Source organism: Streptomyces sp. NPDC052036 (genome assembly GCF_040680495.1).
Lineage (GTDB): Bacteria > Actinomycetota > Actinomycetes > Streptomycetales > Streptomycetaceae > Streptomyces.
The window spans coordinates 1-112,143 of the sequence record NZ_JBFAWW010000009.1; the positions used below are offsets into that span (position 1 = coordinate 1).

A 112,143-nucleotide genomic window follows, 5' to 3' on the forward strand; every position below is an offset into this window, starting at 1 on the left:
CACGACCGGCTCGTCGTGCTCCGAGGAGACGACCAGCTGCTTGATGTTGAGGATCAGGTCGGTGACGTCCTCCTTGACGCCCGGCACGGTGGTGAACTCGTGCAGAACGCCGTCGATACGGATGGACGTGACCGCCGCACCCGGGATCGAGGAGAGGAGCGTACGACGCAGGGAGTTGCCGAGGGTGTAGCCGAAGCCCGGCTCCAGCGGCTCGATCACGAACCGGGAGCGGAACTCGTCGACGACCTCTTCGGTCAACGAGGGACGCTGAGCGATCAGCATGTGTGGATCAGATCCTTCATTCGTGGACGCCCGCTATTTGACGCCCGACGGAAACCGCGCCCCTGAAAAGCGCGGGTACTGCAAGGGTACGGGCGGCACGGCCCGCAGGAGCCGTACCGCCCGGAAACCACTGCCCGGCAGCTGCCGGACGAAGCAGCCGTGCGTCAGACGCGGCGGCGCTTCGGCGGACGGCAGCCGTTGTGCGGGGTCGGGGTGACGTCCTGGATGGAGCCGACCTCGAGGCCCGTGGCCTGCAGGGAGCGGATCGCGGTCTCACGACCGGAGCCCGGGCCCTTGACGAACACGTCGACCTTGCGCATGCCGTGCTCCTGGGCGCGGCGGGCAGCCGACTCGGCGGCCATCTGCGCGGCGAACGGCGTGGACTTCCGGGAGCCCTTGAAGCCGACGTGGCCGGCGGAGGCCCAGGAGATCACGTTGCCGGACGGGTCCGTGATCGACACGATCGTGTTGTTGAACGTGCTCTTGATGTGCGCGTGGCCGTGAGCGACGTTCTTCTTTTCCTTGCGGCGCACCTTCTTGGCAGCGCCCTGACGTCCCTTGGGGGGCATCTACTAACTCCTACGGGAGGTGGTCGGTCCTACAGCGAAGACCGTGGACAGGTGTCCGCTGCGGACTACTTCTTGCCCGGCTTCTTCTTGCCGGCGATGGCGCGACGCGGGCCCTTGCGGGTACGGGCGTTGGTGCTGGTGCGCTGACCGCGGACGGGCAGACCGCGGCGGTGCCGCAGACCCTGGTAGCAGCCGATCTCCACCTTGCGGCGGATGTCGGCCTGGATCTCACGACGGAGGTCACCCTCGGTCCTGATGTTGTTGTCGACGTACTCGCGGATCGCGACGAGCTGCTCTTCGGTCAGGTCGCGAACGCGGGTGTTCGGGTCGACGCCGGTCGCAGCCAGCGTCTCCTGCGAGAGGGTCCGGCCAATGCCGAACACGTAGGTGAGGGCGACCTCCACGCGCTTTTCGCGCGGGATGTCAACACCGGAAACGCGTGCCATTCAATGGCTCCAGTTAACTACTCGGAGGTCTTCCACAGAACCGACTCCCAGCCGCCGTACGAGGTACGAACTGGGTCCCCGGCCTCCGAACCGGGGGTATCGAGCCATACGGCTCGGGCTCTGCGTATGAACTATTCAGCTTGCGTCGCGCGAATCTCTGCGTATAGGTGCAGAGGGTGCGGTCCTGCTTCAGCCCTGGCGCTGCTTGTGGCGCGGGTTCTCGCAGATGACCATGACCCGGCCGTGACGGCGGATCACCCTGCACTTGTCGCAGATCTTCTTGACGCTCGGCTTGACCTTCATGGGTGTGAGGTTCTCCGGGTCAGTGCCACCACCCCGCGAGCGCGGGATGCGACCCCCTGCGGATGCGGGGGGCGGGCAAGATCTACTTGTATCGGTAGACGATCCGGCCACGGGTCAGGTCGTACGGAGAAAGCTCCACCACGACCCGGTCGTCAGGGAGGATGCGGATGTAGTGCATACGCATCTTGCCGCTGATGTGTGCCAGGACCTGGTGGCCGTTCTGGAGCTCGACCTTGAACATGGCGTTCGGCAGAGACTCGACGACAGTGCCCTCGATCTCGATGGCACCTTGCTTCTTGGCCACGCTTCGCCCTTCGAATCGACTACCTTGATCGACTCCGTACGAGCGCATGCGGACATGCGGGTGCACGAGAGCCGACGAGTCAGTCTACGTCAGCGCACCAGGAAACACGAATCGGGGAAGTCTGCCCCACACCGGAGATCATTATGCGAGAGGGTCGGGAGCCGCGGTGACGCCGTACTCCGCGAGCTTGGCCTTGCCGCCGTCGGGAGCCGTGAGCACCAGGGGGCCCTGCTCGGTCAGGGCGACGGAGTGCTCCCAGTGCGAGGACCAGGTGCCGTCGGTGGTGATGACGGTCCAGTCGTCCTGGAGGACCTCGGTCCGCGGCGTGCCGAGCGAGACCATCGGCTCGATGGCCAGACAGAAACCGGGCACCAGCTTCGGGCCCTTGCCACGCCGCCGGTCGACGTAGTTCAGCAGGTGCGGGTCCATGTGCATCTCGGTGCCGATGCCGTGCCCGCCGTAGTCCTCGATGATCCCGTAGCGCCCGCCGCCCGGCTTGGGCTGCCGGCGGATGTACGTCTCGATCGCCCGCGAGACGTCCACGAGCCGGTGTCCCTGCTTCACGGCCGCGATCCCGGCCCACATGGACTCCTCGGTCACCCGGGACAGCTCGATCAGCTCCGGGGCGTGACCGGATCCCACGAAGACGGTGAACGCCGCGTCCCCGTGCCAGCCGTCCACGATCGCGCCGGCGTCGACGGAGATGATGTCGCCGTTCTTCAGGACCACCTCGTCGGAGGGGATGCCATGGACGACCACCTCGTTCACGGAGGTGCAGATGGTGGCGGGGAAGCCGCCGTAGCCCAGGAAGTTCGACTTCGCCCCGTGCTCGGCGAGGACCTTGCGCGCCACCTCGTCCAGGTCCTTCGTCGTGGCGCCCGGAACCGCCGCCTCACGGGTGGCCGCGTGCACGGCGGCGACGACCAGCCCCGCCTCACGCATCTTGGCGATCTGCTCGGGGGTCTTGATCTGCACCATGAGGGCTGCGGCCTTTCTGACCGGGGCTACGAATACCTTCAACGATACGGGGCCACGCCATCCGGCCGGTCCTGCGTGCGGGGAGGGGATCCGGCCCGTCCGGCGGGCGAAGAGGGGCCGACGGGGGCTCGGAGGCAGGGCCTCAAAGAGCCGGCGCCACCGGCACCGCCCACAGCTCGGCCGCGGCCCCCGGCAGGGGAACCGCGGCCGTGGCAGCGGCGACGACCACTGGTCTACTGGTCGGCGACCTTCTGCTTGAGCGCCTCCATCGCGCGCCCGGTGACCTCTTCCACCTTGCCGAGCGCCGAGATGGTGACCACCAGGCCCTGGGCCTTGTAGTAGTCGATGATCGGCTCGGTCTGCGTGTGGTAGACCTCCAGCCGCGTGCGGACGGTCTCCTCGGAGTCGTCGTCGCGCTGGTACAGCTCGCCGCCGCAGATGTCGCAGACGCCGTCCTGCTTCGCGGGCTTGTACGACACGTGGAAGACGTGCGACGAGTCGTTGCGGCACACGCGGCGGCCGGCGATGCGCTTGACGACCTCGTCCTCGGGGACCTCCAGGTCGAGCACCGCGTCGAGCTTCATGGACTCGGCCTTGAGCATCTCGTCCAGCGCCTCGGCCTGCGAGACATTGCGCGGGAAGCCGTCGAGCAGGAAGCCGCCTCGCGCGTCCGGCTGCTCCATGCGGTCCTTGGCCATCGCGATGGTGACCTCGTCCGGGACCAGGTTGCCCGCGTCCATGTAGGACTTCGCGAGCTTCCCGAGCTCCGTCTGGCGGCTGATGTTGGCGCGGAACAGGTCGCCCGTGGAGATGTGCGGGATCGACAGGTTCTTGGCGAGGAACGCGGCCTGCGTTCCCTTGCCTGCACCGGGCGGCCCGACGAGGACGATTCGCATCAGCGGAGGAACCCTTCGTAATTGCGCTGCTGGAGCTGGCTCTCGATCTGCTTCACCGTCTCGAGACCGACACCCACGATGATCAGGATGCTGGTCCCACCGAACGGGAAGTTCTGGCTCGCCCCGAAGCCAACCAACGCCATTGTCGGTACGAGAGCGATCAGACCCAGGTACAGCGAACCCGGCCAGGTGATCCGGTTGAGCACGTAGGAGAGATACTCAGCGGTGGGCCGACCGGCCCGGATGCCCGGGATGAAGCCACCATACTTCTTCATGTTGTCCGCGACTTCCTCGGGGTTGAATGAGATCGCCACGTAGAAGAACGCAAAGAAAACGATCAGGAGGAAGTACACGGTGATGTAGATCGGGTGGTCACCCTTGGTGAGGTTGTTCTGGACCCACGTCTTCCAGCTGGAGTTGCCGCCCGCGAACTGGGCCACCAGGCTCGGGATGTACAGCAGCGACGAGGCGAAGATCACAGGGATCACACCCGCCTGGTTGACCTTCAGCGGGATGTACGTGGACGTGCCGCCGTACGACCGGCGCCCGATCATGCGCTTCGCGTACTGCACGGGGATCCGTCGCTGGGCCTGCTCGACGAACACGACCAGACCGACCATGACGAGACCCACGAGGATCACGGTCGAGAACTCGATCCAGCCGCCGGCCAGCTTGCCCTGAATCTTGATCGTCCACAGCGCGCTCGGGAAGGTCGCGGCGATCGAGATGAACATCAGGATCGACATGCCGTTGCCGATACCACGGTCGGTGATGAGCTCACCGAGCCACATGACGACGCAGGTGCCCGCCGTCATCGTGATGACCATGGTGATGGTGGTGAAGATCGACTGGTCGGGCACGATCTGCGTCGCCACCGGGCAACCCTGGAACAGGGCGCCGCTGCGGGCGGTGGCCACCAGGCCCGTGCCCTGCAGGATGGCGAGCGCCACCGTCAGGTAGCGGGTGTACTGCGTGATCTTCGTCGTACCGGCCTGGCCCTCCTTCTTGAGGGCTTCGAGGCGCGGGATGACCACGGTCAGCAGCTGGAGAATGATGCTCGCCGTGATGTACGGCATGATGCCGAGCGCAAAAAGGGTGATCTGGAGCAGCGCCCCGCCGCTGAACATGTTGATCAGGCTGAACAGCCCACGGTTCGAGCTGGCCACTTCCATACAGGTCTGGACGCTCTTGTAGTCGACGCCGGGGATCGGGATGTGCGTACCGACCCGGTACACCACGATGATCGCGAGCGTGAAGAGCAGCTTCTTGCGCAGGTCGGGCGTCCTGAACGCCCGGGCGAACGCGGTGAGCACGGTGCCTCCTGCGACCCCCGCGCAACTGCGTCAAGGGTGACGGTCTTGAGATTCCGACGGAACGAACAACGACATGGGTAACGGACGACTGCCGTCCTGAGTGCCCGAAAGCGCGGCACCCTGTGAAAGTTGGCAGTGGAGGCCACCTTACCGGCGAGACTGCCCCCCTTGGAACGACCAACCGGGGATACCCCATATGTGGGATATCCCCGGTTGCGACCGTTCAGGTCATCGACACGCCCGAAAGATTCAGACGAGCTCGGTGACGGTACCGCCGGCAGCGGTGATCTTCTCCTTGGCGGAGCCGGAGACGGCATCGACCGTCACCTGCAGCGCCACGGAGATCTCGCCCTGGCCGAGGACCTTGACGAGGCTGTTCTTGCGAACGGCACCCTTGGCCACCAGACCCTCGACGGTGACCTCGCCACCCTCGGGGTAGAGCGCGGCCAGCTTGTCGAGGTTCACGACCTGGAACTCGGTCTTGAACGGGTTCTTGAAGCCCTTCAGCTTCGGGAGGCGCATGTGGAGGGGCATCTGCCCACCCTCGAAGCGCTCCGGAACCTGGTAACGGGCCTTGGTGCCCTTGGTACCACGACCGGCCGTCTTACCCTTCGACGCCTCACCACGACCGACACGGGTCTTGGCGGTCTTGGCGCCCGGGGCGGGACGGAGGTTGTGGATCTTGAGCGGGTTGTTCTCCGCCATGATCAGTCGACCTCCTCGACCGTCACGAGGTGGCGGACGGTGTGCACCATGCCGCGGAACTCGGGGCGGTCCTCCTTGACGACCTGCGTGTTGATGCCCTTGAGACCAAGGGACCGCAGGGTGTCGCGGTGGTTCTGCTTGCTGCCGATGTAGGACTTGACCTGCGTAATCTTGAGCTGCGCCATGATTACGCACCCGCCCCGGCACGCGCACGCAGCAGGGCCGCGGGAGCAATGTCCTCGAGCGGCAGACCACGGCGAGCCGCGATCTCCTCGGGACGCTGCAGACCCTTCAGGGCCGCCACGGTCGCATGCACGATGTTGATCGCGTTGTCGGAGCCGAGCGACTTCGACAGCACGTCGTGGATACCGGCGCACTCGAGCACGGCGCGCACCGGACCACCGGCGATCACACCGGTACCGGGCGACGCGGGCTTCAGGAGCACGACGCCGGCAGCCTTCTCACCCTGGATCGGGTGCGGGATGGTGCCCTGGATCCGGGGGACCTTGAAGAAGTGCTTCTTGGCCTCCTCAACACCCTTGGCGATGGCGGCCGGCACCTCCTTGGCCTTGCCGTATCCGACACCCACGGTGCCGTCACCGTCGCCCACCACGACCAGCGCGGTGAAGCTGAAGCGACGACCACCCTTCACAACCTTGGCGACGCGGTTGATCGCGACAACGCGCTCAACGTACGCGGTCTTCTCGGCGGCAGCAGCGCCGCCGTCACGGCCCTTCCGGTCCCGCCGCTCGCCGCCACCGGCACCGCCACCGCGGCGCTGGGGTCCAGCCATTGGATTTACCTCTCTCTTTTCCGCTAGCTACGGCGGCTCAGAACCTGAGCCCGGCCTCGCGGGCGGCGTCCGCCAGAGCGGCAATGCGCCCGGCGTACTGGTTGCCACCACGGTCGAACACGACAGCCTCGACACCGGCGGCCTTGGCACGCTCGGCGACCAGGGCGCCGACCTGCTTGGCCTGCGCCGACTTGTCGCCCTCGCCACCACGGACCGACGCGTCCAGCGTGGACGCGGAAGCCAGGGTGTGGCCCTTGAGGTCGTCGATCACCTGCGCCACGATGTGGCGGTTGGAGCGGGTCACGACCAGACGGGGACGCTCCGCCGTACCCGAGACCCGCTTGCGGATCCGGATGTGACGGCGCTTGATCGCGGCGCGCTTGTAGGCGTCGCCCTTGAGGATCTTCTGCCCGTATGCCATGGCTTACTTACCCGCCTTTCCGACCTTGCGGCGGATGACTTCGCCCTCGTACTTGACGCCCTTGGCCTTGTACGGGTCAGGCTTGCGCAGCTTGCGGATGTTGGCCGCAACCTCGCCGACCTTCTGCTTGTCGATGCCCTCGACCTGGAAACGGGTCGGGGTCTCCACCTTGAAGGTGATGCCCTCGGGGGCCTCGACCAGGATCGGGTGGCTGTAGCCGAGGGCGAACTCGAGGTTCGATCCCTTGGCGGTCACGCGGTAACCGACACCGCTGATCTCGAGCTTCTTCACGTAACCCTGGGTCACGCCGGTGATCATGTTCGCCACCAGCGTGCGGGACAGGCCGTGGAGGGCCTTGTTCTGACGCTCGTCGTTGGGGCGGGTCACCTGGAGGGTGCCGTCCTCGTTCTTGACGATCTCGATCGGCGTGACGAGGTTGTGGGTCAGCTCGCCCTTGGGGCCCTTGACCGAAACCGCGTTGCCGTCGATGGTGACGTCCACGCCGGCGGGAACCGCGATGGGGAGCTTGCCGATGCGCGACATAGCTGTTTCCTCCGTTCCCTTCCGTTACCAGACGTAGGCGAGGACTTCCCCACCCACGCCCTTCTTGCCGGCCTGCTTGTCGGTGAGGAGCCCGTGAGACGTGGAGATGATCGCCACGCCGAGGCCGCCGAGCACCTTCGGCAGGTTGGTGGACTTCGCGTAAACCCGGAGACCGGGCTTGGAGATCCGCTTGATGCCCGCGATGGAGCGCTCACGGTTCGGGCCGAACTTCAGCTCGAGGACGAGGTTCTTGCCGACCTCGGCGTCCTCGACACGCCAGCCCGTGATGAAGCCCTCCTGCTGGAGGATCTCCGCGATGTGAGACTTGATCTTCGATGCCGGCATCGTCACGGAGTCGTGGTACGCCGAGTTCGCATTCCGCAGACGCGTCAGCATGTCTGCGATCGGATCAGTCATGGTCATGAATTGGCCTTCGGCCTCTCTCGCCGGGGTTTCCTGGTGCGCCATCCCTCTCCCCGATCCGAGACGGGACGGGTGCGGCGCGGTGGACCTACGGCGTAGTAAGTCGTACGGGCGGCAGACGCCCAACCCCACAAGCCTAAGGCATGTGAGTTGGGTCGCCTGCCGACCCAGATGCTTACCGAGAGCCCGGTATCAACCCAACTGGGCTGTTACCAGGAGCTCTTGGTCACGCCCGGCAGCTCGCCACGGTGAGCCATCTCACGAAGGCACACGCGGCACAGGCCGAACTTGCGGTACACGGAGTGCGGACGGCCGCAGCGCTGGCAGCGGGTGTACGCGCGCACACCGAACTTGGGCTTGCGAGCAGCCTTGGCAATCAGAGCCTTCTTCGCCATCTCGCTCACGCCTCCTTGAACGGGAAGCCGAGGTGACGAAGGAGCGCACGGCCCTCAGCGTCGTTGGTCGCCGTGGTGACCACGGTGATGTCCATACCCCGGGTACGGTCGATCTTGTCCTGGTCGATCTCGTGGAACATGACCTGCTCCGTGAGACCGAAGGTGTAGTTGCCACGGCCGTCGAACTGCTTGGGGGACAGACCACGGAAGTCGCGGATGCGCGGCAGCGCGAGCGACAGGGTGCGGTCCAGGAACTCCCACATGCGGTCGCCACGGAGCGTGACGTGGGCACCGATCGGCTGACCCTCACGCAGCTTGAACTGCGCGATGGACTTGCGAGCCTTGGTGACGGCCGGCTTCTGACCGGTGATCGTGGTGAGGTCGCGGATGGCGCCCTCGATCAGCTTGGAGTCGCGGGCGGCGTCGCCCACACCCATGTTGACCACGATCTTGACGAGGCCCGGGATCTGCATGACGTTCTCGTACTTGAACTCGTCACGCAGCTTGCCCGCGATCTCGTCGCGGTACTTCTGCTTCAGACGCGGAGTGGTGGTGGTAGCCATCAGATGTCCTCACCCGTCCGCTTGGCAACGCGGATCTTGTTGCCGTTCTCGTCGAAGCGGTAGCCGACACGCGTGACGACCTTGTTGCCGTCCTTCTCCACGACCAGCTGAACGTTGGACACGTGGATCGGGGCCTCGGTGGTCACGATGCCGCCGGCCTGGGAGCCCCCAGCCGTCGGACCGGCCTTGGTGTGCTTCTTGACCCGGTTGACACCCTCGACCAGGACACGCTCGTCGCGCGGGTAAGCGGCAATGACCTTGCCCTGCTTGCCCTTGTCCTTGCCGGTGATGACCTGGACCAGGTCACCCTTCTTGATCTTCATGCTTACAGCACCTCCGGCGCGAGCGAGATGATCTTCATGAACTTCTTCTCGCGCAGCTCACGGCCGACGGGGCCGAAGATACGGGTGCCGCGAGGGTCGCCGTCGTTCTTCAGAATGACGGCGGCGTTCTCGTCGAAGCGGATGTACGAGCCGTCCGGACGGCGGCGCTCCTTGACGGTGCGAACGATGACCGCCTTGACGACGTCACCCTTCTTCACGTTGCCACCGGGGATCGCGTCCTTGACGGTGGCGACGATGACGTCACCGATGCCCGCGTAGCGGCGACCGGAGCCACCGAGCACACGGATGCAAAGGATTTCCTTCGCACCAGTGTTGTCGGCGACACGCAGTCGCGACTCCTGCTGGATCACGTCTATCTCCTGTTTGTCTGCCGGTTCCCCGGGGGCCGCTCAACGAGCGGCCCCCGGAGCCTGGCGGAACTGTCCTGCGAGGAATGCCTCGCAGGAGAATTACTTGGCCTTCTCGAGGATCTCGACGACGCGCCAGCGCTTGCTCGCGGACAGCGGCCGGGTCTCCATCAGGAGGACGCGGTCGCCGACACCCGCGGCGTTCTGCTCGTCGTGCGCCTTGAGCTTGTTCGTACGGCGGATGACCTTGCCGTACAGCGCGTGCTTGACACGGTCCTCGACAGCGACGACGACGGTCTTGTCCATCTTGTCGCTGACGACGAGACCCTCACGGGTCTTGCGGAAGCCGCGCGCCTCAGTGTTCTCAGTCACATTGTTCTCGCTCATCAGGCGTTCTCCACCGTTTCGATGCCCAGCTCACGCTCGCGCATCAGGGTGTAGATCCGCGCGATGTCCTTGCGGACCGCCTTCAGACGGCCGTGGTTCTCGAGCTGGCCCGTCGCCGCCTGGAAGCGGAGGTTGAACAGCTCTTCCTTGGCCTCGCGGAGCTTGCCCAGAAGCTCCTCGTTGCCCAGCTCGCGCAGCTCGGACGCCTTGGTACCGGCCGACATCACGCTTCACCTGCCTCGCGCTTGACGATCCGGCACTTCATCGGCAGCTTGTGGGCCGCACGGGTCAGCGCCTCACGGGCGATCTTCTCGTTGGGGTACGACAGCTCGAACATCACGCGTCCGGGCTTGACGTTGGCGATCCACCACTCCGGCGAACCCTTACCGGAACCCATGCGGGTCTCGGCGGGCTTCTTCGTGAGCGGACGGTCCGGGTAGATGTTGATCCAGACCTTGCCACCACGCTTGATGTGACGCGTCATGGCGATACGAGCGGCCTCGATCTGGCGGTTCGTCACATACGCCGGGGTGAGCGCCTGGATGCCGTACTCGCCGAACGCAACCGTCGTTCCACCCTTGGCAGCGCCATCGCGCTTCGGGTGGTGCTGCTTGCGGTGCTTGACCCTACGGGGGATCAGCATGTCGGTCAGGCCTCCGTTCCGGTGCTCTCAGCCGGAGCGGACGCGGGAGCCTCGGCCTTGGGGGCCTCGGCGCCGGCAGCCTGCTGCGGCTTGCGACCGCGCCGCTCGCCACCGCGGCCACCACGGGCCGGGCGGTCGGCACCACCGCGGGCCGGGCGGTTACCCGCACGGGCCGCAGCGTTCTCGGCGCGGACCTCGGCGATGTTCTTGACGTCGCCCTTGTAGATCCAGACCTTCACACCGATGCGGCCGAAGGTCGTCTTGGCCTCGAAGAAGCCGTAGTCCACGTTCGCACGGAGCGTGTGCAGGGGCACACGGCCCTCGCGGTAGAACTCCGAGCGGGACATCTCGGCGCCGCCGAGGCGGCCACCGCACTGGATCTTGATGCCCTTGGCGCCCGCCTTCATCGCCGACTGCATGCTCTTACGCATGGCGCGGCGGAAGGAGACGCGGGAGGAGAGCTGCTCGGCAACGGCCTGAGCAACCAGCTGAGCGTCGGTCTCGGGGTTCTTGACCTCGAGGATGTTCAGCTGGACCTGCTTGCCCGTGAGCTTCTCGAGGTCGCCGCGGATGCGGTCGGCCTCGGCGCCACGGCGGCCGATGACGATGCCCGGACGCGCGGTGTGGATGTCCACGCGAACGCGGTCACGGGTGCGCTCGATCTCCACCTTGGAGATGCCGGCGCGCTCCATGCCGGACGTCATCATCCGACGGATGGCGACGTCTTCCTTGACGTAGTCCTTGTACAGCTTGTCGGCGTACCAACGCGACTTGAAGTCGGTCGTGACACCGAGCCGGAACCCATGCGGGTTTACCTTCTGGCCCATTACCGGGTTCCTTCCTTGCTGCTGACGACCACGGTGATGTGGCTGGTCCGCTTGCGGATCCGGTAGGCACGGCCCTGGGCACGCGGACGGAACCGCTTCAGGGTCGGGCCCTCGTCGACGTAGGCCTCGGAAATGAAGAGGCTGTCGACATCGGCGTGGTCGTAGTTGTGCGCGGCGTTGGCAATGGCGCTGTCGAGCACCTTGCCGACCGGTACCGAGGCTGCCTGCGGAGCGAATCGCAGAACAGCCTGGGCCTCCGTGGCGTCCATGCCACGGATGAGGTCCACCACACGGCGGGCCTTCATGGGCGTGACGCGGATGTACCGCGCCTGGGCCCTGGCTTCCATGGTTGTCCCTTCAGAGTTACTTACGTGTCTGAATGCGATCCGCTATTAGCGGCGCTTCGACTTCCGGTCATCCTTGACGTGGCCCCGGAAGGTGCGCGTCGGCGAGAACTCGCCGAGCTTGTGGCCGACCATCGACTCGGTGACGAACACCGGGATGTGGGTCTTGCCGTTGTGCACCGCCAGCGTGTGGCCCAGCATGGCCGGGACGATCATCGAGCGGCGGGACCAGGTCTTGATGACGTTCTTGGTGCCGGCTTCGTTCTGGACATCCACCTTCTTCATGAGGTGGTCGTCGACGAAGGGCCCCTTCTTCAGGCTACGAGGCATCTCAACCCGTCCTTAGCGCTTCTTGTTCGTCTTGCGGCGGCGGACGATGTACTTGTTGCTCGCCTTCTTGGCGGAACGAGTACGGCCTTCCTTCTGACCCCACGGGGACACCGGGTGGCGACCACCGGAGGTACGGCCCTCACCACCACCGTGCGGGTGGTCGACAGGGTTCATGACCACACCACGCACGGTCGGGCGGACGCCCAGCCAGCGCTTGCGACCCGCCTTGCCCCAGTTGATGTTCGACTGCTCGGCGTTGCCGACCTCACCGATGGTGGCGCGGCAGCGCGCGTCCACCATGCGGATCTCGCCGGACGGCATACGGAGCGTCGCCATGGCGCCCTCACGCGCCAGCAGCTGCACGGAGGCACCTGCGGAGCGGGCCAGCTTGGCGCCGCCGCCCGGACGGAGCTCGATCGCGTGGATCGTCGTACCGACCGGGATGTTGCGGAGCGCCAGGTTGTTGCCCGGCTTGATGTCGGCCGCGGGGCCGTTCTCGACCCGGTCGCCCTGCGACAGGTTGCGCGGGGCGAGGATGTAGCGCTTCTCGCCGTCGGCGTAGTGCAGCAGCGCGATACGCGCGGTGCGGTTGGGGTCGTACTCGATGTGCGCGACCTTCGCCGGCACGCCGTCCTTGTCGTGACGACGGAAGTCGATCACGCGGTAGGCGCGCTTGTGTCCGCCACCCTGGTGGCGAACGGTCACACGACCGGCGTTGTTACGGCCGCCCTTGCTGTGCAGCGGGCGGACCAGCGACTTCTCCGGCGTGGACCGCGTGACCTCGACGAAGTCGGCGACGCTGGCGCCACGACGGCCCGGCGTAGTCGGCTTGTACTTGCGGATTCCCATTTCTCAGTCCTCGTCCGATATCGGACGATCCGGACCGCCCTTAGGCGGTCGGACCGCCGAAGATGTCGATACGGTCGCCCTCGGCGAGGGTCACGATCGCGCGCTTGCTGCCGGCACGCTGACCGAAACCGGTCTTCGTGCGCTTGCGCTTGCCCTGGCGGTTGATCGTGTTGACCCCGGTGACCTTGACCGAGAAGACCGCCTGCACGGCCTGCTTGATCTGGGTCTTGTTGGCACTCGGGTCGACGATGAACGTGTACTTGTTCTCGTCCAGGAGCGCGTAGCTCTTCTCCGACACGACCGGCTTCAGCAGGACGTCACGGGGGTCCGTGTACGACTTGCTCATCGGGGTGACGACGGTGTTCTTGCCCTCGGTGGCGTGGCGCTTCGCCTTGGCGACGCGCGCGACCTTGGCGGCCTTGGCGGCCTTCGAGGCAATGGCGGGGTGACGGATAGCCATCAGGCCTCGCTCCCTTCGGTGTCAGTGGCCTTCGGGCCGGACACGAAGGACTCGAAAGCGGCCTGGGTGAAGACCACGTCGTCGGAGACGATCACGTCGTACGTGTTCAGCTGGCCCGGCTCCAGGATGTGGACCTGGGGCAGGTTGCGGGCGGACAGCCACGCGGCCTCGTCGGCGCGCTCGACGACCAGGAGCAGGTTCTTGCGCTCCGAGATCTTGCCGAACAGCGTCCGGGCGGCCTTGGTGGAGGGGGTCTCGCCCTCGATCACGCCGGTGACGACGTGGATGCGGTTGTGGCGGGCCCGGTCGGTGAGGGCGTGACGCAGAGCGGCAGCCTTCATCTTCTTCGGGGTCCGCTGCGAGTAGTCACGCGGCACGGGACCGTGCACGACGCCACCACCGGCGAACTGCGGCGCGCGGGTCGAACCCTGACGGGCGCGGCCGGTGCCCTTCTGGCGGTACGGCTTCCTGCCACCACCACGGACCTCGGCACGGGTCTTGGTCTTGTGCGTGCCCTGACGGGCAGCCGCGTTCTGCGCGACGACGACCTGGTGGATCAGCGGAATGCTGACCTTCTCCACGCCGAAGATCTCCGCGGGGAGTTCGACGCTACCGGTCTTCTCGCCGGCAGGCGAAAGGATGTCAACAGTGCTCATCGGTTACCTCAGGCCCCCTTGGCCGCGGTGCGGACCAGGACGAGGCCGCCGTTCGGACCGGGAACCGCGCCCTTGATGAGCAGCAGACCCTTCTCCGCGTCAACGGCGTGGACGGTCAGGTTCTGGGTGGTGACGCGCTCGTTGCCCATGCGACCCGCCATGCGGACGCCCTTGAACACACGGCCCGGGGTGGCGCAGCCACCGATGGAACCGGGAGAGCGGTGCTTGCGCTGAACGCCGTGACCGGCGCCGAGGCCCTTGAAGTTGTGACGCTTCATGACACCGGCGAAGCCCTTGCCCTTGCTCTTGCCGGTGACGTCGACCTTCACGCCGGCCTCGAACACCTCAGCGGTGATCTCCTGGCCGAGGGTGTACTCGGCGGCATCCGACGTGCGGATCTCGACGAGGTGGCGACGCGGGGTGACGTCCGCCTTGGCGAAGTGGCCCTTGAGGGGCTTGTTCACCTTGCGCGGGTCGATCTCGCCGAAGGCGATCTGGACGGACTCGTAGCCGTCAGCGTCGTTCGTACGAACCTGGGTCACGACATTCGGTCCGGCCTTGACGACGGTCACGGGAACAACGCGGTTGTTCTCGTCCCAGACCTGCGTCATGCCGAGCTTCTCGCCCAGGATGCCCTTGATCTGCTTAGCCATTCTCAGATCACCGGCCTCAGAGCTTGATCTCGATGTCGACACCGGCCGGGAGGTCGAGTCGCATCAGAGAGTCAACGGTCTTGGGGGTCGGGTCGAGGATGTCGATCAGGCGCTTGTGCGTGCGCATCTCGAAGTGCTCGCGCGAGTCCTTGTACTTGTGCGGCGACTTGATGACGCAGTACACGTTCTTCTCAGTGGGCAGCGGCACCGGGCCCGCGACCGACGCACCAGTACGGGTCACCGTCTCGACGATCTTCTTCGCCGAAGAGTCGATGACCTCGTGGTCGTAGGCCTTGAGCCGGATGCGGATCTTCTGTCCCGCCATGGCTACTCCGTAGTCCTGTCTCTTCTTACGCTCTGGAACCCGGCGCTCCAGCCTTCTTCTCCGACCCACGCGGTCGGGCGTGTCGCACTCTCACTGACAAGAATGTCCCTTGTTCGAACATCCCTGACGGGGATTGCGCACGGCCCTGCCGGAACCGTGGGACCGAGGGCGGAAAAACCCACCGGGCGCCTGGCCGGTGTCGCACCCACACTTCCCGGAAGATTCCCGTACGTCCGCCCCAGCGCTGCCGTTAGGCAGTTAGGGCGACGAGTACTGTGGGACTCGCTTCCAGTCCTCCCGGCGGGAGGCGCGCAGCATCAACACTCGACCGAGCAACCCCGCTAGTCTGCCATACCAGGCGGGGGCCTGGCCAATCGAGCGGGGGAGAATACCCCGAGAGTGGCACACGTCAAACCGCGAACCGGCGTGTCCCGCCCCGGAGATCAGCTCCCGGAGGCATAGGGCACGAAGGCGGACCACGCGGCACGGGTCAGCGCCAGCCGGGGACCCTCGGCCTGCTTGGAGTCACGGACGTGCACGGCACTGGGTGTGACGGCCAGCTCGACACAGGAATTGCCGTCGTTGCCGCTGCTGTAGCTGCTCTTGAACCACGTCGGCTCGAAGGAGTCCCCGGCCGTGTACTTGCGGATCATGTTTCTCCCAGCAGTTGCTCGATATAAGCCAGCGACTCCCGAGGCGAGAGCGCTTGAGCCCGGATGGTGCCATACCGCAGCTCAAGGATGCGCAGGTGTTTGGGGTCGGAGGTCGGTCGACCATTGAACGCACCATCCGAGCGCCCGACTGCCGTGCCGTCTGCGAACTTCAGCAGTTCGATCTTGCCGTCCATGCCGGAGTGCGTCTCGCAGTTCAGCGGCATCACCTGGAGCACGACGTTGTGCAGTCGCCCCGCTTCCAGGAGACGATCGAGCTGTCGGCGCCGCACCATTGTGCCCCCGATGGGGCGCCGCAGGGCCGCCTCTTCCAGCACGAAGCTGATCGCGGGCGCGGGCGAACGCTCGAAGACCGAAGCGCGAGCCACGCGTGCGGCCACCATCCGTTCCACCTCGTCAGGAGAGTACGGGGGCTGCATCGCCTCGAAGAGCGCCTTCGCGTGGTCGGCGACCTGGAGAAGCCCGTTGATGCCGTTACTCTCGTAGATGCCGATCTCCACCGCCAGGGCCTCCAACTTGGCTAGCTCCCGGACCTTCTTCGGATACCGGACCCGCCGCACGTCCTCCCAGGTCGCCGCGATGAGTCCGCCCGCGTCCAGCACCTCGTCGGCCCGCACCAGGTAGTCCTGCCGTGGGATCCGCTTCCCGCCCTCGACCTTGTAGACCAGGTCCTCTCCGTACCCCACGGCCCTGCCGAACTCGGCGGCCCGCAGCCCCACGGCCTCCCTGCGCAGCTTCAGCTGCCGCCCCACGGTGGTGATGACGGCGACACCCCACTCGTCGTCCGGATCCACCTCCCACCCCGGCTCGTCCGCCTCGCCGCGGAGCTGCCCCGCCTCGCCGTCCACCGACATACCGCGCCCCTCCGTAGTCCCGCGCGTACCGCGACGCCCTACCTGTGGCAACGAGCCCGACAGCCCGGACAACACTGGACAACCCGCCGACAGTCACCACACGCAACCACTCGATCACCCCTCACGGTAGGCGCATTCGGCCACGCCGAGTGAGGTGATCCGAACATCGGGCGCGGGAACGCGAAGAGGCCCGTACGACCGGAGTCGTACGGGCCTCTTCAGGTCAGCGAGTGACCCTCAAGCAAGGGGTACTTACTTGACGATCTTGGTGACCTGGCCGGCGCCCACCGTGCGGCCACCCTCACGGATGGCGAACTTCAGGCCCTCTTCCATGGCGATGGGCTGGATGAGCTGCACCGACATCTCGGTGTTGTCACCCGGCATGACCATCTCGGTGCCCTCGGGGAGGGTCACGACGCCGGTCACGTCCGTCGTACGGAAGTAGAACTGCGGACGGTAGTTGTTGAAGAACGGCGTGTGGCGGCCACCCTCGTCCTTGGAGAGGATGTAGGCCTGCGCCTCGAACTCCGTGTGCGGCGTGACCGAGCCCGGCTTGATGATGACCTGGCCGCGCTCGACGTCCTCGCGCTTGATGCCACGGAGCAGCAGACCGACGTTCTCACCGGCCTGGCCCTCGTCGAGCAGCTTGCGGAACATCTCGATACCGGTGACCGTGGTGGTGGTCTTCTCGGTCTTGATGCCGATGATGTCGACGGTCTCGTTGACCTTGAGGATACCGCGCTCGATACGACCGGTGACGACGGTGCCACGACCGGTGATCGTGAAGACGTCCTCGATCGGCATCAGGAACGGCTTGTCGACGTCGCGCTCGGGCTGCGGGATCGACTCGTCGACGGCGGCCATCAGGCTGAGGACGGAGTCCACCCACTCCTTCTCGCCCTCGAGGGCCTTCAGAGCGGAGACCTTGACGACCGGAACGTCGTCGCCCGGGAACTCGTACTCGGTGAGGAGCTCACGGACCTCGAGCTCGACGAGCTCCAGGATCTCCTCGTCGTCCACCATGTCGGCCTTGTTCAGGGCGACGACGATGTACGGAACGCCGACCTGGCGGGCCAGGAGCACGTGCTCCTTGGTCTGCGGCATCGGGCCGTCGGTCGCGGCGACCACCAGGATCGCGCCGTCCATCTGGGCGGCACCGGTGATCATGTTCTTGATGTAGTCCGCGTGACCCGGGCAGTCGACGTGGGCGTAGTGACGCGACTCGGTCTGGTACTCGACGTGCGCGATGGAGATGGTGATACCGCGCTGGCGCTCCTCGGGCGCCTTGTCGATGTTGTCGAACGGGGTGGCCTCGTTCAGGTCCGGGTACGCGTCGTGCAGCACCTTGGTAATGGCGGCCGTGAGGGTCGTCTTACCGTGGTCGATGTGACCGATGGTGCCGATGTTGACGTGCGGCTTAGTCCGCTCGAACTTCGCCTTCGCCACTGGGGTCCTCCTGTGGAGTGGTTCTGTACGCCTTACTCATCGGCGCCAGGTGATCTTTGCTGGGGTGCCGCCCGCCGGGGTCCTTCTGGAGGAAGAACCCCCGGCGGTCGGTGTCAAGCCTAAAGCGTGTAAACGGGGTGCGTTACTCGCCCTTGGCCTTCGCGATGATCTCCTCGGCGACGTTCCGCGGAACCTCGGCGTAGGAGTCGAACTGCATCGAGTAGCTCGCGCGACCCGACGTCTTGCTGCGGAGGTCGCCGACGTAGCCGAACATCTCCGACAGCGGAACCAGGCCCTTCACGACACGGGCGCCGGCACGCTCCTCCATGGCCTGGATCTGGCCACGGCGGGAGTTGATGTCACCGATGACCTCACCCATGTAGTCCTCGGGCGTGGTGACCTCGACGGCCATCATCGGCTCGAGCAGCACAGGGCTGGCCTTACGGGCGGCCTCCTTGAAGGCCTGCGAACCAGCGATCTTGAACGCCAGCTCGGAGGAGTCGACCTCGTGGTAGCCACCGTCGAGCAGGATCACACGCACGCCGGTCATCTCGTAACCGGCGAGGATGCCGAACTGCATGGCCTCCTGAGCACCGGCGTCGACCGAAGGGATGTACTCCTTCGGGATACGGCCACCGGTCACCTTGTTCACGAACTCGTACGAGGTGTCGCCGGCCTCGAGCGGCTCGATGCCGATCTGCACCTTGGCGAACTGGCCGGTACCACCGGTCTGCTTCTTGTGCGTGTAGTCGATGCGCTCGACGGCCTTGCGGATCGTCTCGCGGTACGCGACCTGGGGCTTGCCGACGTTGGCCTCGACCTTGAACTCACGGCGCATACGGTCGACCAGCACCTCGAGGTGCAGCTCGCCCATGCCACCGATGATGGTCTGGCCGGTCTCCTGGTCCGAGTGGACCTGGAACGACGGGTCCTCCTCGGCCAGGCGCTGGATCGCGATGCCCAGCTTCTCCTGGTCGCCCTTCGACTTGGGCTCGATGGCGACCTGGATCACCGGCGCCGGGAAGTCCATGGACTCCAGGATCACCGGGGCCTTGTCGTCGCACAGCGTCTCGCCCGTCGTGGTCTGCTTCAGACCCATGACGGCGACGATGTCGCCGGCGCCCACCGACTCGATCTCCTCACGCTTGTTGGCGTGCATGCGGTAGATCTTGCCGATGCGCTCCTTCTTGCCCTTGACGGAGTTCAGCACCGAAGAGCCGGACTCCAGGCGGCCCGAGTACACCCGGACGAAGGTGAGCTTGCCGAGGTGCGGGTCGCTCATGATCTTGAACGCCAGCGCCGAGAGGGGCTCCTCGTCGGACGGCTTGCGCTTGACGATCTCCTCCGCGTTGTTGACGGCGTGGCCCTCGATGGCCTCGACGTCGAGCGGGGAGGGGAGGTAGCGCACGACCGCGTCGAGCAGGGGCTGAACGCCCTTGTTCTTGAACGCGGTGCCGCAGAACACCGGGGTGACGGTGGTGCCGGTGCCCTTGCCGGAGGCGATGGTGATACGACGGATCGCCGCGTACAGCTGCTCCACGGAAGGCTCCTCGCCCTCCAGGTACAGCTCCATCAGCTCCTCGTCGTTCTCCGCGACGGCCTCGAGCAGCTTGCCGCGCCACTCCTCGGCAGCCTCGGTGTGCGTGGCCGGGATGTCGACGGTGTCGTACATCTCGCCCTTGGTCGCCTCGGCCGACCAGACCAGGGCCTTCATCGTCACGAGGTCGATGACGCCCTTGAAGTCCGCCTCGGCACCGATCGGCAGCTGCATGACCAGCGGCTGCGCACCCAGACGGTCGGAGATCATGTCGACGCAGCGGTGGAACTCGGCACCGGTGCGGTCGAGCTTGTTGACGAAGCAGATACGCGGAACGCCGTAGCGGTCCGCCTGACGCCACACCGTCTCGGACTGGGGCTCAACGCCGGCGACGCCGTCGAACACCGTCACGGCACCGTCGAGCACACGCAGGGAACGCTCCACCTCGACCGTGAAGTCGACGTGGCCCGGCGTGTCGATGATGTTGATGGTGTGGTCGACGTCTTCCAGCGGCCAGTGGCAGGTGGTGGCAGCAGAGGTGATCGTGATGCCACGCTCCTGCTCCTGCTCCATCCAGTCCATGGTGGCAGCGCCGTCGTGGACCTCACCGATCTTGTAAGACACACCGGTGTAGAACAGGATCCGCTCGGTGGTGGTCGTCTTGCCCGCGTCGATGTGGGCCATGATCCCGATGTTGCGGACCTTGGCCAGGTCAAGTGAAGTGGTAGCCATAAGGCTTCAGTCTTCTCTCGGTCTCGATGTGGGTAGCGACTACCAGCGGTAGTGCGCGAAGGCCTTGTTGGACTCGGCCATCTTGTGCGTGTCCTCGCGCTTCTTGACGGCCGCACCGAGGCCGTTCGAAGCGTCGAGAAGTTCGTTGAGCAGACGCTCGGTCATGGTCTTCTCGCGACGGGCGCGGGAGTAGCCGACGAGCCAGCGCAGCGCGAGGGTGTTGGCGCGACCGGGCTTGACCTCGATCGGAACCTGGTACGTCGCACCACCGACACGGCGGGACTTGACCTCAAGGGTCGGCTTGATGTTCTCCAGCGCGCGCTTCAGCGTGATGATCGGGTCGTTGCCCGTCTTCTCACGCAGACCCTCCATGGCGCCGTACACGATGCGCTCGGCGGTGGAGCGCTTGCCGTTCAGCAGCACCTTGTTGATCAGGGAGGTCACCAGAGGAGAACCGTAGACCGGGTCGATGATGACCGGGCGCTTCGGGGCGGGGCCCTTACGAGGCATTCTTACTTCTCCTTCTTGGCGCCGTAACGGCTGCGAGCCTGCTTGCGGTTCTTGACACCCTGGGTGTCGAGCGAGCCGCGGATGATCTTGTAGCGAACACCCGGCAGGTCCTTCACACGGCCGCCGCGCACGAGCACGATGGAGTGCTCCTGCAGGTTGTGTCCCTCACCCGGAATGTAAGCAGTGACCTCGATGCCGCTGGTCAGACGCACACGCGCGACCTTGCGGAGGGCCGAGTTCGGCTTCTTCGGGGTAGTCGTGAACACACGCGTGCAGACGCCACGACGCTGAGGGGAACCCTCAAGTGCGGGCGTCTTGTTCTTCTCGACCTTGTCCTGCCGGCCCTTACGGACCAGCTGCTGGATCGTAGGCACTACTTCTCCGGTTTCTGTGTGCCGATAGGTACAGCTAACCTGGAACATCTCCGACCCACGCGGTCGGGTGTGTCGAATCCAGCAAACTCCCGCCGCGAGGCGAAAAGGGCGCAGATTACGGCGGCCGGTCAGAACTCTCTGTGCGGTTTGGAGGCACGCACGAGAGCCAGGGCACACCCCAGGCACAAGGTCTGAGCGTACCTACCGCACGGACTTCGGTCAAAACAAATGGAGTCCCCCGCGACACGCCGGTCGTTCCACCTCCTCACCTGGGATTCGTCCCGGTTGTCCCGGCGCTCCCCCAGAAGCGGCACGCGCCGTCGAGCAGCAGGTCGCCGGACGCCCCCGAGTCCTTCGGCCACCCTTGGCCGAAACCCGTGCTTCCCCGCCACGCGGTCTTGCGCTTTGAGTACGTTGATCCGTCCGCTCGGGCGCGAGAAATCGGGGGATGGGATGGCGACGACACCGAGGCCGCCAACGGCGTACTCACCGGACGACGGCGGCCTGGACGACCGGGTGCCCTTCCTGGCGCGCCTGGAGGCCGAGGACCGCTCGGCCCTGCTGGCGCTCGGCCGCGAGCTGACCTTCAGCCCGCGCATGGTGCTCGTGCACCAGCACGAGCCCTCGTCCCACGTCCTCTTCCTCGTACATGGCTGGACGAAGGTCACCGCCTCCGCGGCCAACGGCTACGAGGCGCTCCTCGCGCTGCGCGGGCCCGGCGACATCGTGGGCGAGTCGGCCGCGCTCACCGGCCGGCCGCGGTCGGCGACGGTGACCGCGCTGGAGCCGGTGCGGGCGACGGCCGTGGAGCACGAGCGGTTCAAGGACTTCCTGAACCGCTCCCCCGCCGTCTCGTTCGCCCTGCTGGGGCTGACCGCCGACCGCACCCGCGCGGCCGACCGGCGCCGGCTGGAGTTCGCGTCCATGAGCGTGCGCGAGCGCTTCGCGGTCCTGCTGCTGGACCTCGCCCGCACCCACGGCCGGCGCACCGCGGACGGCATCGAGCTGGCCGTACCGCTGAGCAAGCAGGAGCTGGCCGGATCGGTGGGCGCCTCACGAGAGATGGTGCAGCGGCTGCTGCGCGAACTGCGCGACAAGGAAGCCGTCGTGACGGGCCGCCGCACCCTGCTGATCCTGCGCCCCGACCTGCTGCGTCGTATCGCCGCCGCAGGACCCGCACTCGGCGTTCCCGCGCCGTCCGAGCCCCTGGAGGGGTGACGGGGGCCGTCCCGTCCTCGAAGAGGCGGGATCCCCGTCGTCCCGTCCGACGCTCTGTGCACACGGTCACACTCCGAGTGCGTCATCCGCCCTCACCAGTCGGGAAGCCGCGCGGCCAGTCTTCTGCCCTGCACGCAGTTCCCCCCTCGAGAGGCGACCATGACCGATCCCGTGAGCCGCACGATCCTGCTGCTGGACATCGAGAGGTTCAGCGACCGGGACGACGTGGAGCAGGCGTATCTGCGGCGCATGCTCTACGACATCACCGACCGCACGCTGGAAGGCGCCGGCATCGACGAGACCCGGCGGCTGCGGGCCGACCGCGGCGACTCGGTGATGGCCCTCATCGACGCGAACGCCCCGGTCACGGCGTTGCTGCGGGCCCTGCTCACGGATGTCCCGGCGCATCTGCGGACGGTCAACCGCATGGCCTCCCGCTCCGCGCAGATCCGGCTGCGCGGCGTCGTCGCCACCGGCTATGTCGCGGTGGACGAGCACGACGGCTGGGTCGGCTCCGATCTGAACCACGCCTGCCGGCTGCTGGACGCCCGGCTGCTGCGCAAGGCACTGCGCGAGCGGACGAACGACTTCGCACTGTGCGTTTCGGACGCCCTGTACGCCGGGGTGGTGCGCCACGACCACGTGGGCGTCCCGGCCGCCGACTTCCACCCGGTGACGGTGGAGAGCAAGAACGGCCCCCTCACGGCGTGGCTGCACGGACCGGTCCCCGGCGCCACGGCCGCGGACGGCCGCGAAGACCACGGTGACACGGGGGCGGGGGAGGCGCCGGGCGGATCGGGGGACCGCCCGGCGCCGCGGGTGCCCCCGCGCGGCACCCCGGCCCCCGAGGGCCGCCCGGCGCCGGGCGGATCAGGGGGAGCCCCGGCGCCGGGCCCTGTCGTCACCGTCCAGGGCGGCACGTTCAGCGGGGGCCTGATCGGCGGTTCCCAGTACGGCGGCATCAGCGGCGGCCACTTCTCCGGTGACGTCGCCCTCGGCGAGGGCGGCGGACGGGAGCGGGGCGAGCGCGCATGAGCGCCCCCGAGACACCGGCTCCCCCGCGCCCGGTGCCCGATGCCGGGAGCGCGGCGAAGGACCAGCCCCCGGGCAACCCGGGCCCCTCCGGCGACACCGGGCACGACGACCGGACGGAGCCCGAGGAGCGCGACCAGCCGCAGGACGCCTGGTCGGCCCGGCGTGACCTGGTCGACCACAGCCCGCGGTCCATGAACGTCGGCGCCCGGTCCCGCTTCAGCGGCGGACTGCTCGGCGGCGACCAGCACGGCGGCATCAGCGGCGGCCACTTCTCCGGCGATGTCTTCCTCGGCAGCAAGACGGAGATCTACCAGCTCACGGCCCCCGGCTTCACCACCGCCGCCTCCGCCTCCGGCGAGATACCGGCGGCCACCCTTCAGGAGCTGTCGAGCCGGTTCGTCGCCGACGAGAAGCTCATGTCCCGGCTGCTCGGCCGGCTGCACGACGACCGCGTCCTGGTGCTGTCCGGCGGCCGGTTCACCGGTCGGCGCACCGCCGCCCTCATGCTGCTGCACCGCCTCGGCGCCCTCCCGGTGCGCACCCTGGCGCGCGACACCGGCCCGAGTGGTCTGGCCGACCTGGTCGCCGGCGAGCACCAGGCCCGCGGTCATGTCCTGTGCGACCTCGCCCCGCGCCGCGACGACCCGCTGCGCTGGACCCATCTGCTGGCCGCCCGGGACCGTCTCGCCGAACAGGACGCCTTTCTGGTCGTCACCCTCGAGCCCGGCGCGGCCCTGGACGACGTGACCGCCGAGGAGTGGCGCGCACCGGCCGCCGCGGATGTCCTCGCCGCGCATCTGCGCACCCGCACCGACGAGGAGACCGCCGCCAAGCTGCTCGACCTGCCGCAGGTCGCCGACTTCCTGGAGCGCAGCCACCAGCCGCGCGAGGCCGCCGCGTTCGCCCAGCTGCTCGGCCGGTACGCCGCCGGGGAGGTCGCCGAGCACGCGGTCGGCCAGTTCTCCCTGGTCTCGCTGGAATCCCAGGTCCAGGAGTGGTTCGAGGAGGACGACGCCTCCCTGCAACTGCGCGACAAGGCGTTCCTCGTCGCGCTGGCCGCCTTCGACGGCGGCCCGTACGCGCTGACCGCCGAACTCAGCGACCTGCTCTACCGCTTCCTTCAGGAGACCGAGAATCCGGCGTGCGTCCCCCAGGTCCCCGTCTTCGGTACGCATGTCGGCAAGCGGCTCCAACGGGCACGTGCCGAGCGGTACTCGGCGGACGAGCAGACCGAGTGGGGCCCGGTCACCCAGCAGAAGGCCCGGTTCCGCGACGAGCGGGCCTCCCTGGTGCTGCTGCGCGAGGTGTGGACCGGGCATCCGTCCGCCCGCCCGGCCCTGATCCGCTGGCTGCGCCGGCTCGCCGACGACGGCCGCCCCCTGGTCCGCACCCGCGCCGCCGCGACCGTCGCCGTCCTCGCCCGCACCGATCTGCCGTCGGCGATGGCCCTGGTCATCGAGCCATGGGGAACCTCCAAGCTGTTCCGGCACCGGCTCGTCGCCGTCAACTCCCTCACCCTCGCCCACCTCATCGACACGCCCAACATCCCGCGCATCCTCGACACCTGGTGCGAGGGCGGCGATCCGCGACTGCGCTGGGTGGCCGTACGGGCGTACGGGCTGATCGGCACGGAGCGCCCGGAACAGGCCCTCGCCGCGCTGCGCGGCGCCGTACGGCGGCTGTACGCGGACGCCCCCGACGACATCGACGGCGAGCTGGCACGGGAACTCGCCGAGGCGGTGGAGCTGCTCCTGCTGTCCTCGGCGAGCGAGACGGTCCTCGCCGAGCTGCGCACCCATCTGGACGACGACCGGGCCGTGCACGACCTCACGCTCGGCGGATTCGTCGGCGCCTGCAGGCACACCGAGAACGACGACCAGCGCTACGGCACTCCGCTGGTCCTCGGCTGGTACGCCCGCTCGGCGGCCGAGGGCGGCCCGGCCGCGCAGGGCGTCCCGTATCTGTGGCGCGCCGCCCTGGCCGACCCGCGCACCACCCGGCACGCGCTGGGCGCGCTGCGCGAGTGGGTGCTGATCGCCGACCGGTCCACGGCGGTCGAGTGGGCACTGGCCGCGCTGCTGCCCGCCCTCGTCACCACGGCCGCCGAGCACCAGCGGCTGAGCCATCTGCTGCGGACCATGCCCGGCGAGGACGGTGCTCCTCCGCCGCTGGTCGCGTCCCGTCTGCTCACCACTCTGCCCACCCGCTGACCTCCGCGCACAAGCCCGCGCACAAGCCCGCGCATCCGTCCGCGCATCCGTCCGTACGTCCGTCGGTACGTCCCGAGGAGCCACACGCACCATGCCCACCTTCCACCGCCAGCCCGAGTGGCAGCAGTCGGCGGACCGGCACACGCAGCTGGTCGACCCGGTGCTCACCGTGCGTCAGCTGTCGCGTTTCGAGTTCAACCTGAGACAACTGGTCCGTATCGACCACGCGCTCGTCTTCTCCACCCCCAAGGGTTCCTACGAGGCGTATCTGCCGCCTCGGCGCCCGACGCGCGCCGAGGTCGCCGCCAACCGGTACACCGCCGTGTACGAGGTGGACATGGGCGTGCATCCCTGGACGGCGGAACTCGCGCTGCCCAGCGACAACGACGCCTTCGAGTTCACGGCCGAGGTCGACATCTCCTGGCAGGTCCTGGACCCGGCCCGGTTCGTGGCGAGCGGTCACCGGGACGTGCCGGGACTGGTCCTCAGCGAACTCCAGCAGGCCGCCCGGCCGGTGACCCGCCGCTTCGCCGTCACCGACAGCGCGGCGGCCGAACAGGAGCTGCTCCAGGCGGTCACCGTGCTCGGGCCGCTCGGGGCACCGGCGGGACTCCAGGTCACCTGGACCCTGCGCATCAAGCGCGACAAGGCCAACATCGAGCACCAGCAGCGGTTGCAGGCCATCGACCACACCGCGGCCGAACAGGTTCGCGTGAGCCAACGGGGCATGGAGGTCGACGCCGAGGCGGACCGCCGCGGGCGGCAACAGGACTCCCTGCAGATCGAACGGGCGATGGCCTACGGCGCCCGGCAGCAGGAACTGATGCTCCAGCAGCAGCGGTGGCAGTACGAGCAGGCCCTGCTGCACAGCGGACAGCAGCACCAGCTCGCACTGCAACAGGGTCAGCAGCAGCTGGAACTCCAACAGATCGAGGCCCAGAAGGTCGCCTTCTACGAGTGGCACCTCCAGCAGGGCGGCGTGCACGCCTGGGCGCTTCACCTCGCCCAGCACCCGGAGGACTCACGGCTCGTCATGGCCAGCATGCGCGAGGACCAACTCCGCATGATCCAGGCGCAGATGGAACTCGTACGGCAGCTCCTGAGCGGTGACGCGGCGGAGGGCTACGAGCTGGAGGGGCCCAAACAACTGGCCCTCCGCACGGTCAACGACATCCTCACCCAGCGACTCCCCGGCGTCCCCCAGACCCCGCCCCCGCTGCCCGAAGCAACGGGACCGGTCTATCCGGGCGCACCCAAGCCGCCCGCGCACCCGTCGGCGGTCTCACAGGACGACGCCGCGCCGGGCGAGATGCCACCGACCGCGGCGGCCCCGGGACCCGGCACCCCGCCCGGGTTCCCGGGCCCCCAGCCGGGAACGGTCCCGGGCGGACCCGCGTTCCCCCCGCCGGTGCCGACCGCCGCGCCCTTCCCGCCACCGGTGCCGGGCGCCCCGCCGTTCACACCGCCGGCTCAAGGCGCCCCGCCATTCACGCCGTCGGCTCCGGGCGCGCCCCCGTTCACATCGCCGCCCCCGGGCGCCCCGCCCTTCGTCCCGCCGCCTCCGGGCGCCCCGCCCTTCGTCCCGCCGCCTCCGGGCGCGCCGCAGCCCTGGCAGACGGCCGTGCCGTACGGAGCCGATGGCGGGGCGCAGGATCCGCGCATCGGCGCGTACGGCCCGCAGGCCCCGGCCTGGCAGCCCCCGCCCGGCTATGGCACCACGCCCACCGTGCCCACCGTGCCCACCGGGTCCACGGTCCCGGTCGACGGCAAGGATCCCCGGGACTTCGCAGATACCTCGGACACCGAGGGCGGCGAGGGCACCGGAACGTCCACGGGACCCGGGGGGACCGGGAGCGGTACCGAACGAGGCGGCGCATGACCGCCCCCGGCCCGGCGCCCGCCCCGCCCACCGGCAGCCCCGCCGACCCCGCGGCGCGCACCCAGCTCTGTGAGCGACTCCTGACCGAGCTGCGGGCCGAGATCGCCCGGGCCGACAGCAAGGCGTCGGTCCTCGTCGCCGCCCTCGGCATGACCGCCGGTGTCTTCAGCGGCCTGCTCGCCGGGCGGAAGTGGACCCCGGCCGCGCTCTCCGGCGCGGGCACCGTGCTGTGGTGGGCCGGAGCCGTCTGCCTCGCCCTCTCGCTGTTCGCCCTGCTGCTCGCCGTCCTGCCCCGCTACCGCTCCGGGACCTGGGCGCCGGGCCTTCCCCTGTCCTACTTCGGTGACATCCAACAGGCCGTCAGGCGCGGCCACCTGGAGAGCGCGCTCGCCGACACCGAACGCCTTCCCACGGCCGGCCTGACCAGGGCGCTCACCGAGACGAGCCGGATCGCCGCGCGCAAGCACCAGTGGATCCGGGCGGGACTCGTCGCCTTCGGCTCCGGCACGGTCCTGCTGCCCGCCTCCCTGCTCATCCACTGATCCGCCGGCCCGCCGTAGCGCAGTCGTCCCCGCACCCGCATATGAAGGAAAGATCGACCATGTCCCAACCGCCCCGACCGATCCCGCCGGAGTACCCCGGCTCACCGGCCCACACCGCAGCACAGCAGCCGATACCGCCGCAGTACCCGCAGCCCGACCCCGCCGCCCCGCAGTACCCCCGGTCGGACCCCGCCCCGCACCACCCGCAGTCGGACCCGGCCCCGCAGTACCCCCAGGCGGCACCCCCGCCCCCGTATCCGACCCCGCCCGCCTACCCGCAGTCAGCCCCTCCCTCGTATCCCCAGTCACCGCCACCGCCCCACCCTCCGCAGGCCGGTCCGACTCCCCCGCCCCCCGTACCCCCCACCACGCCGCCCCTGTCCCCCGACGACCCCGCCCACCCGCACCACATCAGCACCCACCACGGCCGTGTCCACCTGTCCAAGGACCAGCGCCGCACCGACGCCACCGCCGTCGGCAACCTCCTGCTGCATCTGCCGAACTTCCTGTGCAGCCTCTTCGTGGTCGCCCTGGTCTCGGCCTTCTTCGGCAAGTTCGCCGTCCTGGTGATCCTCGCCTGGCTCGCCAGCGGCGCACTCGTGTTCCACCGCCCCACCGAAAGCGCCCTCGCGCGCCATCTGCTTCGTCTGCGCTACCCCACTCCGCAAGAGCGAGCCAAACTCGAACCCGTGTGGCGTACGGTCACGGCCCGCGCCGGGATCGAGGGCCGCACCTATGAGCTGTGGGTGGAGGACAGCGAGGGCCTCAACGCGGTCGCCGCGGCCGGCCATATCGTCGGCGTCACCCGCTTCGCCATGAACCAGCTGCCCAACGGCGAGCTGGCCGCCGTACTGGCGCACGAGCTGGGCCACCACGTCGGCGGACACGCATGGTCCTCGCTGCTCGGCTACTGGTACGCGCTGCCCGGCCGGGTCGCCTGGCGCCTCCTCAAGGCGTTCTCCGGCTTCGCGTTCAAGGTGTCGCGGGCGTTCGGCTGCTTCGGCGTCGCCTTCGTGGTGCTGTTCACGGGCGGCCTCGCGCTGGCGACGGTCAGCACGCTCTACGGGCTGCCGCTGCTGCTGCTCGGCGTCCCCTACGCGCTCGCCGCCGTCGGCCGCCGCTCCGAGCTGCGTGCCGACGAGCACGCCGCCGCCCTCGGCTTCGCCCCGATGCTGGCCGCCGTACTGCACAAGCTGCACCAGCAGGAGCAGCGGACGGCGGCCGAGCTGGCCGCTCGCAACGGAGGTGTCCCCGTGGCGGAGGGCACTCTCGGCAGGCTGCTCTCCTCGCACCCGGATTACCACACCCGGCTGCACCACCTGGAGCCCTACCTCCGGCCGGGGCACTGAGCCGGCCGCGGACCGGCCCCGGACACGCCGAAGGGCGGCCACCCACAGGGTGACCGCCCTTCGGTTCAGGCTGCTCGCTTACTGGTTGTACGGACCGTAGTCGTAGTCCTCCAGCGGCACCGCCTGGCCGGAGCCGGCGCCGAACGGCGAGTAGTCGATGTCGTCGTAGCCGACGGCCGAGTACATCGCGGCCTTGGCCTCCTCGGTCGGCTCGACCCGGATGTTGCGGTAGCGGGACAGACCCGTACCGGCCGGGATGAGCTTACCGATGATGACGTTCTCCTTGAGGCCGATGAGGCTGTCGGACTTGGCGTTGATCGCCGCGTCCGTCAGGACTCGGGTCGTCTCCTGGAAGGAGGCGGCCGACAGCCAGGATTCCGTCGCCAGCGAGGCCTTGGTGATACCCATGAGCTGCGGACGGCCGGAGGCCGGGTGACCGCCCTCCTGGACCACACGACGGTTCTCGGTCTCGAACTTCGAGCGCTCGACCAGCTCGCCGGGCAGCAGCTCCGCGTCGCCGGACTCGATGATCGTCACACGGCGGAGCATCTGCCGGATGATGATCTCGATGTGCTTGTCGTGGATCGACACACCCTGCGAGTTGTACACCTTCTGGACCTCGCCGACCAGGTGGACCTGGACGGCACGCTGGCCCAGGATGCGCAGCACGTCGTGCGGGTTGGTGGCACCCACGGTGAGCTTCTGGCCCACCTCGACGTGCTCGCCCTCGCTGACCAGGAGTCGGGCGCGCTTCGAGATCGGGAACGCCGTCTCGTCGCTGCCGTCGTCCGGCGTGATGACGATCTTCTTGGTCTTCTCGGTCTCCTCGATCCGCACGCGGCCCTGGGCCTCGGAGATCGGGGCGACACCCTTCGGGGTACGGGCCTCGAAGAGCTCGACGACACGCGGCAGACCCTGGGTGATGTCGTCACCGGCCACACCACCGGTGTGGAAGGTACGCATCGTCAGCTGGGTACCGGGCTCACCGATGGACTGGGCGGCGATGATGCCGACCGCCTCACCGATGTCGACCAGCTTGCCGGTGGCGAGCGAGCGGCCGTAGCACATGGCGCAGGTGCCGACGGCGGACTCACAGGTCAGGACCGAACGGGTCTTGACCTCCGCGACGTTACGGGCGACGAGCTCCTCGATGAGGACGTCACCCAGGTCGGTACCGGCCGGGGCCAGCACCTGACCGTCGACGACGATGTCCTCGGCGAGGCAGCGCGCGTACACGGACGTCTCGACGTTCTCCGCCTTGCGCAGCACGCCGTCCGCGCCGACCTCCGCGATCTGGAGCCGCAGGCCACGCTCGGTGCCGCAGTCCTCCTCGCGGATGATGACGTCCTGGGAGACGTCGACCAGACGACGGGTCAGGTAACCCGAGTCGGCGGTACGCAGAGCGGTGTCCGCGAGACCCTTACGGGCACCGTGCGTGGAGATGAAGTACTCCAGCACGGACAGACCCTCACGGAACGACGCCTTGATCGGACGCGGGATCGTCTCGTTCTTCGCGTTCGACACCAGACCGCGCATACCGGCGATCTGACGCATCTGCATCATGTTTCCTCGGGCACCCGAGTCAACCATCATGAAGATGGGGTTCGTCTTGGGGAAGTTCGCGTTCATCGCCTCGGCGACCTCGTTGGTCGCCTTGGTCCAGATGTTGATGAGCTCCTGAGTGCGCTCTTCCTTGGTGATCAGACCGCGCTCGTACTGCTTCTGGACCTTCTCGTCCTGCGCCTCGTAACCCTTGACGATCTCCTTCTTCGCCTCGGGAACGACGACGTCGGAGATGGCGACGGTGACGCCGGAACGGGTCGCCCAGAAGAAGCCGGCCGCCTTCAGGTTGTCGAGCGTCGCCGCCACGATGACCTTCGGGTAGCGCTCGGCGAGGTCGTTGACGATCTCGGAGAGCTGCTTCTTGCCGACCGAGTAGTCGACGAACGGGTAGTCCTCGGGCAGCAGCTCGTTGAAGAGCGCACGGCCCAGCGTGGTCTTCAGACGGAAGCTGTCACCCTGCTGCCACTCCGGCTCCCCCTCCTCCTGCACCGGCGGGGTCCAGCCGCGCGGCGGGATGGTTCCCACCGGGAAGCGGATGTCCACGGCCGACTGCAGCGAGAGCTCGCCGGCGTCGAACGCCATGATCGCCTCGGCGGTGGAGCCGAAAGACCGGCCCTCACCCTTGACGTCACGCAGCTCGCCGTCCGTGGTCAGGAAGAACAGACCGAGGACCATGTCCTGGGTCGGCATCGTGACCGGGCGGCCGTCGGCCGGCTTGAGGATGTTGTTCGAGGACAGCATCAGGATGCGGGCCTCGGCCTGCGCCTCCGCGGACAGCGGCAGGTGCACGGCCATCTGGTCACCGTCGAAGTCCGCGTTGAACGCGGTGCAGACGAGCGGGTGGATCTGGATGGCCTTGCCCTCGACCAGCTGCGGCTCGAAGGCCTGGATGCCGAGGCGGTGCAGGGTGGGCGCACGGTTCAGCAGCACCGGGTGCTCGGCGATGACCTCTTCGAGGACGTCGTACACGACGGTGCGGCCGCGCTCCACCATGCGCTTGGCCGACTTGATGTTCTGCGCGTGGTTCAGGTCGACCAGGCGCTTCATCACGAACGGCTTGAACAGCTCCAGCGCCATCGCCTTCGGCAGACCGCACTGGTGCAGCTTCAGCTGCGGACCGACGACGATCACGGAACGCGCCGAATAGTCGACACGCTTGCCGAGCAGGTTCTGACGGAAGCGACCCTGCTTACCCTTCAGCATGTCGCTGAGGGACTTCAGCGGGCGGTTGCCGGGGCCCGTGACCGGGCGGCCGCGACGACCGTTGTCGAAGAGGGCGTCAACAGCCTCCTGAAGCATGCGCTTCTCGTTGTTGACGATGATCTCCGGAGCACCCAGGTCGAGCAGGCGCTTCAGACGGTTGTTGCGGTTGATCACACGGCGGTACAGGTCGTTCAGGTCGGAGGTCGCGAAGCGGCCACCGTCCAGCTGCACCATCGGACGCAGGTCCGGCGGGATGACCGGGACGCAGTCCAGGACCATGCCCTTGGGGCTGTTGGAGGTCTGCAGGAACGCGGACACGACCTTCAGCCGCTTCAGGGCACGGGTCTTCTTCTGGCCCTTGCCGGTGCGGATGATCTCGCGGAGCTTCTCGGCCTCCTCCTCGAGGTCGAAGGACTCCAGGCGCTTCTGCAGCGCCGCGGCACCCATCGAACCGTCGAAGTACGTGCCGAAGCGGTCCCGCAGCTCGCGGTAGAGCAGCTCGTCGCCCTCGAGGTCCTGGACCTTGAGGTTCTTGAACCGGGTCCACACCTCGTCGAGACGGTCGATCTCGCGCTGCGCGCGGTCGCGCAGCTGCTTCATCTCGCGCTCGGCACCCTCGCGCACCTTGCGGCGCACATCGGCCTTGGCGCCCTCGGCCTCCAGCTCGGCCAGGTCGGCCTCGAGCTTCTTGGCGCGGGCCTCCAGGTCGGCGTCGCGACGGTTCTCGACCTGCTGCCGCTCGACGGAGACGTGCGCCTCCAGGGAGGGCAGGTCACGCGTGCGGCGCTCCTCGTCGACGTACGTGATCATGTACGCCGCGAAGTAGATGACCTTCTCCAGGTCCTTCGGGGCGAGGTCGAGCAGGTAGCCCAGCCGCGACGGAACGCCCTTGAAGTACCAGATGTGCGTGACCGGGGCGGCCAGCTCGATGTGGCCCATCCGCTCACGGCGCACCTTCGCGCGCGTGACCTCGACGCCACAGCGCTCACAGATGATGCCCTTGAAACGGACGCGCTTGTACTTGCCGCAGTAGCACTCCCAGTCCCGGGTGGGGCCGAAGATCTTCTCGCAGAAGAGGCCGTCCTTCTCGGGCTTGAGGGTGCGGTAGTTGATGGTCTCGGGCTTCTTGACCTCGCCGTGGCTCCACTGACGGATGTCGTCAGCGGTGGCCAGGCCGATCCGGAGCTCGTCGAAGAAGTTGACGTCGAGCACTATGCGTCAATCCCTCTCAGGGTCGTAAGTCTTTCGGTCTGTACGGGGGCCTGGGGGTCGGCGGGCCTTGGAGTCAGGCCCGCCGGACTCCCGTCAGACCTCTTCGACGCTGCTCGGCTCGCGCCGGGACAGGTCGATGCCGAGCTCCTCCGCAGCGCGGAAGACGTCCTCGTCGGTGTCGCGCATCTCGATGGACATACCGTCGCTGGACAGCACCTCCACGTTGAGGCACAGGGACTGCATCTCCTTGATGAGCACCTTGAAGGACTCGGGGATGCCGGGCTCGGGGATGTTCTCGCCCTTGACGATGGCCTCGTAGACCTTCACGCGACCAGTGACGTCGTCGGACTTGATGGTCAGCAGCTCCTGGAGGGCGTACGCGGCGCCGTAGGCCTCGAGGGCCCACACCTCCATCTCGCCGAACCGCTGGCCACCGAACTGGGCCTTACCACCCAGCGGCTGCTGGGTGATCATCGAGTACGGACCGGTCGACCGAGCGTGCAGCTTGTCGTCGACCAGGTGGTGCAGCTTCAGGATGTACATGTAGCCGACGGAGATCGGGTCCGGGAACGGCTCACCCGAGCGGCCGTCGAACAGCCGCGCCTTGCCGGACGGGAGGACCAGACGGTCGCCGTCGCGGTTCGGGATGGTGTGCTGGAGCAGACCCGCCAGCTCGTCCTCGCGGGCACCGTCGAAGACCGGGGTCGCGACGTTGGTCCGGGGGTCGACCTGGTCGGCGCCGATCGCCTGCAGGCGCTGCGCCCACTCGTCCGCGAGGCCGGAGACGTCCCAACCGCGGCTGGCGAGCCAGCCGAGGTGGATCTCCAGGACCTGTCCCGGGTTCATTCGGGACGGCACACCCAGCGGGTTGAGGATGATGTCGACCGGGGTGCCGTCCTCCAGGAACGGCATGTCCTCGATCGGCAGGATCTTGGAGATGACACCCTTGTTGCCGTGACGGCCGGCGAGCTTGTCACCGTCGGTGATCTTGCGCTTCTGCGCGACGTAGACGCGGACCAGCTGGTTCACGCCCGGCGGCAGCTCGTCGCCCTCCTCGCGGTCGAAGACGCGCACACCGATGACCTTGCCGGTCTCGCCGTGCGGCACCTTCAGCGAGGTGTCACGGACCTCACGGGCCTTCTCACCGAAGATCGCGCGCAGCAGACGCTCCTCGGGGGTCAGCTCGGTCTCACCCTTCGGGGTGACCTTGCCGACGAGGATGTCACCGGCGATGACCTCGGCACCGATACGGATGATGCCGCGCTCGTCGAGGTCGGCGAGGACCTCCTCGGAGACGTTCGGGATGTCCCGGGTGATCTCCTCGGGGCCGAGCTTGGTGTCACGGGCGTCGACCTCGTGCTCCTCGATGTGGATCGAGGAGAGGACGTCGTCCTGCACGAGGCGCTGCGACAGGATGATCGCGTCCTCGTAGTTGTGACCCTCCCACGGCATGAACGCCACGAGCAGGTTCTTGCCCAGCGCCATCTCGCCGTTCTCGGTGGCCGGACCGTCGGCGAGGACCTGGCCCTCGATGATCCGGTCACCCTCGTTGACGACGACCTTCTGGTTGACCGAGGTGCCCTGGTTGGAGCGGGCGAACTTGGCCAGGCGGTACGTGATGTACGTGCCGTCGTCGTTGGCGGTGGTGATGTAGTCCGCGGAGACCTCCTGGACCACACCGGCCTTCTCGGCCTTGACGACGTCGCCGGCGTCGACGGCGGAGCGGTACTCCATGCCGGTACCGACGAGCGGGGCCTCCGACTTGATGAGCGGAACGGCCTGGCGCATCATGTTCGCGCCCATGAGGGCACGGTTGGCGTCGTCGTGCTCGAGGAACGGGATCATGGCGGTCGCGACCGACACCATCTGGCGCGGCGAGACGTCCATGTAGTCCACGTCGTCACCGGCGACGTAGTCGACCTCGCCGCCACGGCGGCGGACCAGGACGCGGGCCTCGGCGAAGCGCATCTCATCGGTGAGACCGGCGTTGGCCTGCGCGATGACGAAGCGGTCCTCCTCGTCGGCGGTCAGGTAGTCCACCTCGTCGGTGACCTGGCCGTCGACGACCTTGCGGTACGGGGTCTCGACGAAACCGAACGCGTTGACCCGGCCGTAGGAGGCGAGCGAACCGATCAGACCGATGTTCGGGCCTTCGGGCGTCTCGATCGGGCACATACGGCCGTAGTGCGACGGGTGCACGTCACGGACCTCGAAGCCGGCCCGCTCACGGGAGAGACCACCCGGGCCGAGCGCGGACAGACGACGCTTGTGCGTCAGCCCGGACAGCGGGTTGTTCTGGTCCATGAACTGGGACAGCTGGCTGGTGCCGAAGAACTCCTTGATGGAGGCGACGACCGGCCGGATGTTGATCAGGGTCTGCGGCGTGATCGCCTCGACGTCCTGGGTCGTCATGCGCTCGCGGACGACGCGCTCCATACGAGCCAGACCGGTGCGGACCTGGTTCTGGATGAGCTCGCCGACGCTGCGCAGACGACGGTTGCCGAAGTGGTCGATGTCGTCGGTCTCCACGACGATCGCCTGACCGCTGTCGCCGACCGTCTCGGTCTCGCCCGCGTGCAGCTTCACCAGGTACTTGATCGTCGAGATGACGTCCTCGACGGTCAGGATGCCCGCGTCCAGCGGAGCGTCCGCACCCAGCTTCTTGTTGACCTTGTAGCGGCCGACCTTCGCGAGGTCGTAGCGCTTCGGGTTGAAGTAGAGGTTCTCGAGCAGCGTCTGCGCGGCCTCACGCGTGGGGGGCTCGCCCGGACGCAGCTTGCGGTAGATGTCGAGCAGCGCGTCGTCCTGGCCCTGGGTGTGGTCCTTCTCCAGGGTGGCGCGCATGGACTCGTACTCGCCGAACTCCTCGAGGATCTGCTCGGTCGTCCAGCCGAGCGCCTTCAGGAGGACGGTCACGGACTGCTTGCGCTTACGGTCGATACGGACACCGACCATGTCGCGCTTGTCGATCTCCATCTCCAGCCAGGCACCCCGGGACGGGATGATCTTGGCCGAGAAGATGTCCTTGTCGGACGTCTTGTCGATGGAGGAGTCGAAGTAGACACCCGGCGAACGGACCAGCTGCGACACGACGACACGCTCGGTGCCGTTGATGACGAACGTGCCCTTGTTCGTCATGAGCGGGAAGTCGCCCATGAAGACGGTCTGGGACTTGATCTCGCCGGTCTCGTTGTTGGTGAACTCGGCCGTGACGAAGAGGGGCGCGGCGTAGGTGAAGTCGCGCTCCTTGCACTCGTCGATCGAGTTCTTCGGCGGCTCGAAGCGGTGGTCGCGGAACGTCAGCGACATCGACCCGGAGAAGTCCTCGATCGGGGAGATCTCCTCGAAGATCTCCTCGAGACCGGACTTGGTGGGGACGTCCTGACCGGACTCCAGAGCCTCCTCGACCCGACTCTGCCAGGCGGTGTTCCCGAGCAGCCAGTCAAAGCTCTCGGTCTGCAGCGCGAGCAGGTTGGGAACCTCGAGAGGCTCCTTGATCTTTGCAAAGGAAATGCGCAGCGGGGCGGTGCTGGCGCCGTTGTTCGTATTCGCGGTCGAGGCAGTGCGCGAGGCGGCCAAGAGGGGGTCCTTCCGAGGGCTCGGACTCACTACGCGCGTACCGGTCCCCACCAGGCACAGAGATGGAAAGCCTCAGGTCAGAGACTCTTTATCGTCGGTGCTCAAGCGAGGGGCATCCTCCTGGTGACGGGCAGGAGGCAGCTAACAGGCAGCGCAAAGGGTCAGTGTAGCCACTTGGCACACTGATGTCCAGTGCGGGTTTGCAGGCCCACGACAGAAGCCCTCGTTGTCCCTCAACAGCTGCGGCAAGCCACGCCCTCGATGCACATCGATACTGCCCTCTTCGTCGTCGATCCATGCCTCGGATCCGGATCGTTGTGACGACGCGTCCTGAGAATTGCGCGCTGCGTGCAGTTCGTCAAGGCCCCCCATGGCCGAACCAGGTGCTGCCATCGTCACTTGCAACTGTCACCGGGGCCCTCGGGACGCACGACGAAGATCACCATACTCCCCGCGGCGACGGGTGCAAGGCAGCCGCCACCGGACCCCCCGGAACGCCGAAGAGCGACCACCCGGATGGATGATCGCCCTTCGGTGCGTTCGCGTTACAGCCCCACGAGTGAGCCTCGGCCGGAATCCCGTGGGCGCCGGCTGCGGCGTTCGAGTGAACCGGACCGGCACACGCGAAAGGGCCGTACGGAGCGAGGCTCCGTACGGCCCTTGTGAGCCCTGGGCGGGCCCGGTGGGCCGTGGTGCGGCCCGTGGGTCCCTGCGGGGACCCGGGAGGTGTTAGGTGTTACTTGACCTCGACGGACGCGCCCGCGCCCTTGAGGGCCTCGGCGGCCTTGTCAGCGGCCTCCTTGTTGACCTTCTCCAGAACCGGCTTCGGCGCACCGTCGACCAGGTCCTTGGCCTCCTTCAGGCCCAGGGAGGTCAGCTCACGCACGACCTTGATGACCTGGATCTTCTTGTCGCCGGCACCCGCGAGGATGACGTCGAACTCGTCCTTCTCCTCCTCGGCCTCGGCGGCGGCGGCCGGACCGGCCGGACCGGCGACGGCGACCGCGGCGGCGGCGGTGACGTCGAACTTCTCCTCGAACGCCTTCACGAACTCGGAGAGCTCGATGAGGGTCATCTCCTCGAACTGCGCGAGCAGGTCTTCCTGGGTGAGCTTCGCCATGATGGGCGATCCTTCCAATGAGTCGGCTGGTGCCGGATGTACATGTCTGGCGGGCGTACGTTCGGCCCGCTACGACCACCGCGTCAGGCGGCGGTCATTTCGCGAGCCGAATTACTCGGCACCGCCCTGCTCGGCCTGCTTGGCGCGAAGAGCGTCCACGGTGCGGACGAGCTTCGACGGGAGCGCCTGGAAGACCTGAGCAGCCTGGGTCTGCTTGCCCTTGAAGGCGCCCGCCAGCTTGGCGAGCAGAACCTCGCGGGACTCGAGGTCCGCAAGCTTCTTGATCTCGTCGGCGGACAGCGCCTTGCCGTCAAGGACACCGCCCTTGATGACGAGGTTCGGGTTGTCCTTGGCGAAGTCACGAAGACCCTTCGCCGACACCACCGGGTCACCGGTGACGAAGGCGACCGCCGTCGGACCGTTGAACAGGTCGTCGAGCGTCGTGATCCCGGCCTCGTTGGCCGCAATCTTGGTCAGCGTGTTCTTCACCACGGCGTACTGGGCGTTCTCACCGAGCGAACGACGCAGCGTCTTGAGCTGCGCCACGGTGAGACCCCGGTACTCGGTCAGCACGGCGGCGTTCGAGCTGCGGAACTGCTCCGCGAGCTCGGCTACCGCGGCAGCCTTGTCGGGCCTTGCCATAGAGCGTCGGCCTCCTTCCGGGTGATGTGACCGCTCGGAAGGGGCTGGGCTAAAACGAAACGCCCCGGCGCAGGCGCACGGGGCGGACTCGACCGGGCGCACACGCGGTTCACACGCGCACTCCGGGAGTACTTCCACAGTCACCTGCGCGGGTCGTCCGCAGTACAGCGGATCCTTCGGCCACCGCACCCTCAACCGAGAGCACGGCAACGACCAGCGGTCTTTGGCTTCTGTAGGAGAGTACGGGAACGGATCGCCGTGGGGCAAATCCGTTCCCGCGCTCGGCTGGGTTCAGCGTCGGGGGCTCGGCCCACGAGGCTCAGCCCGCGGGGGTCAGCCCTGCTGGGCGCCCTTCATCATCTCCGCGAGGTCGGCCGTGTCCTTGGCGGACGGGGCCGTCACCGTCACCGGCTTGTTGTAGTCGATGAAGGTGATGGTCATGTCCAGCGGTCCCTTGGCGGCGTCGCCGCGCAGCCGGAACTGCTTGGTGTGGTCGCTACCGTCGATCCACATGTCCATGGCCATCTTGTCGGCGCCCATCTTGGCGTACTGGTCGAGGCCCTTCTCGCGCTGCTCCAGGGTGGCCTTGTCCAGCTTCTGGGTCTTGAGTTGGGCACGCATCTCCGCGATGGTGATGTCGCCCTTGTAGTGCGTGGTCTTCACGCCCTCGACGGTCTCGCTGCCGACCTTCGTCACATGCTTGGAGCCGGTCAGGAACGTGGCGTCCTGGGCCGGGTTCTGGTTCGCCTGGCCCGCCGCCCCCATCTGGTCGACGTTCTTCTGCATGTCCGCGCCCAGCGCGCCCAGGTCGAACTTGATCCAGTGCTTGCCGCCCAGCTCTTTGGCGGCCTCGGCACCGGCACCGATGTACATCGCCTTGTCGACGAACCGGATCTCGACCGGGCCGTCGGTCTTCTCCTGCGACGACGTCATCTGCATGCTCATGGCGAGCGGCTTCATGGCCATTCGGGCCTCGGCCTTGATCTGGCCCGCGCCCGGCATCGTGCCGGTCATCCGGTAGTGCAGGGACGTGATGCGCTCGCTGTTCTTCGCGGCCTTGGCGACGGCCGCGGCGGGCGTCATCGCCGGCGACTCCTCGGCACTGTTGCTCTTCGAGCAGCCGACCGCTCCGCCGCCCAGGACCAGGGCCGCGAGCACCGCACCCACCGCTCCGCGCTCCACCCGGCTCCGTACAGCAAAGGTCATGATTCCCCCCAAGAGAACCCATGGTTGATCCATAGCAAGACCGCGAGCTTATCCCGAACCACTGACAGAGGCGCGTCAATTCAGTGTCAGCGGGCAGGAGACAGGAGGCAGCGGCGCTACGAGCCCCGGGTGCTCATCAGTTCCTTGAAGTCGGCGGTGTCCGCCGCCGGGGGCCGGCCGGCCGAGACCTTCACGCCGTAGTCGCGGTAGTAGGCCGTCGCGGACATCCGGCCGCTGGCCAGCTCGCCCCTCTCGACCTTCTTGACCAGCAGGTCGTGGTCGTCGACCCAGATGTCGACGGTCTCCCTGGTGACCCCGGCCTGCGCCAGCCGCTCCCTCAGCGCGGCCGCGTCCTCTCCGGTGAGGGCCGCCGGGGTGACCGTGCCCGAGTAGTGCGTGGTGCGCCGACCGCGCACCGTCTCCTCGCCCACCCTGCGCACATTCCCGGAGGCGCGCAGCAGCCGGACCGGCTGAAGCGGCGCGGTGTTGCGGAGCTGGTCCGTGAGATACGCACCCGAGCCGCCGGGCAGGGCCGCCAGGTCGTCGTAGCCGTAGCGGATCCAGTGCCGGCCCTGAAGGCGGCGGGCGAACGTTTCGCCGACCTTGGCGTAGTAGGCGTCGGGCAGCAGCCGCGCCTCCATGGAGGTGCTGCTGAGGGCGCGCATGGTGGCGGCGAGCTGTCCGCCGGTGTAGGTGATGCGGAGCGTTCCGGCCGGGTTGCCGGACCAGCCGAGCGCGCCGTCCGTCCTGAGGGAGAGCATCTCGCCCATGGCGGTCGCGGACTCGATGCGGGCGGAACCGGCCCGCACGGTTGCCTGCTCCACGGCGCGCAGAGCGGCGGCCGACCGGGGGTCGACCCGTCCTGCCGCGCTGCCGGAGGGCGCCGCTGAGGCCTTGTGGGAGTCGCGGTCGCCGGAGAAGCTGCACCCCGCCAGGGCGGACAGCGCGGCGAGAGCCGCGACCGGCAGGAGCCCGCGCCTGACGATCCTGTCCCTCATCCGTTCCCCCCTCGTGTGCTCCGTGATCTTCACGCTAACCCCGACCCGGGGGAAACGGCACGCACCTCCCCTGAAGCGGCATGTGCCCCTTGCCGGGCTCCCCGGGGCGAAGGCACGAAAAACGCCGGGCCCCGCACCTTGCGAAGGTGCGGGGCCCGGCGTCAGCTACGCGTGGTGCCCGCGGCTGCCGTCAGGATCAGACGGCGGCCGGGTCCTCCTCGACGAGGAGGTTGCGGGTGCGGTTCGGGTCGACCGGGATGCCGGGGCCGATCGTGGTGCTGACCGCAGCCTTCTTGATGTAGCGACCCTTGGCGGCCGACGGCTTCAGACGGAGGATCTCCTCCAGCGCGGCGCCGTAGTTCTCCACCAGCTTGGTGTCGTCGAAGGACGTCTTGCCGATGATGAAGTGCAGGTTCGAGTGCTTGTCGACGCGGAACTCGATCTTGCCGCCCTTGATGTCGTTGACAGCCTTGGTGACGTCCGGCGTCACGGTGCCCGTCTTGGGGTTCGGCATCAGACCACGCGGGCCGAGGACACGGCCGAGGCGGCCGACCTTGCCCATGAGGTCCGGGGTGGCGACGACGGCGTCGAAGTCCAGACGGCCCTTCGCCACCTCGTCGATCAGCTCGTCGGCGCCGACGATGTCGGCGCCCGCGGCACGAGCGGCCTCGGCACGGTCACCGGTCGCGAAGACCAGGACCCGGGCGGTCTTACCGGTGCCGTGCGGGAGGTTCACGGTGCCACGGACCATCTGGTCGGCCTTGCGCGGGTCGACACCCAGACGGAAGGCGACCTCGACGGTGCCGTCGAACTTGGACGTGGAGGTCTCCTTGGCGAGACGGACGGCCTCGAGCGGGGCGTACAGCTTCTCCCGGTCGACCTTGGCGTCCGCAGCGCGGAGAGCCTTGCTGCGCTTGCTCACAACTGCTCCTGTGTGTTCTGAAAGGAGTCGTGGTACGGGCCGAGCAGGCCCTGCCACGTGCGGCTTTCTACGGCCGCATGATCTACGAAGGTGGGGTTCAGCCCTCGACCGTGACGCCCATGGAACGCGCGGTACCGGCGATGATCTTCGCCGCGGCGTCCAGGTCGTTGGCATTGAGGTCGGGCAGCTTGGTCTGGGCGATCTCGCGGACCTGCGCCTGGGTGAGCTTGGCGACCTTGGTCTTGTGCGGCTCGCCGGAGCCCTTCTCGATGCCCGCGGCCTTGAGGATCATCTTCGCGGCCGGCGGAGTCTTGGTGATGAAGGTGAAGGAGCGGTCCTCGTAGACCGTGATCTCCACCGGGATGACCCAACCGCGCTGCGACTCGGTCGCGGCGTTGTAGGCCTTGCAGAACTCCATGATGTTGACGCCGTGCTGGCCCAGCGCCGGACCGACCGGCGGGGCCGGGTTGGCTGCGCCGGCCTGGATCTGGAGCTTGATGAGCCCCGTGACCTTCTTCTTCTTGGGAGGCATTGCTCTCTCCGGGTCCTTAGTGAGAGTTTTCGCCATCCGATCCGGATCATCCGGATGGAGGCATACCGCACAACGATAACGGGTACCGCTGCGGGGCCAAAAACCGAGCAGGTCAGACCGGCTTTCGCAGCCTGTCTGACCTGATCGGAAGTGTTCGTACCAGAAGCGGTTAGTTCTTCTGGATCTGGTCGAAGCTCAGCTCGACCGGCGTCTCGCGGCCGAAGATCTCCACGAGGCCCTTGACCTTCTTGGAGTCGGCGTTGATCTCGTTGATGGTCGCCTGCAGCGTGGCGAACGGGCCGTCGGTGACGGTGACCGAGTCGCCGACCTCGAAGTCCAGCACCTGGACCTCGACCTTCCGCTGCGGAGCGGGCTTGCCCTCGGCCTCGGCGGCCTCGCGGGCGGCCTTCTCCTCGGCCTCCGGGGCGAGCATCTTGACGATCTCGTCCAGGGTCAGCGGGTACGGGTCGTAGGCGTTGCCCACGAAGCCGGTGACACCAGGCGTGTTGCGCACGACGCCCCAGGACTCGTTCGTCAGGTCCATGCGCACCAGGACGTAACCCGGGAGCTTGTTCTGGCGAATGGTCTTGCGGTCGCCGTTCTTGATCTGGACGACCTCTTCCTGGGGCACCTCGGCCTGGAAGATGTAGTCCTCGACGTTCAGCGACACGGCGCGCTGTTCGAGGTTGGTCTTCACGCGGTTCTCGTAGCCGGCGTACGTGTGGATCACGTACCACTCGCCGGGCAGCGAGCGCAGCTCCGCACGGAGAGCCTCGACGGGGTCGACCGGAGCGGTCTCCTCCTCGTCGGCGGCCGCGGCGGTCTCGTCCTCGTCGGCGGCCGCGGCGGTCTCGTCCTCGTCGGCGGCCGCGGCGGTCTCGTCCTCGTCGGCGGCCTCGACGGTCTCGTCCTCGTCGGCGCTCTCGACGGTCTCGTCCTCGACCACGACGCGCACGGCGGCCTCCTCGGCCGACTCCCCCGCCTCGGCTTCGGCAGCCTCGAACTCGTCCTGCTCGTCCGCGCCCTCGACGATGTCGAGCTCGTCATCCACGGACTCGGCGGACTCGCCGCGTGGCTCAACGGCGTCGTTCAGGTTCGGGTCAGACACGGTGGCTGCTTCTTCCTGGATACATAGGGGTGGAACACGCGAAAGGGACGCCGGGTACCTCGGCGTCCTTCGCTCTCGGCTCAGCCGAAGACGTACTTGGCGGCGTGGTTGAGCCCATAGTCAATCAGAGTCACCAGGGCGATCATGATCGCGACGAAGAAGATCACCACAGTGGTGTACGACGTCAGCTGGTTCCTCGTCGGCCAGACGACCTTGCGGAGTTCCGCGACGATCTGGCGGTAGAAGAGGGCAAGGCGCTTCAGCGGGCCCTTCTTGGCTCGCTTGCCACCCTTGCGGGACTTCTTCTTCGACTCCTGCAGCTCGTCCTGGGCGTCAGGCATGTCGATGGAGCCCACGGCGTCCGTCACTCGTCCTCACCTGATTCCCGGGTCGTGGCCGTGCCGCGCCCGGTGGAGCCGCACGGCGAGTGCAATACATACGTACTGTGCGCACACTTCCTGGTCGGGGAGTGTGTAGCAGGGCCGGAGGGACTTGAACCCCCAACCGCTGGTTTTGGAGACCAGTGCTCTACCAATTGAGCTACGACCCTTCGGTTGTACCCCAACGTACCGCATCCGGCCGGGTGCTCGGTGTGCACCGGCGCGATCGCTGCCGCTGGAGGCCAACGAGGTGAGAGTGTACGTGGTCCGCGGCCGGTCGTCGAACAGAAAGTGCCCGTAAGGACTTTGTCCGTCGAAGATCGGCCAGGCCATCACGTGAGATCCGGACTGGTGTCCGATCGTCGGTCCGCTCCGGTTCAGTCTGTGAAACCCCCGTGCCGCGGGCGTTTCCGGTCTGAAACGATGGGTTCCATGAGCCCTGCAACCCCTCCCACCGAGCGTCGGGTCTCCGCCCGGATCGGCGCGATCTCCGAGTCCGCCACCCTCGCCGTGGACGCCAAGGCCAAGGCCCTCAAGGCCGCCGGGCGCCCAGTGATCGGCTTCGGCGCCGGTGAGCCCGACTTCCCGACTCCGGAGTACATCGTCGAGGCGGCCGTCGAGGCCTGCAAGAACCCGAAGTACCACCGCTACACGCCGGCCGGCGGCCTGCCCGAGCTGAAGAACGCCATCGCCGCGAAGACGCTGCGCGACTCCGGCTACGAGGTGGACGCCTCGCAGGTCCTGGTCACCAACGGCGGCAAGCAGGCCATCTACGAGGCCTTCGCCGCGATCCTCGACCCGGGCGACGAGGTGATCGTCCCCGCGCCGTACTGGACGACGTACCCCGAGTCGATCCGGCTGGCCGGCGGTGTCCCGGTGGAGGTCGTGGCGGACGAGACGACCGGCTACCGCGTCTCCGTCGAGCAGCTGGAGGCGGCGCGCACGGAGAAGACGAAGGTCGTGCTCTTCGTGTCCCCGTCCAACCCGACCGGCGCGGTGTACACGGAGGCCGAGACCGAGGCCATCGGCCGCTGGGCCGTGGAGCACGGCCTGTGGGTGCTGACCGACGAGATCTACGAGCACCTGGTCTACGGCGACGCGACCTCCGTGTCCCTGCCGGCCCTCCTGCCCGAGCTGCGCGACAAGTGCATCGTGGTCAACGGCGTCGCCAAGACGTACGCCATGACGGGCTGGCGTGTGGGCTGGATCATCGGCCCCAAGGACGTGGTGAAGGCGGCGACGAACCTGCAGTCGCACGCCACGTCCAATGTGTCGAACGTCGCACAGGTGGCGGCCCTGGCGGCCGTGTCGGGCGACCTGGAGGCGGTCGCGAAGATGCGCGAGGCCTTCGACCGGCGCCGCAGGACCATCGTGCGGATGCTGAACGAGATCGACGGCGTGCTCTGCCCCGAGCCGGAGGGCGCGTTCTACGCGTACCCGTCGGTGAAGGCGCTGCTCGGCAAGGAGATCCGCGGCAGGCGTCCGCAGAACAGCGTGGAGCTGGCCGCGGTGATCCTGGAGGAGGCCGAGGTCGCGGTCGTCCCTGGCGAGGCCTTCGGCACCCCCGGCTATCTGCGGCTGTCCTACGCCCTCGGTGACGAGGACCTGGTCGAGGGCGTGAGCCGGATCCAGAAGCTGCTGGCGGAGGCCCGGGACTGACGTCCGGCGGGACGCACACCTCAAGGGGGCGCAGGGGAGACATCCCTCGGCGCCCCCTTCGTCCGTCCATCGTCCGTCCATCGTCCGTCCGTTGTTTGTGCGAGCAAGACCACGTCCGGGGAAACCGCTACCGGGACGCCCAGGACGTGCGGCAGGATCCTGGGATGGAGCACGTACGTGATGTCTCTGAGCTGCCGAAGGCCCACCTCCATCTGCACTTCACCGGGTCGATGCGGCCCGCCACCCTCCTGGAACTGGCCGACAAGTACGGCGTACGGCTGCCCGAGGCCCTGATCGAGGCGCTGGTCAGCGGGGAGCCGCCCCGGCTGCGGGCGACGGACGAGCGGGGCTGGTTCCGCTTCCAACGGCTGTACGACGCGGCGCGCTCGTGCCTGCGGGAGCCGGAGGACATCCGGCGGCTGGTACGGGAGGCCGCGGAGGAGGACATCAGGGACGGGTCGAGATGGCTGGAGATCCAGGTCGACCCGACGTCCTACGCACCACGCCTGGGCGGTCTGATCCCGGCGCTGGAGATCATCCTGGACGCGGTGGACTCGGCCATGCGGGAGACCGGCCTCGGGATGCGCGTCCTGGTCGCCGCGAACCGGATGAAGCACCCCCTGGACGCCCGCACCCTGGCGCGCCTGGCGGTGCGCCACCGGGACCGCGGGGTGGTGGGCTTCGGCCTGTCGAACGACGAACGCCGGGGCATGGCCCGGGACTTCGACCGCGCCTTCGCCATCGCCCGCGACGGCGGGCTGCTGTCGGCCCCGCACGGCGGCGAGCTGACCGGACCGTCCTCGGTACGCGACTGCCTGGACGACCTGCACGCCGACCGGGTGGGCCACGGGGTGCGCGCGGCGGAGGACCCGCGGCTCCTGAAGCGCTTGGCGGACCGCGGGGTGACCTGCGAGGTGTGCCCGGCGTCGAACGTCGCGCTCGGCGTCTACGAGAAGCCCGAGGACGTCCCCCTGCGAAAACTGTTCGACGCGGGCGTCCCGATGGCCCTGGGCGCGGACGACCCGCTGCTGTTCGGCTCGCGCCTCGCGGCCCAGTACGAGATCGCCCGCCGCGACCACGGCTTCACGGACGCCGAACTGGCGGAACTGGCACGGCAGTCGCTGCGCGCGTCCGCGGCGCCCGAGGACGAGAAGGCGAGGCTGCTGGCGGGCGTAGACGCGTGGCTGGCGGGTCCGGGGGCCTGACGGAGGTGTGACTCGGCGCGGGCGGCGCGGGGCGGCGCGGTGACGGAAGGCTGCCGCCCCGGCCGCTGGGGCGCGCCGTCGGCGAGGGTTCTGGGGCCGGTCAGGAGGGGCCCTGGGGGCCCGGGGCCGAGGGGCTCTCCGTGCTCCCCGGGCTGGTGATCCCGCTGAGCAGCGTCCGGGCGAGGCGGTGTGCGAAGTCGTCCACGGGCGGCCGCGCACCGGTCGCCGTCGCGTCGTAGGCGAACGCGCGCTGCGCGCAGGCACCGAGGAGGAGCGACGCGGCCGCGAAGGTGTCCGCGTCGGCGCGGAGGCGCCCAGCCGCCCGCTCGGCCTCCAGATAGGCGGCGACGCCCTCGATGGGCACGTGCGGCCCCGCTCCCATCTGCCGCATCGCCTCGTCGTGCCGCCGCTTGAGCTGGGTCTCCGCGTAGAGCGAGGCCGCGATCGGAAAGCTCTGCTCGTAGAAGAGGGCCGCCCGGCGGGCGATCTCGGTGAGGTTCTCCTCCAGGGTGCGCTGCCCGGGCTCTGCGGCGAGACTGCGCAGCAGCGGGGTGAGCCGCGGCAGGCGCTCGTGCAGGACCTGGATGAACAGCTCCTCCTTGCTCGGGAAGTACTTGTACAGCGCCGCTTCGGAGCAGCCGGCCGCCCTGGCGATCTCCTTGGTGGTGGCCCGGGCGAGCCCGACGGTGAGCATCAGGTCGTGTGCGGCGTCGAGGATTCGGACCCGGGCCGGCTTCGGCTGCGTCTGCTGCATGGGCACCAAGGATTCCATGAACGGCCCAAAAGGGTTGACGGGTGGGTGAGTGCTTACCCACCCTGGAGGACAGCAAGGTGAGTAAGCACTCACCCACTCACAGCAGCGTACGCATTACGGGAGTACGGGAGTACCCAATGAAGCTCACCGTTTTCGGTGCCACCGGTGGCATCGGTCAGGAGATCGTGCGGCAGGCGCTGAACGCGGGGCACGAGGTCACCGCGGTGGTCCGGGATCCGGCGCGGCTCACCGTGACGGGGGCGAACCTGACGGTGGTCCGGGCCGACCTGTCCGCCCCCGAGACGGTCCGCCCTGCCGTCGCCGGCCGCGACGCGGTGCTGTCCGGGCTCGGCGCGCGCAGCCGCAAGGACGCCGGGGTCGCCACCCGGCTGACCCGCACGGTGCTGAACGCCATGGAGGCGGAGGGGGTCCGTCGGCTGCTCGTGGTCAGCGCCGGACCGGTCGGCCCCGAGGCCGAGGGGGACGGAGTGCTGGACCGCTCCCTGCGCGGGCTCGTCTCGGCACTGCTCAAGGACGTCTACGCCGACCTGCGGGAGATGGAGGCCGCGCTGGCGGGCAGTGCCACGGACTGGACGGTCGTACGCCCGCCCCGCCTGCAGAACAAGCCGCTCACCGGCTCCTACCGCACGGTCGTCGGCGGCTTCCCGCGCCGGGGCCGCCTCATCGCGCGCGCCGACGTGGCCCACGCGATGCTGGCGATGGCCGAAGACCCGGGGACGGTGAAGCAGGGGGTGGGGGTGGCTTATTGAGGGGGCCAAATCAGGGCCCCTCAGCGCCCATCAAGACCCATCAGGGCCTCTTAGGGGCAGCGGCCAGGGCGGCTACTGGTGGGGCCTACCTGGGCGGAGGCGCCTCAGAGGCTCACGCCCACCGTCACCGGCTCGTTGACCAGCGTGACCCCGAAGGCCTCGTGGACTCCGGCGACGACCTCGCGAGCCAGGGCCAGCAGGTCCTCGGTGGTCGCGCCGCCGCGGTTGGTGAGGGCGAGCGTGTGCTTGGTGGAGATGCGGGCGGGCCCGGTGCCGTAGCCCTTGGTGAAGCCCGCCTTGTCGATGAGCCAGGCCGCCGAGGTCTTGGTGTGGCCGTCGCCCGCCGCGTACGCGGGCGGCTGCGCCTCCTCGCCCAGCCGCTCCTTCACGCGCGCGTGGAAGGCGGCGAACTCCTCGTCCGTGAGGATCGGGTTGGTGAAGAAGGAGCCCGCCGACCAGGTGTCGTGGTCCTCGGGATCCAGCACCATGCCCTTCCCCGCACGCAGCTTGAGGACGGTCTCACGGGCGACGGCCAGCGGCACGCGCTCACCCGGCTCGACCCCGAGGGCGCGGGCCGTCTCGGCGTACTTGACCGGGCCCGACAGTCCCTGCGCGTCCTCCAGCGCGAAGCGGACACGCAGGACGACATAGCGCTCGGGGTCGGCCTTGAAGCCGCTGTGGCGGTACGAGAACGCGCACTCGGCGTTCGTCAGCGTGACCGTCTCGCCCGCCGTGCGGTCGTAGGCGATCACCTCGGTGATGGTGGAGGAGACCTCCTGGCCGTACGCCCCCACGTTCTGGATCGGGGTGGCACCCGCGGAACCGGGGATTCCGGCGAGGCACTCGATCCCGGCGAGTCCGGCCTCGACGGTGCGGGCGACCGCGTCGGTCCACACCTCGCCGGCGGCCAGCTCCAGCGTCGTGCCGTCGAGCGAGAAGCCCTTCGTGGCGATGTGCAGGGCGGTGCCGTCGAAGCCCTTGTCACCGATGACCAGGTTGGATCCGCCGCCGATCAGCAGCAGCGGGGTGCCGGAGTCGTCGGCCTCACGGACCGCCGCGATCACCTCGGCGTCGGTGGTGGCGGTGATCAGACGGGTCGCGGGCCCGCCCAGCCGGAAGGTGGTCAGCGGGGCGAGCGGAGCATCGTGGAGTTCCTGCACGCGCCAAGACTACGAGACGGCACCGACAGCCCCGACACACCCGTACGCGGTCCACGTACGGGTGCACGAAGCGCCGGAACGCGGCTTCGGCCGCCACCGTGAGGTGCGGCCGGCCGTCGGTGAGGGCCCTCAGGCCAGTCGTACGACCGCCCGGGACATGCCCAGCACCTTCTGGCCCGCACTGGTCGCCGTGAGGTCGACGCGGACGGTCTGGTCGTCGAGCTTGGCCGCGACCTTGCCGCTGACCTCGACGACAGCGCCCTGGTCGTCGTTGGGGACGACGACAGGCCGGGTGAAGCGGACGCCGTACTCGACGACGGCGCCCGGGTCGCCCACCCAGTCGGTCACCACACGGGCGGCCTCGGCCATGGTGAACATGCCGTGCGCGATGACGTCCGGCAGGCCCACCTCCTTGGCGAACTTCTCGTTCCAGTGGATGGGGTTGAAGTCCCCGGAGGCCCCGGCGTACTGCACGAGCGTGGCACGGGTGACGGGGAAGGTCTGCGTCGGCAGCTCGGTGCCGACCTCGACGGTGTCGTACGCGATCTTCGCGGTCATGCGCGCCCTGCCTCCTCTTCCGCCGCCCGGGCCACGAGCTTGGTCCAGGCGGTCACCACGTGCTCGCCGGCCTCGTCGTGGACCTCGCCGCGGATGTCCAGGACGTCGTTGCCGGCCAGCGACTTGATCGACTCGATGGTCGAGGTGACGCTCAGCCGGTCACCGGCCCGCACCGGGCGGGTGTACGTGAACTTCTGGTCACCGTGCACGACCCGGCTGTAGTCGAGGCCCAGTTGGGGGTCCTGGACGACCTGGCCCGCGGCCTTGTACGTGATCGCGAAGACGAAGGTCGGCGGGGCGATCACATCGGAGTGACCGAGTTCCTTGGCGGCCTCCGGGTCGGTGTAGGCCGGGTTGGCGTCCCCGATCGCCTCCGCGAACTCGCGGATCTTCTCCCGACCCACCTCGTAGGGGTCGGTGGGCGGGTAGGACCGCCCCACGAAGGACTGGTCGAGCGCCATGGGCTCGGTACCTCCTGGTTGTTCTACGGGATCTGGCCCGGTACGGGATCCGGTCCGGTACGGGGTCGGTGGGCCGATACGCCCCATTGTGGCGCCGGCTCGGCAGAACCCGTGGTTCCGGCCGCCGTAACGCCGCGAGGCCGTCCCCATAACAGGGGACGGCCTCGCGTACGAGCCTGATTTATCGCGTCTCGCGGTGCGCGGTGTGCGCGTTGCAACGCGGGCAGTGCTTCTTCATCTCAAGACGGTCCGGGTTGTTACGCCGGTTCTTCTTGGTGATGTAGTTCCGCTCCTTGCACTCCACGCAGGCCAGCGTGATCTTCGGGCGGACGTCGGTGGCAGCCACGTGAGTGCTCCTTGACGAACGGATTGACGAAATGAAATTAACGCAAGAAAGAGTAGCCGATCGAAGGACCGACCCCGCAATCGGCTACTGTAAGTAGCGGTGACCGGACTTGAACCGGTGACACAGCGATTATGAGCCGCTTGCTCTACCGACTGAGCTACACCGCTGCGATGCGATCGGGCCCCGCCTTGCGACGGGAGCCTCTCACACCAGAGCCCCAAAACGGAATCGAACCGTTGACCTTCTCCTTACCATGGAGACGCTCTGCCGACTGAGCTATTGGGGCGAGCGATGAAGACATTACACGGTCGCCCGCCGTTCGCCCAAATCCATTGCCCGGCCCGCCTCAGCAGCCCCTTCGCCCCCCACAGCGGCAAGCACCACACCGGTACGACTATTGCGCTCCTCCCCGTCCCGGCCCGGTCGTCACCCTAGGCTCGACTCACTCTCCGTGATCTTGCCTCCGGTGCGCAGCCGCCCCGAACCCCAGGAGCGCGATGCCCGACAGCCGACCGCAGCCGCCCCGTTCGTCGCCCTCGTCGTCGGGACCGGCCGACGCGAACCCCCTCCTGCTCTGCGGAGCGCGGCTCACCGACGGGCGGACGGTGGACGTGCGGCTGGGCGGCGGGCGCATCGAGGCCGTCGGCACGGCGGGCAGCCTGACCTCGGGAGCGGCCGGCACCCGCGTCGACCTCCGCGGCTATCTGCTGCTCCCGGCCCCTGCCGAACCCCACGCGCACGGGGACACGGCGCTGTCCGCGGACGGCGACGACGGGCCCGTGTCGCACCACCCCGACGAGGTCCAGCGGCGTGCCACCGAGGCCGCACTGCTCCAGCTGGGGCACGGTGCCACGGCATTGCGCTCCCACGTGCGCATCGGCGATGTCCAGGGCCTGGAGGGGCTGGCGGCGGTCCTGCGGGCGCGGCGCTCACTGAGCGGGCTCGCCGAGCTGACGACGGTGGCGATGCCCCGGGTGCTGACCGGGGCCGCCGGGGCGGACGGACTGGCGATACTGCGGGACGCGGTCAAGATGGGCGCGGCCGTGGTGGGCGGCCGCCCGGACACGGATCCCGACCCCACGGGGTACGTGGAGACAGTCCTCGAACTGGCCTCCGAGTACGGCTGTCCGGTCGATCTGCACACGGACGCCGACGACCCGGCACGGCTCATCCGGATCGCGACGATGGCGGGCGGACTGCGGCCCGGGGTGACGCTGGGCCCGTGCGGCGGCCTGGGGCGGCTCCCGGCGGCGACGGCCGCCCGCGCCGCGGACCGGCTCGCCGCCGCCGGGGTGACGATCGTCTGTCTGCCCCAGGGCGGCTGCGGCGGCGTCGAACGGCGCGACACCGCTCCGGTACGGCTGCTGCGGTCGGCCGGGGTGCGGGTGGCTGCGGGCAGCGGGGCGCTCAGGGACATGGCCAACCCGGTGGGGCGAGGGGACCCCCTGGAGGCGGCGTATCTGCTGGCGTCGCGGTACGGGCTCCGTCCCGAAGAGGCGTACGACCTGGTGAGCACGTCGGCGCGGGCCGCGCTCGGGCTGCCGGAGGTGCGCGTCGAGGCGGGATTCCCGGCGGAGCTCCTCGCCGTGCGCGGCGAGGAGCTGGCAGGGGTGCTGTCGCTCGCGTACAGCCGGATCGTGGTGCACCGGGGACGCGTGGTCGCTCGTACGAGCGCGGTACGGGAGTACTGCGGCTCCGCGGCGGTGGCCCTGGACCTGCCGCGCCAGGGGCGGGCCCAGCCGTCGTGACCGCGGCCCCACGGCGTGCGCGTTACGGTTGAGGATCGTCGGAGGCCGTACGCGCCATGACGGAGCGTCAGTGCAGTGAGTGACGTCTGCGACGCCTGTGTTGAGCCGTACGGACGCCTGTGTTGAGCCGTACATGAACGTCGGTATCGAGCCGTGGACGAAGGTCGGTATCGAGCCGCGTGTGAGGTCGTGCGGCAAAGGAGCCCCTGCGGGCGTACGGTCGGAAACATGCGCATTGTCATCGCTGGTGGTCATGGTCAGATCGCGCTGCGGCTGGAGCGGTTGCTCGCCGCGCGCGGTGACGAGGTCGCGGGAATCATCCGGCGCGCGGAACAGGCCGACGATCTGCGCGCGGCGGGCGCCGAACCCGTCGTCTGCGACCTGGAGTCGGCCTCGGTCGAGGAGGTCGCCGGGCGCCTGGAGGGGGCCGACGCGGCCGTCTTCGCGGCGGGCGCCGGTCCGGGCAGTGGCGCGGAGCGCAAGTTCACGGTGGACCGGGACGCGGCGATCAAGCTCGCGGACGCGGCGGAACGCGCGGGCGTACGCCGTTTCGTCCTCGTCTCCTCGATGGGCGCGGACCCGGAGCACCCGGGCGACGAGGTCTTCGACGTGTACCTGCGGGCCAAGGGCGAGGCCGACGCGTACGTGCGCGCCCACCAGTCCCTGGACTGGACGATCCTGCGCCCCGGCTCACTGACGAGCGATGCCGGCAAGGGCCTCGTACGTCTGGAGGCCCACACCGGCCGTGGCACGATCCCCCGGGACGACGTGGCGGCGCTCCTCGCGGAACTCGTCGACACACCCGCGACAGCCGGTCTGACCCTGGAACTGATCAGCGGCTCGACCCCCGTGTCGGTGGCGGTGAAGTCCGTGGCGGGGAACTGAGGGTCCCCCTGACGTCTCAGAAGAGCGGCAGCTGACCGGGGAACTCCGGTACGACGTATCCGTCCAGCGTGGGTTGGGCGGCGCCGGCCTGCGCGAGCCGACGGGACCCGGGGCACGAGACGAGCGCCCCGTCGGCGCGCGCCCCCGGCGGATCGTGCCGCGCGAACCGCCCCGCGACGACGGCGATCTCCCGACGGCACTCGGGACAAGTCCTACGGGGCGACGACATGGCCTCAGCGTACGAGAACCCGGCCGGACACAGCGGGCAGCCGATACGGGGCCGCGGGCCCCGGGTCAGCCGACGTAGGACGCGCCCCGGCTCTCGTCCATCGCGTGCTCGATCCGCAACCGCATGGTGGGGTGTACGTCCAGACCCGGGAGGTCCCCCGGGTCGACCCAGCGGACCTGTGTCGTCTCCGAACTGGTCCGCAGCCGCCCGCCGACCGGCCGCGCCCAGAAGCAGAGACTGAACTGCTGGCGGACCTCTCCGTCGTCGTACCGCATGACGTGCCCCGGATCGGTGTAGATCCCGCTGAGGCCGGCGACCTCCACCTCGATCCCGGTCTCCTCCCGCACCTCCCGGACCACGGTGTCCGCGATGGTCTCCCCGATGTCGTGCCCACCGCCCGGCAACGCCCAACGGCCGTTGTCCGACCGCTGGATCATCAGCACCCGCCCGGTTCCGTCCCGCACGAAGGCCACGACCGAAGGCACGACGGAGTTGGCGGGCGGGGCGTCCGGATCATGCAGATAGTCGATACGACCCATGGCTCGGCTCCCGGGGGCAACGGCGACGAACGGGTACCTGCTCGCCCTTCGAGCGGCGAGACGGCCGACCGAAGCACGCCTTCCGACGATAACCACGACACCCCCACGCCCCGGCTCCCCGCACACCGAACGGCCCGCCTCGTGCCGCTTCCCGGCTCAAGCTCACCGACCTCGCAACGGCACCCCGTGAGACAACTCACCCGACTGCCACGACGACCACAGGCCGATCGTCCCGCACATGAAGAAACCCCCTCTGATCTGCTTTTTCACAGATCAGAGGGGGTCTACCCCAGTGTGGCGGCGCCAGGATTCGAACCTGGGAAGGCGAAGCCGGCAGATTTACAGTCTGCTCCCTTTGGCCGCTCGGGCACACCGCCGGGGATTGCCGCCCTGGAGCCGATTTTCGCGGTGCTCCCTGGCAACGACGTAAACGATACCTGATGCGCGGGGGTACTTCGCCACCCCATAGATCGGCGCCCTGAGCGGGATGGGATGACTAGGCTTAAGCGGATGCGGCCCGGGGTTGAAGCCGGGCCAGGCGGACGCGCTCCCGCACGCCGATACGCACCCCGATCCATCCCGATGCAAGGAGCCACAGGACATGGCCGACTCCAGTTTCGACATCGTCTCGAAGGTCGAGCGGCAGGAGGTCGACAACGCCCTCAACCAGGCCGCCAAGGAGATCTCGCAGCGCTACGACTTCAAGAACGTCGGCGCCTCGATCGCCTGGTCCGGCGACAAGATCCTGATGCAGGCCAACTCCGAGGACCGGGTGAAGGCCGTCCTCGACGTCTTCGAGTCGAAGCTGGTCAAGCGCGGGATCTCCCTGAAGTCCCTGGACACCGGCGAGCCGCAGCTCTCCGGCAAGGAGTACAAGATCTTCGCGTCGATCGAGGAGGGCATCTCCCAGGAGAACGCGAAGAAGGTGGCGAAGATCATCCGCGACGAGGGCCCGAAGGGCATCAAGGCGCAGGTGCAGGGCGACGAACTGCGTGTCACCTCGAAGAGCCGCGACGACCTGCAGACCGTGATCGCCCTGCTGAAGGGCAAGGACTTCGACTTCGCTCTGCAGTTCGTGAACTACCGGTAGGCCTCTGCCGCCTGTCGTTCTGTACGAGGGAGGGTGGACGCCCCGTGCAGGGGTGCCCACCCTTCTCCGCTGCCGGCTGCGGCTTCAAGGGCTTTGGTCAGCGTCGTGCAACGCCGTTCAGCGCCGTGAGTCGCCGAACAGGACGCGGTAGATGATCAGCAGCACCAGGGAGCCGCCGATCGCGGCCGCCCAGGTCGGGCCGTCGTAGAAGTGCTTGGTGATCGGGTGGTGGAGCCAGCGGGCGGAGATCCAGCCGCCGATGAACGCTCCCGCGACACCGATGAGGGTCGTGCCGATGAAGCCGCCGGGGTCCTTGCCCGGCAGCAGAAACTTCGCGATGGCGCCTGCCAACAGCCCCAGAATGATCCAGCCGACGATGCCCATGGCCTGAACCTGCCTCTCCACGCTGTGCCTGTGCTGCTGTGCTCCTGCTCCGGCCGGGCCGTGTCCATGCGCTGACGCCGCCGTCCGATGCTGCTGGTCGCACAATTTCCTGCGGTCGTGCCCGTCATCGGGGAGGACGCCCCCGGGTCTTCGACGGTTGCGGCTCGGTAGGGTGCGCCCATGACACGGTCGGGGGCGCACCAGCCCGCTGAGGTGGGATTGCGCCGGACCCTCGGACTGGGTGACGCCATCGTCATCGGCCTGGGAGCGATGGTCGGGGCCGGGATCTTCGCCGCTCTCGCCCCGGCGGCGCGCGCGGCCGGGTCCGGGCTGCTGCTCGGGCTGGCGGTCGCGGCCGTGGTCGCCTACTGCAACGCGGCGTCCTCGGCCCGGCTGGCCGCCCTGTATCCCGCCTCGGGCGGCACCTACGTGTACGGGCGGGAGCGGCTCGGCGCGTTCTGGGGGTATCTGGCGGGCTGGTCGTTCGTGGTCGGGAAGACCGCGTCCTGCGCGGCCATGGCACTCACCGTGGGCGCATACGTCTGGCCGGGGCAGGCGCACGCGGTGGCGGTCGCGGCCGTGCTGGCGCTCACCGCCGTGAACTACGGCGGCATGCAGAAGTCGGCCCTGCTGACGCGGGTGATCGTGGCGCTGGTCCTGGCTGTCCTCGCTTCCGTGGTCGTCGTGTGTCTCGGGTCCGGGGCGGCCGACGCGGCGCGGCTCGACGTGGGCCACTCGGGCGGCGCCGCCGGGGTGCTGCAGGCGGCCGGGCTGCTCTTCTTCGCGTTCGCCGGGTACGCGCGGATCGCCACCCTGGGCGAGGAGGTCCGGGATCCGGAGCGCACCATCCCGCGCGCGATCCCGCTGGCGCTGGGCATGGCGCTGGTGGTGTACGTGGCGGTGGCTGTCGCTGTCCTTTCCGTGCTGGGTCCTGAAGGGCTGGGGCATGCGGAGGCGCCGCTGACGGACGCGGCGCGGGCGGCGGGCGTGCCCGGGCTCGTCCCGGTGGTGCGGGTGGGCGCCGCGGTGGCCGCGCTGGGCTCGTTGCTGGCGCTCATCCTGGGTGTCTCGCGGACGACACTGGCCATGGCCAGGGACCGACATCTGCCGGGCGCCCTGGCAGCCGTGCACCCACGCTTCCAGGTGCCGCACCGGGCCGAACTGACCGTCGGTGCCGTGGTGGCCGCGCTCGCCGCGACGGTGGATGTCCGGGGCGCGATCGGTTTCTCCTCCTTCGGGGTTCTGGCGTACTACGCGATCGCCAACGCGTCCGCCTGGACGCTGAGTCCGGCGCCGGCTTCGCGCGTCGTACCGGCTATCGGGCTCGTCGGCTGCATCACCTTGGCGTTCGCGCTGCCCGCCGTGTCGGTGGGTGTGGGCGCGGGGGTGCTGGTGCTGGGCGTGGTGGCCTACGGGGTACGGCGGTGGGGTGCCACGCGGTAGCCACCACCGCGTCGGAGGGGACGGCCTGGCGGTGGCGGGAGCCGCCGGAAGTCGCCGACGTGGGGTGCGGGGGCGCCCGCTCACACCGCCTGTGCGGTGCCCGTACGTATCGGGAAGTCCGGCCATGGGGCCAGGTCCGCGCCGTCGTGGGACTCCTCGTACCAGCCCGTGCCGTCGAGCCACGTCCGGAGCCACTCCGTGAGGGCGGGGGCGTCCACGTACCAGGCGTGGTCGGCCTCGTCGGCGTTCGGCTCGTAGAGCAGGACCGTGCCGTGCGGGGTGCGGCAGTCCACGCACGCGTACATTCCGCAGCCCCAGTGGGATATCGGCAGGACACCCTCGGGCCAGGGCCACTCGGGGTCCTTGCGGCCGCTCTCGCGGTTGGCGAGGTACTGCGGGACGGCGGCCGGCTCGCTGGAGGGAGGGCTGTCGAGCAGGGGCAAAAGACCGTACCCAGGGCCGAATCCGCCGTCCCCTATCCGCAGATACAACTCGGCGAGGAGCGGCGGCAGGGAAAAGCCCAGGGCCCCCTCGGCACGGGCGAGTGCCGCCCTTTCCACGGGCTCGGGCAGCAAAGACCAGCCCCATGGGCGGGTGTTGCGGGCCTGGTCCGCCACCCTCTCCAGCAACTGCTCGATCTCGGTCATAGGTTCATGATGCAGGGCACCACTGACAATCGGGCGGCCTGTGGAAAACCCCCGCCCGCCGCGACACCGAACTGACACCGATACGAAAGACAGCGATGCCGAACGGGATCGTCTCGGTACCTTCCTGATCGCGCTACAAGGCCGTTGCGGTTCCGCCTGAACGCCTGACCAGCTGATACTTGTCTTGGCAGGGAGTGCCGACGGAGCGACCTGGAGGGGTACCGATCATGAAGCTGATCAACCTGCTACTGAACATCCTATGGCTGTTCTTGTGTGGCATCTGGATGGCGCTGGGCTACCTGATCGCCGCGCTGATCTGCTTCATCCTGATCGTCACCATCCCGTTCGGCGTTGCGTCGCTGCGTATCGCCGGCTTCGTCCTGTGGCCGTTCGGCCGCACCACTGTGGAGCGGCCGGACGCCGGGGCGCCGTCCTTCATCGGCAACGTGATCTGGGTGGTCTTCGCGGGTTGGTGGCTGGCCCTGGGGCACCTGATCACCAGCATCCCGCTGTTCCTCTCGATCATCGGCATTCCGTTCGGGTGGGCCAACCTGAAACTGATCCCCATCTCTCTTATGCCGCTGGGACGTGAAGTAGTACCCAGTGACCAGGGATTCGGCGGTCGTTGAGGCCCAGACTCCGAGTGCGACAGACTGCCCGTTCGGAATCACGACGATCTCTTCGCTGACAAGATCCCGATTGGCGATCAGGCCGGCGGGGTGGAGCTCCCGGGCGGCAACAGCGACACGCTCCGCTCGATTGCCCGTGTCTGGGACACCATGGGCACCGAGCTGACTTGCCGACGCCCTCGATAGCGACGTCCACCGGCTTCCTCTCCGACCTCGTCGCGAACACGGCAGTGGCCGCACGCATCAGCAGGATCGTGGACCTGGTGAAGCTCTTCACCTCGGCCGCCGAGAAGGTGGCGTCCTGCTGGAGCGGTTCGGCGCGCTCACCGAGGAAGGGGCGGCGGCGCCGGCCGAGGGCGGTCGGCAAGGTCCTCGGCGGCGAGGGCCGGGTCGGCAGCGCGGTCAACGGCTCGCTGGGCAACATCAGCGGCGGCCTCACGGCTGACGTGTGGAACCACCAGGACCGGCGCGACTATCGGATGGGACGCGGCGACGAACGCTGCGACCGGACCGGTCGGAAATGCCGCCACCGACGCCCACTTCCATCACGTGGAGGAACACGGCAGCCTCGGCGGCGAAAACCTCAGCGACAGGGGCAAGCTCGCCGACGGCGCGTGCAAGGACTCCGTCAGTACCGGCCTCAACACGGCGGTCTACGCGGCGGACTCCGGTATCGAGTCGGATTTCCAGAACCTGGCCGAGGACGTCGAGAAAGCGGGCGAGTGATCCGTGCACGGTGAGCTCGGGGACGCCTGGCAGGGGTCGCGCACAACAACCCGAACTACGACCCAGGCTGGGGCCCCTTCTTTGCGGCGCTCATCGTGATCGCAGGGTGCGCGATCGTCATTGCCGGTGGGGTCGTGTCCAGCGGCATGCGGCGCCTCGAAGGCCGGAGGAAATGGGGCGATCACGCGATTGGGCCGGTGATCCTCACGATCGGCCTTGCCTTCGCCGGCCTTGGCGTCTGGCTGCTGTGAGCGTGTGACGTCGGGCGACCTGGGCCCCGGACCATTCCCCTACTGCGACAGCACCCGAGGCGGCTCCAGGGTCAGCAGGCATTGGCCCGAACATGCCGAGCCGCTAGGACACCCGCGACGAACCCGGCGAACGCCTCCTCGTCCGCTGCCGCAACCGGCGCGCAACCGTCTGTCCGGCCTGCTCCCGCCTCCACGCCGGAGACACCTTCCACCTCGTTCGCGCGGGCCTCCTCGGCGGCAAAAGTATTCCCGGCTCGGTCCGCCCCGGCCCCGGTTCTTCGTCACCCTGACCTCCCCGTTCTTCGGCCCTGTCCACAGCAGTGGGGAAGCATGCCGCCCACGCGCTGTGGCACGCACACACCTCCAAGCTCTGGCACCGGTCCGTCATCGACGTCCGGCGGCGTGTCGCTTCCTCGGTCGGCCTCGTACAGTCCCGCTTCGCCGCCCGGCATGCCCGGCGGCCTTTCGCTCGCGTCGCCGCAGGAGTCGCTGAAGACCTGGCTACCGGCCGCAAATTGGTGCGGGAGGCAGCGGCTGAGGGGCGCGGGCGTTCACTGCTGGCGGCCTGCCATCTGTTCGAGCCGGGCGATGCGCTCCGCCATCGGCGGATGCGTGGAGAACATCTTGGTGATTCCCTCGCCCGGACGGAAGGGGTTGGCGATCATCATGTGGCTCGCGGTCTCGATGCGCGGCTCGGGCGGCAGCGGGAGCTGCCTGGTGCCCGCCTCGAGCTTGCGCAGGGCGCTCGCGAGCGCGAGGGGGTCGCCGGTCAGCTGGGCACCGGAGGCATCCGCCTGGTACTCCCTGGAGCGGCTGATGGCCAGCTGGATGAGGGACGCGGCAAGCGGGCCCAGGATCATGATCAGGAGCAGGCCGAGGAGGCCCGGGCCCTCGTCGTCGTCCGACCGGCCGATCGGGATCAGCCAGGCGAAGTTCACCAGGAACATGATCACGGAAGCGAGCGCTCCGGCGACCGACGAGATCAGGATGTCGCGGTTGTAGACATGGCTCAGCTCGTGCCCGATGACACCGCGCAGTTCACGCTCGTCGAGGATGCGCAGGATGCCTTCGGTGCAGCACACGGCCGCGTTGCGCGGATTGCGGCCCGTCGCGAACGCGTTCGGCGCCTCCGTCGGCGAGATGTAGAGCCGCGGCATGGGCTGACGCGCCTGGTTGGACAGCTCACGGACCATGCGGTACAGCCCCGGGGCCTCGAATTCGCTCACCGGGCGCGCACGCATCGCGCGTAGAGCCAGTTTGTCGCTGTTCCAGTACGCGTACGCATTGGTGCCGATCGCTACGAGGACCGCGACGATCAGGCCCGTACGCCCGAAGAGGCTGCCGATGACGATGATGAGTGCGGACAGCCCCCCGAGGAGTACTGCGGTCCTGAGCCCGTTGTGCCGGCGGTGCACGGTACGCCCTCCAAGTGGTGCGGCAGGGGAACCCTTTGTCTGCGGATGCTGCTGACTCCACTTCTCAGTGGACCCTCCCGCACTGGTCAACGCCAGGCGGGGACCGCGAGTTCCCTTGTGCCGGCACCGGGACGCGTAGGCCGTCCGGGTGAGGCGGCGGCCTCACGCGCGTGGCGGCTCTCGAGTGCCCGCGCGGTGAGGGCGTCGGTCAGAACAGGGCGGTGGCCGAGAAGCGCAGCACCATCTGCGGCGCTCCGGACAGGGCGATGCCCAGGACGGCGGTCAGGGCGATGGCGGCCGTGAGCGGGCCCGGGACGCGGTGCTTCTCGGGCTCTCCCTCGGGGGCCCGGAAGAGCAGGGCCGTCCACTGGAGGTAGTAGAAGAGGGCGATCACCACGTTCACGGCCATGACCACGGCGAGCCAGCCGAGCCCGGCGTCGACGGCCGCGGAGAACACCGTGACCTTCGCGAAGAGGCCGATGATGCCCGGCGGGAGGCCTGCCAGGCAGAGCAGGAAGAACGCCAGCAGCAGGGCGGCGAGGGGGTGGGACGCGTACAGGCCGCAGTAGTCGCTGATACGGTTCAGGGCTTTCGCCCGGCCCACGAGCGCGGCCACGGCGAAGGCACCGAGGTTCACCGCCCCGTACATGAGCGCGTACGCCACGGTGGAGCCGATCGACTTCTGGGCGTCCTTGGAGTAGGCGGCCGCGGCGATCGGCACCAGGAGGTAGCCCGCCTGGCCGACGGAGGACCAGGCGAGCAGGCGTACGGCGCTGTACGCGCGCGTGGCCTGCTGCCGCAGGGCGCCGACGTTGCCGACGGTCATGGTCAGGGCCGCCAGCACGGCGAGGGCCGGGCCCCAGACGTCGGAGTACGACGGGAGGGCCACGACGGTGACGAGGATCAGGCCGGAGAAGCCGACCGCCTTGCCGACGACGGACAGGTACGCGGCGACCGGAAGGGGCGCGCCCACATAGGTGTCGGGCACCCAGAAGTGGAACGGCACGGCGGCCGTCTTGAAGGCGAAGCCGACGAGGGTGAGGACGACACCCGCCTGGGCGAGGGTGTGCAGCTGGCTGTCCACGTGCTGGATCCGGTCGGCGATCCGGACGAGGTACAGGGTGCCCGTGGACGCGTACACGAAGCTGATGCCCATGAGGCTCACCGCGGTCGCGGTGACGGACGACAGGAAGAACTTCAGGGCCGCTTCGGAGGACCTCTTGTCGCCGTACCGGATGCCGACGAGAGCGAACGCCGGCAGGGACGCGACCTCCAGGGCGACGATGAGGGTCGCCAGGTCGCGGGAGGCGGGCAGCAGGGCGGCTCCGGCGGCGGAGGAGAGCAGCAGGAACCAGAACTCACCTTCGGGGACCGTCTTCCGGGCGTCCTTCAGGGTGGTGACTGACAACAGGGCCGCGAGAAGGGCGCCGAGGAGAACCAGGAGCTGGATGACGAGGGTGAAACGGTCCGCCGTGTAGCTGCACAGGTGCGGATCGCCCGTCAGGCAGAAGGTGGCGCGGTCGCCGTCCAGGAGGGGCAGCAGCATGAGCGTCGCGACGGCGAGCCCCGCGACCGAGACCCAGCCCAGCAGGGCCTTTCTCCGCTCGTCGAGGAAGAGATCGGCGACGAGGACGACCAGTCCGACGACTGCCGCGATGGTGGGCGGCGCGATCGCCAACCAGTCGACGGACTGGACGAGGGAGCTCATCGGGTGCCTCCTGCGAGGAGCTGCTGCACGGCCGGATCGGTCAGACCGAGGAGGGCCCTGGGCCACAGGCCGGCGACGACGGTGAGGACGACGAGCGGCGTCCAGGCCGCGAATTCGTATGTGCGGACGTCGGCGAGGTTCGGGGTCTCCTGCGGTACGGCGCCCATGCACACCCGCCGTACCACGATGAGCATGTACGCGGCGGTGAGCAGGGTGCCGAACGCGGCGATCGCCATGAAGGTGAGGAAGGCCGGACGGCTGAGGTCGGCGGCGGGCTTGAAGGCGCCGAACATGGCCAGCATCTCGCCCCAGAATCCGGCCAGTCCCGGCAGGCCGAGGGAGGCGACGGCGGCGAAGGCGAGCAGTCCGCCGAGACGGGGTGCCTTGCCGTAGAGGGCGGCGCCGACCGGGGAATGATCCGGGGCGGCGGAGCCGCTCGCTGAGGAGTGGTGGTCGGGCGACGGGAGGGCCAGGGCGTCGAGGTCGGTGGTGCCCGTGCGTTCCTTCAGCGCGCCGACGAGGAAGAAGAGCAGGCCGGTGATGAGGCCGTGGGCGATGTTGGCGAACAGTGCGCCGTTCACTCCGGTCGGGGTGGTCGTCGCGATGCCGAGCAGCACGAAGCCCATGTGGCCGACGGAGGAGTAGGCGATGAGCCGCTTGAGGTCGCCTTTCGCGCCCCGCTTGACGAGGGCGAGGCAGGCCAGGGATCCGTAGATGATCCCGACGACGGCGAAGGCGGCGAGGTAGGGCGCGAAGGTGTGGAACCCCTCCGGCGCGACCGGCAGAAGGATGCGCACGAACCCGTACGTGCCCATCTTCAGCAGCACGCCGGCCAGCAGGACCGAGCCGACGGTGGGTGCCGCGGTGTGGGCGTCGGGCAGCCAGCTGTGCAGCGGCCACATCGGCGTCTTGACCGCGAGCCCGATCCCGATCGCGAGAACGGCGATGACCTGCACGGATGCGGTGAGTGACCGGCCGTTGTCAGTGGCGAGTGCCACCATGTCGAACGTGCCTGACTTGAGTCCGATCAACAGCAGGCCGAGCAGCATGACGACGGAGCCGAGCAGCGTGAAGAGGATGAATCGCCACGCGGCCTGGGTCCGCCCCTCACCGCCCCAGCGGGCGATGAGGAAGTACATCGGGATGAGGACCGTCTCGAACGCGAGGAAGAACAGCAGCAGGTCGAGGACGGCGAACGTGGCGAGGGTGCCGGACTCGAGGACGAGCAGCAGAGCGACGAACGCCTTCGGGGAAGGCCCCGTGGGCGGCTTGAAGTACGAGTAGAGCGCGCAGAGGAAGGTCAGCAGCGCGGTCAGCACCAGAAGGGGGAGGGAGATGCCGTCGATGCCGAGGTGGATCCGCACATCGAGTGCGGGGATCCAGCTGATGTCGGTCGTAGCCTGCATTTTCGACGGATGGTCGTGGTCGAAGCCGAGCGCGAGGACGATCGCGGCGACGAGGACGGCGCCGGTGACGGTGACTCCGTGCCGCAGCACGGCCTGCTCGGGCGACTTCCCCTTCAGTCCGGGCGGGGCCGGCAGGAGAGCGGCGAGCGCGCCGATGAGCGGCACGACGACGATGAATGCCAGAAGGAACTGCATCACGGACTCGCTGATATCGATCACGTCTGCTCACACTCCCGTGGCGACGAGGAGGGCGGCCACCGCCAGGAGGACGGTGCCGGCGAGCAGCGCGCTCACATAGGTCTGCACATTGCCGGTCTGGGCGCGTCGTACGGCGGCCCCCAGCAGGCGGGGCAGGGCGCCCGCGCCGTGTACATAGGTTTCGACGACCTCTCGGTCCAGGAACCTGACGAGGCTCGCCCCGGCCCTGACGGGTCGGACGAAGAGCGCGTCGTACACGGCGTCCAGGTGGAAGCCGACAGCCGCGTGGCGGTGCAGCGGGCCGAGCAGCAGGCGGCCCGGGTCCGCCGGGTCGGGCGCATAGGCGACGTCTCCGTACACGGGTGTGTGGCTGGCGATGGCCTCGGCCTCGACGAGTCCGGCGTCTGCCTCGGGGTGGGCCGCGACCGCACCCAGCGGGACCCGGGCCGCGAGGGCGGTGGTGTGCCGCCAGGCTCCGTAGGTCACGAGTCCGCCGACCAGGGCGAGGCCTGTGCCGAGGACGGAGGTGGTGAGCGCCGGTGTGAGGGAGCCGCCGTCGAACCAGCCGGGCAGTACGCCGTAGGCCAGGCCGAACGCGAGCGACGGGACGCAGAGCACCCACAGCACCGCGTTCATGGTGAGGGGCTGCTTGCCGTGGTCGGGGGCCTCGGGGCCATGGCCGCGGAAGGCGAGCAGCCACAGGCGGGTCGCGTAGGCGGCGGTGAGCAGGGCGGTGACCAGGCCGGTGACGAGAACGATCCAGCCCGCGGCGCCGGGTGCGTGCTCGGTGTGGCCGGTGGCGACGCGCTCGGCGGCGCCGAGGACGGACTCCTTGGAGAAGAAGCCCGCGAAGGGCGGGATCGCGGCGAGTGACAGCAGCGCCACGGTCATCGTCCAGTAGGCGTCGGGGACGCGGGCCCGCAGGTCCTTCATACGGGACATGGCGGCCAGCGAGTTGGTGCCGGCGGCGTGGATGATCACGCCGGCGGCGAGGAACAGCAGCGCCTTGAAAGCGCCGTGCGACAGGAGGTGGAAGACAGCGGCTCCGCGGTCGCCGACGGCGAGGGCGCCGGTCATGTAGCCGAGCTGGCCGATCGTCGAGTAGGCGAGGACGCGTTTGATGTCGTCCTGGGCGAGTGCGGCGAGCGCCGATCCCGCCATCGTCACGGCGGCCATCACGGCGAGGACCACCATCGCGGCCGAGGAGGCCTCGAAGACCGGGAGGAGACGGGCGATGAAGTAGACACCGGCGGCGACCATGGTCGCGGCGTGGATCAGCGCGGAGACGGGGGTGGGGCCCGCCATCGCGTCGGGGAGCCAGGTGTGCAGCGGGAACTGCGCCGACTTGCCCGCCACGCCGGCCAGAAGCAGCAGGGCGACCAGTGTGGGGTGGTGCAGTCCGCCGCTCGCGACGGTGCCGAGGACCCGGGTGATGCGGAAGGAGCCGGCGTCGGTGCCGAGCGCGAACAGTCCGATGAGGAAGGGGACGTCGCCCAGCTTGGTGACCAGGAAGGCCTTGATGGAGGCGGCGCGGGCCTCCGGGGTCTCCCAGTAGTGGCCGACCAGGAAGTAGGAGCAGATGCCCATGACTTCCCAGCCGACCAGCAGCACGATCAGATCGCCCGAGTAGACGACCAGGAGCATCGCGGAGGTGAACAGGGAGACGAGAGCGGCGTACGAGGGGTAGCGCGGGTCGTGCCGCAGATAGCCCGTCGAGTAGATCTGCACACAGGTGGCGACGACGCCGACCAGGACGGCGACGAGGGCGGCGAAGCCGTCGATGTGCAGGGCTAGTTCGATCGGGACCGAGCCCGTGGGCGTGAGTTCGGTGGCGGCGTCGATCGCCGTGCCGCCGCCCTGACGCGCGGCGACCAGCACGGCCGGCACGAGCGAGGCGAGGGTGGGCAGAACGGCGAGGGGGCGGACGAAGCCGGGGGCCGTGCGGCCGAGCAGCAGACCGGCCGCGGCGCCCAGGAACGGAAGGAGGGGAACGAGGACGGCGAGGGTGGTCGTGGTCACGCGGTGGCCTCAGCCTTCTCAGCCGCCGGGGTGTCGACGTCGTGCCCCTCGGCGGTGTCACGGAGCCGGTCGATGTCCGAGGTGCCGCGGTTGCGGTAGACGGCGAGGACGATCGCCAGGCCGATGCCGATCTCGGCTGCCGCGATGGCGATCGTGAACAGGGTCAGGGCCTGGCCGGAGTGCAGCGTCTCGCGGGCGGTCCTGCTCAGCCACACGTCGAAGGCGACGAGGTTGAGGTTGACGGCGTTGAGCATCAGCTCGACCGACATCAGGACGAGGATCGCGTTGCGGCGGGCGAGGACGCCGTACAGGCCGGTGCAGAAGAGGAGAGCGGAGAGTACGGCGGGATAGACGAGGTGCATCAGCGGACGCCTTCCTTCTCGCTCCGGCTGCCCGGGACGGCCGGGGCGCTCGCGGTGGTGGCCGCCGCGTCCGCCTTGGCCTTGCGGGACAGGACGATCGCGCCGACCAGGGCGGCGAGGAGGAGGACGGAGAGGGCCTCGAAGGGGAGCACCCAGTTCTGGAAGAGGCTCGCGCCCGTGACCTTGGTGGAGCCGGAGGCGGCGCCGCCGAGATCCATCCAGGTCGTGCGGAAGGCGTCGACGACCACCCACACCAGCGCGGCAGCCGCGGCGACGGCCACGGTGAGCGCGGCCCAGCGATTGCCGGAGTCGGCGTCCGGGGAGCGGCCGATGGGGGCCTTGGTGAGCATCAGACCGAACAGAAGGAGGACGACGACGGAACCGACGTAGATGAGGACCTGCACCCAGGCGATGAACTCGGCGGTGAGCAGGAGGTACTCGATGGCGAGCCCGCCGAGGGTCGCCACGAGCCACAGCGCGGCGTGCACCAACTGCCGGGTGGTGACGGTGACGAGCGCGGCGCCGAAGGTCACCAGGCCGACGAGGAGGAAGGCGACTTCCACTCCGGTCGGGGAGAGGAAGCCGTGCGTGGGGGCGGCCGCCGCGGCCGCCGTCGCGGAGGCGAGGCTCACGACGCTCCTTCCTGCGGACCGGCGGACTCGGCCGACTCGGCGGCCTGGGCCGCGGCCAGCTTCTCGGCGGCCTTGAGGGCGGCGGCGATCTCCTTGGGCTCCTCGGCGCCGGGGTCCAGGGCGGGCGGGGCCGGCACGGTCCACATCCACTCGCGGAGCTTGTCGCGCTCGTGGGTGAGGTCGCGGATGTCGGTCTCGGCGTACTCGAACTCGGGGGACCAGAAGAGGGCGTCGAAGGGGCAGACCTCGATGCAGATACCGCAGTACATGCAGAGGGAGAAGTCGATGGCGAAACGGTCGAGGACGTTGCGGCTGCGCTCACGGCCGCCGGGGGCGGCGGGCGGGACCGTCTCCTTGTGGGAGTCGATGTAGATGCACCAGTCCGGGCACTCACGGGCGCACAGCATGCAGACGGTGCAGTTCTCCTCGAACAGGCCGATGACGCCGCGGCTGCGGGGCGGGAGGGCCGGCTGGGCCTCCGGGTACTGCTCGGTGACGGACTTCCTCGTCATCGTGCGCAAGGTGACGGCCAGCCCCTTGGCTAGGCCGGAGCCGGGGATCGACAGGCGGGACCGCCCGGAGGGCGTCGTCGAGGCGTGGTGGTCGGGCGACGGGCGGGACATGGCTAGGAGATCACCACCTTGACGATGCCGGTGAGGGCGATCTGGGCGAGGGAGAGGGGGACAAGAAGGGTCCAGGAGAACTTCTGAAGCTGGTCCTCGCGCAGGCGGGGGTAGGTGACGCGAAGCCAGATGACCACGAAGGCGAGGATCGCGGTCTTCAGGAGCGTCCACAGCCAGCCGAGGCCGTCGGCACCCCAGGGACCGTGCCAGCCGCCCAGGAAGAGGACCGTGGTCAGGCCGCACAGGACGACGATCCCGGCGTACTCGGCGAGAAGGAACAGAGCGAAACGGAGACCGGTGTACTCGGTGTACGCACCGAAGATGATCTCCGAGTCGGCGACGGGCATGTCGAACGGCGGGCGCTGCAGCTCGGCGAGGCCGGCGGTGAAGAAGACCAGCGCGCCGATGATCTGCCAGGGCAGCCACCACCACTCGAAGGCATTGACGATGCCGGGCAACGAGACCGTGCCCGCCGCCATGGACACCGAGGCGGCGGCGAGCAGCATGGGGAGTTCGTAGGCGAGGAGCTGGGCGGCGGTACGGAGACCGCCGAGGAGAGAGAACTTGTTCGCGGAGGCCCAGCCGGCCATGAGGGAGCCGAGCACGCCGACGCCCATGACGGCCAGGACGAAGAAGATGCCCGCGTCGATGACCTGGCCGACCGCTCCCTGGCTCGGCCCGATGGGGATGACCAGGAGCACGAGGAGGTAGGGCAGCAGGGCGACGGCGGGGGCGAGCTGGAAGATACGGCGGTCGGCGCCTGCCGGGACCACATCCTCCTTCTGGGCGAACTTCACGCCGTCGGCGACGAGCTGGGCCCAGCCGTGGAAGCCGCCGGCGTACATCGGCCCCAGACGGCCCTGCATATGGGCCATGACCTTGTGTTCGGTCTGGCCGACGATCAGGGGAAAGGTGAGGAAGACGACGAACACGACGACGAGTCGCAGGGCGACGTCGAGAGCGCCGTTCACTGCATGCCTCCGGAGGGATCGTCGTGGATGGTCTGGTCGGGCGTGGTGTCGTCCGGGGCAGGCGGTTCGGGGGACTGCCGATCGCCGGGGCGGGGCTTTCCGGGGCCGGTGTCCTCGGAGCGGGGTTCGCCTGAGGCGGACTCTGCGGGCCGGGGCTCGCCAGGGCGCTCCTCGCCTCCCGCGGTGTCACCGGGACGGGTGCCGCCGTCGGCCGCGTCGGGCTCGGCCGCGGTCCCGGTCGCCGATGACTCAGCGCCGGCCGATGGTTCAGCGCCGGTCGACGGCTTCGCGGACGGTTCGGCAGCGGTCGGCTCGGGCTCGTCGAAGGCCGGGCGGGCGTGGTGCCACGGAGCGTCCGCGCTGCGCGGGGCGGCGGGCGGCTTGCGGTCCGCGCCCGCTGCCGCCGCTGCGTCCGCGCGCTGCGAGGCCGAGCCTTCCGAGGCAGTGCGCGACCGGCGGGGGCCGGACGGAGGACCGGCAGGAGCAGCGGGCTGGGCGGCACCCTCGGTGCTCTCGGCGGCGCGCTGCGAGGCGGAACCCTCCGAGGCGCCCCGGGCGCGGCGCGGACCCGACGGAGCCGCAGTTTCCGTGCCCGGCTCCGCCCCGCGCTGCGAGGCCGAACCCTCCGACACGGAGCGAGCGCGGCGCGGCGCAGGTGCGGCCTCCGCTGATTCGACGCCTGCCGGGGCCTGGCTCGCCGAGCCCTCCGCTGTCGTACGGGCGCGACGCACCGGGCGCTCGCCCGCGGCCCGGCCGGCGGCGGCTCGGGCCGGACGGGCGGGAGCCGGAGGCAGCTGTCCCTTGAGAGGGCCCCACTCGTTCGGGTCGGGGACGCCCGGGGGCAGCATCTGACGGCGCTTGGGGCCGCCGTGGTCGGACTCCCCCGGTTCCTTGGCGCCGGGCCAGGCCTTGGCGACCCGGGCCGCCAGGACGAAGTCCTTACGCAGGGGGTGGCCCTCGAAGCCCTCGGGCAGAAGCAGGTGGTCCAGCGCCGGGTGGCCCTCGAAGGCGACGCCGAACATTTCGTGGGTCTCGCGTTCGTGCCATGCGGCGCCCGCGTAGATCTCCACGGCGGAGGGCAGGACGGGGGCCTCGTGCACGACCGTGGTCCGTACGAGGAGACGGCGCACCGGGGACAGGGCCACCACATGCGCCGAGACGCGCAGACCGGTGCCCGGTTCGTCGACGGCGCTCAGCCAGTCGAAATAGGTGCATCCCAGCTCGTCGCGTGCGATCCGCAGCGCCTCGATCCAGCCCGCGGGCGGCACGTCGACCGTCAGGACCTCGTACGACTCCTCGGCCGTGGCCTCCGGGCCGAAGAGGTCCTCGACGGATACGGGCAGCCAGCCGATGGCGGTCATCGCGTCACCCCGGAGGCCGGGTCTGCGCCGGAGCCCGAGCCCGCGTTCGGAGCAGCCGACGGCGGCTGGACCAGCCCGCTCTGCAGAGCGGCGGCCGACGGCCGCGAGGAGCCGTACCGCTCCTCCAGCGACTCTCGCGCGATCTTCTCCTGGAGCTTGAGGATGCCCTGGAGCAACGCCTCGGGGCGCGGCGGGCAACCGGGGACGTACACGTCCACCGGGATGATCTGGTCGACGCCCTTCGTGACCGAGTACGAGTCCCAGTAGGGACCGCCGCAGTTGGAGCAGGCCCCGAAGGAGATGACGTACTTCGGCTCGGGCATCTGCTCGTACAGGCGTTTGACCGCCGGGGCCATTTTGTCCGTGACCGTGCCGGACACCACCATCAGGTCGGCCTGACGCGGCCCCGGCGCGAACGGGATCACCCCGAGGCGGATGAAGTCGTGCCGGGCCATCGACGCGGCGATGAACTCGATCGCGCAGCAGGCGAGGCCGAAGTTGAAGACCCAGAGCGAGTAACGCCGGCCCCAGTTCAGTACCACCTTCATCGGCTCGGGAGCGAGGCGGGCGAGCGCGCCGAGCCGCTTCGGCTCGGGCAGCAACACGGGCTCTGAGACCGGGGAAGCAGAGGTGGCCGATGGGTTCACGTCCATGCCAGGACGCCCTTCTTGTATGCGTACAGCAGGCCTACGGTCAGGAAGCCGAGGAAGATGAACATCTCCACGAGCGTCGCCGCGCCGTAGCCGGGGGCGGCGAAGACCGTCGCCCAGGGGAACAGGAAGATCGAGTCGATCGCAAAGATCACATACAGGAACGCATAGACGTAGTAGCGGACCTGTGTGTGGGCCCAGCCCTCGCCGACGGGGTCGACACCGCACTCGTACGTCAGGAGCTTTTCCGGAGTGGGCACGACGGGGCGCAGCAGGCGGCCCGCGCCGAAGGCGACGGCGACGAAGAACACGCCGATGACGGCGAGCAGCCCGACGACGGAGTAGGAGTGGAAGTAGCCCGCCGCGACGACGTTCCCCGTGTTCGCGGCGTTCCCCGCGCTCCCCGTCTCCGCCATGACAGCGACGGCGGTCGGATACGGCACGTCAGCCCCTCGCTCCCTGACCTCGTGACTCTGGTGAACCTTGTGTTCGACGATCTGTACGCACGGGAGTCTAGGCCCTGCTAAAGAGAGGGTAAGCAGCCCGTCACACCTCGGGGTGCGCTGGCCCTCCCCCATGCGCTCCGGTCACGTACCCATCGTGCGACTCCGCGCACGCCTCACGGGACCCCGAAACCGAGAACGCGTACACCGCCCCCGGGACGCACCTCGCCCGCCCCGGAAGGTGGGGTTTCCCCCACCGGATCGCGGCGGCCCGCCTCATGGTGTCGCCGCGTGCGGCACGGCAGGCTGAAAGACATGACCGAACGAGGCCGGCAGATATGACCGAACGCATGACGATCCAGGGCGTCCGGGACCCCGACGAGCACGCGCCGCCCGCGCGCCTCGCCCTGGACGGGCACACCTGGCGGGAGATCGCGTATCTGCTCGCGAACCTGCCGATGTCGCTGGTGGGGTTCATCTACACCGTGACGGTGCTGTCCACGGGTGCGGGGCTGACGGTGACCGTGATCGGTCTCCCGTTGCTGGCGGCCGGGCTGGCGGGCGCGCGGCAGCTCGGCAGGCTGGAGCGGGCGCGGGCCAGGGTGCTGCTCGGGGTGCGGGTGGACGAGCCGACACCGCTGCGCCTGCTCAGAGGCCGCGGGCTGTTCCAGCGGCTGTGGATGGCGCTGAAGGATCCCGTGGGCTGGCGGACGATGCTGTACGGCTTCATCCGACTGCCCTGGGGGATCCTGACCTTCACGGTGACCTTCGTGTCGCTGTTCCTGCTGTGGCCGGTTCTGCCGTTCCTGGCGCGCGGGCTGACGAATGTGGACCGGGCGATGGCGCGGGTCCTGCTGTCCCCCTCCGACGAGTTGGAGCGGCGCATCGCCGAGTTGGAGTCCGACCGCGGGGTGGTCGTGGACACGGCGGCAGCCGACCTGCGGCGCATCGAGCGCGATCTGCACGACGGGGCCCAGGCCCGGCTGGTGAACCTGGCGATGGGGCTCGGACTGGCCAAGGAGAAGCTGCTGGAGGACCCGGACGCGGCGGCGGCGATGGTCGACGAGGCGCACGGCGAGGTGAAGCTGGCGCTGCAGGAGCTGCGGGACCTCGCGCGGGGCATCCATCCGGCGGTGCTGACCGACCGGGGCCTGGACGCGGCGCTGTCGGCGGTCGCCACCCGCTGCACGGTGCCGGTCAAGGTCACCGTGGACCTGAGCCGGAGACCGGCCGCGGCGATCGAGGGCATCGCCTACTTCACGGTCTCCGAGCTGCTGCAGAACGTCAGCAAGCACAGCGCGGCGAAGTCGGCCTCCGTCGATGTCTGGCGGGCGGAGGAGCGGCTGCTCATCCAGGTCCGGGACGACGGTCGCGGCGGCGCCCGCCTCGACGGCGGCACCGGCATGGCGGGGCTGGCGGAGCGGCTGGACGCGGTCGACGGCCTGTTCGTCGTGGACTCCCCGGCGGGTGGCCCGACGACGGTCACGGCGGAACTGCCGTGGCGGGACCGGGAGGACAAGGTGCCCGGGCGGTAGGAGCACGCGGGAGCTGCGGGGCAGGGAGCGGTCGTAAGCCGAGGCGTGCGGCCGCTTCTGCGTACACGGGCTCGCTTCGGCATGCCCCTCCAGGTCGTGCCCGCCCGCCGGAGGGGGTGGGGAAAACCCCCGCTCCAAGAGGCCGACGCGCTCCATGGCCGGGCGGCCGCGAGACCGGGAGGGTAGAGGTACGAACCCGGGAGAGGCCCGAACAGACCGAGGCACACCGGGTGGACGACGGGGAGAACGGACGACATCGATGGCCACGTACTACGGGCAGGAGTACGGAGAGTGGGACGACCCGGGATCCCCCGGCGCCGGAAGGCAGCCGCACCGGCTTCCGCTCGTGCTGCGGGCGCCGTTCGAGGGGCGCAGCTGGGGTGAGTTCTGCTATCTGCTGCTGAGCCTGCCCCTCGGAATCCTGATGTTCAGCTACAGCGTCACGATGCTCTCGCTCGGCGCCGGCCTGCTGGTGACGTTCCTGGGGATACCGGTGCTCGCGGCGACCCTCGCGGGATGCCGGGGCTTCGGGGCGCTGGAGCGGGCGCGGGCCCGGGGGCTGCTGCGGCTCGAGGTGGCCGATCCCGAGCCCCTGGTGGTGAAGCGGCAGGGGCCGATGGCCTGGGTCGGGGCGATGCTCCGGAGCGGGGTCTCGTGGCGGCACGTGCTGTACACGGTGCTGCAGTTCCCGTGGGCGGTCTTCTCGTTCGTCGTGGGGGTCACTTCCTGGACGTGTGGATGGGGACTGCTCACGTATCCCCTGTGGTTCTGGGTGTTCCCCATGTACGGCGGTCAGGGCGGGCTTCAGCTCTACGGCGACGAGGCCCACAGCGTCTACCTCGACAACCCGTTCGAGATCACGGTCACCGCGCTGGTGGGCCTGTTGATCACGCTGGCCACACCGTGGATCGTCCGGGGCCTGACGATCGTGGACCGACTGCTGGTGCACGGACTCCTCGGGCCGTCGCGGCTGGCCACCCGGGTGGTGGAGCTGGAGTCGGACCGGGGCGTGGTGGTCGACACGGCGGCGGCGGACCTCCAGCGCATCGAGCGGGACCTGCATGACGGGGCGCAGGCCCGGCTGGTGGCACTGGCCATGGATCTGGGGCTGGCCAAGGAGAAGCTGACACAGGACCCTCGGGCGGCGGCGCGGATGGTGGAGGAGGCGCACGGAGAGGTCAAGACGGCGCTGCAGGAGCTGCGGGACCTGGCACGCGGGATCCATCCGGCGGTGCTGACGGACCGGGGACTGGATGCAGCGCTGTCGGCGGTGGCCTCGCGGTGCACTGTGCCGGTGCGGGTGGAGGTGGACCTGCCGTCGCGGCCGGCCCCGGCGATCGAGGGGATCGCGTACTTCACCGTGTCGGAGCTGCTGCAGAACGTCAGCAAGCACAGCGGCGCAAAGTCGGCCTCCGTCGATGTGTGGCGGGCGGAGCAGCGGTTGCTGCTCCAGGTGGTCGACGACGGGGTAGGGGGCGCCGACGGCTCCAGCGGGTCGGGGCTGGCTGGGCTGGCCGAGCGGCTCGACGCGGTGGACGGGGTGCTGGCGGTGGAATCGCCGCCCGGGGGGCCGACCCGGATCACCGCCGAACTGCCATGGCGATCGCCCTGACCGACCGCACCGCCCCGACCAGAACGCCTGGCCCGTCGAACACCTCGGCGCCGAACACCCGACGACACCCAACCCACGACACCTGAAACCCCCCACCCCATGCCCCGCCCCCGCCGCACGCCCGCCGCACCCCTGCCCACCTCCCCGTCCCGCCGCTCCGTCACCCCGTGCTCGCCCCCCTGACCAGCCACCCGCCGCATCCCCGCCCGCCCCGAAGCCCCAGGCCCACCGGCCCGCCCCGCCCCACCACCCCTTTCACGGCACGAATTCGCCCCCCAACACGGCCGCGCGAGGCTTATCCACAGGCCCGATGTGGAAGTGTGGATCGCGCGATACTGAGGTGCCGAAGGGACTGGACGTCGAGCGTCCAGGACACCACCGGACGCGCAGACGCACGGCCGAAGACGAAGGGCACGGGGGGCCGAGGATCGTGGAGGACAGGGTGCGGGTGGTCATCGCCGAGGATTCAGTGCTGCTCAGGGAGGGCCTGACCCGGCTGCTGACCGATCGCGGGCATGAGGTCGTCGCCGGTGTGGGGGACGGGGGCGCGCTGATCAAGACCATCACCGAGTTGGCGGACCGGGACGAGCTGCCCGACGTGGTCGTGGCCGACGTCCGGATGCCGCCGACGCACACGGACGAGGGTGTCCGGGCCGCGGTCCAGCTGCGCAAGGCGCACCCCGGGCTCGGCGTGCTGGTGCTGTCGCAGTACGTGGAGGAGCGGTACGCCACCGAACTGCTGGCCGACTCCAGCCGCGGTGTGGGCTATCTGCTCAAGGACCGGGTGGCCGAGGTGCGCGAGTTCGTGGACGCCGTGGTGCGGGTGGCCCAGGGGGGTACCGCACTGGACCCGGAGGTGGTCGCACAGCTGCTCGGGCGCAGCCGCAAGCAGGATGTGCTCGCCGCACTCACTCCGCGTGAGCGGGAGGTCCTCGGACTGATGGCCGAGGGACGGACGAACTCCGCGATCGCCCGGCAGCTGGTCGTGAGCGACGGAGCCGTGGAGAAGCACGTCAGCAACATCTTCCTGAAGCTCGGCCTGGCGCAGAGCGACGGGGATCACCGGCGTGTTCTGGCCGTGCTCACCTACCTCAACTCCTGATCGACCGACACTGTGTCAGGCGGCGGGACGCTCGGACGCGGACCCGACGGCCTGTCGGGCCGGGCCGGACACCGGCGCGGCCGCACGGCAGAACCCCCGAAGTACCAGCGCCGAATGATGAACAGGGAGCGTCGTCGAAAGCAGCGCCGGGAGGCGGATAGAGCATGGCACACCAGGTCGTCGGACTGCCCCTCGATGGCGTCCATCGTGCGAGACACCGAGGGAAGGCGACCCTTACCGACGTAGGGTTGATTTCGGGTAGGCCGACGGGACGGCCGCACCCCGACAGCTGCCTCGAAGGAGGTCCAGTTCAGTGACCAGCCAGGTCAGCAGGACAGCGGAGCAGGCCGACGGAGCCGTCGTAGGAGAACAGCGCAAACCGGCGAGCGCGAAGGACGTGCGCAAGCTCGACCGGGTGATCATCCGGTTCGCGGGCGACTCCGGTGACGGAATGCAGCTCACGGGCGACCGTTTCACCTCCGAGACGGCGTCCTTCGGCAACGACCTGTCCACCCTGCCGAACTTCCCGGCCGAGATCCGCGCCCCTGCCGGCACCCTGCCGGGCGTCTCGTCCTTCCAGCTGCACTTCGCCGACCACGACATCCTCACCCCCGGCGACGCGCCGAACGTCCTGGTGGCCATGAACCCGGCCGCCCTGAAGGCCAACGTCGGCGATCTGCCCCGCGGCGCGGAGATCATCGTCAACACGGACGAGTTCACCAAGCGGGCGATGCAGAAGGTCGGCTACGCCGCCAGTCCACTGGAGGACGGCACGCTGGACGGCTACAGCGTCCACCCGGTGCCGCTCACGACGCTCACCGTCGAGGCGCTCAAGGAGTTCGACCTCAGCCGCAAGGAGGCCGAGCGAAGCAAGAACATGTTCGCGCTGGGCCTGCTGTCGTGGATGTACCACCGGCCGACCGAGGGCACCGAGAAGTTCCTGCGGGCGAAGTTCGCGAAGAAGCCGGACATCGCGGCCGCCAACATCGCCGCCTTCCGCGCCGGCTGGAACTTCGGCGAGACGACGGAGGACTTCGCGGTCTCGTACGAGGTGGCGCCGGCCGCCAAGGCCTTCCCGGTGGGCACATACCGCAACATCTCCGGGAACCTGGCCCTGTCCTACGGCCTGATCACCGCCTCCCGCCAGGCGGATCTGCCGCTGTTCCTGGGCTCCTACCCGATCACCCCGGCCTCGGACATCCTGCACGAGCTGTCCAAGCACAAGAACTTCGGTGTGCGGACCTTCCAGGCCGAGGACGAGATCGCCGGCATCGGTGCCGCGCTGGGTGCGGCGTTCGGCGGTTCGCTCGCGGTCACCACGACCTCCGGCCCGGGTGTGGCCCTCAAGAGCGAGACCATCGGGCTCGCGGTCTCCCTCGAGTTGCCGCTGCTGGTCGTCGACATCCAGCGGGGCGGGCCGTCCACCGGCCTGCCGACCAAGACCGAGCAGGCCGACCTGCTCCAGGCCATGTACGGGCGCAACGGCGAGGCGCCGGTCCCGGTGATCGCCCCGCGCACCCCGGCCGACTGTTTCGAGGCCGCCCTGGAGGCGGTCCGAATCGCGCTCACCTACCGCACGCCCGTGTTCCTGCTGTCCGACGGCTATCTGGCGAACGGCTCCGAGCCCTGGCGGATCCCCGAGCTGGACGAGCTGCCGGATCTCCGGGTGCAGTTCGCCCAGGGACCGAACCACACGCTGGACGACGGCACCGAGGTGTTCTGGCCCTACAAACGCGACCCTCAGACCCTCGCCCGCCCATGGGCCGTCCCGGGCACACCGGGCCTGGAGCACCGCATCGGCGGCATCGAGAAACAGGACGGCACGGGCAACATCTCCTACGACCCGGCCAACCACGACTTCATGGTGCGCACGCGCCAGGCGAAGGTCGACGGAATCGTGGTACCCGACGTGGAGGTGGACGACCCGCAGGAGGCCCGGACCCTCGTTCTCGGCTGGGGGTCGACGTACGGCCCGATCACCGCGGCGGTACGGCGGCTGCGCACGGCGGGCGAGGCGATCGCGCAGGCTCATCTGCGGCACCTGAACCCGTTCCCGCGGAATCTCGGCCCGGTTCTGAAGCGTTATGACAAGGTGGTGATCCCCGAGATGAACCTCGGTCAGCTCGCCACGCTCATCCGGGCGAAGTACCTGGTCGACGCCCGCTCGTACAACCAGGTGAACGGTATGCCGTTCAAGGCCGAGCAGCTCGCCGCGGCTCTCAAGGAGGCCATCGATGGCTGAGACGACCACGGAAGGCACGGACACGATCGAGGCGCTTTCCCTCGTCCCGAAGGCTGTGGCCAGGCAGTCCATGAAGGACTTCAAGTCCGACCAGGAAGTGCGCTGGTGCCCCGGCTGTGGTGACTACGCGATCCTCGCCGCCGTTCAGGGCTTCATGCCGGAACTGGGCCTGGCCAGGGAGAACATCGTCTTCGTCTCGGGCATCGGCTGTTCGTCACGCTTCCCGTACTACATGAACACGTACGGCATGCACTCCATCCACGGCCGTGCTCCCGCGATCGCGACCGGGCTCGCCTCCTCGCGTCGCGATCTGTCGGTGTGGGTGGTCACCGGTGACGGCGACGCGCTGTCCATCGGCGGCAACCACCTCATCCACGCCCTGCGCCGCAACGTCAACCTGAAGATCCTGCTGTTCAACAACCGGATCTACGGGCTGACCAAGGGCCAGTACTCGCCCACCTCCGAGGTCGGCAAGATCACCAAGTCGACGCCGATGGGCTCGCTGGACGCGCCTTTCAACCCGGTGTCGCTGGCGATCGGCGCGGAGGCGTCCTTCGTGGCCCGTACGGTCGACTCCGACCGCAAGCATCTGACCGAGGTGCTGCGCCAGGCCGCCGCCCATCCGGGCACCGCGCTCGTGGAGATCTACCAGAACTGCAACATCTTCAACGACGGTGCCTTCGACGCTCTCAAGGACAAGCAGACCGCGGAGGAGACCGTGATCCGGCTGGAGCACGGGCAGCCGATCCGGTTCGGGGCGGAGGGTTCGCGCGGTGTCGTCCGGGACATGCGCACGGGTGATCTGAAGATCGTCCCGGTCACCGCGGAGAACGAGGCGGAGGTCCTGGTCCACGACGCCCACGCCGCCTCCCCCACGACGGCGTTCGCGCTGTCCCGGCTGGCCGATCCGGACACCCTGCACAACACCCCGATCGGCGTCCTCCGCTCCGTGGACCGGCCCGTCTACGACATGCAGATGTCCGACCAGCTCGACACCGCCATCGAGCAGCACGGCAAGGGCGACCTGGCGACGCTCCTGGCGGGCGGGGACACCTGGACGGTGGTCGGCTAGAAGAGCCAGCCGAAGGAGAGCGAGCGGCTCACCCGCGAGTCGCCGTGCGACCCGGCCTCCGGGTCGGCGTGCGGCTCGCCCGCGGGTTTCCGTTCGGCTCGTGTGCGGTTCTACGAGGCCTGGGCGTTCCGCGTCCGGGCCTCGTCGTATGTGTGGCGGGCGCGCTCGACGTCGGGCATCCGCTGCTCCGTCCACAGCGCCAGCGCACGCACCTGGTCGGCCGCCTCGCGGCCCAGGTCGGTCAGGGAGTAGTCGACCCTCGGCGGGATCACCGGCTTGGCGTCGCGGTGTACCAGACCGTCCCGTTCCAGGGTCTGCAGGGTCTGGGCGAGCATCTTCTCGCTGATGCGGCCGACCTTACCGATCGCCCGGCGCAGCTCGCTGAAGCGATAGGGGCGGTCGAGCAACTCGATCAGCACGAGGACACCCCACCGGCTGGTGACGTGCTCCAGGACGAGCCGGTAGGGGCACAGCGCCGCGTCGGCGTCCGTCGCACGGACTGCCGGGGCGCCCGCACGGGCCGTCGGAGCACTGGAGGGACGCGAAGCACTTACCGTCATATCAGTACCTTACTTCAAAGTGGGTACTTTCCATAAGTTAGTGCCCCTCCTAGGGTGAGTGTCAGACACACCCCACAAGGAGATCCCGTCATGAGCATCGTCGTCACCGGAGCCACCGGACACCTCGGCCGTCACGTGGTGGAACAGCTGCTGGAGAAGGTTCCGGCCGACCAGATCACCGCCGTCGTGCGCACCCCGGAGAAGGCCGCCGACCTCGCGGACCGCGGTGTGCGGATCGCGGTCGCCGACTACAACGCTCCCGAGACCTTCGGCGGCCTCTTCGCGGCCGGCGACAAGGTGCTGCTGATCTCCGGGAACGAGTTCGACAAGGGCCGGGTCGGCCAGCACAAGGTCGTCCTCGAAGCCGCCAAGGCCGCCGGAACGGCGCTGTTCGCCTACACCAGCGCCCCCGGCAGCCTGACGGCCGCCCTGGCCGACGACCACCGGGCCACCGAGCAGCTGATCGTCGAGTCGGGCGTGCCGTATGTGCTGCTGCGCAACGGCTGGTACCACGAGAACTACACCGAGAACCTCGCCGCCGTCCTGGCGCACGGCGCGGTAGTCCAGGCCGCCGGTGAGGGCCGGGTAGCGTCCGCCTCCCGCGCCGACTACGCGGCCGCCGCCGTCGCGGTGCTGACCGGTGAGGGCCACGAGAACGCCACCTACGAGCTGAGCGGCGACACCGCGTGGGCCTTCGCCGAGTACGCCGCCGAGCTGAGCCGGCAGACCGGCAAGGAGATCGTCTACAACGCCGTCCCGCTGGACGTCTACAGCGGCATCCTGACCGGCGCCGGACTGCCCGGGCCCCTCGCCGCGATCCTGGCCGGCGTGGACGTCGCCATCGAGAAGGGCGAGCTGGCCGTCACCACCGGCGACCTCTCCCGGCTGGCCGGCCGTCCGACCACCCCGTTCGCCGAGTCGATCACGGCCGCACTCAAGGGCTGACACCGCCTCGGCGGGCTCCCGATCACCGAAGGCCCTCGCCTGTCATGACCGTATGGCGATACGGGTATGACGGGCGGGGGTGCTCGCGTTACCTTCTTGGATGCTGCACGGAAGCAGTGGAGCGAGCGAGTGAGGAGGGCCCGTGGCCGAGAAGTCGAAGGGCGAGCAGCGAACAGGTCTGCTGAACGGCTTCGCGGCGTACGGGATGTGGGGGCTCGTCCCCCTCTTCTGGCCGCTGCTGAAACCCGCCGGGGCGATGGAGATCCTCGCCCATCGGATGGTGTGGTCACTGCTCCTGGTCGCCCTGGCGCTGCTGGTGATGCGGCGCTGGGCCTGGGCGGGCGACCTGCTGCGGCAGCCCCGCAAGCTGGCGTTGATCACGGTCGCGGCGGCGGTCATCACCGTCAACTGGGGCGTGTACATATGGGCCGTGAACAGCGGCCATGTGGTGGAGGCCTCGCTCGGCTACTTCATCAACCCGCTCGTCACCATCGCGATGGGCGTGCTGCTTCTGAAGGAACGGCTGCGGCCCGTCCAGTGGGCGGCGGTCGCGGTCGGCTTCATCGCCGTCGTCGTGCTGACGATCGGGTACGGCCGTCCGCCGTGGGTCTCCCTGTGCCTCGCCTTCTCCTTCGCCACGTACGGGCTGGTGAAGAAGAAGATCGGCCTGGGCGGCATCGAGTCGCTGGCCGCGGAGACCGCCGTGCAGTTCGTGCCCGCGCTGGCCTATCTGCTGTGGTTGTCGGCGCAGGGCCGGACGACGTTCGCCTCCCACGGCGCCGGGCACGCGACGCTGCTCGCCGCCACCGGGGTGGTCACCGCGCTTCCCCTCGTCTGCTTCGGTGCCGCCGCGATCCGGGTGCCGCTGTCCACGCTCGGTCTGCTGCAGTACCTGGCGCCGGTCTTCCAGTTCCTGCTGGGCATCCTCTACTTCCATGAGGCGATGCCGCCCGAGCGGTGGGCGGGCTTCGCGCTGGTCTGGGTCGCGCTGGCCCTGCTGACCGGGGACGCGCTGCGCACCGCCCGCGCGGCGGCGCGCGCGCTCAAGGGTCGCTCCGTGGTGGCGGGCTCCGTCCCCGCGGTCTGCGGGACCGTGAGCGCGCCGCGGAACCCCGACGGTGTGGCCGCCGGCCCCGACCCGGTGGACGCCACGTCGTAGTCCGGGCGGCCGGCTCCTGCCGGAGCCGGGCCGGGTTCCGGACAGGTCAGGACGGATGGCGTCGAGGGACGAGTGCCGTGGACGGCAGTTGCGTCACCGGGCGGGCCCATGGGCGCGGGTCCGAGGGGCCTCGGACCCTCGGGTCATTGGACGCCGACCGCTGCTTCGCCGACGGCACGAGCACGCTCGGCCAGACGGCCCATACGGGTGCGGGCGCGCTCCAGTTGCCCGAGGTCGTGCGCGGCGGGGCCCGGGCCGGCGGCGAGTTCGCTCCACACCTCGATGAGGTCGCGGCCGAGGTCCAGGCCCTGGAGCGGATCACGGACGGCACGCCAGGCGGCTGCCGCGCTCTGCACATTGCCGTACGCGCCGCGCGCGTCGCACAGGCGGTGGCGGAGCCGGGCGAGGTCGAGCGAGAGGCGGAACGAGCGCAGCGGGTCGTCGGCGAGGTAGGCGACGTAGGCGGTGAGTTCGCGCAGGCGCAGTACATCGGGGTGGTCGGCGCCGAGGGTCCGGGAGACCTCGGCGAAGGTCCGCTCCGCCGTCTCGGCGGCCTCCGTGATCCGGCCCTCCTTCACGGCCTCGTTGATCCGGGCCAGAGGTTCGGCGAGGGGTCCGCCCCTGTCCGCGTCAGGCGCGAGCACGGCCTCGGCGACGGAGTCGAACTCGCGTACCGGCGGCTCCGTGGGCGCCTCCTCCGCCCCGGTGACGAAAACGGCCTGCGGGGCCGGAGCCGGGGCGGGCGCTGGCTGCCACTCGGGCGCGGAGTACGAGTCGAGACCGGCCCCGAAGTCGGGCTGCGGCGTCTGCGGCTCGTCCAGCTCGGGCGCCGGCTCCGGCCATACGAGGGCGGCCTCGGCGGGCACCGACGGACGGCCCAGGGCTCCTGCCGGACCCTCGAAAGTTCCGGTCGGGGAGCCGAGGGCTCCGGTCGGGGCACTGAAGATTCCGGTCGGGGGACCGAAGGTACCTGTCGGGGGCTGGACCGTACCCGGAGGCACGGCCTCGGCCCTCGGCCACACCTGGGCCGGCCCTGACGTCGCCGTGATCAACGGCGTCTGCTCGGACACCGCTTGCACCATGCAGGTCGCGACGGCGGCTCCGGGGCGCTCCGGAGCGTCCGCCACGGCGGCCGCGTCGGCTTGGCAAGCGGACGCGGCGGGCGTGTCCAGTTGCCTCGGCTCCCCCGTGAACTCGCTCGATCCGTCGACCAGGACCCGGACCGACACCACGTACCCGATGCGCTCGTCACGGACGGCCGCGAGGACGGGGTGGCCCGCGGTGAGGGCAAGACGGTGCAGATGGTTCAGGACGGCATGCTGGACCGACTCCCCCGGTGCCGCGACCACCGGCATCCCGCCGACGGTCGCCCCGGTCTCGGTCCCGATACCGATCCCGGCATCGGTGTCGACAGCCCCGTCCCGCGCGTCCACCGGCACATGGACCTCGATCGGCGTCATCCCGGACTCCGTTCCCTCCATGGACGCGATCACGGCGGCGGAGCGCCCCCGCTCGGGTTCGCGGCTGAGTCGAGACATCGTTCCCCTCACTCGGGTCGGCCGGTCGAGAAAAGGGCGGCGGTGGGGGTGCCCACGACGACGAGCACACGGCAGGCAAGCGTACGCGGACAGGGCGGGGTCCAGCGTCCCCGGCGTCCCGTACCCGTCGTACGTGCCGTGAGTGCCGTACGCGTCATCCTTCCCCTCCTCGCCCAGGCCCGGCCACGATGTCCGATCGGCCTGCTTGAAGTCTGCGGCCGCCATACGCTTCTGGCGTCACCGCAACGTCACAGGCCTGTCCCAGGATCCGACCCGCCCCTTGCGGACTACGGTCTCGGCGGGCGGGCGGGCAGGCGGGCGCAGTCGGCGCCCTCAGGCAGTGACGTCCTTCGTCGTGAACCGCGCCCACGCCGCCGAGCCGAAGACCGCCACGTACAGGGCCTGGAGACCGAGGTTGCGGGTCAGGTCGTCCCAGTACACCGGGTCGCGCATGAGGTCCGCGAAGGACATCCAGTAGTGCGGGAAGAGGTACGGCTGCAGTGCGTGCAGCTGGGGGATCTGGTCGAGGATCTGCACGGTGATCACCAGGCCGACCGTGGTCGCCATGGCCGCGATCCCGCTGTCGGTGAGGGTGGAGACGAACAGTCCCAGGGCCGCGAGCCCGGTCAGGGACGCGGCGACGGTCAGCGCGATGAGCAGGGCGCGGCCCAGGCCGTCGGCGAAGTCGATGCGGGTGCCCGAGATCGTCGTCAGGTCGCCCAGCGGGAAGAGCAGGGCGCCCATGGCGAGCGCCGAGAGCGCGACGACGAGGGTGGCGAGCAGGCAGAAGACCATCGTGGTCGCGTACTTGACGAGGAGGAGGCGGGTGCGGCCCGCGGGGGCGACCAGGAGGTAGCGCAGTGTGCCGGAGTTGGCCTCGCCCGCGATCGCGTCGCCCGCGACGACACCGACCGCCATCGGCAGAAAGAACGGGAGCGTCACGGCGAGCGCGGTGAACACCAGGAACAGGCCGTTGTTGGTGATCTGCGCGATGAACGCGGGGCCGCCGTCGCCGCCCCGTCCGCCGGCACCGGAACCGTCACCGGTCTCCACCTTCACGGCGATCCCGACCAGGATCGGTACGGCCGCCAGCACGGCCAGCAGCGCGAGCGTACGCCAGCGCCGCAAGGTGGTCACCAGTTCGCTGCGCAGCAGTCCGAGGGACCACAACGGGTTGCGTCCCCGCGCGACCAGGATCCGGTCCGGCCCCGCCCACTCAGCCCGCGACATCGAATCCCTCTCCCGTCAGCGCCACGAACGCGTCCTCCAGGGAGGCGCGTTCGATGCCGAAGCCGCGGACACGGACTCCGGCGGTGACCAGCGCGGTGTTCACGTCTGCCGGTTCGCCCTCCGGGGGATCCGCCGTGACCCGGCCCTCCCCCACGACCACGTCGGCGACGCCCTGTTCCTTCAGGACGCGGGCCGCCTCCGTCACATCAGGTGTGGTCACGACGAGACGTCCGCGTGCCCCGGCCGCCAGGTCCGCCACCGCGCCCTGCGCGATCAGCCGGCCCTGCGCCATCACGGCGGCGTGCGTGCAGACCTGTTCGATCTCGTCGAGCAGATGGGAGGAGAGGAAGACGGTCGTGCCCTCGGACGCCAGTTCCCTGACGAGTGAGCGGATCTCCCGCATGCCCTGGGGGTCGAGGCCGTTGGTCGGCTCGTCCAGGACGAGGAGGCGGCGGGGCTGGAGCAGGGCGGCCGCGAGGCCCAGGCGCTGCTTCATCCCCAGGGAGTACGCCTTCGCCTTCTTGCCGGCCGCCGCCGAAAGACCCACCCGCTCCAGCGCGGCCTCGACCCGTGCGCGCCGGGTGCGCGGGTCGGCGGTGGGGTCGGCGGAGTCGTAGCGCAGCAGGTTGTCGCGTCCTGAGAGGAAGCCGTAGAGCGCCGGGCCCTCGATGAGTGCGCCGACGTGCGGGAGCACGGCGCGCGAGGCGCGGGGCATGGGCCGCCCCAGCACGCGCGCCGTGCCCGACGTGGGCTCGATCAGGCCCATCAGCATGCGGATGGTGGTGGTCTTGCCCGAGCCGTTCGGCCCGAGGAAGCCGAAGACGCTGCCCGCCGGGACGGTCAGATCGAGCCCGTCGACGGCGAGCTGCCCGCCGTGGTAGCGCTTGGTGAGGGCACGGGTGGCGATGACCGGGGTCTCCTCGGCACCCGGGGCCTCCTGGTGGCCCGGGCCACTCATCGTCGCCCCGGAACCGTGCGACTCCCCTTCCCTGGCGGGCAGTTCCTCCATGGACTCTCCTGCTTCCCCTGCTCCCCTGCTCCAGCCATCCGTGTCGCGCGGGGGACTACTTCCCCGCGTTGGCCGCCTTCACCAGCGCGTCCTTGGTGACCGCGCCCGCGTACACCTTGCCGTCGTCCGTGATCAGGGCGTTGACCAGACGAGTCGAGAAGACCGTGCCCGAGCCGAACTTGCCGTTGACGTGGTCGCCCAGCGAACCCAGGAAGCCGGCGAACGCACCGTCCTTGGACGCGCCGCCCTTGGACGAGGTGTCCGAGGGCATGCCGCCCTTGCTGCCGCTGTCGAGGACGACGATCGAGTTCCAGCCCTCGCCGATGGTCTTCGGCTCGGTGCCGGGCACTGCCTTCTCGGAACCGCGCGCCGCCTTCCAGTCGCCGTGCGCCGACTTCTCGGTGCCGTGGGACGGCGCCTTGCCCTCGCCCTTCAGGTCGTCGCCCTGGGTGACCTTGGTGCCCTTGGGCGGCGTGAAGGTGAACGTCGACGCGGCCGGCCTGGTGAACGACACCTCGGTGAAGCCCGCGTCGACGACGGCCGCGCCGCCCGACGCCGGGGTCAGGGTGAACTTCAGCGGCAGCCCGGTCTTGGCGTCGACCGCGATGCTGATGGCGCCGACCGTCGTACCCGACTGCTTGGGCCTGATGAGCAGCTTGTACGCGTCCCGGCCCGCGACCTGCGCCGTGCCGTCGACCGTGACCGACGTCGTCTTGTCGGCGGCCTTGAGGGCCTCCTCGGCCAGGTCCTTCGGCGTGGCCGACATGTCCTCGGGCGCAGCCTTCGTGCCCTTGTGGTCGCCCGCGCCGGTCGTGTGGTACGCCTCGTCGGACCCGCTGTCGTAGGCCCACACCTGGTCGCCGTTGCGGATGACGCTGTACTCGGCGGCCTTCTCCATGAGGGAGATCTTCTGCTTGTCCTCGCCGTCGGCGGCCACGCGCACGGTGTGCGTGCCGGAGGCCAGCTCCAGCAGCTTGGCGCTCGGGTCCGCGGCCGAGCCGCTCTTGCCGCCCGTCCCCTGCGAGAGCGCGCCCGAGGCGAGGCTGTTCTCCAGGCCGCCCAGGTTGGGCAGGCCCAGGTCCGTGCTGATCTTCACCGTGCCGGACATCTGCTGGACGTCCGACTTGGCGATCTTCTCGATGAGCTGCTGGGCGCTGATCTTCGGCAGGTCGGGGTCGCCGGATCCGGCGAACGCCGGAACGAGCCCGATGGTCGCGGCCGCCACTCCCACCACCGCGACCGGGACGACGTACCGTGCGGCGGTGCGCCGCCCGTCGCGTACGTCCTCGGCCTCGCCGGCGGGCGTGCTGCCGTCGGATTCGTACGGTGCCATGTGTGCCTTACCTCCGTCGTCGGCGGCGGCCTACCGTCCGTGCCCTGGTCCACCCCTGTGCCGCCATTGTCACCCGAACTCCTTCGAGGTGGTGTCCCCCATCTGACCAAATCGGCCCGGCAGAAGCGTCAGCCCGCGGGCTCAACTCCGCGTAATCCTGCGGTATGACATCGCGGGGGGGCACCTGCCCCGACCCGTAGGGGTTCTACGGGGAGGGCGCCGCCCGGGCGGTTCGGGATACGGGTACGGAGCCGGTCTCGGCCTGGACCCGATCCACCCCTGAGGCCCAGGTCATACGGCTTCCGAGACGGACGGACATACGGGTCCCCCTGCGAGCCCCTGCGAGGGTGACGCGCGAGCGGCGTCAGCCCACCCGGTGCACCACCGCGTCGCACAGCTCCACCAGAGCCGCCTTCGCACCGCACTCCGGCAGCGGGGCCAGACCCGAGCGGGCGTCCTTCACATAGCGGACCATGTCGCGGCGCGCCTGCTCCAGGGCCGGGTGAGCGCGCAGCCGGGCGAGGGCCTCGGCGTGCCGGGCGTCGTCCGTGAGGTCGGAGTCCAGCAGCTCGCACAGGGCGATGTCCTCGGCCAGCCCCATGCGCTCCGCGCGCTCGCGCAGACGCAGCACCGGGAGGGTGGGGACGCCCTCGCGCAGGTCCGTGCCGGGCGTCTTCCCGGACTCGTGCGAGTCCGACGCGATGTCCAGGACGTCGTCGGCGAGCTGGAACGCCACACCCAGCCGCTCGCCGTACTGCGTGAGCACGTCCACGACCGTCTCGTCGGCACCCGACATCATCGCCCCGAAGCGGCACGCCACCGCCACCAGCGAGCCGGTCTTGCCGCCGAGGACGTCAAGATAGTGCTCCACGGGGTCACGGCCGTCCCGCGGACCCGCCGTCTCCAGGATCTGACCGGTGACCAGGCGCTCGAACGCCTCCGCCTGGACCCGGACCGCCTCGGGACCGAGATCGGCCAGAATGTGCGACGCCCTCGCGAACAGGAAGTCACCCGTGAGGACCGCAACCGAGTTGCCCCAGCGGGTGTTCGCGCTGTCCACCCCGCGCCGCACCGCGGCCTCGTCCATCACATCGTCGTGGTAGAGGGTGGCGAGGTGGGTCAGCTCCACGACCACGGCCGAGGGCACGATCCCTGGCGCGTACGGGTCACCGAACTGCGCCGCGAGCATCACGAGCAGCGGCCGGAACCGCTTCCCGCCCGCACGCACCAAGTGCTGTGCGGCGTCCGTGATGAAGGGCACCTCACTCTTGGTGGCCTCGAGCAACCCTTCCTCGACAGCCGCCAATCCGGCCTGGACATCGGCTTCCAGAGCCTGGTCCCGCACGCTCAGCCCGAACGGCCCGACGACGGTCACGTGGGGTCTCCTGTCTGCTGACGTCTGCTGACGGTCACACGGTCGGTCTCAAGGACGGTCACTTGGTCGATGACGCCGTACGTCGACGTCGCTCATCGAGTTTGTCGATCTGTCGCCGCCATCACTCAAGTCAGCGTATCCGGTCACGTTTCGATCACCACGAGCGCCCACTGTTCCAGGCCGGGCGGTATCGGATCGCGAACGGTATGTTCTTGACCATCTGATACGAACAGACATTCGCTGACATAACCGAAAAGCACGTTTTACTACCTGAATCACCCCATTTACCCCTCAGGCCCACAGGCGCCAGGCACCCCTTCAACTCCCCCGCACGCCACCACCCCGCTCCCCGGGCGCCTCTTTTCGGCCATCGAATGCCCCCCTGCGACTCCCTCACGCCCCTGCGCCTCCGTCACGCCCGGCCGCCCTCGCACGCCGCGCCCGCCGACCGGAGACCCACCCCGCCCGACCGGCACACCCGAAGAACTCCCCTTACGGGCAACGGAGTCCGGGCCGCACCAACGGCCCCACCCGCCAGACAGGTCCGAGTCGGACCACAGAGAGGGCAGTCATTTTGTCCGAATTAAGAGCTTATATGGTGAAGTGATGGTGACAACCACGGAAGCGGAAGTGAAATAGCTCACGTGCTCGACATGCGGGTCGCCGCAGGCGCGCCATCAACTCCGGCTTTGCTAATGGCAACTTGAGCCCAGCTTAACAATCTGGATCACTGACATTATTCCCCCACTTCAAGGTCAATTCGGACGGACTGTGACGTGCAGGCTTGTTCCCGACATGTGCTGTCGCATACCTTCCCCTCGATCCGAGCGGAACGCCGAATCCTGCCACCGCTCAGGAGCCCATCGACCCATGACGGCAGGAGCGGGGGACCCAGGTAAGCCGCCGATCCGGACACCACACCGGAACGGCTAGGGGTGTAGCCGTGGCCTCGGCATCGAGGACACAGCCGGGCACCTCCCCGCCCGAACCCGACAGCTCACCTCGCAGGCGCAGGAGAGGAACGCGACATGTCCGCTTTCGCACTGCCCGCACGCCGTCGGGATCGTGGCTCCAAGGCCACCCGTCTCACCCGTGCCCTCGCAATCGCGGGGACGGGTGCCGCCCTTCTCGCCCTGCCGGTCATGGGAGCGACCAGCGCTTCCGCCGCGCCCGGCAAGCCGGGGAACGTCACCTCCGCCACCGTCGTGAAGACCAGAGGCACCACCCTCGACAGCTGGATCCGTCAGTCGCTGGACGTCATGGCCCAGCACGGTATCCCCGGCACGTACAACGGCATCTACCGCAACGTGATGCGCGAGTCGTCCGGCAACCCGAGGGCCATCAACCTCTGGGACTCCAACGCCCGTAAGGGAATCCCCTCCAAGGGCCTGCTCCAGGTCATCGACCCGACCTTCGCCGCGTACCACGTACCCGGCACGTCGTTCGATCCCTACGACCCGGTGGCGAACATCACGGCCGCGTGCAACTACGCCGCCCACCGGTACGGCTCGATCGACAACGTCAACAGCGCGTACTAGGAGGCCTGTCGGTCGCCTACCGGTGGGAGCCTGACGCCCGACCGGTAGGCCCGGCAGCCGATCAGCGGGCCTGGTGACAGCCGGCGGACCGCCGGTCGGCGCTGTCGGCCGGCGGCCGATGGCCGGCGAAGAGTCGTTCGAGGACGACGGCGATGCCGTCGTCCTCGTTCGACGTGGTGATCTCGTCCGCCACGGCCTTGAGTTCGGGGTGAGCATTGGCCATCGCCACCCCGTGCGCGGCCCAGTCGAACATCGGGATGTCATTGGGCATGTCGCCGAAGGCGATGGTCTCCGACGGACCCAGCCCCAGATGGCCGGCGGCCAGTGCGAGCCCCGTCGCCTTGGTGACGCCGCACGGCTGGAGCTCCACGGTGCCGGGCCCGGACATGGTGACCGTCGCCAGGGAGCCCACCGCCGCGCGGGCCGCCGTCGCCAACTCGTCGTCCGACAGCGCGTGATGGCGCAGCAGTACCTTGCTGATCGGCTCGCACCACAGGTCGTCGCGCCGCTCGACCCGTACCGCGGGCAGGGTGGGGTGCGGCATCCGGTAGCCGGGTTCGATGAGCGTGAGCCCGTCCACCCCGTCCTGGTCCACGGCCGCGTACACCTGCCCCACCTCGGCCTCGATCTTGCCGAGTGCGGTCTCGGCCAACTCCCGGTCCAGCGTGACGGAGAACAGCAGCCGGTTCGTGCCGGCGTCGTACACCTGCGCGCCCTGCCCGCACACCGCGAGCCCCGTGCTGCCGAGGTCGTCGAGCAGCGGCCGCACCCTGGGCGCCGGACGCCCCGTCACGACGAGGTGCTGTGCGCCTGCCGCCGACGCTCGCGCCAGCGCGGCCCTCGACCGGTCGGAGAGCGTGTCGTCGTGACGCAACAGCGTTCCGTCCAGGTCAGTGGCGATGAGTGAATATGCGAGGGGTGCGGCCATGATCAGAGAATACGGATGGAACGCCCCGGCGACTCGGCGCGAACCGGACGACGTCCGGTATCCCGTGTCCACCGAACTCCCGTAACACGGAACCCGAGTTGCCCAGCGCCGTCCAAAACACGAGGGCGCCCCGCCCCAGCACACCCCGGCCCGGCGCAGGACCCGTACTGGCCCCGTCCTTCGGCCCCGTGCCACACCACGGGCCCACCCGGCGCGCGGCAGCGCCTCGCGCGGCCGGTGCACGCATCGGGCGCTCAGGCGCCCGCGTCCAACAGGCGGCGCCCCAGCGCACGCACGGCCTCCCGGAGTGCGTACGGCTGCACGACGCGGAACGGCGCATAGATCACGAGAACGGCGCCTGGATCACGACCAGTTGTTCCGCCGCGTACCGCTCGGGCCCGCCGGCGGTGGCGACGGGACGCGACGCGGGCAGAACCCGCCCCACCGCCCTTGACCGGGCCGCGGCCTGCGCGGCATGACCCCATATGACGAACCGGTGCTCCTGGAACCGCCGGCCGCGGGTGACGAGACCGACACACCTGGCCCTGGGGGAGGAGGACTCCTTCTCCCGCCGCATGTTCGGGCGCGAACTTGGACCGCCCTGGGACGCGGTGGACCTGGAGGCCGACCCGGACCGGGAGTGGCGCTCCGCCGCGCAGGACTCCCCCGAGCAGTCGTACGCGCTGTGGCGGCAGACGGTGGCGCGTTCCCGCGCGCTGCTCGCGGAGGCCTTGGAGGGCGGTGGCCTGGACCGCCCGGCCGCGGGCAGCCGGCCCGCCGACCGGACGCCCGGTCTGCGACGCGTCCTGATCGACCTCATCGAGGAGTACGCGCGCCACGTGGGCCACGCCGATCTCCTCCGCGAGTCCATCGACGGCCGGGTCGGAGAGGACCCGCCGCAGTGAGCGGCGTCGGAGATGACCCCCGCGGTGCGCCGGATCAGCCGGTGCTGTGACCGGGCACGCCACCGGGATCGACGAACCGGCCCGCCTCACCGACGAACCGGCCGCCTGCGACGGCTGGGCTCACCCCACCGACGCGCCGGGGCGTGACGATGCCACAGCCCCAGCCCGTCGTCCGTCTGTCCCCGGCTCCGCCCCGCGCCCTCAGCCGTGCGCCGACGCCAGATGTTTCGCGAGCCGGGGAGAGGCGAACTCCGTGCCGCACACGAAGCGCATCACCGGCCCGTACGAGGACGCCGCGGGCAGGCCCGTGAAGTACAGACCCGGCACGGAGGACACATACCCCGCGCCGAGCCTCGGCGCCCCCCGGCTCACCCCCAGCTGCGTGCGCAACTCGTGGCCCAGGAAGTCCATCGCCGCAATGTCCACGCGGTAGCCGGTGGCGGCGATCACATGGTCCGCGGCGAGCTCCTCCGTACTGCCCGCGTGCGTCCGGATCGACAGAACGGGGCTGCCGTCCGGCGCGGAGGCGCCGACCACCCGGGCGACCTCACGCACCTGCACCTTGCTCTGGAAGCGCTCCCGCAGCCACCACGCGCCGAGCGGGCCGAGGACCCGGCGCACCAGGTAATGACGGGTCTGGTCCGGCAGGAACCGGTAGGGGTGCGGGTAGTAGCTCAACGCCCACAGGGACCAGGCACGCCCGAAGGGTGATTCGGGGCGGAGCCTCGGCTGCTCCCAGGGGGGCGCACCGAAGGCCACCTTGCCCTCGCCCCGCGAGATCACCCGCACCCGAGCGCCCGCCTCGGCCGCGAGCGCGGCCGTCTCCAGGGCGGACTGCCCCGCGCCGATGACCAGCAACTCCTTGCCGGAGAACCGGGTCAGGTCGTGGTGCTGGGAGCTGTGGGACACCGGTCCCGTGGGGGTGGGGCCGTCCGCCGCGGCGGCGGCCAGTTCCGGCGGGAGGTGAGCGAGGCCCGACAGACCGGTGGCCACCACGACCGCCCGCGCCGCGAACTGCTCGCCCGAGTCCAGCTTCAGATCGAAACCGCCGCCCGGCCGACGGTCCACGGAGACGACCCGGACCCGCTCCAGCTCGGGCACCAGCTTCTCCTGGAACCACTCGCCGTAGCCGATGAACGTCTCGACCGGGATGATGTCCTCGTCGGTCACCAGCCGGGGGATGCCCGCCGCGTCGCAGTAGTCGACCAGGGTGTGGCCGCTCTGGGGGGCGTCGATGTTCGAGGCGACCGGGGTCGACTTCAAAAGCATGCCCTCGGGCATGTGGTCGCGCCAGCTCACCATGGGCTCGCCGAAGACGCGTACCGGGATACCGCGTGCCCGCAGATGGGCGGCGGTGGACAGGCCGAACGGCCCGGCACCGATGACTGCTACCGGTTGAATCACGAAGTCCCTCCCCAGGACGCGACGTGCCTACTTCGCGGTGGAGCCGTACGCACCAGGGCGTGCTGGTGCGGTGATCCGTACGCGCTAACGCGTACTGGCGGTGGATCCGCGGCGGTTGGTCCGCCACAGCTGATACAGATGCTTCGCGCCCGGCCGTACGAAGCGTGCAAGCATCGTGAAGAACGGTCGCGGGTCGTCACCCGCGAACCAGGCCAGCTCCGTGCCGCTGGCGCGGGCCGGCGCGTGCGGCGTGGTGTAGCCGCTGCGCCGGTAGGCCATCAGGGCCGCCAGGTCGATGTTCTCCACGACGTACCGGTGACCGGCGCGCTGTTCCCCCTCCGGGACCGTACGGCCGGTCAGGTCCAGGTGCATGGCGCGGACTACGTCCACCCCCGCCTCGTTCTCGAAGAGGCGGAACTGGGCGCCCATGCGTGGGTTGAAGTCGAGCAGTTTGTACCGGCCGTCGCGGCGGTCGAAGCGCAGGTCCAGATCGACGATGCCGGTGAAGCCGATCTGCTTGATGAAACGTGCCGCGAGGTCCGCGAGTTCCGGGTTGTCGACGACGTACGCATTCGCCGTCATGCCCGCGTGCGGCGGCCAGGAGCGGACCTTGACGCCGGTGAACAGGGCGAGCGGGGCGGAGTCCTGGCCGAAGTACGCGTGCACGATCCAGTCCTCGGCCTCCTCCCTCGGCAGATACTCCTGGAGGATCACGCCCGGGCGCTCGCCCCAGTCGCGGGCCAGCGTGATCAGCCCCTCGGGAGTGGTGATCCTGGTCGTCCCGTTCACGGCGGGCCGTTCACGGCGCACGAACGCCTCGCGGTTCTTGGCCACGAGCGGGAAGCGGGCCTTCTCGGCGAACCGCACGATGTCGTCGTACGACTGCGGGAAGGCCGCCTGCGGGCTCGGAATGCCGTGTTCCACGCACAGCTCGTGCAGGCCCTGCTTGCTGGCGAGGCGGCGCGGAAGTTTGGCATCCACTTTCGGGAAGAGAAAGGGGCCGCCGAGCACGTCCTGATGCTCGGCGATCAGGACGGCGGCCTCCTCGTCGGTGGGAATGAGCACGGTCGGCCGTCCGATGCGGCGCCCGATGCGCAGCAGGCCCTCGACGAGCCGCTCCGGTTCCTCCGTCCCGGTGGTCGGCCACACGAAGGCTCGCCGCAGATAGCGGGAGACCGCGGCCGGCGTGTAACGGTCCTCGGTGATCGCGTACATCGGTATGCCCAGCCGGCCCAGGCTGCGGACGGCACCCACGCCGCCGTGGTGCAGTGGATAGTCGCCGAATTTCACGATGAGCCCCGGCACCTCACGGTCCGCGTCGAACGGCGCGCCGGTGCTCCTGGCCACGGGTCCCCCCACGTGTCCCCCCTATGGACCGGACCCACCCCGTCCGTGTCCCCAAAGGACGCTAAGCCGGAATTGGACGCTCCGACAAGGCCTATTCGGACATTGCGAACTCTTTAGACACTGCCCAAGACAGGGAACTCACCCGTAACGTGTGCGACGACCACATGGAACGCACCCCCATGCACGACACACCTGACGTGCACGAAAGCGAGGCAGCATCCCATGCCCCCCTTCGACGTCCCCGAGGGCGACCCCTTCGGTCCGCACAACCTCCCCTACGGCGTGTTCTCGTCGGTCGGCTCCGTGGAGCGGAGGGTCGGCGTCCGTCTGGGCGACCACGTGCTCGACGCGGGCGCCGCCGCACGGGCGCTCGGCTCCCCGTACGCCTCCCTTTTGTCCGGGCCCTCGCTGAGCCCCCTGCTGGCCGCCGGCCGCACCGCCTGGTCGGACGTGCGCCGGGCGCTGACGGCGTGGGTGACGGTTCCCGCGCACCGCGAGACCATCGAGCCCCTGATGCTCCCGCTCTCCGAGGTGACCCTGCACCTGCCCTTCGAGGTCGCGGACTACGTCGACTTCTACGCCTCCGAGAACCACGCCCGCAACGTCGGCCAGATCTTCCGCCCGGACGCGGCGGACTCCCTGACCCCCAACTGGAAGCACCTGCCGATCGGTTACCACGGCCGGGCGGGCACCGTCGTGGTGTCCGGAACGGACGTCGTACGCCCCCAGGGACAGCGCAAGGCGCCCACGGACCCGGCACCGGCCTTCGGCCCCTCGGTCCGCCTGGATATCGAGGCGGAGGTGGGATTCGTGGTGGGCGTGCCGTCGCAGCTCGGCCGGCCCGTGCCGCTGTCGGCCTTCCGCGACCATGTGTTCGGGCTCTGCCTCCTCAACGACTGGTCGGCGCGGGACATCCAGGCCTGGGAGTACGTGCCGCTCGGCCCCTTCCTCGGCAAGTCGTTCGCCACTTCCGTCTCTGCCTGGATCACTCCTCTGGACGCCCTGGAGGACGCGCGGGTGGCGCCCCCCGGGCGCACGCACCCGCTGCTGCCGTACCTGGACGACGCGCACGAGGAACCCGGGGGCTACGACCTGCGCATCTCCGTCGCGATCAACGGCCATGTGGTCTCCAAACCGCCGTTCTCGACCATGTACTGGACGGCGGCCCAGCAACTGGCGCACATGACGGTGAACGGCGCGTCGCTGCGAACGGGCGACCTCTACGGCTCGGGCACCGTGAGCGGCCCGACCGAGCACGAGCGCGGCTCCCTGCTCGAACTGACCTGGAACGGGCGCGACCCGCTCGAACTCCCGGACGGCAAACGAGCGTTCCTGGAAGACGGGGACGTGGTCACCATGACCGCCTGGGCCCCGGGACCGCACGGCACCCGGCTGGGGCTCGGGGAGGTGACGGGCCGGGTGGTACCCGGCGCCTGAGCCACCCGGGGGCCTCCCCCCGCCCCCGCCCCCGCCCCCGCCCCTCCCCCCAACCCCAACAACGCCTTGAGCCGTCCCCCCACCCCCGGCCGGCCCCCACGGCATCCCGATCAGGGGCTCACGGGCCGTCGGTGCGGACGTACGAGCACCCGCGCCGACGGCGCCCGGCTCCGGCCCTGTGCGCCCCTCACGGCCCGCAGGGGCGGATCCAGCCCGGCGACCGGCCTGGCCTCAGCTCAGGGGCGCGGGTCGCCATCCCGTCCCGCAGCCCGTCCCCTCGCTCACATCCAGTCGTCGGGTTCGGGCTCCGGCTCCAGGTCGGGCTCCGCGTCCGGCCAGTCGTCGGCCGGTGCCCCGCCGTCCGTCCGGGCCGCCTCGGTCGCCGGGGCCGCGCCGCCCGCGACCGGTCCGTCCAGCGCTGCCAGCACTCCGAGCACTCCCTCGCCATAGGTGGCCAGCTTCTTCTCGCCGACACCGCCGATGGTCCCCAGCTCCGCCACCGTCGTGGGACCGGCGATGGCGATCTCCCGGAGCGTCGCGTCGTGGAAGATCACATATGCCGGGACGCCCTGTTCCTTCGCCTGGGCCGCGCGCCAGGTGCGCAACGCCTCGAAGACCGGCAGCAGTTCCGGCGGCAGCTCGGCGGCGACCTTCGGTCTGCGTTCGCCCTTCGGCGACGAGGAACGGGCAGTCGCGGGCCGCGCGGGCTCCTTGCGCAGCGGCACCTCGCGCTCCCGCCGCAGCACCGACCCGCTCGGCTCGGTCAGCACCAGCGTCCCGTACTCGCCCTCGACCGCGAGCAGGCCCTGGGCCAGCAACTGCCGGACGACACCCCGCCATTCGGCCTCGGTCAGCTCCTCGCCGATACCGAAGACCGACAGCTGATCGTGATCGAACTGGATGACCTTGGCCGTGCGCCGCCCCAGCAGGATGTCCACGATCTGCACCGCGCCGAACTTCTGCCGCCGCTCCCGGTCCAGCCGCCAGACCGTGGACAGCACCTTCTGTGCCGCGACCGTCCCGTCCCAGGTCTCCGGCGGTGTCAGACACGTGTCGCAGTTGCCGCAGCCGCCCCCCGCGTCCGGGTCCTGGCCGAAGTAGGCCAGCAGCTGGCCACGGCGGCACCGGGCGGTCTCGCACAGCGCCAGCATCGCGTCCAGGTGCGCCTGGGCCCGGCGGCGGAAGGCCTCGTCGCCTTCTCCGGACTGGATGAGCTTGCGCTGCTGTATGACGTCGTTCAGCCCGTACACCATCCAGGCCGTGGACGGCAGGCCATCGCGGCCCGCCCGGCCGGTCTCCTGGTAGTAGCCCTCGACCGACTTCGGCAGGTCCAGATGCGCGACGAACCGCACATCCGGCTTGTCGATGCCCATCCCGAACGCGATGGTCGCGACCACGACCAGGCCGTCCTCGCGCAGGAACCGGGACTGGTGCGCCGCTCGCATGCCCGCGTCCAGGCCCGCGTGGTAGGGCACCGCGTCGATGCCGTTGCGGGTCAGGAACTCCGCCGTCTTCTCCACCGAATTGCGTGAGAGGCAGTAGACGATGCCCGCCTCGCCCGCGTGCTCCTCGCGCAGGAACGACAGCAGCTGCTTCTTGGGGTCGGCCTTCGGGACGATCCGGTACTGGATGTTGGGCCGGTCGAAGCTCGCGACGAAGTGGCGGGCCGCCGGCATGTTCAGCCGCTGGGTGATCTCCTCGTGCGTGGCGTGTGTCGCCGTCGCCGTGAGCGCGATCCGGGGGACCTCCGGCCAGCGCTCGCCGAGCAGGGACAGGGACAGATAGTCGGGGCGGAAGTCGTGGCCCCACTGGGACACGCAGTGCGCCTCGTCGATGGCGAACACCGAGATCTTGCCGCGCGAGAGCAGATCGCGGGTGGACTCCAGGCGCAGCCGCTCCGGGGCCAGATAGAGCAGGTCCAGCTCGCCGGCCAGGAACTCCGCCTCCACCACGCGCCGCTCGTCGAAGTCCTGCGTGGAGTTGACGAACCCGGCCCGCACGCCGAGCGCCCGCAGCGCGTCCACCTGGTCCTGCATCAGTGCGATCAGCGGTGAGACCACCACGCCGGTGCCGGGTCTGACCAGGGCCGGGATCTGGTAGCACAGCGACTTGCCGCCGCCGGTCGGCATGAGGACCACGGCGTCGCCGCCGGCCACCACATGCTCGATGATCGCTTCCTGCTCGCCGCGGAAGCTCTCGTACCCGAAGATCCGGTGCAGCGTGGCCCTCGCCTCGCTCCCGTCACTCGGCGCCGGCATCACGCCCGCCTCCGTCATCACAGTCGTCCCGTCCATCGCCCGTCCCCCGTGTGTCGTCCCTCGACCACGCCATCCACGATAGGGGGCCGCGCCGACAGCCTCGGAGTTATCCACAGGCTCCCCTGTCTGCTCTGGGTCAGGGACACGACAGTTGTTCACACGTTTGCGGGTATATCTGCATGTTTGCGCCCGATGGTCCGAATGGCCCGGCGAGACTCCGTCCCATGGGAGCGCTGATGAGCGGCGCACCGAAGGCGGGATCTTCCGGGAGCGTATGAAGGCGGACGTCCCGTTCTCCGTGGACCTGGATCTGGACCTGGACCTCACCCGGGTCACAGCGCGCCGTGCACCGAACCGGTAGGACCGGGCGCAGAACGGCCCGGCACCCCCCGAGCGGGCACCGGGCCGTCGTGTGCGGCGGGGACTCCTCAGCGCACGAAGATGCCCGCCTGGCTCGCCAGATCCAGGAAGTACTGGGGCGCCACACCCAGCACCAGGGTGACCGCGACGCCCACCCCGATCGCCGTCATGGTCAGCGGCGAGGGGACCGCGACCGTGGGGCCCTCGGGACGCGGTTCGCTGAAGAACATCAGGACGATCACCCGGATGTAGAAGAACGCCGCGATCGCCGACGAGATCACACCGATCACGACCAGCGGGATCGCCCCGCCCTCCGCGGCCGCCTTGAACACGGCGAACTTCCCGGCGAAGCCGGAGGTCAGCGGGATGCCCGCGAAGGCCAGCAGGAACACCGCGAACACGGCCGCCACCAGCGGCGACCTGCGCCCGAGCCCCGCCCACTTGGACAGGTGCGTCGCCTCGCCGCCCGCGTCGCGGACCAGCGTCACGACGGCGAAGGCGCCGATCGTCACGAACGAGTACGCGGCCAGGTAGAAGAGGACCGAGGAGACACCGTCGGGGGTCGTCGCGATGACACCCGCAAGGATGAACCCCGCGTGCGCGATCGACGAGTACGCCAGCAGCCGCTTGATGTCGGTCTGGGTGATCGCGACGATCGCGCCACCCAGCATGGTGACGATCGCGACCGCCCACATCACCGGCCGCCAGTCCCAGCGCATGCCCGGCAGGACGACGTACAGCAGCCGCAGCAGCGCACCGAACGCCGCCACCTTCGTCGCCGCTGCCATGAAGCCGGTCACCGGGGTCGGCGCGCCCTGGTAGACGTCCGGTGTCCACATGTGGAACGGCACCGCGGCCACCTTGAACAGCAGGCCCATCACGATCAGCGCGGCACCGACCAGCAGGAGCGCGTCGTTGCCCATGGTGTTCGCGAGCGCCGGGTCGACGTTCGTGACCGTGCCGTCGACGACGTGGGCGATCGTCGCGTACGACACCGAGCCCGCGTACCCGTACAGCAGTGCGATGCCGAACAGGGTGAACGCGGAGGCGAACGCGCCGAGCAGGAAGTACTTGACCGCGGCCTCCTGCGACATGAGCCGCTTGCGGCGGGCCAGGGCGCACAGCAGGTACAGCGGCAGGGAGAAGACTTCCAGGGCCACGAAGAGGGTCAGCAGGTCGTTGGCCGAAGGGAAGACGAGCATGCCGCCGACCGCGAACAGCAGCAGCGGGAAGGCCTCGGTGGTCGTGAAGCCGGCCTTCACGGCGGCCTTCTCGCCCTCGCTGCCCGGTACGGACGCGGCCTGCGCGGCGAACGAGTCGACCCGGTTGCCGTGCGCGGCGGGGTCGAGGCGCCGCTCGGCGAAGGTGAAGACGCCGAGCAGGCCGGCCAGCAGGATCGTGCCCTGCAGGAACAGGGACGGTCCGTCGACCGCGATGGCTCCCATCGCCGCGATGTGTGCCTTGGTGGTGCCGTAGCCGTCGGCCGCGAGCGCCACGACCGCGGCGAACGCGGCGGCGAGCGCGACGACCGAGACGAACACCTGTGCGTAGTAGCGGGATCGGCGCGGGACGAACGCCTCGATCAGCACTCCGATGAGTGCCGCGCCGATGACGATCAACGTGGGCGACAATTGCCCGTACTCGATCTTCGGTGCCGGGATCTTCGAGATCGGGTCGGCCGCGGTTGTCCACAGGCTGTGGACGGCTGCTGTGCTCATTTGGCCGCCTCCACCTCGGGCTTGGGATCGGTCTGGTGTACGTCGGACATGGTCTGTTTGACCGCCGGGTTCACGATGTCGGCGACGGGCTTCGGATAGACGCCGAGGAAGATCAGCAGGACGATCAGCGGCGCGACGACGAGCAGCTCCCGCACCCGCAGATCCGGCATCGCGGCGACCTCCGGCTTCACCGGGCCCGTCATCGTCCGCTGGTAGAGGACCAGGGTGTAGAGCGCGGCGAGGACGATGCCGAAGGTGGCGATGATCCCGATCGCCGGATGGCGCGTGAAGGTGCCGACCAGGACCAGGAACTCACTCACGAAGGGCGCGAGTCCCGGCAGGGACAGGGTGGCCAGACCGCCGATCAGGAAGGTGCCGGCGAGCACCGGCGCGACCTTCTGGACGCCTCCGTAGTCCGCGATCAGACGCGAGCCGCGACGCGAGATCAGGAAGCCCGCCACCAGCATCAGGGCAGCGGTCGAGATCCCGTGGTTCACCATGTAGAGCGTCGCGCCGGACTGGCCCTGGCTGGTCATCGCGAAGATGCCCAGGACGATGAAGCCGAAGTGCGAGATCGAGGCGTACGCCACCAGCCGCTTGATGTCCCGCTGGCCGACCGCGAGCAGCGCCCCGTAGATGATGCTGATCACCGCCAGGACGAGGATCACGGGCGTGGCCCACTTGCTCGCCTCCGGGAACAGCTGGAGGCAGAAGCGGAGCATCGCGAACGTGCCGACCTTGTCGACGACCGCCGTGATCAGAACGGCGACCGGGGCGGTGGCCTCCCCCATGGCGTTGGGCAGCCAGGTGTGCAGCGGCCACAGCGGCGCCTTCACCGCGAAGGCGAAGAAGAAGCCGAGGAACAGCCAGCGTTCGGTGCTGGTCGCCATGTGCAGCGAGCCGTTGGCCCGGGCCTGCACGATCTCCGGGAGCGAGAAGTTCCCCGCCTGCACATAGAGACCGATCACCGCGGCCAGCATGATCAGGCCGCCGACGAGGTTGTAGAGGAGGAACTTCACGGCGGCGTACGAGCGTTGCGTGGACGCCGTCTGCTCGCCGTGCTCGTGGGCGTGGTCCCCGAAGCCGCCAATGAGGAAGTACATCGGGATGAGCATGGCTTCGAAGAAGATGTAGAAGAGGAAGACATCGGTGGCCTCGAAGGAGAGGATCACCATCGCCTCGACGGCCAGGATCAGGGCGAAGAAGCCCTGCGTCGGCCGCCAGCGGCGGCTTCCGGTCTCCATCGGGTCGGCGTCGTGCCAGCCCGCCAGGATCACGAACGGGATCAGCAGTGCGGTCAGCGCGATGAGCGCCACCGCGATGCCGTCCACGCCCAGCTCGTACCGCACCCCGAAGTCCTTGATCCAGGCGTGCGATTCGGTGAACTGGTAGCGGGCGCCGCCCGGCTCGAAACGGAACCCGATCACCGCGGCGAGCGCGAGCGTGGCGAGTGAGACGACCAGCGCCAGCCACTTGGCGGTGGTGCGCCGGGCGGCGGGGACCGCTGCCGTGGCGATCGCCCCCACGGCCGGGAGCACCGCCGTCGCTGTCAGCAGGGGAAAGGACATCGCTATCAGACCGCCCTCATCAGCAGGGTCAGGGCGACGAGCATCGCCGCACCGCCGAACATCGAGACCGCGTACGAGCGCGCGTAGCCGTTCTGGAGTCGGCGGAGCCTGCCGGACAGGCCGCCGACCGAGGCGGCCGTGCCGTTGACGACGCCGTCGACCAGGGTGTGGTCCACGTACACCAGGGAGCGGGTGAGGTGCTCTCCACCGCGGACGAGGACGACATGGTTGAAGTCGTCCTGGAGCAGGTCGCGCCGGGCGGCCCGGGTGAGCAGCGACCCGCGCGGGGCGACAGCCGGGACCGGGCGACGGCCGTACTGGACGTAGGCGATGCCGACGCCCACCAGCAGCAGCACCAGGGTGGCGGCGGTCACCGTCAGGGCGCTGACCGGCGAGTGGCCCTCCGAGTGCCCGGTGACCGGCTCCAGCCAGTGCAGGAAGCGGTCGCCGACCGAGAAGAGGCCGCCCGCGAACACCGACCCGAAGGCCAGCACGATCATCGGGATCGTCATGACCTTGGGCGACTCGTGCGGATGCGGCTCGTTTCCGTGCTCATCCGGCTGCCAGCGCTTCTCGCCGAAGAACGTCATGATCATCACGCGGGTCATGTAGTACGCCGTGATGGCCGCGCCCAGCAGGGCCGCGCCGCCGAGGATCCAGCCCTCGGTGCCGCCCTTGGCGAACGCCGCCTCGATGATCTTGTCCTTGGAGAAGAAGCCGGACAGGCCCGGGAAGCCGATGATGGCGAGATAGCCGAGGCCGAAGGTGACGAACGTGACCGGCATGTACTTCCTGAGGCCGCCGTACCTGCGCATGTCGACCTCGTCGTTCATGCCGTGCATGACCGAGCCGGCGCCGAGGAACAGCCCGGCCTTGAAGAAGCCGTGTGTCACCAGGTGCATGATCGCGAAGACATAGCCGATGGGGCCGAGGCCGGCGGCGAGCACCATGTAGCCGATCTGCGACATCGTCGAACCGGCGAGCGCCTTCTTGATGTCGTCCTTTGCGCAACCGACGATCGCACCGAACAGGAGCGTGACGGCGCCGACCACGGTGACGGCCAGTTGCGCGTCCGGCGCGGCATTGAAGATCGCTCCGGAGCGTACGATCAGATACACGCCCGCGGTCACCATGGTCGCGGCGTGGATGAGGGCCGAGACCGGGGTCGGGCCTTCCATCGCGTCGCCGAGCCAGGACTGCAGCGGCACCTGGGCGGACTTGCCGCACGCGGCGAGCAGCAGCATCAGGCCGACGGCGGTGAGCTTGCCCTCGCTCGCCCCGTGCACATCCGCGAAGACCGGCCCGAAGGCGAAGGTCCCGAACGTCGTGAACATCAGCATGATCGCGATCGACAGGCCCATGTCGCCGACGCGGTTGACGAGGAACGCCTTCTTCGCCGCGGTCGCCGCACTGGGCTTGTGCTGCCAGAAGCCGATCAGCAGATAGGAGGCGAGACCGACGCCTTCCCAGCCGACGTACAGCAGCAGGTAGTTGTCGGCGAGGACGAGCAGCAGCATCGCCGCGAGGAACAGGTTCAGATAGCCGAAGAAGCGGCGCCGGCGCTCGTCGTGCTCCATGTACCCGACCGAGTACAGATGGATGAGCGAGCCGACACCGGTGATCAGCAGGACGAACGTCACCGACAGCTGGTCGAGCCGGAAGGTGACGTCGGCCTGGAAGCCGGCCACCGGGATCCAGCTGAACAGGTGCTGCGTCACGGTCCGGTGGTCGGCCGCCTTCCCCAGCATGTCGGCGAAGAGGAGCACGCCGAACACGAAGGAGAGGGCGGCGAGCACCGTACCGATCCAGTGGCCGACCGCGTCCAGCCTCCGGCCGCCGCACAGCAGGACGGCCGCTCCGAGCAGGGGCGCCGCGATCAGCAGCGCAATCAGGTTCTCCACGATTCTTCCGACCCCTTACAGCTTCATCAGGCTGGCGTCGTCGACCGAGGCCGAGTGGCGGGTACGGAACAGCGACACGATGATCGCGAGCCCGACCACGACCTCCGCGGCGGCGACGACCATCGTGAAGAAGGCGATGATCTGGCCGTCGAGATTGCCGTGCATCCGGGAGAAGGTGACGAACGCGAGGTTGCAGGCGTTGAGCATCAGCTCGATGCACATGAACACCACGATCGCGTTCCGCCGGATCAGCACGCCGGTGGCGCCGATCGTGAACAGCAGAGCGGCGAGATACAGGTAGTTGACCGGGTTCACTTCGACGCCTCCTCGGTCCTCTTGAGCGCCGGCCGCTCGTCCTCGTCCCGCTCCAGGCGCTCGGCGGTGCGCTGTTCCAATGCCTTCAGATCGCCGATCGCCTCGTCGGACACGTCACGGATCTGACCGCGGTCCCGGAGCGTCTTGCTGACGGTGAGCTCGGACGGGGTGCCGTCCGGGAGAAGACCCGCGATGTCCACCGCGTTGTGCCGGGCGTAGACGCCGGGCGCCGGCAGCGGTGGAACGTGCTTGCCCTCCCGTACCCGCTGCTCGGACAGCTCGCGCTGGGTTCTGGCCCGCTCCGTGCGCTCCCGGTGGGTGAGGACCATGGCACCGACCGCGGCCGTGATGAGCAGGGCCCCGGTGATCTCGAAGGCGAACACGTACTTGGTGAAGATGAGGGCCGCGAGGCCCTCCACATTGCCGTTCGCGTTCGCCTTGCCCAGGCCTGTGAAGTCCTTCAGGGACGCGTTGGCGATGCCCGCGAGCAGCAGGACGCCGAAGCCGACCCCGCACAGAAGGGCCAGCCAGCGCTGGCCCTTGATGGTCTCCTTCAGGGAGTCCGCCGCGGTGACACCGACCAGCATCACCACGAACAGGAACAACATCATGATCGCGCCGGTGTAGACCACGATCTGCACGACGCCCAGGAAGTACGCGCCGTTGGCGAGGTAGAACACCGCCAGGACGATCATCGTGCCGGCCAGGCAGAGGGCGCTGTGCACGGCCTTCCTCATGAAGACGGTGCACAGGGCGCCGATCACCGCGGTCGTGCCGAGGACCCAGAACTGGAAGGCCTCACCGGTGGAGGTGGTGTAAGCGGCGGCGAGTTGCGCACTCATGCGTCCGCCTCCTGTTCCTCGGCCCCGCTCGAAGGGCCTGCAAATTGCGGCTCTTCACCTTTGGAGACGGCGACCTGGCGCACCGTGCCGGGCGCGGCCTCCGTCACCAGGCCCCGGTAGTAGTCCTGCTCGTCCGTCCCCGGGTAGATGGCATGGGGGGTGTCGACCATGCCCTCTTCCAGGCCGGCGAGCAGCTGCTCCTTGGTGTAGATCAGGTTGGCGCGGCTGGAGTCCGCCAGCTCGAACTCGTTCGTCATCGTGAGCGCGCGCGTGGGGCATGCCTCGATGCACAGACCGCACAGGATGCAGCGGGCGTAGTTGATCTGGTACACCTGCCCGTACCGCTCGCCCGGGGAGTAGCGCTCCTCGTCCGTGTTGTCCGCGCCCTCCACGTAGATCGCGTCGGCGGGGCAGGCCCAGGCGCACAGCTCGCAGCCGACGCACTTCTCCAGGCCGTCCGGATGGCGGTTGAGCTGGTGCCGTCCGTGGAACCGCGGAGCCGTGGTCTTCTTCTGCTCCGGGTACTGCTCGGTCAGCCGCTTCTTGAACATGGCCCTGAAGGTCACGCCGAAGCCGGCGACGGGGTTCTGGAAGCCGGGCTTCGTCTGCCCGGCCTCCTTGGGCTCCTCAGCCATCGGACGCCTCCTTTCCATCCGTAGATCCGTCACTGACAGTGTCCGACCCACCACTGACAATCAGCTCCCGCTCCCGGCGCGAGCGGCGCCTGGGCACCGGCGGCAGCGTCTGTCCCGGCAGCGGCGGTACGGGGAAGCCACCCGCCATCGGGTCGAAGGCGGCGGGCCCCGGCGAGGGCCGCTCGGGCTCCTTGGCCTTCTCGCGGAACATGTCGACGAGGAACGACAGCACCAACAGCGTGAGGACACCGCCCGCGACATAGAGGGCGATATCGGCGAATCCGTAGTGTTCGTTGCGCAGCGCCCGCACGGTCGCGACGAGCATCAGCCAGACCACGGAGACCGGGATGAGGACCTTCCAGCCGAGCTTCATCAGCTGGTCGTAGCGGACGCGCGGGAGCGTGCCGCGCAGCCAGATGAAGAAGAACAGCAGCAGCTGGACCTTGACGACGAACCAGAGCAACGGCCACCAGCCGTGGTTGGCGCCCGCCCAGAAGCCGCTGATCGGCCACGGCGCTCGCCAGCCGCCCAGGAAGAGCGTGGTCGACACGGCCGAGACCGTCACCATGTTCACGTACTCGGCGAGCATGAACAACGCGAACTTGATCGACGAGTACTCGGTGTTGAAGCCGCCGACCAGGTCGCCCTCGGACTCCGGCATGTCGAAGGGGGCGCGGTTGGTCTCGCCGATCATCGTGACGATGTAGATGATGAACGAGACCGGCAGCAGCAGGATGAACCAGCGGTCGTGCTGCTGCTCGACGATCCTCGACGTCGACATCGACCCGGAGTAGAGGAACACGGAGGCGAAGGCGGCCCCCATGGCGATCTCGTACGAGATCATCTGCGCGCAGGAGCGCAGACCGCCGAGCAGCGGATAGGTCGATCCGGAGCTCCAGCCGGCGAGAACGATGCCGTAGATGCCGACCGAGGCGACCGCGAGGATGTAGAGCATCGCGATCGGCAGGTCGGTGAGCTGCATCGCGGTCCGGTGACCGAAGATCGAGATCTCGTTGCCTGCGGGTCCGAAGGGGATCACCGCGATCGCCATGAAGGCCGGGATGGCCGCGACGATCGGCGCGAGGACGTAGACCACCTTGTCGGCGCGCTTGACGATGACGTCTTCCTTCAGCATCAGCTTCACGCCGTCGGCGAGCGACTGGAGCATGCCCCAGGGGCCGTGCCGGTTCGGGCCGATCCGCAGCTGCATCCAGGCGACGACCTTGCGCTCCCAGACGATGGAGAACAGCACGGTCACCATCAGGAAGGCGAAGCAGAAGACCGCCTTGATCGCGATCAGCCACCAGGGGTCGCGGCCGAACATGGAGAGGTCTTCAGCGGCGAGGTACGGGCTCATGCCTCCACCTCCTTGGGGGCCCCGGCGGCGGGCGCCGCCGGGCCGATGCGGACGAGGTTGCCGGGCAGCGCACCGGTGTCGGAGGCGACGCCCCCGCCGGTGGAGTTCAGCGGGAGCCAGACCACCCGGTCCGGCATCTCGGTGATCTGCAGCGGGAGTTCCACGGTCCCTGCCGGGCCGCTCACCGCCAGCAGGTCGCCGTCCTTGACGCCTGACTCGGCGGCGGTGGCGGCCGACACCCGCACGCGTGCCGCGTGGCGGGTGCCGGCGAGCGCCTCGTCGCCGTCCTGGAGCCGTCCCTGGTCGAGCAGCAGCCGGTGACCGGCGAGCACCGCCTCTCCGGCGGCCGGCCGGGGCAGTTGGCCGCCGATCTCCAGGGGGTTGGCGGCCCGTAGTCCGTCCCAGGGGCCGAGTCGGTCCAGCTCCGTCCGCACGGTCCGCAGATCGGGCAGCCCCAGATGGACGTCCATGGCGTCGGCGAGCATGTGGAGCACGCGCGCGTCGGTGGGCGCCAGGGACCGGGTCATCTGGTCGGGCTTGAGTGCCGCCTCGAAGAAGCGGGCCCTGCCCTCCCAGTTGAGGAAGGTGCCGGCCTTCTCGGCGACCGCCGCGACCGGCAGCACCACGTCGGCGTGTGCGGTGACCTCGCTGGGCCGCTGTTCCAGCGACACCAGGAAACCCACCGAGGAGAGGGCCTCACGCGCGCGTGCCGGATGGGGCAGATCGGCGACCTCGACACCGGCGACCAGCAGGGCCCGCAGTTCGCCGGTGACCGCGGCCTCGACGATCTGGCCCGTGTCCCGGCCGTAGCGCTGCGGGAGTTCGGCGACGCCCCAGGCGGCGGCGACCTCGTCCCGCGCGCGCGGATCGGTGGCCGGACGGCCGCCCGGGAGCAGCGTGGGCAGTGCGCCCACCTCGACCGCGCCCCGTTCCCCGGCCCGGCGCGGGATCCACACCAGCTGGGCGCCGGTGGCGGCCGCGGTCCGTACGGCGGCGGTGAGTCCGCCCGCCACGTCGGCGAGCCGCTCGCCGACGACGATCACCGCGCCCTCGGTGCGCAGGGCCTCGGCGGCCCGTACACCGTCCTCTTCCAGGCCGACCCGCCCGGCCAGCGCGTCCAGCCACTCGGTCTCGGTGCCGGGCGCGGCGGGCAGCAGGACGCCGCCGGCCTTCTCCAGGCCCCGGGTGGCGTGCGTGGCAAGGGCGAACACCTGCTGGCCGTGGCCCCGCCAGGCCTTGCGCAGCCGCAGGAAGACGCCGGGCGCCTCCTCCTCGGCCTCGAACCCGACGAGCAGGACGGCGGGTGCTTTCTCCAGCGCGGTGTACGTGACACCCGTGCCGTCGAGGTCACGGCCGCGTCCGGCGACCCTGGCCGCCAGGAAGTCGGCCTCCTCGCCGCTGTGCACGCGCGCGCGGAAGTCGATGTCGTTGGTGTCGAGGGCCACGCGCGCGAACTTGCTGTACGCGTAGGCGTCCTCGACGGTGAGCCGGCCGCCGGTCAGCACACCGGCCCGGCCCCGCGCGGCGAGCAGACCCTCGGCGGCGGCCCGCAGCGCCTGGGGCCAGGAGGCGGCCTCCAGCTCCCCGGACTCGCCCCGCACCAGCGGAGTGGTCAGCCGGTCGGTCAGCTGCGCGTAGCGGAACGCGAAGCGTCCCTTGTCGCAGATCCACTCCTCGTTGACCTCGCGGTCGTCGGCCGCGAGGCGGCGCATGACCTTGCCGCGCCGGTGGTCGGTGCGCGTCGCGCAGCCGCCGGAGCAGTGTTCGCACACCGACGGCGACGACACGAGGTCGAAGGGGCGGGAGCGGAACCGGTACGCCGCCGAGGTGAGGGCGCCGACCGGGCAGATCTGGATGGTGTTGCCGGAGAAGTAGGACTCGAAGGGGTCGCCCTCGCCGGTGCCGACCTGCTGGAGCGCGCCCCGCTCCAGCAGCTCGATCATCGGGTCGCCCGCGATCTGGTTGGAGAACCGGGTGCAGCGGGCGCACAGCACGCACCGCTCGCGGTCGAGCAGCACCTGTGTGGAGATCGCGACGGGCTTCTCGTAGGTGCGTTTCCTGCCCTCGAAGCGGGACTCGGCGTTGCCGTGCGACATGGCCTGGTTCTGCAGCGGGCACTCGCCGCCCTTGTCGCAGACGGGGCAGTCCAGCGGGTGGTTGATGAGCAGGAGCTCCATCACACCCTTCTGGGCCTTCTCGGCGACGGGCGAGGTGAGATGAGTCTTCACGACCATCCCGTCCGTACAGGTGATCGTGCAGGACGCCATGGGCTTGCGCTGGCCCTCGACCTCGACGATGCACTGGCGGCAGGCGCCGGCCGGGTCCAGAAGGGGGTGGTCGCAGAAGCGAGGGATCTCGATGCCGAGCTGTTCGGCGGCGCGGATGACCAGGGTGCCCTTGGGCACGCTGATCTCGATGCCGTCGATCGTCAGCGTGACGAGGTCCTCCGGCGGGACCGCCGCCTGCCCCCCTCCTGAGGGAGCGCCGGTGGTCACAGTCATGCGGTCACCTCCGCGGGCTTGTCCGCCCAGGCTGTGGATTTGGCCGGGTCGAAGGGGCAGCCCCGGCCCGTGATGTGCTCCTCGTACTCCTCGCGGAAGTACTGGAGGGAGGAAAAGATCGGCGAGGCGGCGCCGTCGCCGAGGGCGCAGAAGGACTTGCCGTTGATGTTGTCGGCGATGTCGGCGAGCTTGTCGAGATCGGCCATGGCGCCCTTGCCGGCCTCGATGTCCCGCAGCAGCTGCACGAGCCAGTACGTGCCCTCGCGGCAGGGCGTGCACTTGCCGCAGGACTCATGGGCGTAGAACTCGGTCCAGCGGGTGACGGCCCGCACCACGCACGTCGTCTCGTCGAAGCATTGCAGGGCCTTGGTGCCGAGCATGGAACCGGCGGCGCCCACGCCCTCGTAGTCCAGCGGGACGTCGAGGTGCTCGTCGGTGAACATCGGTGTCGAGGAGCCGCCGGGCGTCCAGAACTTCAGCCGGTGGCCGGCCCGCATGCCGCCGCTCATGTCGAGGAGCTGACGGAGCGTGATGCCGAGCGGGGCCTCGTACTGGCCGGGGCTCGCGACATGGCCGCTGAGCGAGTACAGCGTGAAGCCGGGGGACTTCTCGCTGCCCATCGACCGGAACCATTCCTTGCCCCGGTGGAGGATCGCGGGAACCGACGCGATCGACTCGACGTTGTTCACAACAGTCGGGCACGCATACAAGCCCGCGACGGCAGGGAAGGGGGGCCGAAGCCGCGGTTGACCACGGCGGCCTTCGAGCGAGTCGAGCAGTGCGGTCTCCTCACCGCAGATGTACGCGCCCGCGCCCGCGTGCACGGTGAGTTCGAGGTCGAGTCCGCTGCCGAGGATGTTCTCGCCGAGATAGCCCGCCGCGTACGCCTCGCGTACGGCGGAGTGCAACCGCCGTAGTACGGGGACGACTTCACCCCGCAGATAGATGAAGGCATGCGACGACCTGATGGCGTAACACGCGATGACGATGCCCTCGATGAGGCTGTGCGGGTTCGCGAAGAGGAGCGGGATGTCCTTGCAGGTCCCGGGCTCCGATTCGTCGGCGTTGACAACTAGATAGTGAGGCTTGCCATCACCCTGGGGAATGAACTGCCACTTCATTCCCGTCGGGAATCCCGCGCCGCCCCGGCCGCGCAGCCCGGAGTCCTTGACGTACGCGATCACGTCGTCGGGCGACATGGCGAGCGCCTTGCGGAGCCCCTCGTATCCCTCGTGCCGCTGGTAGACGTCCAGCGTCCAGGACTTCTCCTCGTCCCAGAAGGCCGACAGCACGGGTGCCAGCAGCTTCTCAGGGCTGGTCTCGTTGATCTGGGGTGCCAAAGTCATCACTACCCCTCCTCGTCGACGGGCCCAGCGGAATCAGTGGTGTGGGGCGATGCCCCTCCGTCACGGCCAGTGGCGCGCGACGGGTGGGCGGGGTCGGAGGCCGACGTGTCCTGCGGCGCGTCGTGCGAACTGAGGTGTTCGGCCGGTGACGGCTCATGCGCGCCCGTCTCCTCCGGCGCCTCGTCGTGCGGCCCGCCGTCCCGCGGGTGCACCACGCGCGCGGCGGCGGTCTCCCCCTTGGCCAGCCGCAGCCCGACCAGGGAGGCCGGGCCCGCGCTGCCGGTCGCCTCGACGGCCCCGTCCCGCTCGTCGGGGAAGCCGGCCAGCATCCGCGCGGTCTCCTTGAAGGTGCACACGGGGGCACCGCGGGTGGGGTCGACCTGCCGGCCCGCCCGCAGGTCGTCGACCAGGCGCTTGGCGCTCTCGGGGGTCTGGTTGTCGAAGAACTCCCAGTTGACCATCACCACCGGCGCGAAGTCGCAGGCCGCGTTGCACTCGATGTGCTCCAGGGTCACCTTGCCGTCGGCGGTCGTCCCGCCGTTGCCGACGTCCAGGTGCTCCTGCAGGGCGGAGAAGATCGCGTCGCCGCCCATCACCGCGCACAGGGTGTTGGTGCAGACGCCGACCTGGTAGTCACCGGAGGGACCCCGCCGGTACATGGTGTAGAAGGTCGCGACCGCGGAGACCTCGGCCGTGGTCAGGCCGAGCATGTCCGCGCAGAAGCGCATCCCGGTGCGGGTGACGTGTCCCTCCTCCGACTGCACGAGATGCAGCAACGGCAGGAGGGCGGAGCGCGAGTCCGGATAGCGGTCGATGATCACGCGCGCGTCCTGTTCCAGGCGCGCTCGGACGTCGTCCGGATATGCGGGCGCGGGCAGCTCGGGCATGCCCAGACTGACGCCGCGCTCCGAAGAACTGGTGGTCACCGGTCGACGCCTCCCATCACGGGGTCGATGGACGCGACGGCGACGATCACGTCGGCGACCTGGCCGCCCTCGCACATCGCCGCCATGGCCTGCAGGTTGGTGAAGGACGGGTCGCGGAAGTGGACCCGGTAGGGGCGGGTGCCGCCGTCGGACACGACGTGCACGCCGAGTTCGCCCTTGGGCGACTCGACCGCCGCGTACGCCTGTCCCGGCGGGACGCGGAAGCCCTCGGTCACCAGCTTGAAGTGGTGGATCAGGGCCTCCATGGAGGTGCCCATGATCTTCTTGATGTGATCGAGGGAGTTGCCGAGCCCGTCCGGTCCCAGGGCGAGCTGGGCGGGCCAGGCGATCTTCTTGTCGGCGACCATGACCGGGCCGGGCGCCAGCCGGTCCAGGCACTGCTCGATGATCCCGAGCGACTGTCGCATCTCCTCCAGGCGGACGAGGAAGCGGCCGTAGGCGTCACAGGTGTCGGCGGTCGGGACCTCGAAGTCGTAGGTCTCGTAGCCGCAGTAGGGCTGCGCCTTGCGCAGGTCGTGCGGCAGGCCGGCGGAGCGCAGGATCGGGCCGGTGGCGCCGAGGGCCATGCAGCCGGCCAGGTCCAGGTAGCCGACGTCCTGCATCCGGGCCTTGAAGATGGGGTTCCCGGTGGCGAGCTTGTCGTACTCCGGGAGGTTCTTCTTCATCTTCTTCACGAACTCGCGGATCTGGTCCACGGCGCCCGGCGGCAGGTCCTGGGCGAGTCCGCCGGGGCGGACGTAGGCGTGGTTCATCCGCAGGCCGGTGATCAGCTCGAAGATGTCGAGGATCATCTCCCGGTCGCGGAAGCCGTAGATCATGATGGTGGTCGCGCCGAGTTCCATGCCTCCGGTGGCGATGCACACCAGGTGGGAGGACAGCCGGTTCAGCTCCATCAGGAGCACGCGCAGGATCGTGGCGCGGTCCGGGATCT

The 112,143-nt window shown here is 69.4% G+C and carries 110 protein-coding genes, 4 tRNA genes, 2 pseudogenes and 1 riboswitch (1 of these 117 only partly in view); of the genes and pseudogenes, 26 read left to right on the forward strand and 90 right to left on the reverse strand.

Going from position 1 to position 112,143, the window contains the following annotated elements; translation table 11 throughout:
* The 35 genes and pseudogenes from AB0L95_RS15120 to rpsL all read right to left on the reverse strand — a co-directional run.
* Positions 1–282: pseudogene (locus AB0L95_RS15120) on the reverse strand (DNA-directed RNA polymerase subunit alpha); the annotation flags it as partial.
* Positions 283–446: 164 nt separating this feature from the next.
* Positions 447–851, reverse strand: coding sequence for a 30S ribosomal protein S11 (gene rpsK / locus AB0L95_RS15125; protein ID WP_003956432.1), 405 nt, complete (start codon positions 849–851; stop codon positions 447–449).
* 65 nt (positions 852–916) lie between these two features.
* Positions 917–1,297 (reverse strand): 30S ribosomal protein S13, encoded by a 381-nt coding sequence (gene rpsM / locus AB0L95_RS15130; RefSeq protein ID WP_365161918.1) that lies wholly within the window; start codon positions 1,295–1,297, stop codon positions 917–919.
* Between the two features lie 189 nt (positions 1,298–1,486).
* Positions 1,487–1,600, reverse strand: a complete 114-nt coding sequence (gene rpmJ / locus AB0L95_RS15135) for a 50S ribosomal protein L36 (RefSeq protein ID WP_003998809.1) — start codon at positions 1,598–1,600, stop codon at positions 1,487–1,489.
* 82 nt (positions 1,601–1,682) lie between these two features.
* Positions 1,683–1,904, reverse strand: a complete 222-nt coding sequence (gene infA, locus AB0L95_RS15140) for a translation initiation factor IF-1 (RefSeq protein ID WP_003948620.1) — start codon at positions 1,902–1,904, stop codon at positions 1,683–1,685.
* A gap of 141 nt (positions 1,905–2,045) precedes the next feature.
* Positions 2,046–2,882 (reverse strand): type I methionyl aminopeptidase, encoded by an 837-nt coding sequence (map, locus tag AB0L95_RS15145; protein ID WP_365161920.1) that lies wholly within the window; start codon positions 2,880–2,882, stop codon positions 2,046–2,048.
* Between the two features lie 233 nt (positions 2,883–3,115).
* Positions 3,116–3,778 carry an adenylate kinase gene (locus AB0L95_RS15150; RefSeq protein ID WP_365161922.1) on the reverse strand — a complete coding sequence of 221 codons (663 nt, stop codon included), beginning with the start codon at positions 3,776–3,778 and terminating at the stop codon, positions 3,116–3,118.
* Positions 3,778–5,091, reverse strand: coding sequence for a preprotein translocase subunit SecY (gene secY / locus AB0L95_RS15155; protein WP_365161924.1), 1,314 nt, complete (start codon positions 5,089–5,091; stop codon positions 3,778–3,780). Before secY ends, AB0L95_RS15150 begins: the two co-directional genes overlap by 1 nt.
* A gap of 249 nt (positions 5,092–5,340) precedes the next feature.
* Entirely contained in the window at positions 5,341–5,796 is a 456-nt protein-coding gene (rplO, locus tag AB0L95_RS15160) for a 50S ribosomal protein L15 (RefSeq protein WP_003974249.1), read from the reverse strand.
* Between the two features lie 2 nt (positions 5,797–5,798).
* Positions 5,799–5,981, reverse strand: a complete 183-nt coding sequence (gene rpmD / locus AB0L95_RS15165) for a 50S ribosomal protein L30 (protein WP_003974250.1) — start codon at positions 5,979–5,981, stop codon at positions 5,799–5,801.
* Between the two features lie 2 nt (positions 5,982–5,983).
* Positions 5,984–6,589: a 30S ribosomal protein S5 gene (rpsE, locus tag AB0L95_RS15170; protein ID WP_365161927.1), complete on the reverse strand. Its 606-nt coding sequence runs from the start codon at positions 6,587–6,589 to the stop codon at positions 5,984–5,986.
* A 37-nt stretch (positions 6,590–6,626) separates the two neighbouring features.
* Complete coding sequence (rplR, locus tag AB0L95_RS15175) at positions 6,627–7,010, reverse strand: 50S ribosomal protein L18 (protein WP_365161929.1); 384 nt, start codon at positions 7,008–7,010, stop codon at positions 6,627–6,629.
* 3 nt (positions 7,011–7,013) lie between these two features.
* The gene (gene rplF, locus AB0L95_RS15180; RefSeq protein WP_365161931.1) at positions 7,014–7,553 is read right to left on the reverse strand and encodes a 50S ribosomal protein L6; all 540 of its coding nucleotides are present in this window, start codon (positions 7,551–7,553) and stop codon (positions 7,014–7,016) included.
* 24 nt (positions 7,554–7,577) lie between these two features.
* Positions 7,578–7,976 (reverse strand): 30S ribosomal protein S8, encoded by a 399-nt coding sequence (gene rpsH / locus AB0L95_RS15185; RefSeq protein WP_030046382.1) that lies wholly within the window; start codon positions 7,974–7,976, stop codon positions 7,578–7,580.
* Positions 7,977–8,185: 209 nt separating this feature from the next.
* Positions 8,186–8,371, reverse strand: coding sequence for a type Z 30S ribosomal protein S14 (locus tag AB0L95_RS15190; RefSeq protein ID WP_003956452.1), 186 nt, complete (start codon positions 8,369–8,371; stop codon positions 8,186–8,188).
* 5 nt (positions 8,372–8,376) lie between these two features.
* On the reverse strand, positions 8,377–8,934 hold the full coding sequence (rplE, locus tag AB0L95_RS15195; RefSeq protein ID WP_365161933.1) for a 50S ribosomal protein L5: 558 nt from the start codon (positions 8,932–8,934) through the stop codon (positions 8,377–8,379).
* The gene (gene rplX / locus AB0L95_RS15200; RefSeq protein WP_365161935.1) at positions 8,934–9,257 is read right to left on the reverse strand and encodes a 50S ribosomal protein L24; all 324 of its coding nucleotides are present in this window, start codon (positions 9,255–9,257) and stop codon (positions 8,934–8,936) included. Before rplX ends, rplE begins: the two co-directional genes overlap by 1 nt.
* Positions 9,258–9,259: 2 nt before the next feature.
* A complete protein-coding gene (gene rplN, locus AB0L95_RS15205) occupies positions 9,260–9,628 on the reverse strand; it encodes a 50S ribosomal protein L14 (protein ID WP_003998823.1) in 369 nt (122 codons plus the stop codon).
* A gap of 99 nt (positions 9,629–9,727) precedes the next feature.
* Positions 9,728–10,012, reverse strand: a complete 285-nt coding sequence (gene rpsQ / locus AB0L95_RS15210) for a 30S ribosomal protein S17 (protein WP_263231444.1) — start codon at positions 10,010–10,012, stop codon at positions 9,728–9,730.
* Positions 10,012–10,236 carry a 50S ribosomal protein L29 gene (rpmC, locus tag AB0L95_RS15215; protein WP_018564811.1) on the reverse strand — a complete coding sequence of 75 codons (225 nt, stop codon included), beginning with the start codon at positions 10,234–10,236 and terminating at the stop codon, positions 10,012–10,014. Before rpmC ends, rpsQ begins: the two co-directional genes overlap by 1 nt.
* Positions 10,236–10,655 (reverse strand): 50S ribosomal protein L16, encoded by a 420-nt coding sequence (gene rplP / locus AB0L95_RS15220; protein WP_103837549.1) that lies wholly within the window; start codon positions 10,653–10,655, stop codon positions 10,236–10,238. The genes rpmC and rplP overlap by 1 nt, the downstream gene beginning before the upstream one ends.
* A gap of 5 nt (positions 10,656–10,660) precedes the next feature.
* Positions 10,661–11,482, reverse strand: coding sequence for a 30S ribosomal protein S3 (rpsC, locus tag AB0L95_RS15225; RefSeq protein WP_003998826.1), 822 nt, complete (start codon positions 11,480–11,482; stop codon positions 10,661–10,663).
* A complete protein-coding gene (rplV, locus tag AB0L95_RS15230) occupies positions 11,482–11,829 on the reverse strand; it encodes a 50S ribosomal protein L22 (RefSeq protein ID WP_365161938.1) in 348 nt (115 codons plus the stop codon). The genes rpsC and rplV overlap by 1 nt, the downstream gene beginning before the upstream one ends.
* A gap of 45 nt (positions 11,830–11,874) precedes the next feature.
* Positions 11,875–12,156, reverse strand: a complete 282-nt coding sequence (rpsS, locus tag AB0L95_RS15235; protein ID WP_311696773.1) for a 30S ribosomal protein S19 — start codon at positions 12,154–12,156, stop codon at positions 11,875–11,877.
* A 12-nt stretch (positions 12,157–12,168) separates the two neighbouring features.
* Positions 12,169–13,005, reverse strand: a complete 837-nt coding sequence (gene rplB, locus AB0L95_RS15240) for a 50S ribosomal protein L2 (RefSeq protein WP_311696774.1) — start codon at positions 13,003–13,005, stop codon at positions 12,169–12,171.
* 40 nt (positions 13,006–13,045) lie between these two features.
* Positions 13,046–13,465: a 50S ribosomal protein L23 gene (gene rplW / locus AB0L95_RS15245; protein WP_365161941.1), complete on the reverse strand. Its 420-nt coding sequence runs from the start codon at positions 13,463–13,465 to the stop codon at positions 13,046–13,048.
* Complete coding sequence (gene rplD / locus AB0L95_RS15250; RefSeq protein ID WP_365161942.1) at positions 13,465–14,121, reverse strand: 50S ribosomal protein L4; 657 nt, start codon at positions 14,119–14,121, stop codon at positions 13,465–13,467. The genes rplW and rplD overlap by 1 nt, the downstream gene beginning before the upstream one ends.
* An 8-nt stretch (positions 14,122–14,129) precedes the next feature.
* The gene (gene rplC / locus AB0L95_RS15255) at positions 14,130–14,774 is read right to left on the reverse strand and encodes a 50S ribosomal protein L3 (protein ID WP_365161944.1); all 645 of its coding nucleotides are present in this window, start codon (positions 14,772–14,774) and stop codon (positions 14,130–14,132) included.
* Positions 14,775–14,790: 16 nt separating this feature from the next.
* Complete coding sequence (gene rpsJ, locus AB0L95_RS15260; RefSeq protein WP_003948644.1) at positions 14,791–15,099, reverse strand: 30S ribosomal protein S10; 309 nt, start codon at positions 15,097–15,099, stop codon at positions 14,791–14,793.
* 443 nt (positions 15,100–15,542) lie between these two features.
* Positions 15,543–15,752 carry a DUF397 domain-containing protein gene (locus AB0L95_RS15265; RefSeq protein WP_365161945.1) on the reverse strand — a complete coding sequence of 70 codons (210 nt, stop codon included), beginning with the start codon at positions 15,750–15,752 and terminating at the stop codon, positions 15,543–15,545.
* Positions 15,749–16,624, reverse strand: a complete 876-nt coding sequence (locus AB0L95_RS15270; protein ID WP_365161947.1) for a helix-turn-helix transcriptional regulator — start codon at positions 16,622–16,624, stop codon at positions 15,749–15,751. The genes AB0L95_RS15265 and AB0L95_RS15270 overlap by 4 nt, the downstream gene beginning before the upstream one ends.
* Positions 16,625–16,876: 252 nt before the next feature.
* Positions 16,877–18,070, reverse strand: a complete 1,194-nt coding sequence (tuf, locus tag AB0L95_RS15275) for an elongation factor Tu (RefSeq protein WP_365161949.1) — start codon at positions 18,068–18,070, stop codon at positions 16,877–16,879.
* 142 nt (positions 18,071–18,212) lie between these two features.
* Positions 18,213–20,339, reverse strand: coding sequence for an elongation factor G (gene fusA, locus AB0L95_RS15280; RefSeq protein WP_365161951.1), 2,127 nt, complete (start codon positions 20,337–20,339; stop codon positions 18,213–18,215).
* A gap of 39 nt (positions 20,340–20,378) precedes the next feature.
* Complete coding sequence (gene rpsG, locus AB0L95_RS15285) at positions 20,379–20,849, reverse strand: 30S ribosomal protein S7 (protein ID WP_003992340.1); 471 nt, start codon at positions 20,847–20,849, stop codon at positions 20,379–20,381.
* Positions 20,850–20,851: 2 nt separating this feature from the next.
* Complete coding sequence (gene rpsL / locus AB0L95_RS15290; RefSeq protein ID WP_003948652.1) at positions 20,852–21,223, reverse strand: 30S ribosomal protein S12; 372 nt, start codon at positions 21,221–21,223, stop codon at positions 20,852–20,854.
* Between the two features lie 453 nt (positions 21,224–21,676).
* Between rpsL and AB0L95_RS15295 the strand changes: the two genes are divergently transcribed.
* The 6 genes from AB0L95_RS15295 to AB0L95_RS15320 all read left to right on the forward strand — a co-directional run bounded on the left by AB0L95_RS15295 (position 21,677) and on the right by AB0L95_RS15320 (position 29,456).
* The gene (locus AB0L95_RS15295; protein WP_365161953.1) at positions 21,677–22,441 is read left to right on the forward strand and encodes a Crp/Fnr family transcriptional regulator; all 765 of its coding nucleotides are present in this window, start codon (positions 21,677–21,679) and stop codon (positions 22,439–22,441) included.
* Positions 22,442–22,600: 159 nt separating this feature from the next.
* The gene (locus AB0L95_RS15300; RefSeq protein ID WP_365161955.1) at positions 22,601–23,476 is read left to right on the forward strand and encodes a hypothetical protein; all 876 of its coding nucleotides are present in this window, start codon (positions 22,601–22,603) and stop codon (positions 23,474–23,476) included.
* Positions 23,473–25,686 carry a hypothetical protein gene (locus AB0L95_RS15305; protein WP_365161957.1) on the forward strand — a complete coding sequence of 738 codons (2,214 nt, stop codon included), beginning with the start codon at positions 23,473–23,475 and terminating at the stop codon, positions 25,684–25,686. Before AB0L95_RS15300 ends, AB0L95_RS15305 begins: the two co-directional genes overlap by 4 nt.
* Before the next feature lie 91 nt (positions 25,687–25,777).
* On the forward strand, positions 25,778–27,565 hold the full coding sequence (locus tag AB0L95_RS15310; RefSeq protein WP_365161959.1) for a hypothetical protein: 1,788 nt from the start codon (positions 25,778–25,780) through the stop codon (positions 27,563–27,565).
* On the forward strand, positions 27,562–28,107 hold the full coding sequence (locus tag AB0L95_RS15315) for a Pycsar system effector family protein (protein WP_365161961.1): 546 nt from the start codon (positions 27,562–27,564) through the stop codon (positions 28,105–28,107). The genes AB0L95_RS15310 and AB0L95_RS15315 overlap by 4 nt, the downstream gene beginning before the upstream one ends.
* 59 nt (positions 28,108–28,166) lie before the next feature.
* Positions 28,167–29,456 carry a M48 family metalloprotease gene (locus tag AB0L95_RS15320; protein ID WP_365161963.1) on the forward strand — a complete coding sequence of 430 codons (1,290 nt, stop codon included), beginning with the start codon at positions 28,167–28,169 and terminating at the stop codon, positions 29,454–29,456.
* Between the two features lie 78 nt (positions 29,457–29,534).
* On the opposite strand, the gene AB0L95_RS15325 is transcribed toward AB0L95_RS15320, so the two are convergent.
* The 11 genes from AB0L95_RS15325 to AB0L95_RS15375 all read right to left on the reverse strand — a co-directional run bounded on the left by AB0L95_RS15325 (position 29,535) and on the right by AB0L95_RS15375 (position 44,091).
* A complete protein-coding gene (locus AB0L95_RS15325) occupies positions 29,535–33,434 on the reverse strand; it encodes a DNA-directed RNA polymerase subunit beta' (RefSeq protein ID WP_365161965.1) in 3,900 nt (1,299 codons plus the stop codon).
* A gap of 93 nt (positions 33,435–33,527) precedes the next feature.
* Entirely contained in the window at positions 33,528–37,013 is a 3,486-nt protein-coding gene (gene rpoB / locus AB0L95_RS15330; protein ID WP_365161967.1) for a DNA-directed RNA polymerase subunit beta, read from the reverse strand.
* A gap of 736 nt (positions 37,014–37,749) precedes the next feature.
* Positions 37,750–38,133 (reverse strand): 50S ribosomal protein L7/L12, encoded by a 384-nt coding sequence (rplL, locus tag AB0L95_RS15335; RefSeq protein WP_365161968.1) that lies wholly within the window; start codon positions 38,131–38,133, stop codon positions 37,750–37,752.
* A gap of 111 nt (positions 38,134–38,244) precedes the next feature.
* Entirely contained in the window at positions 38,245–38,775 is a 531-nt protein-coding gene (gene rplJ, locus AB0L95_RS15340) for a 50S ribosomal protein L10 (RefSeq protein ID WP_365161970.1), read from the reverse strand.
* Positions 38,776–39,108: 333 nt separating this feature from the next.
* Positions 39,109–39,981, reverse strand: coding sequence for a DUF1396 domain-containing protein (locus AB0L95_RS15345; RefSeq protein WP_365161972.1), 873 nt, complete (start codon positions 39,979–39,981; stop codon positions 39,109–39,111).
* 116 nt (positions 39,982–40,097) lie between these two features.
* Positions 40,098–40,979: a hypothetical protein gene (locus AB0L95_RS15350; protein WP_365161974.1), complete on the reverse strand. Its 882-nt coding sequence runs from the start codon at positions 40,977–40,979 to the stop codon at positions 40,098–40,100.
* Positions 40,980–41,175: 196 nt separating this feature from the next.
* The gene (gene rplA / locus AB0L95_RS15355) at positions 41,176–41,901 is read right to left on the reverse strand and encodes a 50S ribosomal protein L1 (RefSeq protein WP_365161976.1); all 726 of its coding nucleotides are present in this window, start codon (positions 41,899–41,901) and stop codon (positions 41,176–41,178) included.
* 97 nt (positions 41,902–41,998) lie between these two features.
* Positions 41,999–42,433 carry a 50S ribosomal protein L11 gene (rplK, locus tag AB0L95_RS15360; RefSeq protein WP_365161978.1) on the reverse strand — a complete coding sequence of 145 codons (435 nt, stop codon included), beginning with the start codon at positions 42,431–42,433 and terminating at the stop codon, positions 41,999–42,001.
* Positions 42,434–42,602: 169 nt separating this feature from the next.
* Positions 42,603–43,541: a transcription termination/antitermination protein NusG gene (gene nusG, locus AB0L95_RS15365; RefSeq protein ID WP_365161980.1), complete on the reverse strand. Its 939-nt coding sequence runs from the start codon at positions 43,539–43,541 to the stop codon at positions 42,603–42,605.
* A gap of 80 nt (positions 43,542–43,621) precedes the next feature.
* Positions 43,622–43,909, reverse strand: coding sequence for a preprotein translocase subunit SecE (secE, locus tag AB0L95_RS15370; protein WP_311696799.1), 288 nt, complete (start codon positions 43,907–43,909; stop codon positions 43,622–43,624).
* A gap of 109 nt (positions 43,910–44,018) precedes the next feature.
* Positions 44,019–44,091, reverse strand: a tRNA-Trp gene (locus AB0L95_RS15375).
* 262 nt (positions 44,092–44,353) lie between these two features.
* Between AB0L95_RS15375 and AB0L95_RS15380 the strand changes: the two genes are divergently transcribed.
* Together AB0L95_RS15380 and AB0L95_RS15385 are read left to right on the forward strand one after the other, a co-directional pair.
* A complete protein-coding gene (locus tag AB0L95_RS15380; RefSeq protein WP_365161982.1) occupies positions 44,354–45,580 on the forward strand; it encodes a pyridoxal phosphate-dependent aminotransferase in 1,227 nt (408 codons plus the stop codon).
* 164 nt (positions 45,581–45,744) lie between these two features.
* A complete protein-coding gene (locus AB0L95_RS15385; RefSeq protein ID WP_365161984.1) occupies positions 45,745–46,785 on the forward strand; it encodes an adenosine deaminase in 1,041 nt (346 codons plus the stop codon).
* Between the two features lie 100 nt (positions 46,786–46,885).
* Here the strand turns inward: AB0L95_RS15385 and AB0L95_RS15390 are convergent, their stop codons facing one another.
* Entirely contained in the window at positions 46,886–47,539 is a 654-nt protein-coding gene (locus tag AB0L95_RS15390) for a TetR/AcrR family transcriptional regulator (protein WP_365161986.1), read from the reverse strand.
* Between the two features lie 137 nt (positions 47,540–47,676).
* Here AB0L95_RS15390 and AB0L95_RS15395 point away from each other — a divergent pair, with 137 nt between their 5' ends.
* Complete coding sequence (locus AB0L95_RS15395) at positions 47,677–48,309, forward strand: SDR family oxidoreductase (RefSeq protein ID WP_365161988.1); 633 nt, start codon at positions 47,677–47,679, stop codon at positions 48,307–48,309.
* 104 nt (positions 48,310–48,413) lie between these two features.
* On the opposite strand, the gene AB0L95_RS15400 is transcribed toward AB0L95_RS15395, so the two are convergent.
* From AB0L95_RS15400 to AB0L95_RS15425, 6 genes are all read right to left on the reverse strand, one after another.
* Positions 48,414–49,469: a UDP-N-acetylmuramate dehydrogenase gene (locus AB0L95_RS15400; protein WP_365161990.1), complete on the reverse strand. Its 1,056-nt coding sequence runs from the start codon at positions 49,467–49,469 to the stop codon at positions 48,414–48,416.
* A gap of 129 nt (positions 49,470–49,598) precedes the next feature.
* Entirely contained in the window at positions 49,599–50,027 is a 429-nt protein-coding gene (locus tag AB0L95_RS15405) for a MaoC family dehydratase (protein WP_365161992.1), read from the reverse strand.
* Positions 50,024–50,488, reverse strand: a complete 465-nt coding sequence (locus tag AB0L95_RS15410) for a MaoC family dehydratase N-terminal domain-containing protein (protein WP_365161994.1) — start codon at positions 50,486–50,488, stop codon at positions 50,024–50,026. The genes AB0L95_RS15405 and AB0L95_RS15410 overlap by 4 nt, the downstream gene beginning before the upstream one ends.
* A 181-nt stretch (positions 50,489–50,669) precedes the next feature.
* The gene (gene rpmG, locus AB0L95_RS15415) at positions 50,670–50,834 is read right to left on the reverse strand and encodes a 50S ribosomal protein L33 (RefSeq protein WP_003948671.1); all 165 of its coding nucleotides are present in this window, start codon (positions 50,832–50,834) and stop codon (positions 50,670–50,672) included.
* Positions 50,835–50,928: 94 nt separating this feature from the next.
* Positions 50,929–51,001 (reverse strand) — tRNA-Met (locus tag AB0L95_RS15420).
* Positions 51,002–51,047: 46 nt separating this feature from the next.
* A tRNA-Thr gene (locus AB0L95_RS15425) sits at positions 51,048–51,120 on the reverse strand.
* 211 nt (positions 51,121–51,331) lie between these two features.
* Here AB0L95_RS15425 and AB0L95_RS15430 point away from each other — a divergent pair.
* Together AB0L95_RS15430 and AB0L95_RS15435 are read left to right on the forward strand one after the other, a co-directional pair.
* Positions 51,332–52,582 (forward strand): amidohydrolase family protein, encoded by a 1,251-nt coding sequence (locus tag AB0L95_RS15430; protein ID WP_365161996.1) that lies wholly within the window; start codon positions 51,332–51,334, stop codon positions 52,580–52,582.
* 228 nt (positions 52,583–52,810) lie between these two features.
* Entirely contained in the window at positions 52,811–53,467 is a 657-nt protein-coding gene (locus AB0L95_RS15435; protein ID WP_365161998.1) for an SDR family oxidoreductase, read from the forward strand.
* Between the two features lie 16 nt (positions 53,468–53,483).
* On the opposite strand, the gene AB0L95_RS15440 is transcribed toward AB0L95_RS15435, so the two are convergent.
* From AB0L95_RS15440 to AB0L95_RS15450, 3 genes are all read right to left on the reverse strand, one after another.
* Positions 53,484–53,696: a hypothetical protein gene (locus AB0L95_RS15440; protein ID WP_365162000.1), complete on the reverse strand. Its 213-nt coding sequence runs from the start codon at positions 53,694–53,696 to the stop codon at positions 53,484–53,486.
* A gap of 65 nt (positions 53,697–53,761) precedes the next feature.
* On the reverse strand, positions 53,762–54,235 hold the full coding sequence (locus AB0L95_RS15445) for an NUDIX domain-containing protein (RefSeq protein WP_365162002.1): 474 nt from the start codon (positions 54,233–54,235) through the stop codon (positions 53,762–53,764).
* A gap of 295 nt (positions 54,236–54,530) precedes the next feature.
* Positions 54,531–54,612 (reverse strand) — tRNA-Tyr (locus AB0L95_RS15450).
* Positions 54,613–54,836: 224 nt separating this feature from the next.
* Here AB0L95_RS15450 and AB0L95_RS15455 point away from each other — a divergent pair.
* On the forward strand, positions 54,837–55,325 hold the full coding sequence (locus tag AB0L95_RS15455) for a YajQ family cyclic di-GMP-binding protein (protein WP_365162004.1): 489 nt from the start codon (positions 54,837–54,839) through the stop codon (positions 55,323–55,325).
* A 117-nt stretch (positions 55,326–55,442) separates the two neighbouring features.
* On the opposite strand, the gene AB0L95_RS15460 is transcribed toward AB0L95_RS15455, so the two are convergent.
* Positions 55,443–55,709 (reverse strand): GlsB/YeaQ/YmgE family stress response membrane protein, encoded by a 267-nt coding sequence (locus tag AB0L95_RS15460; protein ID WP_365162258.1) that lies wholly within the window; start codon positions 55,707–55,709, stop codon positions 55,443–55,445.
* Between the two features lie 180 nt (positions 55,710–55,889).
* Here AB0L95_RS15460 and AB0L95_RS15465 point away from each other — a divergent pair, with 180 nt between their 5' ends.
* Positions 55,890–57,152 carry an APC family permease gene (locus AB0L95_RS15465; RefSeq protein WP_365162006.1) on the forward strand — a complete coding sequence of 421 codons (1,263 nt, stop codon included), beginning with the start codon at positions 55,890–55,892 and terminating at the stop codon, positions 57,150–57,152.
* 80 nt (positions 57,153–57,232) lie between these two features.
* Here AB0L95_RS15465 and AB0L95_RS15470 read toward each other — a convergent pair whose 3' ends face one another.
* Positions 57,233–57,799, reverse strand: coding sequence for an SMI1/KNR4 family protein (locus tag AB0L95_RS15470; protein ID WP_365162009.1), 567 nt, complete (start codon positions 57,797–57,799; stop codon positions 57,233–57,235).
* A 227-nt stretch (positions 57,800–58,026) separates the two neighbouring features.
* On the opposite strand from AB0L95_RS15470, the gene AB0L95_RS15475 reads away from it, so the two are divergent.
* The 3 genes and pseudogenes from AB0L95_RS15475 to AB0L95_RS15485 all read left to right on the forward strand — a co-directional run.
* Positions 58,027–58,428 (forward strand): YccF domain-containing protein, encoded by a 402-nt coding sequence (locus AB0L95_RS15475; RefSeq protein ID WP_365162011.1) that lies wholly within the window; start codon positions 58,027–58,029, stop codon positions 58,426–58,428.
* A gap of 549 nt (positions 58,429–58,977) precedes the next feature.
* Positions 58,978–59,154 carry a hypothetical protein gene (locus AB0L95_RS15480; protein WP_365162013.1) on the forward strand — a complete coding sequence of 59 codons (177 nt, stop codon included), beginning with the start codon at positions 58,978–58,980 and terminating at the stop codon, positions 59,152–59,154.
* Between the two features lie 418 nt (positions 59,155–59,572).
* Positions 59,573–59,695 (forward strand): annotated as a pseudogene (locus tag AB0L95_RS15485) (replication initiator); the annotation flags it as partial.
* 261 nt (positions 59,696–59,956) lie between these two features.
* Here the strand turns inward: AB0L95_RS15485 and htpX are convergent.
* From htpX to AB0L95_RS15540, 11 genes are all read right to left on the reverse strand, one after another.
* Positions 59,957–60,820, reverse strand: a complete 864-nt coding sequence (gene htpX / locus AB0L95_RS15490) for a zinc metalloprotease HtpX (protein ID WP_365162015.1) — start codon at positions 60,818–60,820, stop codon at positions 59,957–59,959.
* 208 nt (positions 60,821–61,028) lie between these two features.
* A complete protein-coding gene (locus tag AB0L95_RS15495; protein ID WP_365162016.1) occupies positions 61,029–62,528 on the reverse strand; it encodes an NADH-quinone oxidoreductase subunit N in 1,500 nt (499 codons plus the stop codon).
* Positions 62,525–64,153 (reverse strand): NADH-quinone oxidoreductase subunit M, encoded by a 1,629-nt coding sequence (locus tag AB0L95_RS15500; protein ID WP_365162018.1) that lies wholly within the window; start codon positions 64,151–64,153, stop codon positions 62,525–62,527. The genes AB0L95_RS15495 and AB0L95_RS15500 overlap by 4 nt, the downstream gene beginning before the upstream one ends.
* 6 nt (positions 64,154–64,159) lie before the next feature.
* Complete coding sequence (locus tag AB0L95_RS15505) at positions 64,160–66,151, reverse strand: NADH-quinone oxidoreductase subunit L (protein WP_365162020.1); 1,992 nt, start codon at positions 66,149–66,151, stop codon at positions 64,160–64,162.
* Entirely contained in the window at positions 66,148–66,513 is a 366-nt protein-coding gene (gene nuoK, locus AB0L95_RS15510; protein WP_365162022.1) for an NADH-quinone oxidoreductase subunit NuoK, read from the reverse strand. Before nuoK (AB0L95_RS15510) ends, AB0L95_RS15505 begins: the two co-directional genes overlap by 4 nt.
* Complete coding sequence (locus AB0L95_RS15515; RefSeq protein WP_365162023.1) at positions 66,513–67,145, reverse strand: NADH-quinone oxidoreductase subunit J; 633 nt, start codon at positions 67,143–67,145, stop codon at positions 66,513–66,515. Before AB0L95_RS15515 ends, nuoK (AB0L95_RS15510) begins: the two co-directional genes overlap by 1 nt.
* Complete coding sequence (locus AB0L95_RS15520; RefSeq protein WP_365162025.1) at positions 67,142–67,768, reverse strand: NADH-quinone oxidoreductase subunit I; 627 nt, start codon at positions 67,766–67,768, stop codon at positions 67,142–67,144. The genes AB0L95_RS15515 and AB0L95_RS15520 overlap by 4 nt, the downstream gene beginning before the upstream one ends.
* Positions 67,769–67,770: 2 nt before the next feature.
* Positions 67,771–68,739 carry a complex I subunit 1 family protein gene (locus AB0L95_RS15525; protein ID WP_365162027.1) on the reverse strand — a complete coding sequence of 323 codons (969 nt, stop codon included), beginning with the start codon at positions 68,737–68,739 and terminating at the stop codon, positions 67,771–67,773.
* Positions 68,736–70,100 (reverse strand): NADH-quinone oxidoreductase subunit C, encoded by a 1,365-nt coding sequence (locus AB0L95_RS15530; protein WP_365162029.1) that lies wholly within the window; start codon positions 70,098–70,100, stop codon positions 68,736–68,738. The genes AB0L95_RS15525 and AB0L95_RS15530 overlap by 4 nt, the downstream gene beginning before the upstream one ends.
* Positions 70,097–70,753, reverse strand: a complete 657-nt coding sequence (locus tag AB0L95_RS15535; protein WP_365162031.1) for an NADH-quinone oxidoreductase subunit B family protein — start codon at positions 70,751–70,753, stop codon at positions 70,097–70,099. The genes AB0L95_RS15530 and AB0L95_RS15535 overlap by 4 nt, the downstream gene beginning before the upstream one ends.
* A complete protein-coding gene (locus AB0L95_RS15540) occupies positions 70,744–71,166 on the reverse strand; it encodes an NADH-quinone oxidoreductase subunit A (RefSeq protein WP_365162260.1) in 423 nt (140 codons plus the stop codon). The genes AB0L95_RS15535 and AB0L95_RS15540 overlap by 10 nt, the downstream gene beginning before the upstream one ends.
* A 365-nt stretch (positions 71,167–71,531) precedes the next feature.
* Between AB0L95_RS15540 and AB0L95_RS15545 the strand changes: the two genes are divergently transcribed.
* The 5 genes from AB0L95_RS15545 (at position 71,532) to AB0L95_RS15565 (ending at position 78,756) form a co-directional block, all read left to right on the forward strand.
* Positions 71,532–72,728 carry a sensor domain-containing protein gene (locus AB0L95_RS15545; protein WP_365162033.1) on the forward strand — a complete coding sequence of 399 codons (1,197 nt, stop codon included), beginning with the start codon at positions 71,532–71,534 and terminating at the stop codon, positions 72,726–72,728.
* Between the two features lie 259 nt (positions 72,729–72,987).
* Positions 72,988–74,340, forward strand: a complete 1,353-nt coding sequence (locus AB0L95_RS15550) for a sensor domain-containing protein (RefSeq protein WP_365162035.1) — start codon at positions 72,988–72,990, stop codon at positions 74,338–74,340.
* 430 nt (positions 74,341–74,770) lie between these two features.
* Entirely contained in the window at positions 74,771–75,442 is a 672-nt protein-coding gene (locus tag AB0L95_RS15555; RefSeq protein WP_365162036.1) for a response regulator transcription factor, read from the forward strand.
* A 313-nt stretch (positions 75,443–75,755) separates the two neighbouring features.
* Positions 75,756–77,684 (forward strand): 2-oxoacid:acceptor oxidoreductase subunit alpha, encoded by a 1,929-nt coding sequence (locus AB0L95_RS15560; RefSeq protein WP_365162038.1) that lies wholly within the window; start codon positions 75,756–75,758, stop codon positions 77,682–77,684.
* The gene (locus tag AB0L95_RS15565) at positions 77,677–78,756 is read left to right on the forward strand and encodes a 2-oxoacid:ferredoxin oxidoreductase subunit beta (protein ID WP_365162040.1); all 1,080 of its coding nucleotides are present in this window, start codon (positions 77,677–77,679) and stop codon (positions 78,754–78,756) included. Before AB0L95_RS15560 ends, AB0L95_RS15565 begins: the two co-directional genes overlap by 8 nt.
* A 110-nt stretch (positions 78,757–78,866) precedes the next feature.
* On the opposite strand, the gene AB0L95_RS15570 is transcribed toward AB0L95_RS15565, so the two are convergent.
* Positions 78,867–79,316, reverse strand: coding sequence for a helix-turn-helix domain-containing protein (locus AB0L95_RS15570; RefSeq protein WP_365162042.1), 450 nt, complete (start codon positions 79,314–79,316; stop codon positions 78,867–78,869).
* A 90-nt stretch (positions 79,317–79,406) separates the two neighbouring features.
* On the opposite strand from AB0L95_RS15570, the gene AB0L95_RS15575 reads away from it, so the two are divergent.
* Together AB0L95_RS15575 and rarD are read left to right on the forward strand one after the other, a co-directional pair.
* Entirely contained in the window at positions 79,407–80,261 is an 855-nt protein-coding gene (locus AB0L95_RS15575) for an SDR family oxidoreductase (protein ID WP_365162044.1), read from the forward strand.
* 142 nt (positions 80,262–80,403) lie between these two features.
* The gene (gene rarD, locus AB0L95_RS15580; RefSeq protein WP_365162046.1) at positions 80,404–81,420 is read left to right on the forward strand and encodes an EamA family transporter RarD; all 1,017 of its coding nucleotides are present in this window, start codon (positions 80,404–80,406) and stop codon (positions 81,418–81,420) included.
* A 143-nt stretch (positions 81,421–81,563) separates the two neighbouring features.
* On the opposite strand, the gene AB0L95_RS15585 is transcribed toward rarD, so the two are convergent.
* The 5 genes from AB0L95_RS15585 to AB0L95_RS15605 all read right to left on the reverse strand — a co-directional run bounded on the left by AB0L95_RS15585 (position 81,564) and on the right by AB0L95_RS15605 (position 87,905).
* Positions 81,564–82,958, reverse strand: a complete 1,395-nt coding sequence (locus AB0L95_RS15585; RefSeq protein ID WP_365162047.1) for a tetratricopeptide repeat protein — start codon at positions 82,956–82,958, stop codon at positions 81,564–81,566.
* A gap of 333 nt (positions 82,959–83,291) precedes the next feature.
* Entirely contained in the window at positions 83,292–84,188 is an 897-nt protein-coding gene (locus AB0L95_RS15590; RefSeq protein ID WP_365162049.1) for an ABC transporter permease, read from the reverse strand.
* Entirely contained in the window at positions 84,175–85,146 is a 972-nt protein-coding gene (locus tag AB0L95_RS15595) for an ABC transporter ATP-binding protein (RefSeq protein WP_365162261.1), read from the reverse strand. Before AB0L95_RS15595 ends, AB0L95_RS15590 begins: the two co-directional genes overlap by 14 nt.
* A 106-nt stretch (positions 85,147–85,252) precedes the next feature.
* Positions 85,253–86,530, reverse strand: coding sequence for a sigma-E factor regulatory protein RseB domain-containing protein (locus AB0L95_RS15600; protein WP_365162051.1), 1,278 nt, complete (start codon positions 86,528–86,530; stop codon positions 85,253–85,255).
* Between the two features lie 364 nt (positions 86,531–86,894).
* Positions 86,895–87,905 (reverse strand): polyprenyl synthetase family protein, encoded by a 1,011-nt coding sequence (locus tag AB0L95_RS15605; protein ID WP_365162053.1) that lies wholly within the window; start codon positions 87,903–87,905, stop codon positions 86,895–86,897.
* An 823-nt stretch (positions 87,906–88,728) separates the two neighbouring features.
* A riboswitch (cyclic di-AMP (ydaO/yuaA leader) is annotated at positions 88,729–88,929 on the forward strand.
* 4 nt (positions 88,930–88,933) lie between these two features.
* Between AB0L95_RS15605 and AB0L95_RS15610 the strand changes: the two genes are divergently transcribed.
* Positions 88,934–89,443, forward strand: a complete 510-nt coding sequence (locus AB0L95_RS15610; protein ID WP_365162055.1) for a transglycosylase SLT domain-containing protein — start codon at positions 88,934–88,936, stop codon at positions 89,441–89,443.
* 61 nt (positions 89,444–89,504) lie between these two features.
* Here AB0L95_RS15610 and AB0L95_RS15615 read toward each other — a convergent pair whose 3' ends face one another.
* Positions 89,505–90,371 (reverse strand): HAD family hydrolase, encoded by an 867-nt coding sequence (locus AB0L95_RS15615; RefSeq protein ID WP_365162056.1) that lies wholly within the window; start codon positions 90,369–90,371, stop codon positions 89,505–89,507.
* A 521-nt stretch (positions 90,372–90,892) separates the two neighbouring features.
* On the opposite strand from AB0L95_RS15615, the gene AB0L95_RS15620 reads away from it, so the two are divergent.
* Entirely contained in the window at positions 90,893–91,276 is a 384-nt protein-coding gene (locus AB0L95_RS15620; protein ID WP_365162058.1) for a DUF664 domain-containing protein, read from the forward strand.
* Between the two features lie 201 nt (positions 91,277–91,477).
* Here the strand turns inward: AB0L95_RS15620 and AB0L95_RS15625 are convergent, their stop codons facing one another.
* Together AB0L95_RS15625 and AB0L95_RS15630 are read right to left on the reverse strand one after the other, a co-directional pair.
* Positions 91,478–92,680 carry an FAD-dependent oxidoreductase gene (locus tag AB0L95_RS15625; RefSeq protein WP_365162060.1) on the reverse strand — a complete coding sequence of 401 codons (1,203 nt, stop codon included), beginning with the start codon at positions 92,678–92,680 and terminating at the stop codon, positions 91,478–91,480.
* Positions 92,681–92,764: 84 nt separating this feature from the next.
* Positions 92,765–94,027 (reverse strand): ATP-grasp domain-containing protein, encoded by a 1,263-nt coding sequence (locus AB0L95_RS15630; protein ID WP_365162062.1) that lies wholly within the window; start codon positions 94,025–94,027, stop codon positions 92,765–92,767.
* A gap of 222 nt (positions 94,028–94,249) precedes the next feature.
* Between AB0L95_RS15630 and fahA the strand changes: the two genes are divergently transcribed.
* Positions 94,250–95,464, forward strand: coding sequence for a fumarylacetoacetase (gene fahA / locus AB0L95_RS15635; RefSeq protein WP_365162063.1), 1,215 nt, complete (start codon positions 94,250–94,252; stop codon positions 95,462–95,464).
* A gap of 281 nt (positions 95,465–95,745) precedes the next feature.
* Here fahA and recQ read toward each other — a convergent pair whose 3' ends face one another.
* The 12 genes from recQ to AB0L95_RS15695 form a co-directional block, all read right to left on the reverse strand.
* Positions 95,746–97,740, reverse strand: a complete 1,995-nt coding sequence (recQ, locus tag AB0L95_RS15640) for a DNA helicase RecQ (protein WP_365162262.1) — start codon at positions 97,738–97,740, stop codon at positions 95,746–95,748.
* A 410-nt stretch (positions 97,741–98,150) separates the two neighbouring features.
* Positions 98,151–99,800, reverse strand: a complete 1,650-nt coding sequence (gene nuoN, locus AB0L95_RS15645; RefSeq protein WP_365162065.1) for an NADH-quinone oxidoreductase subunit NuoN — start codon at positions 99,798–99,800, stop codon at positions 98,151–98,153.
* Positions 99,797–101,368, reverse strand: a complete 1,572-nt coding sequence (locus AB0L95_RS15650) for an NADH-quinone oxidoreductase subunit M (protein ID WP_365162066.1) — start codon at positions 101,366–101,368, stop codon at positions 99,797–99,799. The genes nuoN and AB0L95_RS15650 overlap by 4 nt, the downstream gene beginning before the upstream one ends.
* Before the next feature lie 5 nt (positions 101,369–101,373).
* The gene (gene nuoL, locus AB0L95_RS15655; RefSeq protein ID WP_365162068.1) at positions 101,374–103,269 is read right to left on the reverse strand and encodes an NADH-quinone oxidoreductase subunit L; all 1,896 of its coding nucleotides are present in this window, start codon (positions 103,267–103,269) and stop codon (positions 101,374–101,376) included.
* 15 nt (positions 103,270–103,284) lie between these two features.
* Positions 103,285–103,584: an NADH-quinone oxidoreductase subunit NuoK gene (gene nuoK, locus AB0L95_RS15660; protein ID WP_023547474.1), complete on the reverse strand. Its 300-nt coding sequence runs from the start codon at positions 103,582–103,584 to the stop codon at positions 103,285–103,287.
* Positions 103,581–104,426: an NADH-quinone oxidoreductase subunit J gene (locus AB0L95_RS15665; protein ID WP_365162070.1), complete on the reverse strand. Its 846-nt coding sequence runs from the start codon at positions 104,424–104,426 to the stop codon at positions 103,581–103,583. The genes nuoK (AB0L95_RS15660) and AB0L95_RS15665 overlap by 4 nt, the downstream gene beginning before the upstream one ends.
* A complete protein-coding gene (nuoI, locus tag AB0L95_RS15670) occupies positions 104,423–105,061 on the reverse strand; it encodes an NADH-quinone oxidoreductase subunit NuoI (protein WP_365162072.1) in 639 nt (212 codons plus the stop codon). Before nuoI ends, AB0L95_RS15665 begins: the two co-directional genes overlap by 4 nt.
* Positions 105,054–106,418, reverse strand: a complete 1,365-nt coding sequence (nuoH, locus tag AB0L95_RS15675; RefSeq protein WP_365162074.1) for an NADH-quinone oxidoreductase subunit NuoH — start codon at positions 106,416–106,418, stop codon at positions 105,054–105,056. Before nuoH ends, nuoI begins: the two co-directional genes overlap by 8 nt.
* Complete coding sequence (locus tag AB0L95_RS15680; protein WP_365162075.1) at positions 106,415–108,919, reverse strand: NADH-quinone oxidoreductase subunit G; 2,505 nt, start codon at positions 108,917–108,919, stop codon at positions 106,415–106,417. The genes nuoH and AB0L95_RS15680 overlap by 4 nt, the downstream gene beginning before the upstream one ends.
* The gene (gene nuoF, locus AB0L95_RS15685; protein ID WP_365162077.1) at positions 108,916–110,265 is read right to left on the reverse strand and encodes an NADH-quinone oxidoreductase subunit NuoF; all 1,350 of its coding nucleotides are present in this window, start codon (positions 110,263–110,265) and stop codon (positions 108,916–108,918) included. The genes AB0L95_RS15680 and nuoF overlap by 4 nt, the downstream gene beginning before the upstream one ends.
* Before the next feature lie 2 nt (positions 110,266–110,267).
* Positions 110,268–111,191 carry an NADH-quinone oxidoreductase subunit NuoE gene (nuoE, locus tag AB0L95_RS15690; RefSeq protein ID WP_365162079.1) on the reverse strand — a complete coding sequence of 308 codons (924 nt, stop codon included), beginning with the start codon at positions 111,189–111,191 and terminating at the stop codon, positions 110,268–110,270.
* Positions 111,188–112,143 carry the 3' portion of an NADH-quinone oxidoreductase subunit D gene (locus AB0L95_RS15695; protein WP_365162081.1) on the reverse strand. It continues 376 nt past the right edge of the window, so the window shows 956 of its 1,332 coding nt (coding positions 377–1,332); the start codon falls outside the window, past its right edge; it ends in the stop codon at positions 111,188–111,190. Before AB0L95_RS15695 ends, nuoE begins: the two co-directional genes overlap by 4 nt.

Coding starts and splice junctions, on each gene's coding strand:
- rpsK (WP_003956432.1), bottom strand. CDS start 851: ATGCCCCCCAAGGGACGTCAGGGCGCTGCCAAGAAGGTGCGCCGCAAG.
- rpsM (WP_365161918.1), bottom strand. CDS start 1,297: ATGGCACGCGTTTCCGGTGTTGACATCCCGCGCGAAAAGCGCGTGGAG.
- rpmJ (WP_003998809.1), bottom strand. CDS start 1,600: ATGAAGGTCAAGCCGAGCGTCAAGAAGATCTGCGACAAGTGCAGGGTG.
- map (WP_365161920.1), bottom strand. CDS start 2,882: ATGGTGCAGATCAAGACCCCCGAGCAGATCGCCAAGATGCGTGAGGCG.
- AB0L95_RS15150 (WP_365161922.1), bottom strand. CDS start 3,778: ATGCGAATCGTCCTCGTCGGGCCGCCCGGTGCAGGCAAGGGAACGCAG.
- rplO (WP_003974249.1), bottom strand. CDS start 5,796: ATGGCGGAGAACAACCCGCTCAAGATCCACAACCTCCGTCCCGCCCCG.
- rpmD (WP_003974250.1), bottom strand. CDS start 5,981: ATGGCGCAGCTCAAGATTACGCAGGTCAAGTCCTACATCGGCAGCAAG.
- rpsE (WP_365161927.1), bottom strand. CDS start 6,589: ATGGCTGGACCCCAGCGCCGCGGTGGCGGTGCCGGTGGCGGCGAGCGG.
- rplR (WP_365161929.1), bottom strand. CDS start 7,010: ATGGCATACGGGCAGAAGATCCTCAAGGGCGACGCCTACAAGCGCGCC.
- rplF (WP_365161931.1), bottom strand. CDS start 7,553: ATGTCGCGCATCGGCAAGCTCCCCATCGCGGTTCCCGCCGGCGTGGAC.
- rpsH (WP_030046382.1), bottom strand. CDS start 7,976: ATGACCATGACTGATCCGATCGCAGACATGCTGACGCGTCTGCGGAAT.
- AB0L95_RS15190 (WP_003956452.1), bottom strand. CDS start 8,371: ATGGCGAAGAAGGCTCTGATTGCCAAGGCTGCTCGCAAGCCCAAGTTC.
- rplE (WP_365161933.1), bottom strand. CDS start 8,934: ATGGCTACCACCACCACTCCGCGTCTGAAGCAGAAGTACCGCGACGAG.
- rplX (WP_365161935.1), bottom strand. CDS start 9,257: ATGAAGATCAAGAAGGGTGACCTGGTCCAGGTCATCACCGGCAAGGAC.
- rpsQ (WP_263231444.1), bottom strand. CDS start 10,012: ATGAGCGAGAACAATGTGACTGAGAACACTGAGGCGCGCGGCTTCCGC.
- rpmC (WP_018564811.1), bottom strand. CDS start 10,236: ATGTCGGCCGGTACCAAGGCGTCCGAGCTGCGCGAGCTGGGCAACGAG.
- rplP (WP_103837549.1), bottom strand. CDS start 10,655: ATGCTGATCCCCCGTAGGGTCAAGCACCGCAAGCAGCACCACCCGAAG.
- rpsC (WP_003998826.1), bottom strand. CDS start 11,482: ATGGGCCAGAAGGTAAACCCGCATGGGTTCCGGCTCGGTGTCACGACC.
- rplV (WP_365161938.1), bottom strand. CDS start 11,829: ATGGAAGCCAGGGCCCAGGCGCGGTACATCCGCGTCACGCCCATGAAG.
- rpsS (WP_311696773.1), bottom strand. CDS start 12,156: ATGCCTCGTAGCCTGAAGAAGGGGCCCTTCGTCGACGACCACCTCATG.
- rplB (WP_311696774.1), bottom strand. CDS start 13,005: ATGGGAATCCGCAAGTACAAGCCGACTACGCCGGGCCGTCGTGGCGCC.
- rplW (WP_365161941.1), bottom strand. CDS start 13,465: ATGGCTATCCGTCACCCCGCCATTGCCTCGAAGGCCGCCAAGGCCGCC.
- rplD (WP_365161942.1), bottom strand. CDS start 14,121: ATGAGCACTGTTGACATCCTTTCGCCTGCCGGCGAGAAGACCGGTAGC.
- rplC (WP_365161944.1), bottom strand. CDS start 14,774: ATGGCTAAGCAGATCAAGGGCATCCTGGGCGAGAAGCTCGGCATGACG.
- rpsJ (WP_003948644.1), bottom strand. CDS start 15,099: ATGGCGGGACAGAAGATCCGCATCCGGCTCAAGGCCTACGACCACGAG.
- AB0L95_RS15265 (WP_365161945.1), bottom strand. CDS start 15,752: ATGATCCGCAAGTACACGGCCGGGGACTCCTTCGAGCCGACGTGGTTC.
- AB0L95_RS15270 (WP_365161947.1), bottom strand. CDS start 16,624: ATGTCGGTGGACGGCGAGGCGGGGCAGCTCCGCGGCGAGGCGGACGAG.
- fusA (WP_365161951.1), bottom strand. CDS start 20,339: ATGGCTACCACTTCACTTGACCTGGCCAAGGTCCGCAACATCGGGATC.
- rpsG (WP_003992340.1), bottom strand. CDS start 20,849: ATGCCTCGTAAGGGCCCCGCCCCGAAGCGCCCGGTCATCATCGACCCG.
- AB0L95_RS15295 (WP_365161953.1), top strand. CDS start 21,677: ATGGCGACGACACCGAGGCCGCCAACGGCGTACTCACCGGACGACGGC.
- AB0L95_RS15300 (WP_365161955.1), top strand. CDS start 22,601: ATGACCGATCCCGTGAGCCGCACGATCCTGCTGCTGGACATCGAGAGG.
- AB0L95_RS15305 (WP_365161957.1), top strand. CDS start 23,473: ATGAGCGCCCCCGAGACACCGGCTCCCCCGCGCCCGGTGCCCGATGCC.
- AB0L95_RS15310 (WP_365161959.1), top strand. CDS start 25,778: ATGCCCACCTTCCACCGCCAGCCCGAGTGGCAGCAGTCGGCGGACCGG.
- AB0L95_RS15315 (WP_365161961.1), top strand. CDS start 27,562: ATGACCGCCCCCGGCCCGGCGCCCGCCCCGCCCACCGGCAGCCCCGCC.
- AB0L95_RS15320 (WP_365161963.1), top strand. CDS start 28,167: ATGTCCCAACCGCCCCGACCGATCCCGCCGGAGTACCCCGGCTCACCG.
- rplL (WP_365161968.1), bottom strand. CDS start 38,133: ATGGCGAAGCTCACCCAGGAAGACCTGCTCGCGCAGTTCGAGGAGATG.
- rplJ (WP_365161970.1), bottom strand. CDS start 38,775: ATGGCAAGGCCCGACAAGGCTGCCGCGGTAGCCGAGCTCGCGGAGCAG.
- AB0L95_RS15345 (WP_365161972.1), bottom strand. CDS start 39,981: ATGACCTTTGCTGTACGGAGCCGGGTGGAGCGCGGAGCGGTGGGTGCG.
- AB0L95_RS15350 (WP_365161974.1), bottom strand. CDS start 40,979: ATGAGGGACAGGATCGTCAGGCGCGGGCTCCTGCCGGTCGCGGCTCTC.
- rplK (WP_365161978.1), bottom strand. CDS start 42,433: ATGCCTCCCAAGAAGAAGAAGGTCACGGGGCTCATCAAGCTCCAGATC.
- AB0L95_RS15380 (WP_365161982.1), top strand. CDS start 44,354: ATGAGCCCTGCAACCCCTCCCACCGAGCGTCGGGTCTCCGCCCGGATC.
- AB0L95_RS15385 (WP_365161984.1), top strand. CDS start 45,745: ATGGAGCACGTACGTGATGTCTCTGAGCTGCCGAAGGCCCACCTCCAT.
- AB0L95_RS15390 (WP_365161986.1), bottom strand. CDS start 47,539: ATGCAGCAGACGCAGCCGAAGCCGGCCCGGGTCCGAATCCTCGACGCC.
- AB0L95_RS15395 (WP_365161988.1), top strand. CDS start 47,677: ATGAAGCTCACCGTTTTCGGTGCCACCGGTGGCATCGGTCAGGAGATC.
- AB0L95_RS15405 (WP_365161992.1), bottom strand. CDS start 50,027: ATGACCGCGAAGATCGCGTACGACACCGTCGAGGTCGGCACCGAGCTG.
- AB0L95_RS15410 (WP_365161994.1), bottom strand. CDS start 50,488: ATGGCGCTCGACCAGTCCTTCGTGGGGCGGTCCTACCCGCCCACCGAC.
- AB0L95_RS15430 (WP_365161996.1), top strand. CDS start 51,332: ATGCCCGACAGCCGACCGCAGCCGCCCCGTTCGTCGCCCTCGTCGTCG.
- AB0L95_RS15435 (WP_365161998.1), top strand. CDS start 52,811: ATGCGCATTGTCATCGCTGGTGGTCATGGTCAGATCGCGCTGCGGCTG.
- AB0L95_RS15440 (WP_365162000.1), bottom strand. CDS start 53,696: ATGTCGTCGCCCCGTAGGACTTGTCCCGAGTGCCGTCGGGAGATCGCC.
- AB0L95_RS15445 (WP_365162002.1), bottom strand. CDS start 54,235: ATGGGTCGTATCGACTATCTGCATGATCCGGACGCCCCGCCCGCCAAC.
- AB0L95_RS15455 (WP_365162004.1), top strand. CDS start 54,837: ATGGCCGACTCCAGTTTCGACATCGTCTCGAAGGTCGAGCGGCAGGAG.
- AB0L95_RS15460 (WP_365162258.1), bottom strand. CDS start 55,709: ATGGGCATCGTCGGCTGGATCATTCTGGGGCTGTTGGCAGGCGCCATC.
- AB0L95_RS15465 (WP_365162006.1), top strand. CDS start 55,890: ATGACACGGTCGGGGGCGCACCAGCCCGCTGAGGTGGGATTGCGCCGG.
- AB0L95_RS15470 (WP_365162009.1), bottom strand. CDS start 57,799: ATGACCGAGATCGAGCAGTTGCTGGAGAGGGTGGCGGACCAGGCCCGC.
- AB0L95_RS15475 (WP_365162011.1), top strand. CDS start 58,027: ATGAAGCTGATCAACCTGCTACTGAACATCCTATGGCTGTTCTTGTGT.
- AB0L95_RS15495 (WP_365162016.1), bottom strand. CDS start 62,528: ATGAGCTCCCTCGTCCAGTCCGTCGACTGGTTGGCGATCGCGCCGCCC.
- nuoK (WP_365162022.1), bottom strand. CDS start 66,513: ATGCACCTCGTCTATCCCGCCGTACTCTCCGCTCTCCTCTTCTGCACC.
- AB0L95_RS15520 (WP_365162025.1), bottom strand. CDS start 67,768: ATGTCCCGCCCGTCGCCCGACCACCACGCCTCGACGACGCCCTCCGGG.
- AB0L95_RS15530 (WP_365162029.1), bottom strand. CDS start 70,100: ATGACCGCCATCGGCTGGCTGCCCGTATCCGTCGAGGACCTCTTCGGC.
- AB0L95_RS15535 (WP_365162031.1), bottom strand. CDS start 70,753: ATGGACGTGAACCCATCGGCCACCTCTGCTTCCCCGGTCTCAGAGCCC.
- AB0L95_RS15540 (WP_365162260.1), bottom strand. CDS start 71,166: ATGGCGGAGACGGGGAGCGCGGGGAACGCCGCGAACACGGGGAACGTC.
- AB0L95_RS15545 (WP_365162033.1), top strand. CDS start 71,532: ATGACCGAACGCATGACGATCCAGGGCGTCCGGGACCCCGACGAGCAC.
- AB0L95_RS15550 (WP_365162035.1), top strand. CDS start 72,988: ATGGCCACGTACTACGGGCAGGAGTACGGAGAGTGGGACGACCCGGGA.
- AB0L95_RS15565 (WP_365162040.1), top strand. CDS start 77,677: ATGGCTGAGACGACCACGGAAGGCACGGACACGATCGAGGCGCTTTCC.
- AB0L95_RS15570 (WP_365162042.1), bottom strand. CDS start 79,316: ATGACGGTAAGTGCTTCGCGTCCCTCCAGTGCTCCGACGGCCCGTGCG.
- AB0L95_RS15575 (WP_365162044.1), top strand. CDS start 79,407: ATGAGCATCGTCGTCACCGGAGCCACCGGACACCTCGGCCGTCACGTG.
- AB0L95_RS15585 (WP_365162047.1), bottom strand. CDS start 82,958: ATGTCTCGACTCAGCCGCGAACCCGAGCGGGGGCGCTCCGCCGCCGTG.
- AB0L95_RS15590 (WP_365162049.1), bottom strand. CDS start 84,188: ATGTCGCGGGCTGAGTGGGCGGGGCCGGACCGGATCCTGGTCGCGCGG.
- AB0L95_RS15595 (WP_365162261.1), bottom strand. CDS start 85,146: ATGAGTGGCCCGGGCCACCAGGAGGCCCCGGGTGCCGAGGAGACCCCG.
- AB0L95_RS15600 (WP_365162051.1), bottom strand. CDS start 86,530: ATGGCACCGTACGAATCCGACGGCAGCACGCCCGCCGGCGAGGCCGAG.
- AB0L95_RS15610 (WP_365162055.1), top strand. CDS start 88,934: ATGTCCGCTTTCGCACTGCCCGCACGCCGTCGGGATCGTGGCTCCAAG.
- AB0L95_RS15615 (WP_365162056.1), bottom strand. CDS start 90,371: ATGGCCGCACCCCTCGCATATTCACTCATCGCCACTGACCTGGACGGA.
- fahA (WP_365162063.1), top strand. CDS start 94,250: ATGCCCCCCTTCGACGTCCCCGAGGGCGACCCCTTCGGTCCGCACAAC.
- recQ (WP_365162262.1), bottom strand. CDS start 97,740: ATGACGGAGGCGGGCGTGATGCCGGCGCCGAGTGACGGGAGCGAGGCG.
- nuoN (WP_365162065.1), bottom strand. CDS start 99,800: ATGAGCACAGCAGCCGTCCACAGCCTGTGGACAACCGCGGCCGACCCG.
- AB0L95_RS15650 (WP_365162066.1), bottom strand. CDS start 101,368: ATGTCCTTTCCCCTGCTGACAGCGACGGCGGTGCTCCCGGCCGTGGGG.
- AB0L95_RS15665 (WP_365162070.1), bottom strand. CDS start 104,426: ATGAGTGCGCAACTCGCCGCCGCTTACACCACCTCCACCGGTGAGGCC.
- nuoI (WP_365162072.1), bottom strand. CDS start 105,061: ATGGCTGAGGAGCCCAAGGAGGCCGGGCAGACGAAGCCCGGCTTCCAG.
- nuoH (WP_365162074.1), bottom strand. CDS start 106,418: ATGAGCCCGTACCTCGCCGCTGAAGACCTCTCCATGTTCGGCCGCGAC.
- AB0L95_RS15680 (WP_365162075.1), bottom strand. CDS start 108,919: ATGACTGTGACCACCGGCGCTCCCTCAGGAGGGGGGCAGGCGGCGGTC.
- nuoF (WP_365162077.1), bottom strand. CDS start 110,265: ATGACTTTGGCACCCCAGATCAACGAGACCAGCCCTGAGAAGCTGCTG.